Genomic DNA, 115,343 nt, shown 5'->3' on the forward strand with positions numbered 1-115,343 from the left:
TGCCGATGATGAGCCCGGCCACGGCGGCGTCGGCGAGCTTCGGTTCCAGAGCGGCGAAGTCGCCTTTGTTTGGGTTCACGGGGTCGAATACGGGGATGTTCATCCCCGCCAGCTCGATCAGCTCGGTCTCAACATTGGGGCTGACCTTTGCAGCCGCCTCCAGTGCCACCTGCACGGCCGCGGCCGTCGTCTTGCCCTTGCGCGGGCTGCAGGCGACGCCGATGATCCGGATCTTCCGGCCGGTCGCCGGCGATTCCTGGGCCTGTGCGACCGTGCCGGTGATGGCACCCGCCGCGACGGCAATCCCAGCGGTTTTCAGAAAGCCACGTCGTGATACGTCTTCCGTCATGCCGCGCCTCCTTGGTTCTTTCGCACGCCGGCGGCGAGCCGTGTTCGCCCCAAGCACGGCGCGCATCAAACGAAGAAGAGTACCCACACACCAACCGCAATAATCAAAACGCCCGCGATCCGCCGGAGCATGTCCGTCCCGCGCGTCCAACCCTTCGAGTCAGCCAACCTCTGCACGAAGCCGATCGACGTTCCACCCACGATCACCAATCCGCAGTGCCCGAGGCTGTATGCGACCAGGAGCATGATCCCGAACGCCATGCCGTAAAGAGGCGTGACCACGATTAGCGCCCCGAGCACCGGCCCGGCGCACGGCAGCGAAATCAAGCCGAACAGCAGTCCGAGCAGCAGTGCGCCAACGAAGCCCTTCTGTTTGGGCTGCAAACCTGCCGGCGTCGGGACCGTGAAATGCAGAACGCCGAGCAGGTGCAGGCCCATCAGGAAACACACCACCGCCGCGATGTACTTCCACCAGGTGGACGGCAGCAGCGAACTGGCCGACCACACGCCGAACCAGATCAGTCCGAACATGATCGTCAGGCCGATCGCGAACGTCAGCGAAAGCAGAAACGAGCGAGCCAGGCTCTTGTTTTCCTGTCCGGCGACGTACCCGACCATCAGCGGCGCGGCGGCCAGTACGCACGGGTTGGCGGCGGTCAGCAGGCCGCCGACGAGCGCCGCCAGAGGCGCCAGCCACATGTTGGTCTTCACGATTTCCGCGAGATTCTCAGCCAACGACTCGAGCATGCATCGAACTCCCAGCACGCCGCGGCGACGTGTACGACCGCCTGGCGCGGTTTCCTTCACGTCGATCCACTACCGCCATCGGATGCACCCGCCAGCGCAGCTTCCGCAGCGCGCGCGCTGCCACGCCGAATGACGCCGTCTTCCATTTCGTAGATCACGTCGAACACGTCGAGCGCACGCTGGTCGTGGGTCACCACGATGATCCCCGCGCCCTGCTCGTGCGCGACCTTTTGGAAAAGCTCCATTACTTGCCGTCCGCGGTGCCCGTCCAGTGCGGCGGTGGGTTCGTCCGCCAGCACAACGCCGGGGCGGTTGGCCAGGGCGCGGGCGATCGCGACGCGCTGCTGCTCACCGCCGGACAGTTCGGGCGGATATCCGTCGGCCCGTTCGCGCACGCCGAGATAGTCCAGTAGCTCCAGCGCGCGACGGCGCGCCGGCGACGCAGATACTCCATTCAGCCGCATCGCGAGCTCCACGTTTTCGCGCGCGGTAAGAAAGCCGACCAGGTTGGCCTTCTGCGTCACGTAACCGATGTGCTGACGCCGGAACCGCCGCGGGTCGGTCAGCGCCCGAGGGCCATCCATCACGAGCTGGCCGGCGATTCGAATCTGCCCGGCAGTCGGCGGGTTGATCAGTCCGACCGCGGTCAGGAACGTTGATTTACCGGCGCCGCTCGGGCCGATCAGGGCGGCGCACTGGCCGGGCTCAACGCAGAGCGTGGCATCGCGCATCGCGACCACCTCGGTGTGGCCGCTGCCGTACACCTTGGTCAAAACGGTTGTTTCAATGGCCGGATGCGCAAACACGATCAGCTCATCCCATCAGAGCCACATTGGGCTGCACGCGCAGCGCCTTCCAGATTCCAAGCAGGCTGGCCAACACGGAGATGCCACCGACGACAACTGCGAGTTGGACCAGGTCGTCGCTGGTCAACACGACCCGCCGCGGAAAAAGCGGAAACAGCCGCAGCCCCAGGAGATACGCAATTCCGTATCCCAGCGCGCCCATGGCGAGCGCTTGCTGGAGGATCAACCCCAGAATGGTGCGGTTGGAGGCGCCGATGAGCTTGAGCAGGGCGATATCGTGGAGCTTGTCGAGGGTCAGTGTGTACAGGATCAGGGCCATGATGATCCCGGACACGATCGTCAGGAGCACTCGAAACAGCCCTAGTTGACGACGGGCCTTTTCCACGACACCGAGCAGCAGTAGATCGTTCTCAGCTTCACGCCGGTACACCGTGACGTCCGCCCAACCGCTGAGCGTGCTCACGATCGCGGAGTCATCTGCCCCCGGCGCGACCCGCGCGATTACGGCGCTGATCTCGCGCGGCGGCAGTACAGGGATGCCCGCGGCGGGTCCGCCCGCCCGTTCCAGCAGCGCCGGCTGCGTCTTGCCGATATCCACCGTCCCCGTGCGCGCCTCGCGGGCTGCCCGCTCCAGGCGGATCGCTTCGCCCGGCCGGTCGAACTGGACGGCTTGCGCGTCCTGCACGGTGAAAAAGGCGAAGCCGTTGCCACTAGTATCCGTCATGCCCTGTGTGAGCCCGACTACCGTGTATGTCTCCTTGCCCAGCCTCAACCGTTCGCCCAACGGCAGCTTCAGCACGCGGTCCGCGATCATCTCGAAGTGGTTTTGGGCGAGCGCGCGGCCAGCGACGAGTGGTAGCCACGCGCCCTTGTCCACAGGCCAGTCCAGGCCGAGCACCGCCATACGCAGCGGCTTGCCGTCGCGTTCGCGCTGCACCGTGTGATACACGAATTGGCGGGCCAGCTCGACTCCCGGAACAGCGGCGACTCGATCAACCATCGTCTGGGGCACGCGCGAAATTTCGGCGAACGGCCCGCGCGTGGCGCGCTGCACGATCCATAAGTCCGCGCCCACCTCGTCCACGAGCATCGTGGCCTCGAAGATCAGCCCGCGGTAGATGCCGCCCATCCCCATGACGATCATCAAGAGCGTGCCGATTCCGAGCGTGGTCAGGGCGAACCGCCCCAAGTTGTGGCGGATGTCGCGGCTGGCCAGGTTCATGGCAAGATCACCCGCTGGCCATCGCGCAGTGGCCCGGCGTCCGCCTTGGCGGGCGTGATGAGCCGTTCGCCAGGACGCAGACCGTCACGAATTTCCACGAGGTCGCGACCCCGCAAACCGGGTTGCACGGCCCGCCACGCAGCCCGTCCCGCCTGTTCGACAAACACGCCGGGGCGGCTGTCGCGCCAGAGGATGAAACGCGCGGGCACACGCACAGCCTGCTCGGCACGGCCCGTTTCGATGTAAACCTCCGCCCGCTGACCCGCCGCCCAGTTCGCGGGCAGGTCCGCTACGCGGACATCGACCAGGAACTCCCGCGTTTCCCGATCGGTCTCGCGCCCGAGTCGCGCGACCTCACCGCTGTAGCTCTTCTGCGGCTCCGAGCGGAACACAACTCGCGCGGGCTGGCTGGGGCTGAGTCGGCCCATTTCCGTCTCGTCAACCCATGCAGTGACCCACATTTCGCCGGTATCGAGCAACAGCAGCACACTGGTGCCTGGGACGACGACGTCGCCCGGGTCGCGGTCGCGCCGGGCGATCAGTCCCGCACAGGGCGCGCGGACCACCGTGTCCGCCAGCTTGGCTTGCTGGTACTCCAACGTCTTCTGCGCAGCGACCAGTTGCTTCTGCGCCTCGAGCAAGGCCGCGTCGGCCCGTGCCACCTCGGCTTCGGCAACCCGCAGTGTCTTGGTCGCGTCCTCGAATTCGGTCTCCGCCGCCGCGTTCTGCTCGATGAGCTTCTTGATCCGGTCGTAGTCATAGCGCGCCTGATCGAGGACTGCGAGCGCCCGCGCACGATCCGCTTTCTGGCGGTCCACCGCCGCGTGCGCCGCACCGACCGCGCTCTCGGAAACCTCGACTTGACGCTGCAGTTCGCTGTCATCCAGCCGCACCAATTCCTGGCCCGCTTCGACGCGGTCACCCTGATCAACGAGCACCGCGCTAATGCGACCAGAGATCTTCGGGCTGATCGTGGCCTTGATGCGCGCTTCCAGCGTACCCGTTCCCATCGCCTCCGCGATGACCGATCCCTGCTCGACAGCTTGCGTCGCCACGGCCACGGGCGCGAAACGGACCCAGTACACGATGATCGCAGCGACCGCCACGAGGATGACGACTTTCAGCGCCGCAACGATGACGCGGCGCCAAGGCGTGGGTGCCGCCGGCGGCGGCGCTTCAGTTGGGGAAGCTGCAGGCTGCGCGGACACTATTTTACTCCCAGCTCCGCGAACTTTTTCACGAAGTCCGCCTTCGGCAGAAAGCCTTCGTGCCGCCAGACTTCCTTGCCTTCGGCATCAAAGAAGACCTGCGTGGGGATGACGCGGATCTTGTAGGGCTCGCCGGCCTTGGGGTTCTTCCATACGTCGATGAAGTCGACGGTGACGCGGCCCGCGTATTCCTTGCGCAATTGCTCCAGGATCGGCGCGAGTTCCTTGCACGCCTTGCACTTGTCCGCGCCGAGGTCGACCACGCGCGGCAGCGTCTTCGCAACGGACGGATCGGGCGAGGATGAGCCTGGGCCGCTCGTCGCCGCCGGCCCAGCTTGTGCCGTGGGCGGAGGCTCAGGACATAGCTCACCCTTCTGAGCGGGCGCTGTCGTCGCACCAGAGTCACCGGCCGCCACGGGCGACGGCGCCGGCACGGCGGAAGGAGTAGGCGCCGCCTCGCGCGCCGACCGGAACCACGCCACGCCGGCCACCGCCACGACTACCGCAAGCATAATCACGACATTATTCGTCTTCATCTTCGAACCTCGATAAGACATCCAAACCGCCAGCGCGGCGGCGGCAGCCAGCAGGGCGAAGAACATGGTCGGGTCGTTCTTCGAGCACTCACACAACCACGAATCTCCAGTTGACGCACGCTCGCTCGGGCGAGTCGCTAGCCACCGCCGATGAACAGGGCGACCTCGCGCACGACGTACTGCTGGAAACCGTCAGGGTCCTCCACCAGTTCCCACACTTTGGGCAGCAACTTCCAGCGCGTGACGCGCTCACCGGTAGTCTCAACGAGCACGAGCGACTGTGTCTGCAGCTCAAAGTCCTGCTCGAAATGCCCGTTGCCCGGCTCTTCAATGTTGACCGCCCGCCATTCCAGCGTGCCCGCACTGAGGTCGTCGTCGTAGGCCAGCTCGATCGCCGCCTGCGCCTGGTTCTCGATCGACAGACAGGTTGCACAGCGCAGCGTGCGGTGAAAGTAATACGCGGTGAAGTGCGTTGACGGGGCGGCCGGCGGCACGACATCCGCCGCCGCCGAGTCACCCGCCGCCCCTGCTTCGGGTACCTCAGATGGAGCCGCTGCGGTGGGCTGCGGAGCTGCCGCGGGCGCGGGTAGCGCAGCGCGCGGACTCGCTGCCGCCGGCTGGCGCGCGCCGTGCGGGTTTGCCGGCGGCGCGCAGCAAGCGCCGGGCGGTCGTTCGCAACCGGAGACGCTCAGAACGAAGAACAGTGCCACGGCGCCAGCACGCACGCGGCGGACAAGTGCGGAATCGATGGCTATCCGATTCATATCTTACTCGCGGTGTCCGATGACGCGGTCATCGCAATGGCCACGCGTCACTTGGCCAGCGCGCTGGTCAGCAGCGAAGTGAGCTCGGCCTCGCTCGGGACCTTTCCCGAGACCTTCACTTGGCCGTTGATCACCAGCGCCGGCGTCATCATCACGCCGTACGCTGCGATCTTGCCCAGATCCTTGACGTGGAGCAGTTCGTATCGAATGCCGAGTTTGTCCGCCGCGGCCTTGGTCGCCGCCTCCAACATATTGCACTTCTTGCAGCCGGTACCGAGCACTTCGATCTTCATCGCCAGTTCCTCATCATTGCCAGCGCCCCTGCTACCCGCAGCAACCGGTCTTGGAAGCGCCGCCGAGCCCCAGCTTCTGCTTCACCAGATCCACGACCTTCTTCGCGTCTGAAATCATGTTGGGCTGCGCCGGCTTCTTCTCGACGCCCATCTCCGTCAGCACGACGTGCACGTGGGCCGACAGCCCGGCCTTCTCCAGCGTCTTGCGCACACACTGATCTTCGCATCCGTCCAGCGCGACGCGCGTGCCGGCGTGGCGGGCCCGCTCCATCTTCTGATCGATCCCGGCCGCGACGGCCGCGATGCAGAACAGGCTGCCCGCGCCCTGCTCCATGAGTTGTACGCCGGTGCGATTGGCCACCTGTCCGCTGTAGGCCGCTCCGGCGCAGGTGAAGATCAGCGTTTCCCCGTTTCCGCCACAGCAGCTGCCCGATCCAGATGACATCGGCATTCCTCGTCTCAAGTTCATCCAAACGCGCCGTAAATGAGTCCCGCCACCGTGGACAGGACGGCCACCAGCGCCACGTAAACCAGCATCTTCTGCGTGCCCACGACCGAGCGAATCACGAGCATGCTCGGCAGCGACAGCGCCGGCCCGGCCAACAGCAAGGCCAGCGCCGGCCCCTTGCCCATGCCCGAGCCCAGCAGGCCCTGCAGGATGGGCACCTCGGTCAGCGTCGCGAAGTACATGAGGGCCCCGGCGACGCTGGCAAATACATTCGCCCACAGGCTGTTCCCGCCGACCGACTGCTCGATCCAGCGATTCGGAATCAGGGCTTCCTGTCCGGGACGTCCCAACAGCACGCCGGACACAAGCACGCCGAAGAACAGCAGCGGCAGAATCTGCTTGGCGAAGAACCAGGTGCTGCCGACCCACTGCTTGAGCTCATCGCGTGTGAACCACAGCCTGAGCATCGCGGCCAGGCACATCGCCAGCACACCGGTGATCCACCACTTTGCGTGCCAGATCGACGTCGAGACGCCTTTCACTGGTGTCTTCTCAACCACATCTCCCGCCAGGACCCGGGCCAACTCGCCCTTCCGCGGCCCGTCAGTGAGCTCGATTTCCAGAGTCTCGGCGGTCAAGGCGGTTGCCCCGACGGTTCTGATCACCACGCCGGTCAGCGACTCTCCCCCTCGGCAGCAAAAATGGTATTCGCTCGGGGTCCCCCAGTTTGCGAACACGAGAATCCCCACCATCGCCGCGAAATAGCAGACCGTCTTCCAGAGCGGGCGGTCCACCGCGCCTTCCGGCAGCACGAACCCGCCGTTTGCTTTCGCCTCTTCAGCTTTGGCACGCTCCTCCTTGCGATAGATAAGGTGCATTGCCAGCCCGATGATGAAGCTGAATCCGATGGCGGCCCCGGCGCGTGCGACGCCGATCTCCGCGCCCAGCACCCGGGCCGTCAGAATGATCGCGAGCACATTGATCGCCGGTCCGGAATAGAGGAACGCCGATGCGGGCCCGAGTCCAGCCCCGCGCGTCCAGATGCCCGCGAAGAGCGGCAGCACGGTGCAGGAGCACACCGCTAGGATCGTGCCGGACACCGACGCCACGCTGTACGCCACCACCTTGTTCGCCGTCGGGCCGAGGTACTTCATGACCGCGGCCTGCGACACGAAGCACGAGATCGCTCCGGCGATGAACAGCGCCGGCACCAGGCACAGGATGACGTGATGCTGTGCATAATCCTGGAGCATCAGCAGCGCTTCACGCCCGGCCGTCACCGCCCGTGACCCGCCGGACGGCAGGGCCTGAAATGGCAGCCAATACGCCAGCAGGAAAACGGCGACCATGACGCCAAGGATGAGCAGTGCGCGCCCGGTCGCCGGCGAGAGCCAGTGCACCCATGGCTTTATGGCCAATTCGCCATTATCAGGCGAAAGAGAAGCCGCCGCGGGGCTCATTGCCCCATGGCCGCCTGCTGCGCCTTCAGGTTCTCGCGCAACACCGTCTCGATGCATTCCCATAGTCCTTTCAAACAGCAGATCTTGGCGCGGTAGAACGTCTTCGAGCCTTCCCGGCGGTCGTCGATGATCCCCGCCTGCTTCAAGATCGAGAGGTGCTTGGAGACCGTCGACTGGTCGGCGTCGACCAGCGCCGTGAGCTCACACACGCACTTCTCACCGCCCTCGATCGCGTCCAGGATCAGCAGCCGGCTGGGGTGGGCCAGCGCCTTGGCCACCCGCGCCCTGGCCTCGTACTGGAGCTTGGAGTACTTCATCTTTCGTTCTATCGGCATATGGCTATTATTCCATTAATCCATACGTCGTCAAGCTGTCCGCCGATTTTTCCCTCGGGCAGCGTCGATCGCGAAACGTAACCTGCTGACAAATAGGCACATAGCGTGCGTTTGACATTCGTCGACGCGCATGCGGTTCTCTTCGTGTGCCGAGCGGCGTACGGGCTTCCTGGGCGGCTGCTCGTACCAGGGCGTGAGAATCGTGCCCCCGCGCCCAGCGCCGGGCGGCTCACCAACCTTCCCGTCCACACGTCCCCACGCGTCCAGGCGTGCCCGCAATTCCTCGCTCCCTGCTTCCCTCGCTATCTCGATCCCCGCCGAGGCGCCGGGACGTCTCCGTCGTTCCGTGGCTCTCTCTTCTTCCGGCTGATTGCGGAGCACTAAATACTGACAGCGTCTTACCTTTTTTCCGTCCACTCGCGACCAACGTACCGCGCCCGCCGCGCGGCCACGTCCGCAAGCTGGGCCGCCGTCCACTGGGTCACGCACGCCTTCAGCTCCAGCGCCGCCGCCAGTCGCTCCAGAAAGCCGTTAATCCACCGCGCAACCACCTCCGCCGGCGGCTCGCCGAGGTCCGCACCCGGATGCGACGCGAACCGTTGACCCAGCAGCAACGACCCGTGCTGCAGCACCCGCCCCGGCAACCGCCGCTGGGCACTGCCCAACAGCTTCCGCGCGCCGATGATCAAATCCGTCTGCCCCGGCTTTTCGAAGCAGAAGAACGGCCCCGTCCGCGGCGTCGGCAGCGGGAAATGCTCCGGCGCGAGTTCCGCCGCTGGCCCGTCCGGCGACAGTGCCACCCGCCAGCACTCGTGTACCAGCCGATACAGCACGGTCGGTGCGTGTGTCGCCGCCGGCACGCTGCTATCCAGCACCAGGCAGTACGTTACCTCGCGATCATGCAGAATCGCCCCGCCCCCCGTCAGTCGCCGCACGACCGCCAGCGACCGCACATCCGCCGGCAGCCGCGCCACATCGGCGAATCGCTGGAAATACCCCAGGCTGATCGTCGGCGGATCCCACGCGTAGATGCGCACCGCCGCCGGCCGCACAGCCTCGTCGTACAGCAGGTGCTCGTCGCGGGCCATGTTCGTCGGCCCGTCCAGTGCGGCGTCGCGGAAGATGTACAGTGCCCGGCTCACGCGGTCCGCGCCGCGGAGTTCAGCGCGTCGATCGGATCGAGCCGGGCGGCGGCGCGGGCCGGATACAGCCCGAACACCAGCCCGACAAAGGCCGACACGCCGAAGCTCAGCAGCACGCCCCACAGCGGAATGATGGTCTGCCAGTTGACGATCAGCGTAACGAGGTGCGCCAGGCCGATGCCCAGCGCGATGCCGATCAGCCCGCCGAGCACGCTCAGGATCAGCGTCTGCACCAGGAACTGCGCGGTGATGTGGTAGCGTTTCGCACCCAGCGCCCGGCGAATGCCGATCTCACGCGTCCGCTCCGTCACTGACGCGAGCATGATGTTCATGATGCCGATGCCGCCGACCAGCAGCGAGATGCCGGCGATGCTGCCGAGCACGATCTGCGAGTTGCGCTTCACCTGCTCCGCCTGCTGCAGCAGCTCGAGCGGCACGGTGATCGTGAAGTCCTGGTCCTCGCGATTGTGCTGCAGCACGCGCTCGACCAGCCGCGACACGGCCAGCACCTGGTCCTCCGGCTCGACGTGCACGTAGATGTCGCTGAACTGCACGCTCTTCACTTCGCGCGACATCCCGGAGAACGACACCTTCGTGTCGCCGTAGCGGAGATCCGCGGTGGCCAGCGGCACGTACACGTCGCGGTTCAGGTCGCGGGCGGCAAGGCCCTTCGTCGGGTTGCCGGCAGTGAGCACCTCGCCGAGGATGCCGACGACGGTGTAGGGGACGGGGCCGGTGGAGCGGGCCTGCACGGTCAGCGTACGGCCGAGCGGGTCGTCATTGGGGAACAGGTTGCGTGCGACCGCCCAGCCGATGACGCAGACCTTCGCCCGGTTCTCGCTGTCCAGCCCAGTCAGCGGCCGCCCGCGCCGCACCTGCACGTTGACGACCTTGAAGAAGTTCTCCGTAGCCCCAAGCACGTGCCCGTCGTACTGGCGCGCCTCGTAGACGACCGTGTCCGCGACGTCGCGCAGCAGTACGAGATCAGCCACGTTCGGCAGCGTGCGCAACCGCTCCACGTCGTCGCGCGTCAGCCCGTATTTCTTGATCATGTCCTGCTGCTTGCCGACCTGCTGCGACTTCGGGGGCTCCACGCTGCGCAGGATGATGTTCTGGCTGCCCAGCAGGCGGATCTGCGCCAATTGCTCGGCGGACGCGGCCTCGCCGATGCTCAACATGCAGATCACCGCTGCGACCCCGAAGATCACCCCCAGGGCCGTCAGCAGCGAGCGCAGCTTGTGGGCCCGCAGATCCCGCAGACCTAGCGCGAACAGCTCGACCGACAGCAGCGTGCGCAGCAGCATCGCCCACCCACCTGCGGCATCAGACCGGCGGATTCTCCGGCCGGCGCTGCGGCGGCAACTCGATCGGGCCGAAGCGGTCTTCGTGCGCTTTCACCGCCTGCTGCAACGCCAACAACAGCCGCTTCGCGTTCGCCGGCAGCAACATCAGCCGGTGCGACACCCTGATCGTCGGCTGAGGGACGTTGGGCAGCGGCGAGTTCGCGCCCAGGTAGATCACCATCTCGTCGGGCGAACCGGCCAGCGCGAAGAAGTTCGCGTAGACCGTCTCCATCGTGCCCGTGTCCAGCCGAATCTGTTGCTGTTGCGGCTGGGGGCGCGGCGGCGTGGGTTGCTCGTTCTCCTCACCGAAGATCATAGTGGCACTCCAGAGTGTATGGGTTGCAGACCATAGTGTAGCCCCCTGCGGACCGGCGTGCGAGTCGCGGTCAGGTCCGTAGCGCGTACACGCCGACCACGTCCAGCAAGGTCGCTGGCACAAGCAGCCGCGCACGCAGCGCCCGGGGCGCGACGCGCAGCAGCGCCGCGACCAGCCGCCCGAACCTGCCGCGCGACTTGCCTAGCCGCTCCACAATGTACGCCAGCGGCACCCAGTTCGTCTCGCGCACCACCGCCCCCACGCGGCAGCCCGCGCGCGCCAGCAGACCGCGCAAGCACGACGGCGTGAAGAAGAACAAATGCTCGGGCAGGTTGAACAGGTGCCATCCGGCTCCGCTCACCCGCGCACACAGCGACGCCAGATCGCCGGTCGAGAGCGCCAGCACGCCGCCCGGCCGCAGCGCCGCCCCCGCGCGGCCGAGCACGCCCGCCGGATCACGCACGTGCTCGATCACATCCCAGAGGCAAACGCAGTCGAACATCGCCGCCGGCAGGTCCAGGTCCTCGATCGCCTGGCTGGTGACCGGCAGGCCGCGCTGCCGGGCCCGCTCGGTCGCGTAGGCGCTGACCTCGACGCCGGACACATCCCACCCAGCCCGCCGGGCCTCGGCCAGGAACACGCCCGTACCACAGCCGATCTCCAGCAGTCGCCCTGGCGTGGACGCAGCGCGCAATCGACGGATGCGACGCAGCCGGGCGCGGGCCGTGCGGGCCACGCCGGCCTCGAGCGCCGCGTAGTCGTCGTACCCCTTTACGTCCGCGGAAGACTGGAAGTAGCTTTCGTCGTAGAAGGCGTGCGGGTCGAAGGCCGGCCACGCCCACCACCCGAGCCCGCACTCCGGACAACGCAGCAACGCGGCGCCGTTGCGCAGCTCGCAGGCACGCCGCGGCGGCTGCCCGCACAGGACACACGTGGTCGGCGGGCCGGCGGCGTTCACGGCGTCCGCTCGCCGCCACCACCACGCAACCCGTAAACATGTTCCGGCCCGGGGTAGGTACCGCGATCGATGTCCTCGACGAAGCGGCGCATCGCGGCCAGCATCGTCGGCCCGAGCTGCGCGAGCACCGGGACGAACCGCGGCGGCCGGATCGTGCTCAGGCCCACCAGGTCCTGCGTCACCACCACATGTCCGTGACATGCCGGCCCGGCGCCGCAGCCGATCACCGGCACATCCACGGCCGCCACGACCGCCTGCGCCGCGTCGGCCGACACGGCTTCGAGCAGCACCATGATCGCCCCCGCGGCCACCATCCGGCGTGCATCCGCAACGAGCGCCGTGATGGAATCCGCATCGCGCGCCTGGGCCCGATAGCCATCGGGCGAGAGCACGTCCTGGGGACGCAAGCCGAGATGGGCAATCGCCGGGATTCCCGCGGCGCTGATCGCGGTGACCAGCCGCTCGTCGCCGGAACGGGTCTCCAGCTTCACGGCATCACACCCGGCCACTTCACAGTACCGGCGTGCGGCCGTGACCGCGACGTCGACTCCGCCCGAGAGCGATTCGTAGGGCATGTCCCCGACGAGATAGACATTCGGCGCCCCGCGGCGGACGGCTTCACCCAGGACCAGCATCAGCTCCAGGGGCGCCGAGCGCGTATTCGGACGGCCCAGGATGACGGTAGCGAGCGAGTCGCCGATCAGGAGCATGTGGACACCGGCGGCCTGCGCAAGCGCGGCGGTCGGATAATCATAAGCCGTCAGCATGGCGATCTTGCGGCCGGCGGCCTTCATGTTCCGCAGGCGAGCGAGGTCGATGCGTTCCTGAGCCGACGCGGGCGTGGTCATAGCGAGTGTTCCAGGTTCAAGATCAGGTGCATGACTATCAGACACGGGCACCCGCGCCAAGCCGGCGCGACGCTCCCGGAGGCGTGATTATCGTCCCGCCGCCGCCCCGCGGACAGCGGAGCTACGACATTCTGTCCACCGTTGAAACATAATAGCTTTGACCGGGCAAGAACTATTTGAATGCTTCCCCTTAGCCGGCGGTGGCGGCATGGGGCCGTTCCCGGTGCGCCGGCAGTCCATGGAACCCGAGGTCTCCATGAGCGTGGACAGTGTCGCAGCTTCCCAGATCGCGATCACACAGGCCCGGGTCCAGTCCGAGGTCTCTCTGAGCGTGCTCAAAATCGCCCAGGATTCCGCCCGGCAGGTAGCCGGGCTTGTTCAGCAGGCCGTGGAAGCGGCGGCCGAGACGCTCGCGCCCGCGCCGGAAGTCACACCCGGGCGGGTGGACCTTTATGGATAGGCCAGGCCGGGGCTGGCGGTGGCGCGTCCCGGTGAACGCACCGGGTAGCAGCCGCGTACTTAAGTTGGTCCCGACGGATACGACATGCAAGCGAACCCGGTAGACGTCTGTATCATCGACGACGACGCGGACCAGCGCGCGCTGCTGTTCCGCCGTCTATTGGGGGCCAAGTTCAGCGTCATCGAGGCGGTGGACGCGGAGTCGGGGCTCGTGCAGCTCCGTCACCACCGCCCGCGCGTCGTCGTCTGCGACCTGGTGCTGCCTGGCATGAACGGCACGGAATTCTGCCGCCAGGTGCGCAGTGACCCGGCACTGGACGGCACGTACCTCATTCTGGTGACGGCGTGCAACGACCGCGAGACGAAGCACCAGGCCTTGAACGCCGGCGCGGACGACTACCTGGTCAAGCCCTTCGATCAGGAGGAATTGAGCGCGCGGCTCCGCAACGGCCTGCGCGTGAGTAAGCTCCAGGAGCGCCTGCGGCATGCCGCGGTCACCGACGGCCTGACGAACCTCTGGAACCATGCCCAGTTCCGCGAGCTGCTCGACCGCGAGTTCGCCCGCACGCGCCGCTATGGCGGCGTCGTTTCGCTGCTGATGCTTGACCTGGATCACTTCAAGGTCGTCAACGACACCTACGGGCACGAGACCGGCAACCTCGTGCTCACCGCCACCGCGCGCCACATGCTGCATATGGTCCGCGACACGGACGTGGTCTCGCGCTACGGCGGCGAGGAATTCACCGTCATTTGCCCCGCGACCAGCCTCGATGATGCCGCGCATCTGGCCGAGCGCATCCGCCAGACGATCCCGCAGCACGTGCGCGTGCCGAATTGCGCCGATGTCTCGGTCACGGCGTCGATCGGCGTGTCCGCGACGACGGACCCGCGCGTCACGTCCGTGCGTGACCTGATCGACCTGGCCGACCAGGCCCTGTACCTCGGCAAGCGGCGCGGCCGCAACCAGGTCGTCCGCTGCGATGCGCTCGACGACACGCCGTCCACGCCGCACGTCGAGCGCGGCGAGGTGGACCGCCTGCAGAAGCAGGTCATGTCGCTCAGCATGCAGGCGAAGCAGTTGTGCCTGCAGAGCGTGTGGGCGCTGGTGCAGGCGCTCGAGGCGCGCGACCGCTTCACCGCGTGGCATTCGCGCAACACGACGTACTTCGCAACGGCGCTCGCCGAGGCGGCCGGCCTGCCCGAGCCGTTGCGCGTGGCCATCGCGAACGCCGCCATGCTGCACGACCTGGGCAAGATCGGCGTAGCGGACGACATCCTGCAGAGTGCGACGCCGCTGTCGGAGGCGGAGTCGGCGGTGTTGCGGCAGGTGCCGCTGATCACGTGCAAGATCCTCGAGCCGCTGCGCGTGTTCGAGACGGAGACGCTGATCATCCGCCACGTCCGCGAGCGCTTCGACGGCACTGGCTACCCGTTTGGACTCGCGGGCCGGACCATCCCGGTCGGCTCGCGCCTGCTGGCCGTGGCCGAGACGTTCGAGGCGCTCACGAGCGAGCGCCCCTACCGCGCCAGCCTGACCATGGAGCACGCCCTGCACGTGATCGAGGCCGAAGCCAACAAGCAATTCGACCCGGAAATGACGACGCTGCTGGCGCGCGTGCTCGAGGCCCAGCGCGACCGCTGGCGGGCGCGCGTGCAGCGCGCCCAGGCCGAGCTGCGCCGCGCGTCCGCGCAGCCCAAACCCTGAACCCCATCGCGAACACACGCCCCCTGACGAGGCGGGCCCCGCCCACTGCCGGGCGAGGCCCTTGGAGGGGTTACCAGGAGGAGTTGTGCATCAGCGGCGCCGGAGCAGCACGCCAAGCGACACAAGGAGCAGGGAAGCCGGTTCCGGAATGGGCATGATCGCCAGGTCGCCACATTCGACCGGCGGCAGCCCATCGGGCAGCTCCGGACCAAACTCGGGGCCAAGCCAATAGCCCGAGCCGTCGGCCGCGAAGCTGTCCAACTGACTGAAGTAGTGCGGATAACCTCCGCAGGGCGCCGATGGCAACGAAGCCGTCAACTCCTCCGTTCCTTGACCACGCCCGGGCCGTTGTGCGATCGCTCCGCGGCGCGTTCGCCTAGTCCTTGACCTCCGTGGGCGCCGACCCTCAGGACCCGCAATTGCTGAGTCGGTCCCTGGGACTGAACCGGAACCTGGCCTGGAAAATCTCGAAGATCGTCCAAGCGGACGATCCATCCGTCGCGCTGCAGCAGATGCCCGGGGCCGCCGGCATCAAGATCTTCCTCCGCTGCATCGAGCACGCCGGGGCCACCGAGCGCGTTCTCCAGACCGCCCGCGACGCGATCCGCGAGTATGAGCGGCTCATCCGCGTGCACTCCGGCGATCGCGCCACGCTCGACATCATGGGCAGCGAGCTCAGGCCGGCCGGCAGCAGCGTGACGAGTATCACCGCAAGCCGCTCTTCCAGGGCGCAAGCTGCGTGTGGGGCGCGCAAGCACGCGTCATCCTGAAAGTCGGCGTCGTTGGGCCGAACCCGGAGCCCGGCCTCCTCGACTTCGCCTCGCTCAGCGCCCTGATCGACTTCCGCCGGTTCCGGCCCGACGTCACATGGGTCATGGCTGCGCGGCATTCGAGCAATGACGACGGCACCGAAATGTCCCCACCGGCCTCGGAGCCCATCGATCCCCGCTACAGCGAGTCCGACCAGGCGCCGCTGATAGCGGATTTCTGCTCGCAGCCACTGCCGGAGTTGCGGCGCTTCCGCGACCCGACCGGCACAAGCTTCGAGCTGGCGGAAGGCCCGGTCGGCAACACCGGCGCCATCACGTGCGTGGTGGGCACGATCCAGCGCCGCATCCCGTACTATCGCACCCCGGCCAACGAGTGGGGCGAACACTCCGCGATGTGCGACACCCCCGCCGAGTTGCTGATCCTGGACCTCTTCTTCCACGAACGGTTCACGTTCGCCATCCCGCCCGAGCCCGGCCTGTACAGCGAACTGGGCGCGTCAATCCCCTATCCGGGGCGCGGCCGCGAACGCAATCGCCTGCCGCTGAACGAGCCCCTCACCGACCCGGGCAGCGGCCCGCTGCTCCTGGCCACGCCGGGGATCCGCCGCTACAGCCAGATGGTGCAGACGATGTTCGACCGCACGGGCTGGAACCCGACCGAGTTTCACGGCTTTCGGATGAAAATCGCCTACCCGGTGCGCCCAACCGCGCTGGTGCTGCGTTACCGGCTGCCCGAGGCGCCGTAGACGGCGCGTTGTCGAAAAAGCCTGCGCCGCGGTGGCGTGTCAGCTCGCACCCGTGCGCTTGACGCGGTGCACCAGCGTCTGGGCCGAAGTCTTGATCCCCTGCATCATGCCTTTCAGGGCTTCGCGGTTCGGGGCATACTCCATGGCCACGTCGGCAAAGATCAGCCCCTGCTCGATCAGGTCGGCGAGTGACATCGTGAAGTTCCGCATGCCCGACTCCTTGCTGCCCAGGATAATCTCGGGCAGATCGGTGTCTTCGCCGGCGCGGATTTTCTCTTTGACGATCCCCTCGCCGAGCAACACCTCGCAGGCCGGGACACGTGAGATTTTCGGATCGCTGGCCGGCAGCAGGCGCTGTGCGAGGATCGCCTTCAGCCCGTTTGCCAGCGAGCTGCGCACGAAGGTGTGCTGATCGGGCGGGAAGAACTCCAGGATGCGCGTCAGGGCCTGCATCGTGTCGGCCGTGTGCAGCGTGCAGAACACCAGGTGGCCCGTCTCCGCAGCCTGCAGCGCCGCGACCAGCGTCTCCCGGTCGCGCGTCTCGCCGATGAAGATCACATCGGGGTCCTGTCGCACGGCTCCGCGCAGCGCATCGGCGAAGGTGTGCACATCGAGGCCCAGTTCGCGCTGGCTGACGATCGACTTCTTCGACGCGAACGAGTATTCGATCGGATCTTCGATGCTGACGATGTTGAGCGCCTGCGTCTCGTTGATGTGGTCGATCATGGCCGCCTGCGTCGTACTCTTGCCGCAGCCCGTCACGCCGCAGACAATGATGATCCCCTCGCCGGCCTCGTCCGCCAGCTTGCGATAGATCGGCGGCAGGCGCAGCTCCTCGAAGCTCGGGATCGTGCCTTTCACCCGGCGGATGGCGGCGTGCATCTGGTCGCAGGAGCGCAGGATGTTGATCCGGAACCGGTCGCCGTTGGGCAGGTTGTAGGCGAAATCGAGCCCGCCGGTCTCGTCGTAAACGCTCTTGCGCGCCTTCGGGATGATGGGATCCATCAGGCGCTCGATGAGACGTGAGTTGACCTGGATGGGCGGCAGATTGGTCCGGCGAAGATCACCCGCCACGCGGTACGTCGGCGGAATCCCGGTTTTCAGGTGCAGGTCACTGGCCTGCAACTCGCGCATCTTCTCCAGCAACGGAATGATCGAATCAGGCAGCACGTTCTGCATGTGTACACCTCGGCGGGCCGGAAATGCACCGGCTTCCTTGCCGGCCGGCGACGAATCCCGCCTGTCTAAGCATACGCAACACCGCCGGCCCCGAGCAAGGTCCGGGCGGCTGTCGAATCACGTCTTCAACGGCCCGCGCCGGTCGGCAACGCCGTGCGCAACTCCCACAGCGTCGGCAGCCGGCCCTCGCCGACCGTCAGTAACGCGGCACCATCGGCCGAGTAGCACAGCGCCTCGCCTTGCCGCTCGGGCGGCATCGTCAGTTGGACCGGCGACGCGGAAAAAAGCTGGTCAAAGTCGGTTTGCGCTGCGTCGGGCGCCATACGCCACTCCCAGCCCGTGCCGTAGCAGCGGATGGCCAGCCGTTGCCCGTCCGACCGAATGTCCGCGCCTGTCACGACGCGCATCGGCACCAAGGCAGGCGGCAGGTTCAACTCCCCCACCTTCCTTAGCACCGTCTCGCGCGCGGCGTCCCAGGGGGCCGGCAGCTTGTAGACCGCACTGCCCCGACCGTCATAACTCTTGGTGAAAATATAGCCGTCGCCTGTCTGGGGATGCACGGCGAACGCCTCGGCGTTGACCGGTCCCTCCGCGTAGCGCAGCCGGTAGACCAGCGGCTCGACGACCAGCGTTTCCCCCGCGCGCTCGGGCAGGGCGACCTCGGGAAAACGATAGATGCGCACGTTGGCATGGCGGGCATTGTTGTCGCCGATGTCCGCGAGGCAGACGTCGAATGTGCCGTCGTCACGCCCCGGGGCAACCGCAATGTCCTCGCAATCCACGGCCCGCACGCCCTTCAGCCGGATCGTGGCCCGGGTCTCGCCCTGCCGATCGATGAGGAACACCCGCGGCTCATCACCGGAATCATTGTGCAAGTAGTAATGGCCGGGGTGCCGCCGGCTGGCGACGATCCCCGACGCCTCGTCGATGCGCACGTCCTTGAGCGTTGTCACTGCGACGGGCACGTCGGCGTATTCCTGGGGCTGGGTCGTCTGCGCCGGCAGGCCGCACGCCGCCGCTGACAGCATTCCGCCGGTCAGGGCGAGTCGGCTCACGACTGCAAAAGTCCGGGTTGGCGGCACCATGTTTCACCTCCGTAACTCTGCCGGGCGCGAAGACGACCGCCGCTATTCGCCGAGTGCCGGTTTCGAGCGGCGCCCCACGGCGGCGAGCAGCCCCGCGGCCAGGCCGAGAAAGACGACCCCCGACCCGCCGGCCGAGACAAACGGCAGCGAGATGCCCTTGGTCGGAATGCTGTTGGTCACGACGCCGATGTTCATGGCTGCCTGGAAACAAATGGTGAGCGTGAGGCCCAGCGCGAGCAGCCGGCCGAACATGTCGGGCGCGTGCACCGCGATGCGCCAGCCGCGCCACAGCAGCGCGAGGAACAACGCCACGACCACCATCCCGCCCACGACGCCCAGCTCCTCACAGATGATCGCCAGGATGAAGTCGTTGTTGCGCTGCGGGAGGTAGCCGTACTTCTGTACACCCGCGCCCAGCCCGCGGCCATACCAGCCGCCGGAGCCGATCGCGAGCAGCGCCTGGTTGATCTGGTAGCCGGCCCCCGCCGGATCGGGCGCTTCGGAGAAGAATGTGCGAATGCGGTCCAGGCGATACTGCTCGCCGAACAGCAGCACGCCACCCGCGACTAGTCCCAGCACGCCGATCAGCCCGAGGTGCAGCCAGCGCGCCCGCGCCGCGAACAGCAGTATCACCATCACCAGGCCCATCAACGCGGCCGTCCCGAAATCCTCGATTCCCGTAAGCCCGATCAGCAGGCCGCCGCTCAGCACAACCGGCACGAACCCGCTACGGAAATCGCGGACATCACCGCGCAGGATCTCGGGCCCCGGCCCGCGGCGCCACGGCCGCCAGGAGCGCAGGCGGCTCGCCACCGCCGGTCCCGTCGGCCGGGTCAGCAGCGCGGCAAGCCAGATCACCAGCACGACCTTGGCGAATTCCGAGGGCTGAAACTGCACGGCGGGTGGCCCGGTGTACAGGAAGATCGACCGGCGCGCACCGCCCGCCATGCGGCCGATACCCGGGACGAATACCAGCACGAGGGCCGTCACGGCCAGCGCCGCCAGCAACCCGGCCCGCCAGCCGCGGCCCGGCCGGTCCCACGCCAGGACGCGGTAGTCTACGTGGGCGGCGATGATCATGACGAGGAACCCGGCGAGTGCGAAGATGCCCTGCTTGAGCGGCGAATTCCACCATTCGCGCCAGTTGAACCCGGCGCCCTCGACGGTCACCGACGCGGAGTAGACCATCGCCACACCCAGCGTCATCAGCGCGCCGGCCAGGAAGACGATGGTCGGATCATAGAGCCGGTCCAAGACTTCGGCGGGTGGGTGCGGCGCCAGGGACGTTGGACGGGTTGCCGCGTGAGACATGCGCCTATCTCAGCTTGATCGTCAGCAGGGCGAAGGCCGTGAACAGTGCCGCCAGCAGCCAGAAACGCATCACCACCTGCGTCTCGTTGAGTCCACCCAGATGATAGTGGTGGTGCAGCGGCGAGCAGCGGAAGACGCGCTTGCCGTGCGTCGCCTTGTAGTAACCCACCTGGATGATCACCGACGCGGCTTCGATCACGAACACGCCGCCGACGATGAACAGCATCAGCTCGAGCCGCGTCACGATCGCGACGTAGCCCATCAGCCCGCCCAGCGGCAGCGAGCCGGTGTCGCCCATGAACACCTGCGCCGGGTACGCGTTGTACCACAGGAAACCCAGGCACGCACCGACCATCGCCCCGCACAGCACGGCCAGCTCCGCCGCGCCCCGAACATGCGGGAACAGCAGCGCGCACGCCTGTTCGTAACTGCCCACGACCACGGTGAACACGGTGAAGGCAAACGCCGTCAGCGCCATGCAGCCGCTCGCCAGCCCGTCCATGCCATCGGTCAGGTTGACGGCGTTGGACGTGCCGGCGATCACGATGATCGTGATGGGCACGAAAGCCCAGGCGGACAGGGTGAGCGTCTGCTTGGTGAACGGCAGGATGAGCACGTTGTAGTACGCGCTGGCGTGCGCGGCCAGGTCCTCCCCCCAGCGGGCCTCGCGCAGGTTCGTCTCGCCGTACCGGTAGATGAACAACGCCAGCAGCACGCCGAGCGCGACCTGGAAAACCAGCTTCTCCCACAGCCGCAGCCCGTCGCGCGTGCCCGACCGTCGCGTGACCGTCAGCTTCAGCCAGTCGTCCACGCCGCCCAGCACGGACAGCCAGACCAGGCAGAACAGCCCCATCATGATGTAGAAGTTGGTCAGGTCGGCGAGCAGCAGGACGGTGATGGCGATCGCGACCGAAATCAGCACGCCCCCCATCGTCGGCGTGTTGGCCTTGTTGCGCATGGCCTCGTTGAGCGCCTGGTGGTCGAACTCCGGCCGATCGCCGATCTTCAGGCGCACGAGCGTGCGAATCACCCGCGGCCCCAGTGCCCACACGATCAGGAACGCCACGACCACCGCGAGCGTGGCGCGGAACCAGGCCGGCTTGTAGGCGTACGAAGCGCCGCTCGTGAGCCAGTAGAAGAAGTGATAAAGCATGGGTTATGCGCCCGCCTTGCCGCGCAGCCGCTCGCGCAGGGGCTCCACGAGCCGGTCCAGCTCGACCGCCCGCGACGCCTTCAGCAGCACCACGTCGCCGGCGCTGACGCTGCCGGCCAGCCGCTCCACACAGTCCTGCACATCGCTGCAGCGCTCCACGCGCGGGCCGAACAGGCCACCGCTCGACAGCGCGTCGTACATTACGCCCGTCGCGGCGCCCACCAGCAACACACGGTTGACACTGCTCTCGCGCAGCCGCTCGGCCACCCGGCGGTGCAGGTCCGCCGAGCGCGAGCCCAGCTCGCGCATCTCGCCGAACACCGCGACCCGCTGCCCGCGACAGGGCATCTGCTGGAGAACCTCGATCGCCGCCGCCGCACTCTGCGGATTCGCATTGTACGCATCGTTGATCAGCGTGACCCCCGCCACCTCCAGGATCTCGGTCCGCATCGGCGGCGCGACGAACGACTCCAGCCGCACCGCCGCCTCCGCATAGTCGAAGCCCAGCCGCCGCGCGATCGTCACCGCCCCGGCGGCGTTGGTGGCGTTGTGCACCCCGGCCAGGCGCAGGCGGAACGGGAACCGCTCATTGAGCTTGAACCGCAGCCACGGCGCCTCGTAGCTCAGCTCCGTAAGCCGCACGTCGGCCTCCGAGTGCCGGCCGAACGTGGTCAGGTGCAGGTTCTCCACGAACAGGTGCCGCCGGATTTCCGGCGTCTCGATGTTGACCGCCGCGAAGCCCTTGGCGCGCATGCGGTTCAGAATCGAGCATTCCTCCGCCGCCACGCCGTCGAGATCACCCAGCCCCTCCAGGTGCTCCTCGCCGATGCAGGTGATGACCACCATGTCGGGCACGGCGATCGCCCCGAGCGCGGCCACCTCGCCCGGCGCATTCGTCCCGATCTCCACGACCAGGTACTCGTCGCCCTGCTCCGCCGACAGCAGCGTCAGCGGCACGCCGATCGAGTTGTTGAAGCTCTTCGGCGAGCAGCGGCCGCGCAGGCGCCCCGACAGGATGTGGTGGATCATCGCCTTGGTCGTCGTCTTCCCGTTGCTGCCGACGACCGCGATCACCTCCGCCGCCATCTGCTGGCGGTGGTACGCCGCCAGGCGCCCGAGGGCCGCCACGGTGTCGTCCACCTCGATCAGCACCGCGCCACGCGGCAGCGGAAGATCCGCCGCCCGCAGCTCCGCGGCCACCGCCTCGGCCCGCGCCGCCTCGATCACGGCCGCTACCGCCCCGCGCTTCAGCGCCGGCACGGCGTAATCATGACCGTCGAAACGCTGGCCGCGGATGGCAAAGAACAGATCACTCGCCGCCACCGTCCGTGAGTCCGTCGATACGCCGCCGACGCTGACCGTCGGGAGTTCGCCCCACGGCCGCCCACCCATCGCCTGCACAATCTCTCCGAGCGTGAGCTTGATCACGAGGTGCGCATCTCCCGGCCGGCGTCATCCGGCCCTACGTCGACTCCCGCCGCAATTCCGCCGCCGCCTGGATCGCGACTTCCACGTCGTCGAAATGAATCCGGCGGTCGCCGATGATCTGGTAGTCCTCGTGGCCCTTGCCGGCGATGAGCAGCACATCGCCCGCCGCCGCGGCCGCCACGGCCGCCCGAATCGCCAGCGCCCGGTCCGGCTCGACCACGACCCGCCGCCGCGCTTCCGCCGTGAAGCCCGGCAAGACTTCGTCGATGATCGCCCGCGGATCCTCGCTACGCGGATTGTCGCTCGTGACCAGAATCGCATCGGCGAAGGCCCCCACCGCCGCCGCCATGCGCGGCCGCTTCGTCCGGTCGCGGTCGCCGCCGCAGCCAAAGACTACGATCAGCCGGTTCTGCGTCAGCGGCCTCAGCACGCTCAGGACGTTGCGCAGCGCATCGTCGCTGTGCGCGTAGTCCACGAAGACATCCGCCGGGCCTTCACATGGCACGCGCTGCAGCCGGCCCGGGACGTTGCGGACCGCCCGGAGGCCCGCCGCGATCTGGTCCGGCGTGACGCCCAGCGCGTGCGCCAGCCCCGCGGCCGTCAGGGCGTTGTACACGTTGTGCCGCCCGACAAGTGCGTTTTCCAGCGCCAGTTCGCGTCCGGCGATCCGCAGGCGGTAATACGTCCCCTGGCTGGTGCTGCGCAAGATCTGGGCCGTCAGGTCCGCGTCATGCTCCAGGGCATAGGTGATCACGCGCGCCCGGCAGTCGCGCAGCATGACCTCGTGGTGTGGATCGTCGCGATTCACGACGGCGCTGGCCCCGGCGTCCAGCCCGGCGAACAGCCGCGCTTTCGCCGCCGCATAATTGTCGAGCGTGCCGTGGTAGTCCAGGTGGTCACCGGTCAGGTTCGTGAACGCCGCCGCCGCAAACCGCAGCCCCTCGGTCCGCTTCTGGTCGAGCGCGTGGCTCGAGACCTCCATGACGATCGCGTGCGCGCCGTTGTCGGCGCACTCGCGCAGGTGGGCCGCCAGCTCGAGCGGCCCGGGCGTGGTCATCGGCGCCGCCACGCTCCGGCCGCACAGGTCGTAGTGCACCGTGCCGAACATGCCGCACTTCAGGCCAGCCGCTTGCAGAATCGCGCGCGCCATGAAAGCCGTCGTACTTTTGCCGTTCGTCCCCGTCACGCCGGCGAGTTTCAACCCGCGGCAACCGTCCCCGCCCAGGCCATGCCAGCGCAGGGCCAGCGTGGTCAGCGCCGCGCGGGCATCGGCCACATTGACGATCAGCGCGCGATCTGAGGGCTCCAGCTCCTCACCAAGGACCACGATCGCGCCGCGCTGCACCGCATCGCTCACGAAGCGCCGGCCATCGGCGTGTGTGCCGCGCAGCGCGACGAACAACGCCCCCGGCTGCACGCGCCGGGAATCATCGAGAATGCCGGTCACGGTCCGTTGCGCCCACCCGGCCGGCAGCCCACTGGGCGCCAGTCCCTCCAGCAGCTCCCCAACCGTCCGCCCGCCGATCTCCTTCTCGGCCTGGATCATGCCCATCGTTCCTTCCGGGCCCTCCTGGCCCACTCAGCGCTGCCGGCCCGGAGTTGTCGTGCGCCCTTTCCCAACGTCGGCCGCTAGTTCCGCCGGCACCTGCAGATACGCCAGCGCCTCGGCGAGGATATCGCGAACCGCCGGCGCGGACACCACACCGCCGTAATAACCCTCTTTGGACGGCTTGTAAATCGACACCAATACGACCAGACGCGGACGATCCGACGGCGCGCCGCCGACGAACGACCCCACGTACTTGCCGGGCAGATAGCCGTGGCCCCCCGGTCGGGCGATCTGCGCGGTGCCGGTCTTGCCGAAGACCTGGTACTCGTCGAGCTTGGCAACTTTCGCGGTCCCATCCGTGACCGTTTCCACCAGGGCCTGCTTCCGGAACAGCTCCGCTGTCCGCTCATCGAGCACGCGCCGCAGCGGCACCGGCCGCGAATCATCCTCCAGCGTCTCGCCGTCCGCACCGATCACGCCACGCACGATGCGCGGCCGATACAGGATGCCACCGTTACAGAAAACGCTGAACGCCGTCACAATCTGGATCGGCGTGACGGCAATTTCCTGCCCGATGGGGATCGACTGGGGCGAGAATGAGGGGTTCCAGCGCGCGAAATCCTGTACCAGGCCGGTGTGCTCGCCGGGCAAACCCACCCCCGTGATGTCGCCGAAACCGAACGAACGCACGTACCGGTGCAGGCGCTCCATGCCGCACCGCGCCCCGATCATGCCCATGCCAATGTTGCTCGACTTGCTGATGATCTCGTGGACCGCCAGCGAGCCGTAGGGGTGCGTGTCGCGGATGGTCCGCCGGCCGAAGCTGTGCACCGGACCGTTGATCGCGAAGATCTCATTGATGTGGACGACGCCCTCGTCGAGCGCGCAGGAAGCGATGAACGGCTTGAACACGCTGCCCGGCTCGTACGAGTCCGTCACCGCCCGGTTGCGCCACGTCGCGCGAATCTCGTCCTGGGCCGCGGGGCGCAGGCGCGCGAAATCCGCCGGCAGCGGCGCCGCCGGGTCGTAGTCCGGGACCGTCGCCATGGCCATGACTTCGCCGGCCTGCGGGTCGAAAACGACCGCGGTGCCCCACTCCGCCCCGTAGCGCGCGACGGTGTCACCGAGCACTTTTTGCGCCACCTGCTGGATGTACGCGTCGATGGTGAGCACCACTGTCGCACCGTCCACGGCCGGCCGGAACGTTTCCGCCGGCGCCCGCACCGCTCGCCGGCTGACGTCGACCGTCAGCGTCCGCCGACCCGGAACCCCGCTCAACGCGTGGTCATACGCCGCCTCGATCCCCTCGCGCCCGCAGAGATCCTCGAACGCCGGCGCGCCACCCTCCGGCGTGCGCAAGTCCAGTCCCACGAAACCGAGAACATGCGGCGCCACGCGCCCCTGCGGATACACGCGCTGCGGCTCATACTGCACGTCAAACGCGTGCAGGCGTCGCGCGTCGACCAGCGTCAGGAAGCCGGCGAGTTCGTCCTCCGTCAACCCGCGCTTGAGCCACGCGAACCGCGTCCCGTTCGCCGCCCACTCGCGCAGCCGTCCCTCCAGTTCCGCGCTGTTCATGCCGAGCACTGGCGCGACGCTGTACGCCGCGAACCGCGCGTCCCGCACCAGGCCCGGATCCACGAAGACCGACGGACGCCGCACCGTCCCCGCCAGCACCCGCCCGCGCGTGTCCAGGATTTCGCCGCGCCGCGCGGGGATCGAGCGCGTCGCCTGCTGCTGCCGCTCCGCCCGCGTCCGCAGCTCCGACCCCTGCGTCACCTCGATGTACGCCAGCCGCGCCCCGCCACCCGCCAGCAGCAGCGCGACGACTGCAAACAAGAACCCACTGCCGCGCATCGACCACGTCCCGCTTGTCAACGGCGCTCTCGTCGCCTCGGCCTCTCTGGCGGCTTCGGCCTCTCCGCCGGTTTCGCCTTTTCCGCCGGCTTCGGCTTGGCGACCGCTTGTGCCGCGGCCGGCTCCTCCGCCGCGGCCTGGCCGACGGCCTGCTCCATCTGCTGCCGAATGCGCGTCGGGTTTCTCAGGCGCGCCAACTCCAGCTCTGCCTCCAGCAACTCCTGACGCACCTCGTCGGCCCGCCGCTCACACTGCGCGATCGCGTAGTGCAGGCGCGTCGTCTCGGCGCGCAGAATGACCACGAACAGCAGCAGGACCAAGGCCCCCGCCAGCACCGCAATGATCCGGAACAGCGTCATCTCGCGCCCATGCCCGTCGCGCCGCGCCGTCCGGCGTCCCCCGCGGCGCTTATCTCTGCGCCAGGCGAATCACTGGCGGCAGCTTGATCCGCGTGCCGGGCACAATCTTGTGCGGATCCAGCGCACGATTCATTGCCGCGATCTCACGCCACCGCCGACCGTCCTTCAGGTACCGCTGCGCAATGCGCTCCAGCGTGTCGTTGCGCTGAATCGTATACCATCGCTCGCCGCCTGTCTTGGCCGGCGCTTCGGCCGTGACCCCCGGCCCCGCCGCCTCAGCCGTCGCGACCCCGGTCGAGTCCACGCCCGCCAGCACGCGCTGCACCGCCGCCGGGTCTGGCAACACCAAGTCCTCGCCGGCCATGATCCTGCCGCCGCGCGCCCGCAGCTTCGGGTTCGCGTCGACCAGCAACGCCAGTAGCCGGCGGTCATCCGACTTGCACTCCCGCCGCACAATCCGAGTCAGGGTATCGCCCTTCGCGACGCGGTACACCCGCCCCGCCGGAGGCGCCGCCGCCACGGCCTCTTCCGTCGCCGGGTCAGCCGCTGCCGTTACGATCGGCTCCGTCGGCGTCGCCCCGGCAATCAGCACCACCTCGCCGGCCGGGGGAACCGCGTCGAGCTCCGCGGCGTCGGCCACCGCCACTCCCGAATCGTACACGAGCGGAGGCAGTTCCGGCTGCGGCGGGACCCGGACCGGGATCTCCGCGTGCGGTGCCAGCGCGACCGCCTCTCCGGGCACCCGGTTCGCCGCAAGCTCGGCGTCCACCATGTTGCGGCGTGCCAACCGGCCGACGCGCGCCGCTCGCCAGTCGGCGTCCGCCGTCTCGGGCGCAACGCCCGACGCGGCCTCCGCCAGGGCTGTGGGCGCCAGCGGCGAGGGCACGTCGATCATCGGGGCCCCCACGCGCTGCACGACCCACGACATGCCGCCAATGAACCCCATGCAGATCAGCAGGGCTGCCTTGACGTTCAGGGCCATCGCCGCCTCCTTGCTAGCTCTCATCCTGCAATCGCGCACCCACACGCAACTTCGCGCTGCGGCTGCGCGGGTTCCGCTCCCGTTCGGCCGGGTCGGCGATGACCGGCCGCCGGGTCAACTCTTCGAACGTACCGGCCACCTTAGCGGACCGCATGAACTGCTTCACCAGCCCGTCCTCGAGGCTGTGAAAGCTGATCACCGCCAGGCGACCGCCAGGCCGCACATGGGGCGTCACGCAACCCAGGAAACGGCGCAGGTTGTCCAACTCGCCGTTCACCGCGATGCGCAAGGCCTGAAACACCCGCGTCGCCGGATGAATCCTGCCGGCGCCGCCGGCCCCGGGCTGCGCCGCGGCCACGGCGCGCGCCAACGCCAGCGTCGTCGTGATGCGACCCTCGTGGCGGACCTGACAGATCCGCTTCGCGATCCGCCGGCTGTTGCCTTCCTGCGCGTTCTCGTAGAACAGGTCGGCCAGCTCGCGTTCCGGCAGGCGATTCACCAGGTCCAGGGCCCGCAGCTCCTGTTGCCGGTCAAAGCGCATGTCGAGCGGGCCGTCGCGGTCGAAGGAGAACCCGCGGGTCGCGTCTGCGAGCTGCGCCGAGTTGACTCCCAGGTCCACGAACACGTGATCCACCGCGTTGAGTCCCGCCTGCGCCAGCACAGCCGGAAAGTCCGCGAAATTGGCTTGCACGAGCGTGACGGCGCCTGGCGGTGCCTCCGCCAGGCGCGCCCGCGCCACGCTCAAGACCTCTTCATCCAGATCCAGGCCCAGGTAGCGCCCGCCAGGCATGATGTGTGGCAACAAGGCCACCGCGTGCCCCCCCTGCCCGACGGTGCCATCCAGGATGATCTGCCCAGCACGTGGTTCCAGCAGTCGCAACACGTGCTCGACGAGAACGGGTTGATGCTCGTACTGCGCACCTGCCACGACGCACTTCCCGGTCGACGCGCCACGGCCGGACTGCGAGGCACAGGCACACTGAACATGGCATCTCACCGCCGCCGTCACGGCTTCCACTCGCTGCGGCCCCGCAGTGAGAATGCCGGTGCCCGCTCACCGTCCCTGGCTCGCGGGCAACCTGAATCGGACAGTCCTGCACGACTGCCCCGCGGATCGCGAGCGCTTCCCTGCGTGAACCCCGCTACCCACTGCGGGGCCTCTCGCGCATCCCACGTTCGTGAGGATTGCGGCGGGGACGGCGTGAGCATCCGCCGCCGCAATCCGCCCTCGCGAAACCCAACCGCGTCTATCGTAGGCCGGCGACTCAGCCTGCCGCCGGCGTCGCTACCGGGTTCAGACCCGGTGCGAGCGTCTTCATCTCTTCGATCGCCTGCGCCCGCTTCTGCGGGTACTCGGGCCACATCTCGCCTTCGAACGCGTCGAATTCATCGCGCCGCCACAACTCGAGATGGTCACGTACCGCGATGAGCACAACGTCCTTCTCCAGACCCGCGCGCCTCAGCAGCCGCTCCGGGATGAGCACACGGCCCTGAGCATCCGGGTCGAGCAGCGCGCTCTGCGAATACTCGAACTGCCGGTAGGAAAACGCCGCCTCGGAGAGGCTATCATCGGCCGGCAGGTTCGCCCGCATACGCTCGTAATACTTCTCTGGGTAAAGCGCCAAGGTGCCACGTCGCCGACCAGGAACGACATAGAGCGAATGCCCGTCGCGCTCCCCGTCGAGCTTCTTCCGAATGACAAACGGAATGGACAGGCGATTTTTGTTGTCGATCGTGAGTTCATGCGTCCCGGTGAGAAACATGCCACCGCCGACCTGCCATGCCACCTATCACCACTTGGGCCATCAGAACAGGGATAATATACCATCTGTCCCCACACGATGCAACCGTGAATCACGCATTTCCCCCAGTTTCTTCGCGATTTTCCTGGATGTTGCAGACGGAAAACCGCCTGCCGCCAGCGTCGCTAACCGCGCTCACACTACGGATGGTACGCGAACCCTATCGCGCCCCCACCATCTGGCCCGAAACGTCTGAATCCCCCGCGCGACTCAGTTCGCGCCCGTCTCCCGGCTAAGTTGCTCCCAGCTCGCGCGCACCAGGTGCAACCCATGCACGCAGTACTCAAACTGATCGCTGAGTTGGTGGAGCACCTCCGCCGGCGGCTGCTCTTCCGCCGCCGTCAGCTCGCTGGCGATGCCGTAGGAGCGCTTTCCCAGACGCAGGTAGGCTGCGAGCCGGTCCACGCCGCCCTGCCGCCGTGGCCGAAGGTTCTCCGGGTAGACGCCCGCCCAGAACAGGGTGAAGTCCCCGATGTACTTGTTGATGAGCCGGCGCCGGCGCAGCTCGTTCACCTCGGGGCCGAGGGCCGCGAGGGCTTCCATCTGCGAGACGTCGCGAATGACTTCATCATCGACGGTGCGCAGGCGGTAGATGTGATCCACATGCACGAACTCGGCCAGGATCGCACCAAGGTAGTCCGTCACGGAAGGATCACAGATTCCCAGCTCGACCAGAAAGACCTGCTCGACCAGGCCGTCGAAGAGTCGCCGCAACGCCGTGTGAGGTTCTAGCTTCGGCACCATCACCCAATCCTGCCCGCCGGGCCCCGCTCGCCGCGCGGTCACCGGCGCTCCATTCAATCTTAGGGGGCCCTGACAACGTGCGCCGGCACGCCGCCCGGGCACACCTGCGCGCGGAGCCGTCATCAGAGAGAATCGGCCGCTCCGGGCGGCAGCGTTCACAGAAAGACTCGAGACGCGTCACTGGCGTGGCCGAGGCCGTCGCGGCGGTGGCGGCATGCCCTCGGGACGTCCGAATATCATGCGCCCGGCGGAGGTCTGCAGCACGCTGGTCACGGTCAGCGTGACCTCCTCGTTGATCTTGTCGCGCGCGTTTTCCGCCACGACCATCGTGCCGTCTTCGAGGTAGCCGACGCCCTGCCCCATTTCCTCGCCCGGCTTGATGATCCGCACGGTCATCGTCTCGCCCGGCATGACGACGGGCTTGAGCGCGTTGGCGAGATCGTTGATGTTGATCACGTCCACGCCGCGGATCTGGGCGATCTTGTTGAGGTTGTAGTCGTTCGTCACCACGCGGCCATCAACCTTCTTGGCCAGCGCAACCAGCTTCTGGTCGACGTCGCCGGCCTCCTCGATGCTGGGCAGCCGCGTGTCGGAGATCCGAATCTCGATCTTGTCGTTGGTCTGCAGCTTGTTGAGCATGTCCAGCCCGCGGCGGCCGCGATTGCGTTTCAGCTTGTCCGCGCTGTCGGCGATGGCCTGGAGTTCCTGCAGCACGAACCGAGGGATGAACAGCGGCGAGTCGATGATCCGCGTGTCGCAGATGTCCGCGATGCGGCCGTCGATGATCACCGACGTGTCGAGGATCAGCGGCCGCGTGCCGCGCGTCTGCCGCGCGAACTCCACGTACGGAATCACAAATCGCACGTCATCCTTCGTCTGCAGGATGAAGCTGATCGTCAGGTAGCAGCAGATGATCCCGAGCATGAGCTTCACGCTGCCCACCAGCGGATCGTTCTCCAGCTCGCGGAAATAGACCTCGATCGCCAGGTCCAGGATCAGTCCCAGCCCGTACGCGAACACCATGCCCACGACCAGCCCCAGGAACGCCCCCGACAGCGCCGCCAACGACTTCCGCGGCAGAAACGCGTCGACGGCGATCAGCACGATCGCGATGGCGAGGGTCCCGATCATCCACCACGGCGTCTGCGTGCCGAGGCTGGACGTGCCCTTGCCGGCCGCCAGCAGCGCGACGGCCCAGATCAGGACGACAAATACCGCGCGCAGAACCCAAATCACCATTGGTCATTCCCTGTTCAAAAGGGCAGCGCCCGTATAATCCGAGACCACGAAGGCCGACTGCCCACGGGCACGCGCCGGCCGGGATGAACACATGATCACGCTGCCAGACCATGCTGCCCGCTATTCTACGGCCCGCCGCCGCCGGCTCAAGCACGGGCTCCTCGTGGCGCTGGCGCTCATCACCGCCGCGCCGCCGGCCGCCATCGCCCAGGTCACACGCCCAGCCACGCGCCCAACCCTGAGGGACGAGCTGGCCGAGTTGCTGCGCACCGCGCGCCCCGACGCCGCGGTCCAGCGGGCCCAGGCGGCGCTCCGCGCCCGACCGACCGATCCCGCCATCCGCGCCGAGTACGTGGCGCTGCACCTCGGCCTGGCGCGGGAATGGATCGCCGGGCGACATTTCGCCGACGCCCTGGCCGCCCTCGAGGCCGTCCTCGCGCTGGACCCCCATCATGCTGAAGCCCAGCGTCTGCAGGTCGAACTGCGTACCGCGCGCCAACGCGCGTCCGACGAGATCGCCGTCGTTGACAACCTTCTCAGGCTGGAGCTGTTCGACGCGGCCCTCGACCGAATCAGCGAGACACAGGCCCTGCGACCGGATCTGGCGGACGAGCTGCGCGACGCCGAACGCACGGCGCGGCGCGGCGTCGCCGAGGACCACTACCTGGCACGGAATTTCCAGGAGGCATTCGCGCTGTACGAGGATGTGCTGGCCACCGAGCCGGACTCCGGCGGGCGCATCCCGGCCCGCTGGGCGCTGTCCCTCGCGCTTACGCTGGGCGCCGCCGATTTCTCGCGGCCCGGCCACCCGGACGCCGCCGCCCGACTTTCAGCCCGCGCCGCCGACGTGTTGCGCGCCACCCGCGAGCCGGTTCTCGGGCACATTGTGAACGGCCTGCTGGCTCAGCGCGCCGGCCAGCTCGTGGACGCGGGGCGCTCTTACGCCGCAGGCCTCGGTCAGCCGTGGGACTTACCGCCGGTGGAGCAGCGCGCGGCCCGCGTGCAGGAATTGCGGCGCGCCGTGCTGGCCGAGGTTGAAAAACTGTACCGCGACACGCCCGTGGAACGCCGCGCGGGTTTCTGGACGGTCGCGCTGCCGGACACGTGGAAGCGGCGACAGACGCCGCACTTCAGCGTCGAAGCCCGGAACGATCTGGTCGCCGAGCGCGTCGCCGAAGCGGCTGAATATCACTTCGCGGGTCTGTGCGCGTGGCTGGGCCTCGAAACACCGGCGGTCTGGGAGCCGCGCTGCTTGCTGCGCGTGCACGCGACCCGGGCGGACCTGCTGGCTGCGACCGGCATGAGCGGCCCGACCTGCGCGGTCAGTCACACGCGCTTGCAGGGTGAGCAGGTGCAGCGACGCAGCCTGGACGTGTTCCAGGCCGATCCATGGCTGCTCAGCAGCACACTGCCGCATGAGTTGACGCATCTGCTCATTGCCGAAGCCTGCCGGCAAGCCGGTCCGCCACTGGTCATCGACGAGGGTCTCGCGCTGCAGGCCGAGCCGCCGGCCCGCCGCCTGATGTACCGGCTGCTGTTACCGACCACGCCGACCGACCCGACCGTGTTGCTGTCCAACACGACTGTCCCCGTGGATACGGAGCGCTTTTACGCCGAGGCCGGCGTGCTGGCTGCGTGGCTGCTCGATGCGCTAGACGCCCGGCGGAATGCGGACGACCCACCCCTGGTGTCACTGCTGTTGCGAAGCGCTGCGCAAGCGCAGAACCCCGACTGGTGGCGGTCGTTCGGCTTCGACAGTGCGGCAGCAGCGGGTGCCGCCTGGCAGGCGTGGTCAGCCGCACAGCGCGACCCGCCCCGCATGCCGCTGATGATTCGCGCGGAACCCCCGGCAGACCGCCGCCGCCAACCTGAATAGACTGAAGCTTGAGCATGGCGACCGGACAGCAGATGGAAACAGAAGTGAAGCCCGACGGCCTGGATCGCGCAGCGCGACGCCGCCGGGTCGCCCTCGCCGCCATCCGCCACCTGCGCCGCGCGGACCCACGACTGGGACGGCTCATCGCGCGGATCGGACCGTACACGCCGATCATCACGCCCAACCCGTTCACGGCGTTGATCGGGTCGGTCGTGCAGCAACAAGTCTCCATGAGCGCGGCGGCGGCGATCTACACGCGTCTGCGCGGTCTGTGTCCCGGCGGACGACTGACGCCGGCGGCGGTGCTGCGCCGCGACGTGCCCGCGCTGCGGTCGGTCGGCCTGTCGCGCCAGAAGGCGGAGTATGTGCGCAACGTCGCCGAGGCCTTTGCGACCCGTACGTTGACTGCTGCGGCCTTGCGCCGCATGCCGGACGAGGAAGTCATCGCGGCCACGACACGCTTGAAAGGCATCGGGCGCTGGACCGCGGAGATGCTGCTGATCTTCTGCCTCGAACGCCCCGACGTCTGGCCGGTGGACGATCTCGGGCTGCGCAAGGCGGTGCGCAATTTCACCGGGATGCAGGACGTGCCGAAGCCGGCCGCGCTGCAGTCGCTGGCTGACCCCTGGCGTCCGTATCGCAGCTATGCGACATGGTACTTGTGGCGCAGCCTCGAGGGCCCGCTGATGCCGGGCATCGCGCTGTAGCTTGTCCGGAGATGCGCCGCGGTCCGGAGCCGGATCACCAGGAGAGGCCACCCCGCAACGGCTTCTTGCGTTCCTTCTTCTTCGGCGGCGGTGCGGTTTCGGGCGCGGCCGCTTCGCTTTCAGCCGGCGCCTCCCCGCCCGTGCCCTTCAGCGACAGCGAGATGCGGCGCTGTGCCGGATCCACGCTGAGCACGCGCACCTTGATGACCTGCCCGACGTCCACGACATCCTTGACGCTGCGCACGCGCTGGTCGGAGAGCTGCGAGATGTGCAGCAGCCCCTCGATGCCCTCTTCGAGCTGGACGAACGCGCCGAACTCCGTCAGGCGTGTAACCGCGCCGCTGACCACGGCTTCCGGCGCGTACCGCTCCGTTACGCCGTTCCACGGATCCGAGCTCAAGGCCTTCAGGCTCAGGCTGATCTTGCGTTTCTCCGCGCTGACGGCCAGCACGGCCACGCGCACCAGGTCCCCGACGTTCAAGACGTCCTTGGCGTGGTGGACGCGCTGCGTCCAGCTCAGTTCGCTGATCGGAATCAGGCCCTCGACGCCGGGAGCCAGCTCGACGAACGCGCCGAAATCCATCAGCTTCGTCACGCGGCCTTCCACCGTGTCGCCGGCGCGATACTGGCCCTCGACCAGCGACCAGGGATCGGTCGCGAGCTGCTTCATCCCCAGCGAGATGCGGTCCTTGACCAGATCGACCTTCAGGATCTTGACCTCGATCTCGTCGCCTTCCTTCAGCACGTCCGACGGGTGATTGACCCGGCTGTAACTCATGTCGCTGACGTGCAGCAGCCCGTCGATGCCGCCCAGGTCGACAAACGCGCCGAAATCAGCCAGGCGCCGAACCACGCCCTTGCGAACCTGCCCCTCGGCCAGTTGGAAGCGTAACTGTCGGCGTTCCTCCTCGCGCTCGCGCTCCAGGACGCGGCGCCGGCTCAGCACGACCTTCTTGCCGCGCCGGTCGATTTCGGTGACCTCGCACTCCAGCCAGTGGCCCATGAACGACGCGAAGTCCTCGTGGCGGACCAGGTCCACCTGGCTCATCGGCATGAAGCCGCGCAGCCCGTGCACGCGCAACTCGAGCCCGCCGATGTTGCTGCCGGTGACCCGCCCCTTCACCACGTCGCCCACGCGCAACGACGCCAGGTCGGCCTGCGTCTTGGCCTCACGCAGCGAGAGCCGCATCAGCCCCGACTCGCGATCAAAGCCCTGCGGGACCAGGCTCAACACCTGCCCGACCTGCGGCGGCTCGTCCGGCTCGAACTCGTCCAGCGGCAGGACGCCCTCCGCCTTGCTGCCAATGTCCACGAATACGTCCGGGCCGTTGATGCTGAGCACCCGGCCTGGGATGCGGCCCTTTTCGTCCGCACTGGGCGTATGCGGCTGCGCGGCCGCCATCTGCCGCTCCAGGTCGTGGGCCGAGAGCCCGGCCACCTGGTCGGCGATCTCGCGATTCAACTGAGCTTCGTCCAAGCTGAAGGGGTCCGTAGACACTGCGTCACCGTTGTCACATCCCGCTGTTGCTAGAAACGTGCATCGTACCAGCGCGCGCGCGAAACACAAACGCAATTCCGGACGCATCGCGAAGCGGGCCGGAGCGGGCAGCACCGATGCGACCAGCCCCCCGCTCCCAGGGCCGTAACTGGCACTCCACAGACGACTTATCCACGCGGCGGGCAACCCGCGCGACCACGTGCCAGGCGCCCGGCAGGGCGCAAAAGGACGGGGCGAAGCGGCTCGGATCGATCCGCTTCGCCCCGCCAAGACTTCATGCCACGCGCGCTGCGCTTACGGCACGATCAGCGAGTCGGTGTTGGTGTACGGTCCGAAGTTGTCGGACGGCGTGGTTCCATTCAGCGACCCGAGGAGCGTGTAGTTGCTCTGGATCGTGTAAATGTTGTCATAGTTCACACCGACGATCGGACGCTTGTTGAAGTCAACGTGCCCGTCGACGAAGAGCACGTTCTCGCCTTCCATCGCGTGGTTACGGCTGTTGTAATTCTTGAACTTCTCCATGTCGGCCTTGAGGATCAGGTCGGCAGTGGCCGCGATCGTGATCTGGTTGCCCAGACCGAGCGGGCCGGCACCATCCTTGACGTCGCCCGGCCAGGGGAGGGACGCCCCGGCCTGGAAGTACGGGCCCTTGTCAGCGCACAGCGCCATGCGGGGGTCCAGGTTCTCATTCGGCTTGGCCTTCGGGCCGAACGGCAACTGATAGCCGTAGCTCAACGTGTTGTAGCCACGGAAATCGTACCGGTCCTGGCCGAGCTGGGCCGCGCGCCACTGGCTGCCGACGTAGTTGCGCAGGTCATCTTCCGAGTCGCCGGAGCTCGGGCAGATGAACTGCTTCGCGGTGCACGTGCCGTCGATGACGACCATGAACAGCGACCGGCTGGGATGCGCGTTGTCGTAGTTCGCGGTCGTGAGCTGGCTCATCAGGTTGAAGCCCATGTACTCAAAGAAGGACACGCCGTTCGTGTTCGTCCCGGAGGTTGTGTCGTTGAACGGCGACGTCGGGAACCAGTCGTAGTTGTCGTTCGAGTAGACCTTCATGCCCTGGCCAATGCCGCGCAGGTTGGAGGCGCACACGGCCCGTTTCGTGATCTCGCGTGCGCGCGCCAAGCTGGGCAGCAGGATGGAGATCAGCAGTGCGATGATCGCCACCACAACCAGCAGTTCGATCAGTGTAAACCCTTTCTTGCGACTCATCTGAAAGCTCCTGCAACGTCCCATGAACCACTCAGCTTGGTCAGCCCACCTCGCGGGCGCGTCGGCTCGTTCGACGAATTAGTTAATAGAGCACGATCTCCGCCTGCTACCTGTTCGCCCGCCGTGCCTGGCACACCGCGTACCAAACGCTGCACGTGGGCTGATCTCCGCGTTGAGACGTCCGGCTTCACGCAAGCCGGAACTCTCGTGGCCGCATGGGAAACGGTCACGCGCGGTCAATTCACGTGATTTAATGTGGTTGATGCAAGCGCGGGGACAACCCGCAGAACCTCTCCGCGCGACCGAGAAGCCTTCGCGGCACGCTGAGGCGCTCACATTGCGGGAACGAATTGGGAGACGTCTAGGAACGAGGGCAACTATCGATGATCAACTACGCTATGAATGAGTGTATAAGACCGAATAATGTACCCTCATTCGATCCCGTCTTTTCACAATGTAGCATAACGTCCACCTGACGTGTGTCAACCCCGCGATTGGAATTTACCAAGACCGTGCGCGCACGACACGGCACTGGCACTTGTTCGGGAACGGTAACGATCCTGACGGCGGACCACGCCGCCCGTTTTCGCGTCCTGGCCCGCCCAACCCCGAATTGACCGGCGCGCGCCGACACCTTACCCTCCCGCTCGGTGCCCCGACGGGCGATCGCCGGTTTCCCGCTAACGGATATGTTGCCATGCCGTCACTCGAAGAACGTCACGCCGCCTACGTCCGAAAACTCGCCGCCTGCGCCCAGTCCCACTTGCTCGACTTCTGGCCGCGGCTGTCACCCGCCGAACGCACCCAACTGCTCGACGATCTGGACCGCATCGACTTCGATCGTTGCGTGCCGCTCATCGACTCCTACGTTCGCGACCGCCCTGCCGTTCATCTTCCCGCGCAGATCGAGCCGCCGGCGAGCTATCCCGCGACGCCGGGCCCCCGGCAGGTTGAGCTATATGCCGCAGCCCGCGACGCCGGGGCCGAGGCCATCCGGGCGGGCCGGGTGGCGGTGTTCACCGTCGCCGGCGGCCAGGGCACACGGCTGGGGTTCGATGGCCCGAAGGGTGCGTACCCGATTACTCCCGTGCGCAACGCCCCCCTGTTTCAGATCTTTGCTGAGGCCCTGCTCGGCACCGAGCGGCGCTACGGACATCGCCCGCGCTGGTACATCATGACCAGCCTGACCAACCACGCGGAAACCACCACGTTCTTCGCCCAGCACGACTTCTTCGGCCTGGCGCCCGATGACGTCATGTTCTTCCAGCAGGGACAGATGCCCGCGTTTCTCCCGGACGGGCGCATCGCGCTGGCGCAGCCCCATCGCGTGGCACTTGCGCCGGACGGCCACGGCGGCAGTTTGCGCGCCCTCGCGGACAGTGGCGCGCTGGCCGACATGCGCCGGCGGGGCATCGACATCATCAGCTATCACCAGGTCGATAACCCGCTGGTGCGCACGATCGATCCGCTGTTCATCGGTCTGCACCTGACCACCGCTTCCGAGATGTCGAGCAAGGCCGTGTCGAAGGCCTACGACGAGGAGCGGGTCGGCGTGTTCTGCCGCGTCGACGGCCGCACCACCGTGATTGAATACAGCGATCTGCCCGCCGCGCTGATGTCCGCCCGACTGCCCGATGGCACGCGCCGCTTCGACGCCGGCAGCATCGCCATCCACATCCTCGACCGTGAATTCGTCGCGCGGCTGACGACGCCGGGCGCGAGCGCCCAGCTCCCCTGGCATCGCGCTGACAAGAAGGTCACGACGGTGGATGCGGAGGGACGTTTGGTCAGCCCCGCCATTCCGAACGCGGTCAAGCTCGAGTTGTTCGTGTTCGACGCGATCCCTCTGGCGCGCAATCCACTCGTGCTGTTCACGCAGCGCGAAGAGGAGTTCAGCCCGGTGAAGAACGCCGCTGGCGTCGACTCGCCCGCCACCACGCGCCGCGACCTGATCCGCCGGGCGGCGCGCTGGCTCGAGTCCTGCGGCGTCCAGGTGCCGCGCGGTCCGGACGGCGAACCCGCCCTTCCGCTCGAGATCAGTCCCGCGTTCGCGCTCGACGCCGAGGACTTGCGTCAACAGCTCAAAAAGGCGCCGCGGCTCGTACCCGGTGAGCCGCTGCTGCTGACGTAGTCTGCACCGGCGTATTCGGAGTGTCGAGTATGACGGTCGTTGCGGCCCGCGCGTGCCGTGCGGCACGCGTCAGCGGATGCGCTCCCACGGCTGGAGTCCGTCCACGGTTCACCGCGGCGGCGGCCGGATCATCTGACTTGCGCGCGAGATGGTCCTGCGCTCGTGCGATAGTGGTTCCCCCATAGTGGCAAAATCCGCAGTGCAGCGATAGCGCTCGGAAGCGGGCGCCGCGACGCATCGTTTGTGGCGGGGTGGTGCACACGCGGCGGGGTTGTGGCCCCGCGCGCCGCGCTGTAGAATAGCGCGCGTAGGGTCGCGAAGCGCCGGTCGATGGGTGCAACATGGCGGGGACATACAGTCATCGCGTTCACGTGCCGTCCGCCACGCTGATCCCGCTTGCGCGCCTGCCGGCGGCGTTGCGCGCGAGCGCGATCACGGTCACGGACCTGGACACGCGCCTGATGCTGGAGGTCTCCGCCGGCAGTCGCGACGCAGCGGCGCTGCTGATTCAGCGCAATCACGAACGGATCGCGCGGTACATCGCGCGTCTGATTCGTGATCGGCGCCCGGTGGAGGATCTCACGCAGGAAGTGTTCCTGCAGGCGCTGCGGCATGCGGACCACTACCGCCCCACCGCCAAGGCGTCCACCTGGCTGTATCGCATCGCGACGAACGCCGCCCTGAACTACCTGAAGCAGCCGGCCGTGCGACGGCGTGCCGCGGAGGCCGTGGCTGGGACGCTCGACGTCTCGGACCCCCACGCGCCGCCCCCCGATCATCGGCTCACGCTGGACGAGCTGAAGGAGCGCGTATCACAGGCGTTGGTGCATCTGCCGCCGAATCAGCGGGCCGCGCTGGCGCTCTACGAGTACGAGGGATGCCCGTACGTCGAGATTGCCGCGGTGCTCGGCATCTCGGTCGAAGCGGTGCGCTGCCTGCTGTCGCGCGCGCGCGCCACGCTGCGGCAAACGCTGCAAGGCCTGGTCTGAACGACCGCGGCGGGCCCCCTCGCGAACCACCGTCCATGTCGCTTCGTCGCTTGCCCCCCGCGCCTTCTCTACGTCGTTCCGTCGCTGCCCCCCGCCACCTGCTCGGCCAGCGAGGCCGTCACCGACTGCCAGGTCTGCGTCAGCGGCTGCATTTCGTAGCGCAGCAGGTCGGCCAGGAGGACGGTGTCGTGGGCTTCCAGCGCGCCGCGCAGCTCATCCAGCTTCAGGATCAGATCCGCCAGCCACTCCTTGACCGTGCGGCCCTCGTACAGGTAGGTCGTCAGGTCGTCACCGAGCAGCCCGCTGCACTGCGCCAGCGCGCGGTAGCATGTCTGCCAGAGCGACACGAACGCGCCCACGTCGCGGACCGCCGCAGCACCCTGGCCGGCACTCAGCCGATTGGCGATGTCGGCGAGCTGGCCGCCGGCCTGATCGAACTCCAGCGCCAGGCCGCGGAGCGCATCGGTGACGAGCGTCCGGGCGCAGCCCGTCTCGAGATCGACCTGCGCGCCGGCGCCAAGCGGCTGCGCCAGCCGCGCGGCGAGGTCCGCGTCGTTGAGACGGTGGCCATTGATCGACACCGAAACGATCAGCCGCTCACTGGGGTAGTTCGCCCGGACGCGGTCGATCGAGGTCTGGAGCGTGTCCTCGGGAGTGAAGGACTCGTTCACGCGCTGACCATCAACAGTGAAGATCATGATCGGCTCCCATGGACCTCGCGGGTCGGCCGCGGCGGCGCCGCGGGCGCGCGGCCATCCTGCCTGCTACCGTTTATCGGCACGTGCCGGCCGCCTACTGAACGGCGGGGCCGTTCTTGCCGGCCCGGCGGCGGCGGCTATGATCGGGTTCGTGAGCGAGCGCACCCCCGCCTGGCTGCGGAACTGGCTGCAACGCCATCAGCATCCCGTTTCGCGCGCGCTGCACTATGTCGGGATTCCGCTGGCCGTGGCGGGCGGCGTGCTGGCGCTGGTGCAGTTGGGCCAGTGGCGGTGGGACCTGTGGTGGCGGCCGGTCGTGCTGCTGGTCGCGGGTTACGTGCCGCAGTTCATCGGCCATCGCCTGGAGGGGAATGACGTCGGCGAGGTGATCCTGATCAAGAAGTGGCTGGGCCGGCCGTATTGTGCCGTATCACCGCGCTATGCGCAGCCGCCCGCCGACGTACGGCCCCCGGCGTCCACCTGACTGCGCCGCGCCGAAGTGCTACGAATTCGTGCTCTCCAGCACACGACGCAGCTCCGCAGCGATGCGTGCGAAGACCCGCTGGTTCTCGGGACTCAGGTCGGCCAGCCGTTGATGGGCCTCCAGCATGAACTCGACGGTAGCGCGGTCCGCACCTTCCTCCGGACAAGGCACCTGCTCCATCCCAGGCGGCAGACCGACGTCGCGAAACTCGAACAACTGGGACAGCCCCATCGTCTGCAGCGCGCCGCGGCAGGTCGGCGTGCAGCGCGACAGGACCACCCGGCCGCCGGCACGACTCAACTGCTGGCGCGTCTTGATCATCCAGCCGGCAAACGTGCTGTCCACCCAGGTGCAGGCGTCCAGGTCAAAGATCGCGATCGGCTGCGCGGGCGCGCTCGCCAGAAATGCGCCGAACAGCGCTTCGGCGGTCAGTGACGCGCGGTGCGTCGCATGGCCATCGAACGCGATGTAGAGCTGCGCTTCGCTGGCGGCGTAACGGATGTGCGGCGGGTTCGGCGTCGTCAATGCAGGACCTCACTTGCGGCGCGCGACAAACGTATCATAACGATCGGCGAGGGCGTGGTGTCGATCGAGCGGCGGCACTTATTATGTCGAATGCTCGCCGCGCAATTGTTGCGCGGCACACCCAGGTGCAAGACATGCGCAGAACCGTCGCGATCGTCGGTGCGTCTGCCGATCGGCGCAAGTTTGGTAACAAGTCGGTGCGCGCCTACCTGCGATGCGGCTGGGACGTGTACGCCGTCAACCCGCGCGGCGGTGAAATCGAGGGCTTAAAGGTGCACGCGTCGCTCGCGGATATCCCCGTGCCGCTGCACCGCGTGTCCCTGTACTTGCCGCCCGAATTGGGCCTCGCGGTGCTGCCCGACGTGGCTGCGGTGTGCCCGCAGGAGTTCTTCGTCAATCCCGGCGCGGAAAGCCCGGAGTTGCTTGACGCTGCCCGGCGGTTGGGGCTGGCGCCGATCCTCGCGTGCAGCATGCTCGCGATCGGCGAGTTGCCCGAACGGTACGGTTGAGCGTAGCGCGTTGAGCGCCAGGGACGCTCGCTCGCGCCAACGCGGAAGCCGCGCGGCGCCGACTTAGGCAGCCGACGCCGGGCGGCGCGCAGGTGAAGGGAGGGGTCAGATTAGAACTCGCCGGCCACGTCGACGCTTGACGGCACCCGATGGGGCTGCGGAGCGTGCTGGGACTGGCACGAGCTGCTCGCCGATGCATGGAGCGCCCGCGCTTGACGACGCTCGACCTTTCCGCCGACCAAAGCCATCAGTTCGCCGACCATGCTCTTGACCGTTTGCGCCTGGGCGCTGAGCTGCTCGGCGGCTGAGGCGGATTCCTCGGCGCCAGCCGCGTTTTGCTGCGTGACCTTGTCCATTTGCGAGACGGCCGTGTTGATCTGCTCGACGCCCTGGGCCTGCTCGTCCGAGGCACACGTGATGCCGTTGAGCAGGTCCGCGACCTGGGTCACGTCGCCGACGATGGCCTGCAAGACCTTGCCGGCGGTGTCGGCCACCGTGGTGCCCTCCTTGGCACGGGTGACGGAGCCCTCGATCAGGTTCGTGGTATTGCGCGCTGCTTCCGCGCAGCGTTGGGCCAGGTTGCGGACTTCTTCGGCGACAACCGCGAAGCCCTTGCCGTGCTCACCGGCGCGGGCGGCCTCGACGGCGGCGTTGAGCGCCAGGAGGTTCGTCTGGAAGGCGATCTCCTCGATCACCTTGATGATCTTGCTGATCTGGGAGGAGGACTCGTTGATGGCGCCCATCGCGGTGTTGAGCTGGGCCATGGTCTGCTCGCCCTGGCCGGCGTTGGTGCGGGCCTGGTTGGCCAGGTCGTTGGCCTTGCGCGAGTTCTCGGCATTGGTCCGCGTCATCGCGGCCATCTGTTCCAGAGCGCTGGACGTCTCTTCGAGCGAAGAGGCCTGCTCGCTGGCGCCCTCGGCGAGCTGCTGCGCCGCGGACGAAACCTGTGCGGCGGCGTCGTTGACCTGGTCGGCGCCGTCGTTGAGCTGCGAGGAAATCCGGAGCAAGGTGCGGTTGATCCCGCGCGTCATGAGCAGGCCGAGGCCCAACGCGGCAACCACGCCGACGACCATGGCCGCCAGCGAGGCGGTCTTGATGGTCGCTGCCTGGCGCTTGGACTGGGCCGCCGCATCGTTGGCTACGGTGCGGTTGATGTCCACGATCTTGTCGAGCAGCACGTCGGCCTCGCGCTGCGTGCTGAGGCACGGCCCCAGCAACTGTGCATGGGCCTGCGCCGCCAGGGTGGCCGCCGCGTGAGCTTCCTGGTTGATCTGCTGGAAATGCTCCAGGAACTCCCCGGCGGCCGGGGCCATCTCGGCATAATAGTGCTCCGTGGCAGCGGCCGTGTTGCCTTCCTTCATGAGTTGCTTGATGTGGCGGCAGGCTTCATGTACGCGCTGGTGCGGCGCGTACGCCGCCTTGAGCGCGCTCTGTACCGCCGGATTGTCGGTCTTGTAGGCCGCGAGCCACTTGCCGAAACCGCACTCGGTGTGTTCCTCGCCGCCCTCGAACAACTCCTGCGAGTGGAGCATGCTCTGGACCCTCTCGCGCAACTTGTAGTGGTCGCTGCTGAAGCGCTGCAGGTCTTCGCAGAGCGTCGCTGGGTCGTGGATGCCGTTTTCATCCAGCGCCTTGCAGAGTTCAAAGAACTTGTCGTTCTCGGCGCGCCAGGCCTGCCAGGCGGGCACGAATTTCTGCCAGGTGGCCGCTTCCTCCGCGGTTTGGGGCAAAGGTTCGTAGATCTTCCACGCCGCTTCATAGCGTTCGCGGGCCTCGGCGACGTTGTCGTATTGCTGCTGGCGCATCGCGCGGTCCAGCCTGGTCGAGAGCAGCATGCGCTGGCTGGCCTGGATCGCGGTGGACGCCTCCTTGATGATGAGCATGCTGTCCACACTGGGCAGCCGTACGGTCCCAATCTCGTAGATCGATTCGGCACTGACCAGGGCCCCGTAGTAGCCGACGGCCCCAAGCGTGAGCGTGATCACGGCCACGATCGAGAATGCAGCCATCAACTTCTTGCCAACAGTCCACTGCGATTTCATGGGAGTCTCCTGCCGCGAGCGCACACGAGGTGCGCGACGCACTACTGACACCGAGACGTTGGGCTCTGGGACTTGTCCGACGACCTGCCGGGTCCTGCCGGACAGACCATCGTCCGATTGGGGAAAGGCCTTAAACAGTTCGCTCTAGTCGCGACGCGCCGAAACCGACGCACCCACCCGCTACGGTGGAATTATCGGGTGGTTTGGGTCACGCAGTTGCTGCCGCCCCGCAACTCAAGAAAGTCGGGCACGCGACGTCGTGCGCCGCGTGCCCGAAAGGACACATCAACAGAGCAAGCAGGAGGTTTGTGACGGGCGGTCGCCCGCAGGTTCGTCACGATGCCGCAAGCAGGCGCTCCTCCAGCACCGCGCGCAGTTTCAGCATGGCCTGGTTCTGGATCTGCCGGACGCGTTCCTTGCTGACGCCGAGCAGGTCGCCAACCTGGTCGAGCGTCTTACGCCGCTGGCCCGCTCTGACCGCTGGCTGGTCGAGCGAGAATCGGGCGCTCAGCACGCGCCGCTCGACGGTGCTCAGATCGGCGGAGTTCTCGAAGAGAATGCGCTTCAACTCGTCCACGCAGTCAAGTTCGATGCCTTCACGCCGGGTTTCGAGATAGTCGCTCCGTTCCATGGCCGGATCGTAGGGCGCCGGGAACTGTGCGCGATGACGCGCGGCCTTGGCGCCGGCGCGCGAGAAGCTTGCCAGGATCGCCCGACAGGCGTACGTGCTGAACTTGAAGCCGCGGCTCGCGTCAAACTTGTCCACGCACCGCAGCAGCGCGAGGTTGCCCTCGCTCACCAGCTCGCCGAGCTCGACGCCGTTGTTCCGCGAGCGCCGCGCCATCGCGAGCACCAGGGACGTGTTGGCCCGCACGATATCCGTGCGCAGCTCCTGAGCCAGACTGTCCCAGTGCAACAGCTCGCGCGCGGCCCGGCCACTCAGACGCTGCCCGCGATACCGCGTGAGCACCCGCATGACGCGCGCGCGGCAGTAATTGAACCGCAGGAACAGCCGCTGCTCCGCGGCGGCGGTCAGGACTTCGGTCCCAGGCGACGCGTCGGAACTCGTCACGCGCTCGCTGGCCTGGGAGGCTGACCGCGCATCGTCGACCGGCAAATCGCCCTCCGGCATCGTCGCACGACGGAAGCTCGGGTGGTACACGCATTCCACCGGTTCGGCCAGCCGCCGCTGCAGGTGTTCGATCTCGTCAAGTGAGAATCGCCGCAGGGCGCCGGTCGGCGGCAGCTTCGCGGTGGGATTGAGCTTGCGAACGACCGTGGTCGCGCGAGTCGCGAGTTTGGCCTTACTGATCGTTGGCTTCATAACTCACATCCGTTTCTGAATGTTCGTCCGCGACGCGCCCCGCACAGTCCGTTCGCTGGCACGCCGCCGCGCCCGAAGGTTTACCGGCAACCTCAGTACGATCCGAACGGCCACCGGATCGGTGCTGAATCCCGGCGACCGCCGATTACCCGGGCCTTCGGCCCATCGACCGCGGTCCCGTCCGCAGCCGATGTGGTATCAATTAGATACCATATAAAATGTAACGCCGATTTGTTCGCGATGCAAATCAAATAGAATGGTTTTTGTACCTTTTTTTAACTTGTTTTTTTACAATGATTTACAATCGGCTTCGTATCCGAAGACCGGTCAGGATCCCCCGGATTCTGAGTCGTGAACGATCCCGGAGAGTCCGTTTCGTAAAGAGGCCACTCCGGCTGCGGCTCGTGTTGAGCGCGAGCTCGTGGGACCGCGAACGATCTCGGCGCGCCGAGCGTTGACCCGGCCGGTGCCCGCTTATAATCCCGCCATGCGCCGACGGGAATGCACATTACTTGTGACGGTGGCCATCGGGATCGTGGGTGCGGCGCTGGGGACGCTGGGGTGTCGCGGAGACGCACGGCGCGCACAGTTGCGATCCACCAATCCGCTGGACCGGGCCGCGGCGATCGTGCGGGTGGCCGAAAGTGGCGATCTGCGCGCCGTGCACAAGCTCGTGGATCTGCTCGAGGACGAGGACAGCGCGGTGCGCATGTATGCGATCCTGGCACTGCGGCGGCTGTGCGGCCAGGACTTCGGCTATCGGTATTTCGACAATGTGGGCACGCGGTCGAGCGCGGTGCGGCGCTGGCGTGACGGGCTGCGCGCCGGGAGCATCCAGGTGCACCCGGCCACGCAGCCAAGTGTGATCGCCGCCGACGCGGACCCGGCGCAGGGGCCGGCCGCTGGCGCCGCGACCGCGGAGGAGCCGCGCTGAGGGCCGGTCCGCTGCAGCGTGCGCCGGCGAGGGTGGCGAAACCGTCGCGGGTATGAGAGAATCGAGCGGGCGCGAGGCGAGCCGCCGCGTGGGACCTGAGCAGGCCGCGACGTGAGCGACGAAACACGAAGACTGGATGTGGAGGTTACCGCGGTTGACGGGGCGCAGGTGGTCCGCGTGCGCGGGGAGGTGGACCTGCAGACGGCGCCGCGGTTGCGTGAGCTGCTGCTGGCGAGCGCGAAGGGGCTGCGCGACGTGGTGCGCATCGACCTGTCGCAGGTGCCGTACATGGACTCATCCGGGGTGGGGACGATGGTGTTCGTCAAGCGTGCCATGGAGCGGGCCGGAGCGCGGGTGGTGCTCATCGGCCTGCAGCCCCGGGTGCGCAGCCTGTTCGAGATCACGCACCTCGACAAGTTCTTCACGATCGTGAGCACGATCGATGAGGCGGCGGCGCCATGAACAGCATCGCGGGGCGTCCACGAGTGCGGGGGCGGCGGACGTGGATCGAGGTTGTGGGAGCCACGGTGCGCGGCGGCGTTCTCGCGCTGGGCGACGCCGCGATTTACGTCGGGGGGATCGTGCGCCTGCTGCTGGCGATCGGGCAGCGCGCGGTCCGGGCGCTGCGTGGCGGCGCCGACCGCATCCGGCTGGAAGCGCTGGTGCAGCAGGCCGTGCGCGTGGGGGTCCGCAGCATCCCGATCATCGTGCTGGTGCAGGTGTTCATCGGCATCATTCTGGCGCTGAACATGGCGCCGACGCTGGCGCTGTACGGATCACTGGAGCGGGTGGCCGACATCGTGGCCATTGCCGTCTTTCGCGAGCTGGGCGCGCTGATCAGCGCGGTGATCCTGAGCGGCTTCGCGGGCGCGTCGATCGCGGCGGAACTGGGGGCGATGGTCGAGGGCGAGGAGATCAAGGCGCTGCGGGCACACGCGCTCGATCCGATTCGCTTCCTGGTCGTGCCGCGGGTGGTGGCAACGACAGTGATGCTGGTTGGCCTGACCGCGCTGGCCGACGTGGTCGGCGTCTTCGGCGGCTTTTTGACCGCGGTCTTCGTGCTGGACATCGCGCCGCAGACGTACATTGACGGCACGCGGGCCGCGCTGACGATGGGCGACTATTTCACCGGCCTGTTCAAATCGGGCGTCTTCGGGGCGATCATCGCCATGCTGGCGTGCTACGAAGGGCTGCACGTCACCGGCGGCGCCGAAGGCGTGGGCCGCGCGACGACCACGACCGTCGTGAAGAGCATCGTCTGCCTGATTGGAGCCGACTGCATCTTCACGGCCGTCTTCTACGTGCTGGGGTGGTGACGTGCCGCTCGTGGTCGGTATCGATGAAGCCGGCTATGGACCGTTGCTCGGACCGCTGGTGATGGCGGCCACACTGTGGCGCGTCGCGCCGCGGCGCGTGGACGGCGACTACTGGGACTGGCTGGCCACGGCCGTCACCCGGCGGGCGACGCGCGGCGAAGCCCGGCTTCCGGTCGGCGATTCGAAGGAGGTCTTCGCGCGCAAGCGGGGGATTGCCACGCTGGAACGGACGGTGCTGGCGTTTGCCCGCGCGGCGGGACTGCGCTGGGAGACTGTGGGCGAGTTTCTGGCGGAGCTGGGGTACGCCAGCCCGCCGCAGGCCGCGTTTCCGTGGTACGAAGACCTCGGGGCGCGCCTGCCGCGCGACCCGACGCGCTCGGCCTTCGAGGGCGCGGCGCGTCGTCTGACCCAGGCCATGACGGCGGCCGGCGTCGCCTGCTGCGGTCTGCACGCGGAGATCGTGACGGAGGACGCCTTCAACCGCCGGATCGCACAGACCCGCAACAAGGCGGCGGTGGTGGTCGAGGGCGTTTTGCGGCTGATCGCGTGGGCGGGGCGGTACTGCGGTGACCAGGATCTGTACGTGCGCGTCGATCGGCTCGGTGGCCGGGCCGACTATCGCGCGGTGCTGATGCACGCGTTTCCGGAGCGGCACGCGCACGTGCTGGCGGTCAGCGACGAATGCAGCCGATACCGGCTGGCGTCTGCCGTCAACGACTGGCACATCGAGTTCGCGGTGAGCGGCGAGCAGCGGCACCTGCCGATCGCGCTCGCGAGCATGCTGGCGAAGTACGTCCGCGAGGTGCTGATGGAGCGGTTCAACGCGTACTGGCAGCGCGTGGCGCCGCAGGTGGCCGCGACGGCGGGGTACTACACGGACGCGCAGCGCTTCCTGGCCGAGATTGGCCCGCTCGCCGGGCCGCAGAACGTGCCGCTCGAGCGCTTCGTGCGGGCACGCTGAGCGCGGGAGCAACGGAGACGTCATGGACCTTGCGTACACGGGTTGGCGCCACTTGGTTGTGGTGATCATGGTGGGGCTGATCGGGCTGGCGGCGCGACCGACGCGCGGCCAGTCACCCGACGCAGCCGCGGGGCGCGCGTGGGCGCCCGAAGTGCAGGCGGCGCTGGCGGCCTACCGCGCGGACGATCTCGCGACGGCCGCGCAGATCAGCCGGCAGGTGCTCACGCAGGCGCGGGACCCGGCGGCGCAGCGCGATGCGGCCGTCGTGCGCGCCATGACTCTCCTACGCATGCCGGCGCGGGCAGACCGCAACGAAGGACGGGCCCGCCTGGAGCAACTGGGCGCCGAGGATCCGACCCTGCGCGACGAGCCGGAGTGCAACCTGGCCTTCGGCATCGCGCTGGGCGCGCTGACCGAGACCGCTGACGCACTGGACGCGCTCGACCGGGCAGTGACGGGGTTCGCGGCGCGCGGGGAGTTGGCGCGCCAGGCCGCGGCGCTGGTAGCGCTGGCCGAAACCTGGGCGCAGCACAACGAATGGGAGCACACGCTGCCGCGCTTCGGCGTACCCCGGCTGCCCGATCGCGACGCTGCGGACCAGGCGCGGCGCGCGCGGATCGCGGCGGCGCGCGCGGCGGCGGCGATCCTGCCGGGGCAGGCCGAGGCCGTGGACCGGATCGACGCGATCCTGGCGCAGTACCTGCTGGACTGCGGCGACCCGGACGGGACCGGGCGGGCGCTGCTGGAGCAGTTGAGCGGCCGGGATGCGTGGAACGCGGCGGCGGCGGACGCCGCTTGGCGCCTCGCGCAACACTGCGAGACGCTGGATCAATGGGCGGAGGCATTGGCCCTGTACGAAAGGCTGCGGCGGGACTGGCACGGCGAGCCCGCTCGCCGGGCCGAAGAGCGCATCGCGGACATCACGCGGCCGCAAATCCTGCTGCACGCTCCGGCGGCCGTGCGCAACGGGGAGCCGCTGCGCCCGCGCCTGCAGGTACGCGGCGTGCCCCGCGTGCAACTCGAATTGCGGCAGGTGGACGCGGAGGCATGGTTGAACAGCGCCCGGACACGCCGGAGCGAAGCGCTGCTGCCGGAGTCCGGCTCGGTGCGGGTGGCGCGTGACGTGGAGACGAACGCGGAGGCCACGTATGCGTGGTGGGATTCGGCGTTGACGGGGACGGAGCTGGCATGCAGCGCGGAGTCGGGTGCCTACGTGCTGCTGGCACGCGGGCGCGATGCTGCCGGGCGCGAAATCGTGGTGAAGCGCCTGGTGACCGTCAGCGATCTGCGGGTGGCCGCCTGCGTCGGTCCGCACACGGCGGTGCTGTGGGCGCCCGCGTCTGACGAAGCCGGCGCCGACGAGCCCGTGACGGCGCAATTCTGGATGGACCAGTCGTTCACGCCGACGGATGTACGCTTCGAGGGCGACGTGGCCCGGTTTGCGCTGCCGGCGGAGGCGCACGTGATGCGCGACAAGGGCTGGGTATGCCTGGTCCGGCGCGGCACACAGCTAGCGGTTTGCCGGGGCCGCGTGCCGGTGCCGGGCGCGGAGGGCACTCCGCGCATCGCGCTCCTGGCAGCGCCGCCCACGCCGGCGGTGGGAGCGTCACTGTACGTGGCCGGTCTGCTCTTTCCCGGCAATGAAGTGGGGGTACCGCTGCCGGCGGGCACGGCAATTGATCTGGAGGTGCGCGATGCGCTCGAGGCCGTGCAGCGACAGCAGCGTATCGATGCACTGGCGGGCGCGGCGCTCGCCGCGGAATTTCCGGTGACCGCGGACCTGGCCGCGAAACACCTGCGTGTGCTGCCGCGGCTGGTCGGGCAGAGCGTGGGCAACCTCTTCGGGCGCGCGACGGTCAGCATTCCGCCGCTGGAGCTGGCGCGTTTTCGCGTCCGCGTGGACATGCCCACCTGGCTGGCGGCGGACGCGGCCGTGCTCACCGGCGCCGTCGTCGGCGAATACCCGTGGGGCACAGCGACGTCGCAGGCGCCGGTCACGTGCGAGTTCCGCGCGCGACGCCTGCCGGACGCGGGCGAGAACAGCGCGCCGATGACCGGCGCATTCGCGGTGCGCGACGGGCGGCTGGACCTGGCCGGTCGCATGCCGTTCGAGGTGTCGCGCGCGGAATTCGGACTGCCGGAGGGACCGCTGGCGATCACCGTGACCGCCACGGTCCGGAGCTGGGATGGGCGCGAGGGCGTCGGCAAGGCGGAGGTGCTCGTGGCGGCGCAACGACGCCACGCGTGGCTGACGGTGGCGCCGGGGGACTGGACCGTCGGCAGCGAGATCCGGTTCAACGTCGGCTGGTTCGAGCCCGGCGGTGTGGCGGTCGCGCGCTTCCCGGAAGTGGTCGTGCAGCACGGCGGCGCGCCGGTCGCGCGACTACCGCTGCAGGCCACCGCCGGCGGACTGGTCAGCGCGCCGTGGCGGCCGTCCGCCCCCGGGGACTACGCGGCCATCGCAACGCTGGCGGTGGTCGGCGACGAGCCGATCCCGCTGCAGACCACGTTCCGCGTCGGTGACGCCGCGACAGCCCAACCGAACAGCGGGACCGGTGTGCGGCTCGCGGCGCATTTTAGCCGGGTGGATGAAGACGCGGTGGTGCGCTTCACGCTTACTGGTGAGGCGGACTGCCCGCTGCTGGTGCTGCTGGCCGACAGCGAGCCCCATGCCGCCTGGAGTGTCGGCAAGCCGGGCCAGGCGGAGCACGCCGGGCACTTCCTGTTGCAGCGCGAACCGGCGTTGGGCTTGCGCACCGTACTGCTCGCCGCCCGCCCGAAGGGTTTTGAGATTCTCGCGGCACCTTACGTGGCGGCTGATCCGGAGCGCATGCTCCGCCTGGACCTCGCGGTTGCGTCGCCGGATGCCTGGCCCGGCACGTCCGCGGAGGTCACGGCCCGCTGCGCGGCGACGCCCGCGCCGCCGCCCGGGACGACGCTCATGGCGCGGCTGATCGCCGCAGAAGATGTCGGCTACGAGAACCGGCGTGTTGCCACCCGCGACGTGGACGACACCTGGGCGGACCTGGGCCTGTCCATCGTCGGCTCGGCGGGCGACACGGCGACGGTGGCAAAGCCCGATGACTTGCGGCCGGCGTTGGAGGCCGGCCTTGGCGCGCTCTGGCCCGCACTCACCGAAGGCGTGACGCTCTGGACCACCAGCGTCGAACTCGGCGAGGACGCTGCGACCACCCTGTCCGTGCCGCTGCCGGCGACGCCCGGGCTGTACAAGTTGATCGCCATGGCGCGGACACCGGCGGGGACGGTCGCAACCGCGCAGACTCTACTGGATGCGCGCCGCGGCGTGCGGCTGGCGCTGGATGTGCCGGCGCGCTTGACGCTCGGCGACCGCTCGCAGGTGGCGGTGCTGGTCGAGAACGGCTACGCCGAGCCCGTCCACGTGCAGGTGCGCTGCACGAGCGACGGCGGGCTACATGCGGAGACGGCGCGCGTGGCGCTCGAAGGTCACGCCGCGCAGCCGGCGCCGGTAAACACGGCGGCGAGCGTCGAGCTGCCCGCCCTGGGCCGCGCGTGGCTCCATGTGGATGTGGAAGCCGCGCGGGCCGGCGTGGGCGAGGTCCAAGCGGAAGTCACGGCGCGCGAGCAGCGGCAGACCGCGCGCACGCCGTACGAGGTGCTTCCGGCAGACGAGCCCCCCACGGAGGCGCGGCTGCGCATCCAGCGCACCATCATGCTCTGGGTACCCCCACCGGGGGCGGAACACGTGCACACCGCCGCGCATCCGCACTGGCGCTGGGTGCCGCTGGAGTCCACGGCGCGCCTGGTGCCCGGGCAGTCCCTCAAGGTCGTGGAGGAACTGGATGTCACGGCCCCGGAGGCGGAGCTGCTGTGGACGCAGCGCGTACCGCCGACATGCCACCCGGTGACCGGCGCAATGACCAAGCCGACGCAGATTGGCAGCCCACGACCGGACGTCACCGACGCGCTGGTGTTCGATGTGCCGGGCCTGAAGCCGGGGCGCAATCGGCACGAGTACTACCTCGTCGTGGTGCGGCCCGGAGCCTGCGTGCTGCCCGCACCGCAGTTACAGCGCGGCACCGAGGTACTGAGCAGCACCGTGACGCCACCGGAGCTGTGGCTGGTCGCACCGGCGGAGCGTTGAGCGCGGCATCAGAGCGCGCGTCGCAGGCGCAGCGAATTGGCGACGACGGTCAGCGAACTGCACATCATCGCGGCCGTGGCCAGCGCTGGGGGCAGCGGCGTGAGCATGGCCACCGGCAGCATGACCAGGTTGTACGCCACGGCCCAGAAAAGATTCTGCTTCATGATCCGCGCGCTGCGGCGCGACACGCGGATCGCGTCCGCGATGCCGTGCGGCGCGTGACCGACCAGGCAAATGTCCGCCGCCGCGCGGGCCACGTCAGCGCCTGTGCCAATGGCGATGCCCACGCTCGCGGCGGCCAGCGCGGGCGCATCGTTGATGCCGTCACCGACCATTGCCACGTGTCCATGTTGCGCGGCCTGCGCGCGCACACGCGACAATTTCTGCTGCGGCGTCAGTTCGGCCTCGTACGCGTCCACGCCGAGTTGCTCCGCGACCCGGCGCACCACCGCCGCACGGTCGCCGGAGAGGATGCGCGTCCGGATGCCGAGACGGCGGAGCGCGTCGAGGGCGGCCGTGGCCTCGGGGTGGAGCGGATCGGAAAAGGCGAAGAGGGCGGCGGGGCGACCGTTGAGCGCGGCCCAGACCACGCTGCAGCCCGTGTCCGCCAGCGCGTCGGCCTGCGGGGCGTGGGCCGCGGTCTGGATCCTGTGTTCGTCGAGCCACGCGGCGCTGCCCACCAGCACCTGGTCACCGCCAACCTGGCCGCGCAGGCCGGCACCAGGTCGCGCGTGCAGGTCCTGCGCGGGCGGCAGGTTCAGGCCGCGCTCCCGCACCGCGCGCACCAGGGCCTGGGCCAGCGGGTGCGCGCTGAGCTGTTCCAGCCCGGCCGCCGCCTGCAACACCGTGGCTTCATCGGCGCGGTCCAGCAATTGCACGCGGGCGAGGGCCGGCTGTCCAAGCGTCAGCGTGCCAGTTTTGTCGAGCAGCACCTCGCGAACCTGGCCGGCCGCCTCCAGGGCCGAGGCGTTGCGCACCAGGATTCCGTGCTCGGCGGCCCGCGTCGTGCCCACCAGGACGGCCGTCGGGATGGCCAGCCCCAAGGCACACGGACACGCGACGACCAGGACGGCGATCATCCGTTGCACGGCCGGCAGCAGCGCGGCGTCAGCGAGCCACAGCCAGCCGGCCAGCGTCGCCAGCGCCAGACCGAGCACGACGGGCACGAACACGGCTGCCGCGCGATCGGCGAAACGCTGCCAGGGCGGTTTGGTCGCTTGTGCGTCCGCGACCAGCTGCGCGATGCGCGCCGCGGCGCTGGTGCGACCGGTGGCGGTCGCGCGCAGCTCGAACAGGCCGTCGACCACTTCGGTGCCCCCGTAGACCGTTTCCCCGGCAGCGCGCTCGACAGGCAAGGCCTCACCCGTCAGCATGGCCTCGTTGAGTGTGCCGCGACCGGACACGATTTCGCCATCGACCGGCACGAGCGTCTGGGCGCCAACGCGCAGACGATCGCCCGGCTGCACGGCGTCGATCGGCACGGTTTCGGTGCGGCCATCCACGACGCGCTGCGCGGCGCGCGGGATGCGCGCCATGAGACGCTCCAGCGCCGACGCCGCACGCCCACGCGCCCGGGCTTCCAGGTGTTTCCCGAGCGCGACGAACCATACGATCATCACGGCGGCATCGAACAGGATCAGCTCATGGTTGTGCGTGGCAACGCCGATCACGCCACTTAGCAGGGCCGTCAGGGCGCCGAGACTCACGAGCAGGTCCATGTTCGCCTGACGCGCGGCCAGGGCCCGCAGGGCGCCGACCAGGATCGGGCCGGCCGCCGTCACAAAGACCCCCACAGTGAACACCGCAAGCACCAGCCAACCCGCGCGGGACGGGTGCAGCGTGGGCACGACGTGGACGGCGACGACCGGCAGGCCCAGGACGGTGGCCGCCAGCAACCGCCACTGCTGCCCGCGCAGGCGGCGCTGCCGCTCGTCGGCGGACGCAGCCGCGGGTCCGCCGGGCGTCGCGATCCAGGCCTGATAACCCGCGCGCGACACGGCCGCGAGCAGGGCCTCCGCCGGCGGGGGCGCGGCGGCGGCGAGGATCACAGTTGCGTGCGCAGTGGCGAGGTTGACGCTGGCGGAGGCCACGCCGGGCACCGTGGTAAGGGCTTTCTCGACCGCGGCGATGCAACCGGCGCAGTGCAGCCCGCCGAGTTCCAGTTCGACGCGTCCAGGGGTGTTGTCCGACGATGACATGCATGAATCATAGTATGGCACCGTCCAGGGATTGGCATGGCGGGAATCCGTCCCGGGAGGCGGTCGAGCCGCCAAGCCCGCGGGGGCGACGGCCGGGCGTCAAGGCGACTCGAAAACGCGGTTGCGTCGGTGGGGGTCGGGGGCTAAACTGCCGCGCGTATGTTGTATGGGGCGCCCATACTCGGCTTCATAAGTTCATCCCTCTCGACCGGTGTGAGTGATGCGGTGAGTGTGGATGGCCGGACGGCGTGTGCGCGCGTACGCCGCCGCGGCAGGCCGACGAGTTCGGACTAGCGGGCTCGACGTGCCGGGTTCGAAGGAGATCCGGATGGCAGTGGTGGCGAGAGTCTGGAGCGGGGTAGCGTTGCTAGTCGTCTTGGCGCTCGTGCCCCTGGCGACCGCGCAGAGCGAGCAGTTGCAGGCGGCGATCGACCTGTATGAACAGCAGGAGTACCGGGCGGCGCAGGACGCGTTGCTGAAAATCGAGCGCTCGGGGTTGACCGACGCCGAGCGCGGCACGCTGGAAGAGCTGCTAACGCTGCTGCCGCAGGCCATTGCGGGCAGCGACCAGGCGGCCCGGGACATGGCTGAGGCGGACGCCGCCTTCGAGGCGGGCGACTGGGACAAAGCTGAGCGACTGTACACGGCGGTCGGGCAGAACAGTCACGCGCGGGCCGCGGCGCGCACCACCGCGGCGGCCCAGTTGCAGCGCATTGTCGAGAAAAAGAAACTCCCCGAAGCACCGCGGTCCAACGGGCCGGTGGTGACCAGCGGCGACCCGCAAGTCGTCATCGCGACCGACCCGACGCCGCAGTCGCCGAGCACGCCAGCACCAGCGACCCCGGCCCAGGCTGCGCCGCAGACCGCGCCGCCGCCGACACCGGCCGAGGAGCCGGTCGGGCCGCGCCCGTTGACGCCGACGGACGAGCTGCGGATGCGGGACGAGCTGCTCTGGCAGCGGGCGGTGGCGATGGCTGAGTCGCTGTCGGCCGAGGCGCGGGCCGCGATGGCGGACAGCGATTTCATCACGGCCCGGCAGCGGGTGGCGGCGGCGCTCCAGGCGATCGAGTCGGCGGCGCACTACGCGGAGCCCGTGTCCAAGTATGAGACGTCGCGCGCCGGCGTGCTCGCGCTGCAACGCGAGATGGAGCTGGCGGCGGACGACCACGCGCGCCTGACGGCCGATCGCCAGCGGCAGGAGATCCGCGACCAGATCGAGCGCCGCAAGCTGCAGATCGAGCAGCAGAAGGCCGAGAAGATCATTCAGCTCTTCAACTCGGTCGAGCAGTTGCGCCGTGAGCGGCGTTACGGCGAGGCGGCCGAGGTGCTCCGTGAGATTCTGCGGATCGACCCGGGCAACGCGGAGGCGCGTTACCAGCTCAACTGGGCCGAGGATCTCGAGTCGTTCGATCGCCAGAGTCGCTGGCAGGCCGACGTGGATTCGCAGACCCGCCGCGCGCTGGAGAACGCCGAGGACGCCCTGATCCCGTGGGACGTGGACGTCATGTATCCGCAGAACTGGCTGGAGCTGACCGCGCAGCGCGCGAAGCAGGGCATCAGCACGGGGCGCGACATCGGCGATGTCGAGCTGAATCGCCAGCTCAGCGCGGCCCTGCCGGACGTGCGGTTCGAGGAGACGCCGCTCGAGCAGGTGATGGACTTCCTCACCGACGTTACAAAGATCAACATCTCGGTGGACTGGACGGACCTGGCGGACAACGGCATCGAACGGGACAAGGCCGTGACGGTGCAGTTGAGCAACGTCACGTTCCGGGCGGTGCTGAACGAGGTCTTGGCGCAGGCCGGCGGCGACACGCGGCTGGCGTTTGCCATTGGGGACGGTCTGCTCCGCATCGCGACGAAGGACAAGCTGGACCGCGACAAGCTGGTCCTGATTTACGACATCCGCGATCTGCTCATCAGCCTGCCGCGCGCGCAGCGCCAGGGGCGTTTCGACGTAACGCAGGGCCTGGGACAGAATACCGGCGTGGGCGGCGGTGGCGGCGGCGGCGGGGCGGCCAGCGGCATGTTCGGCCAGGGCCAGGGTGGCCAGTACAACCAGCAGCAAGACCAGCAAAACCAGGACAACACGGCGCTGACGCAGCAGATCATCGACATCATCCGCCAGACCGTCGAGCCAGATTCCTGGCGCGAGACGGGGGGCGGCGACGGCTCGATCCGCGATCTGAACGGGCAACTTATCATTTACAACACGTCCGATGCCCACCGGCAGGTGGCCGACCTGCTCAGCCAGTTGCGCGAGACGCGTGCCCTCCAGATCAGCGTCGAATCGCGCCTGCTCAGCGTGACCTCGAACTTCCTCGAGGAATTCGGCGTCGACCTGGACTTCGTCTTCAACGCCGGCAACGCCGGGTTCGACCAGGCCCAGGGAGCCACCGGCGTGCTGACCGATCCCGCCACGGGGGCCATCGTGCTCATCCCGCGCGACTACTCCCGGATGGGTGTGCTGCCGGCGACACCGGCGTTCGGCGTGCCCCTGACGGCCGGCACCGTTCCACAGCAGCCGTACTCGTCGGCGGGGCTCGTGCCCGCGGAGGGCGGTATGATCCCGTCGTCACACTACTTCACGCCGATTTCCGCGCAGCAGAACTCGGTCTCGCTCGCCAAGCCGAACGTGGCCACCGGCGTGCCGGGCACCTTTGCGTCGCAAGCCGGGCTGACGCCGGCCCTGAGCATCGCCGGCTCGTTCCTCGACAACCTGCAGGTGGATTTCCTGATCCGGGCCACGCAGGCCAATTCGCGTTCGAGCATCGTGCAGGCGCCGCGGATCGTGATCTTCAACGGGCAGGCCTCGCGTATCGACGTCGGTAAGGCCCGCACGTACGTGGCCAGCCTCGAGCCGCGGCTGGCCGAGGCCGCCGTCGGTTTTGCGCCGGAAACGAACGTGGCTTCGAGCGGCGTGGGCATGTACGTGGAGGGCACGATCAGTGCGGACCGGCGCTACGTCACGCTGACGCTGAGCCTGGAGTCGCGTGAAGACCCGACGTTCGAGCGGTTCGAGACGCAGCGCGCGAGCGGCAACTCGCCCGGCGCGTTCATCGAGCTCCCGACCGAGACGTTCACCACGATTCAGACCACCGTCTCGATCCCGGACGGCGGAACCGTGCTCATGGGCGGGCTGAAGCAGGTCGGCGAGGTCGAGGTCGAGGCCGGCGTGCCGGTATTGAGCAAGATCCCCGTGCTGAAGCGCGCGTTCACGAACCAGACGACCGTGAAGGACACGCGGACGCTGCTCATCCTGGTCAAGGCCAAGATCATCATCCAGAAGGAGGCCGAGGACGAGGCGTTCCCGACCTTCTCGCAGGGCGCCGGCATTTGACCGCGCTCGACCGGCGCTGAACACCACGGATTGAACGACGCCCGTTGCCCACCGGCGGCGGGCGTCTTGCTTGAGGCTGCCAAGTGCTCTGGCTCGGCGAGATTACCTGCCTGGTTCTGCTCGCGACGGGCGACCCGCCGGCGGCAACGCAATCGACGACCGCACCGGCGGCGTTTCAGCCGGGGGTCTGGATCGACTGGCGGGCGCCGGCGGTGCACGTGCAGACCCGCGTGGTGCTGCGGGCGGGCGCGCTCGAGTTTCTCGCCTGCAGGCCCGGCAAGGAGCACGAGAGCATCGTGCGCTGCGACGCGGCGGCCACGCATGTCTACCTGGCGCTTGGACTGATCGGCGTACAGCCTGGTCACCCGCCGCGGTGGAACCCGGAAACCGGCACATTCGCGCCCCCGGCGGGCGGGCTCGTGGACATCGCGTTCATGTGGGAGGAGGACGGCCGCAAACGCACCGCCGACGCGTACGAGTGGCTGCGCGAGGTCGAATACGGCCGCTCCCCCCTGCCGCGGCCGTGGATCTTCGCCGGCTCACTGCGCACCGCGGCGGGCGGGCTCGCCACCGACCAGTCCGGGGTCGGCGTCGCGCTCGTGGATTTTGCGGACAGTCTGTTGTGCTTCTCGCGGCGTTATCCGAGCCGGTATGGCGCGCTGTGGGCCACCGCGCACACCGCTGCGCTGCCGCCGCTCGACACGCCGGTGCGCATGGTGCTGCGCCCGGCGCGCCCGCGTCCGCGCGTGGTCGTGCTGGACGCGCGGGGCGTGGTCTGGCTGGACGGGCGCTACGGCACGCTCGCGGACCTGGCGGACGTGATCGGTCTCGAACGTCGGTTGGACCCTGGGTACGTGCAGGTGATCGACGTGACGGCGGCCTTGCGGAGCGACGTGCGCCGCCTGCGGGAGGGGCTGCGGGCCGCGGGCGTCCCGGCGGATGCCGTGCGGTTGGAGGGCGGTGCGGCTATTCCGCAGGCGGAGGCTCGGCCCCCCGGCGTCCCGCCGCACGTTTCAACTGACGGAGCTTGAGCAGGTTCTGGACGCGTGCGAGCAGCTCGATCTTGTTGACCGGCTTGCTAAGGAAATCGTCGCTGCCGCACTCGCGGGCGCGTTCGAGGTCGCCCATTTCATTCAGTGCCGTGACCATGATGATCGCGATGTCGCGGTAGCGGGGGTCGTCCTTCAGCAAACGACAGACTTCGAAGCCGCTGCGTTTGGGCATCATGATGTCGAGCAGGATCAGGTCAGGCTCGTCGCGCTCGACGGCCGCGAGCGTCGCTTCGCCGTCAGCGGCCAGACGCACGTCCACCCCCAGCGGCTCCAGGTAGGCTTCGAGCAGCTCCAGGATCTGGGGATTGTCGTCGGCGATCAGGACCTTGAAACGCGGGGTGTCACTGTCAGACTGACTCATGGGCGCTGCGACTCCGGTTTTCGCGCAGTTTGCCGCAAGCCGCGCCGGAACGCAACGCCGATTCTTCCGGACCGCGGCGCGGGCCGCGGGTCGCCAGCTTGTCGGAAACCCGGGACGGGGATATATTGCCTCAGGGCGGGCAGGGTCGGCGCCCGGCCCGCGCGAACGGGCAGATCCGGACGGGCGTGTGTGCCGTCCTGATGTGACTGATGGGAGTGCATCGCATGCGCAGCATGGTTGGAACGCGACAGCGCTGGGCGGCGTGGTTCATGGTCGTCGGCCTGGCGGGTGGCCTGTGGGCCGCGGGCTGCGGCGGCTCCGGCAACGCCTTCGAGTACTTTCTGCCGCCCTTCCTCGCGACGGGGGCCATCACAGGGGGCAGCAACGCGCCGGCCACATCCGGACGCCAGACGGGCGGCGGCCTGGGCACCGACACGGGCGGCTTCATCGATCCGTGCACCGAATCGCAGTCGCGCAAGTTCGTCCGCATCGCCATGCGAAACCAATGCGACGATTACGTGCACTACTTCCTGATCCTGATCGCGCAGGTCAACAGCGACACCTATCCGACCGGCGCCGTGTGCCCGACCGACATCGGGCTGTACACCTCGTTCGGCTACATCTCGGTCCCCGAGGGCCAGTCCGTGCCCCTGGGCAACTACTGCGTGGTCGGACCGGCGTTGTATTACTTCCACCGCGGCGGGCAGTTCCGCTCGGCCGGCGGCACCAGCGCCAGCAACCTGAGCTCGGCGATCGGGCCGGCGCAGGGCACGACCCCCACATACGACGGCTTCTTCACCAGCGCCGGCGCGACGGTGCCCGTGCCCAACCTGATCCTCTTCCACAATCCCGGCACGACAGCGGGCGGCCAGGCGCTCAAGGTCAGCCGCAACAACCCCTCGCCCTGCGCCACCGGCGACGTCACGACGGCCGGCGACCCCGACTGCGCTCAGGACGCGTTCTACTACGTGGACGAGACGGACCGGATCACCGGTTCCACCGCACTGGGCGTGGGATCGGGCCGGCGCGTGCCCGGAGACATTCAGGGCACTGGTTGCGAATGCACCGGCGCCAGCGTGGCGTTCCAGGAGCTTGCACCGGGTACCGGCGGAACCAACGCACCGTGCAACGCGTTCTACCGCGGCGGGCGAATCGACTACGCGTTCGTCCGCGAGGACACCGAGCCGGCGTACCCGCAGCTCCTGTGGCGCGTGACTGACAGCAACGGTGCACGCATCCACGACTTCGATGACCGGGCAAACATCCCCTAACCGGCTCTATGGAGCGGAGTTCCGTAACGGAACCCCCGGTACGAACGGTACGCGCAGCAGCCCCGACGGGCGCTTGGCTTTCCAGCGGCACCGGTCGCCGCAATCCATCCGCGTCACGGTTGTTCGGTCAAGTCGCCCGCCGGCTGCGTGGTTAACGGCGCGCCCACGCTCTGCAGGTATTGCCGGGCACGCTCGTTATTGGGGTCAAGCTGCAGGATCTTCTGATAGACGCTGATCGTCTCTTGTGACAGGGTCGGGTCCGCGGTGACGGCCGGGCCGACCAGGCGTATGAGCAGGTCCTGCAACTGCGCGTAGGACGCGGCCAACTGCTCGAGATACTTCACGTTCCTCGCATCATACTTGTCGCTGACCGCGGTCTCGGTCATCAGGATTGCATCCAGCTCGGACCCGATCAGGTTCACGAGCGCCTGCTGGCGGTAAACGTCCGCAATGCGCATCAGCACGGCGGCGGCGTCGGGGCCTTTGCCTGGCAGCAGCTCGCCGGTCGGTTCTCCCCGCAGGTTGCGCCCGTAGAACGAATTATGCAGCGCCTGCAAGACGCCGACGTTCGGCGGCGTGGAAAGCAGGATCTGGTAGGAACCCGCCAGCCGCTGCAGCACCTTGCGGTCAAATGGGCTCCGCGCCAGCGCTGCCGCCGACATCTGCACGTATTTTTCCGCGTCGGCCAGCGCGGCTTCCATCTGCTGCGGGTCGCGCTGGAGCGCCGTCTGGCGAATCTGCACGAGCGTGAGTTGCGCGTCGAGGTCCGCGGTGTCTGCCTGCACGGCCTCGAGCGCCTTATTGATGCCCTGCTGCGTCTGGCCCATCTGTGCGTACGCCGTGGCCAGCAGGCGCTTCACTTCGGCGCGCCCCTCGGGTGGGGCGACGCTTTCCGCGCGTTCGAGGAAGATCGTGGCTTGCCGGGGCGTGCGGTTCGCGACCCAGATCTTGCCCGTGCCCAGGTTGGCGCGGTAGTTGCTCGGCTCGCGATCCAGCACGTTCTTGAAGTACGTGCGGGCCAGGTCGTAGTCGTTGCTCTCCATCAGGATCTCGGCCGCCAGCAGGTTCCCCTCGATGTGACCCGGCGCGTCCACCAGCGTGCGCTTGAGCAAATCCAGAGCCGCGGCGAACTGGTTGGCGTTCTTGAGCTGTCTGGCGCGAGCCACCGCCTCATCGGGGTCCATCCTCGTTGGCTGGGCCGCGGCGGGCTGTGACGCGGGTGGCGGAGGCGACTCCTGGGCGTAAGCGAGCGGGGTGGCAAGACCCACGATGGAACAAAGCAGCGCGATTCTCAGGACCATCCGGCAACTCCTCTGCGAGCCAGAAACATCGCGACGCCGGCCGTCCGACCGGGCACGGGAACGTTCCCTGGCGATGATAGCGTACACGCCCAGATCATTATCGGCCACTCACCACCCCGCCATGAACCGCCGCCGGGGGTACGAGTTTCAACCGGAGCAGGTTCAGCGCCGTGCGCGCGGCGCGCAAACGGATCGCCTCGCGCGATGCATCGTGGCCGAAGCGGAACTCGTGCATCTCGGTCCCCGCCGGGCTGGCTAGCCCGATGTATACCAGACCGACCGGCTTGGCAGCCGTGCCGCCGTCCGGGCCGGCGATTCCCGTGGTCGACAGCGCGAAGTCGGTGCGGAAGGTGCGCCGCGCCCCTTCCGCCAGGGCCCGGGCGACCGGCTCGCTGACCGCCCCGTGCCGGTCCAGGTCGGTCCGGTCCACGCCCAGCAGGTCCGCCTTAACATCGTTCGCATAGGCAATCACCCCGCCCGCGTAGTACCGGCTGCTGCCAGGCACGTCGGTGATGAGCGTGCCGATCAGGCCGCCGGTGCACGACTCCGCGGTGCACAGCGTCTGGCCGGCGTGGACCAGTAACTCGCCCACGACGCGCGCGAGCGTGTCATCCTCGCACCCGAAAACGACCACGCCCAGTCGCCGGCGGATCTCGGTTTCGGTCTCGTCGAGCAGCGTCGTGGCGGCGGGCAGCGACGGTGCGGTGGCGTTGATGCGGATGCCGATCTGGCCGAACTCGGCGGTCGTGCCCACCTCCGGGTTGCGGCCGCGCTGCATCAGGTCGCGGATCTGCTCGCCAACGTCGGACTCGCCCATGCCGAACGTATGCAGGCGGCGACTCAGGACGACTGTCTCGCCGGTTGCGCCGCGGAGCCGGGGCACGACTTCCGCGTCGAACATAACGCGCATTTCAAACGGCACGCCGGGCAGCACGTAGCACGGGATGCCGCGCACGGTCGCGAGTATGCCCGGGGCGGTGCCGCAGGCGTTCGGCAGAATCGTGCTGTGGCGCGGGGCCAGTGCCTGCACGGCGTTATGCTCCGGCATCGTGCGGCCGCGCGCGGTGAAGAAGGCGCGGATGCGCTCGAGGCTGGGCGCGTGCAATTCCAACGGCGCGCCGGTCGCGCCCGCCAGCGCCGCTCGCGTCAGGTCGTCGTCGGTGGGTCCCAACCCGCCAGTGACGACGATGACATCACACGCAGCGGCGGCCTCGAGGATGGCCGCGCGCGTGGCGGCCTCGTCATCGGGGACGGTGATGTGCCGCTGGGTGCGGATGCCGACGGCCGCGAGGCGCGCCGCGAGCCAGGCGCCGTTGGTGGCCACGGTCTGCCCCAGCGTAAGTTCGGTCCCGGTGGAAATGATCCACGCGCTGCGCATCGCCGTCATCCATAATTGCACGACTCGCGGGCTTGACGTAGGCTGATTGTAGACGATCCGCCGCCGTGTGCGAATGGACGCCGCGCCGCCGCGGAGGGTCGCGGAGCGACTCGATGGTCGCGTTGTCGCCATTCTCCGACGCTCGCTGCTATACGGCCCGGGAACTGCAGGATATCCGCGGCGTGCGGATGGCGGCGCGGTTCGCCTCGGCCGGTGAAGAGTATGACAGCGCGCGCACCGCCGCGGTCGTGTTCGACCGAAGCGATCGCGGCCTGGTGATCCTCACGGGGGCCGACCGGCGGGCGTGGCTGCACAACCTCGTGACCAACACGGTCAGCGCACTCAGCGAGCACGCCGGCGTCTACGCATTCGCGCTCAACGTCAAGGGTCGCATCCTGTTCGACCTGAACATCCTGTGCCTACCGAAGATGTTGTGGCTCGACGTGGATGCGCAGGCCGTGCCGGTGGCCGCCGCGCACTTCGACCGGCACCTGTTCAAGGAAGACGTGAAGATCGTGGACGGCGGCGGCCAATATGCCCGCCTGGGTTGCGGCGGCGCGCGGGCGGCCGAGCTGGCCGAGCGGTTGGACGTGTCGAATTTCAAGGCGCTGCCGGCGCTGGCAACGGTGCCGCTCGCGGACGGGTCGGTCCACCTGCTGCGGCACGACGCGCTCGGCGCGCCGGGATTCGAGTTGGTGGTCCCGCGCGGGGACGCGGGCGCGTGGCTGGACCGGCTGGTGGAGATGGGGGCGCGACCGATCGGCTACCACACGCTCGATCTGCTGCGGATCGAGGCCGGCATCCCCTGGCTGGGCAGCGACTTCGCGGACGACGTGCTGCCGCCGGAAACCGGGCAGCTCGAGCGCGGCGTCAGCTTTCACAAGGGCTGCTACCTGGGGCAGGAGGTGATCGAGCGGATGCGGGCCCATGGGGCGCTGGCCCGCCGGCTGGTGCAGTTGCGGGTGGCGGACGGCGCTGGGCTGGCGCTGCCGGCGGTGTTGCGTCGTGATGGCCTGGAGGTCGGGCGCGTGACGTCGCTGGTGCCGCACCCGCGCAAGCCGCACTGGCCGGGGCTCGGCTACCTGAAGACGAGCGTGACCGGATACGCGGACATCACGGTGGGCGATCCGCCGCGGCCAGTTACGATCTGCTCGAAGTGAAGGCACCGCCGTCTCGCCGGCGATAAGGGTCAGTAGCCCAATTGGCAGAGGCAAGGGACTTAAAATCCCTACAGTACGGGTTCGAGTCCCGTCTGACCCAGTCCTTGAGGAGCCCCTCCTCCAGTCAACGAGGAGGTCAGGGAGCGGGTGCGATGCGCGGTGTGTCGCCCCTTCCCCAGTCCCTCCCCGGCAGGGAGGGAGGTCGTGGGCCCCTGCGGCGTTGGCCGGCGGCCCGGGCATACATGCAGGAGATGAATCGTCATGGCAGATGCCACCCCCAATGCCCAGTCGCTCGCCGAGCGGACGCGTGCCGTGATCGAGAGCTTCCGCCCATACATCCAGGCGGACGGCGGCGATATCGAGTTCGTCGGAATCGAGGACGGCGTGGTGCAGGTGCGCCTGAAGGGGGCCTGCTCGGGCTGCCCGCACGCGGCGATGACCCTGCAGATGGGCGTCGAGCGGCACCTGCGCGAGCGCGTGCCCGAGATCAAGGGCGTCGTCAACGTCCGGTAGAGCCGATGTACGCACGCGCGCCGGGGCGCGGGTTCACGCTCATCGAGCTGCTGGTGGTGGCGGCGATCATCGCGATCCTGCTCGCCGTGCTCCTGCCGTCACTGGGGGCGGCGCGCGCCGCCGCGAAGCTGGCCACGTGCGGCAGCAACCTGCACCAGCTCGGCATGGCGATCCACCTGTACGCGCAGGACAACCGCGGCTTCATTCCGCGCGGCCCGGCGCCCCTGCATCCGTACGATTTCGCCAGCAGCCAGCTCGCGACGAACCAGCTTTGGATCGGCGCCGGCGCGTCGGCGCACCCGCGCGAGTACCTCGGCCTGGGCGTGGTGCTGCGCACGACCTGCCCGCAGCCGCACCTCTACTTCTGCCCGGCGGACGGCAATTTCAACCAGGGCAGGGAGCTGGGAAAGGTCGGCACGGACGCGGATGCGTACGGGTCGTATCTCTACCGGCAACTGGATCACCTGCCGGCGGACGCGGCCGACGGGTTGCTCGACCGTCTGGGTGCGAACGTCGTGGACGACGTCCGCGTCGCGGTCGAGGCGCTGGCGCTGGACACGAACAGCCTGGGAGAGGGAGCGAGTCATCACACGAATCACAACGGGCGGCGGGCGAACGTGCTGTTCCGCGACGCCTCGGTACGCGAGTTCGGCAACGCGCGCGAATGCCTCGCGATCCCCGCGGCGGCGTTCGACAATCCGGCGTTGATTCCGACGGCGATTGACCAGCTTCTGACCAACGCGGACTACGCCTACCGCGCGGGCCAGCCGGGTGACGCTCCGCGCCTGCCACCTGCGGACGGGGACTGAGCACCACAGAGACTTGGGGGGCACAGAGGGTCGCAGAGCAAACGCCCTACAGGACGCTGCGGAGTCGCCTACGTCGTGAGCGGTGGTATCCGTGAAGCGCGGTTTTTGGTGCCTTGGTGTCCTGGTGGTTACTGCTTTGTGGATGCCAGCTGCGCGGACCCGGCGCTGCCGCTTGGGGTTCTGGGGGTTGGCTTCGCTGACCGGGTGGCTTACGCCGATTCCTTCCGCCGGCGGCCGGGGGCGAGCAGGTCGGCCTCGCCGCGGACGACTTCGGGGGTGACGGTGTAGGTCGTACCAGGCTGGAGTTCCGGCAGCTCGAACATGTAATCGAGCATGAACTCCTCGGTGACCGCGCGGAGGGCGCGGGCGCCAGTGTCGCGCGCGATCGCCCGTGTCGCGATCTCGTGCAGCGCCTCGGCGGTGAATTCGAGCTTGGCGTTCTCGTACTCGAACAGCTTCTGATACTGCCGGACGATCGCGTTCTTCGGCTCGGTCATGATCTCGACCAGGGCCGAAACGTCGAGCGGCATCAGCGGGCAGATGATCGGCAGGCGACCCACGAACTCGGGAATGATGCCGAACTCGATGAGGTCGTCGGGCACGACCTGCTCGAGGACGCTGCCCAGGTTCTTGACATCATCCGTGTCGCGCCCTTCGGACACGAACCCGATCTTCTTGCGGCCCAGGCGCTTGGCGATGATCTTGTCGAGGCCGACGAACGTGCCACCGCAGATGAACAGGATGTTGCTCGTGTCCATCTGGATGTACTGCTGCTCGGGGTGCTTGCGGCCGCCCTGCGGCGGAATGTTGCTGATTGTGCCTTCGAGCATCTTCAGCAGGGCCTGCTGGACGCCTTCGCCGGACACGTCGCGCGTGATCGAGACGTTGTTCCAGGTCTTGCCGATCTTGTCGATCTCGTCGATGTAGACGATGCCGCGCTGCGCGGCCTCGAGGTCGTAGTCCGCGTTCTGCAGCAGACGGAGGAGGATGTTCTCCACGTCCTCGCCGACGTAGCCGGCCTCGGTGAGCGTGGTGGCATCGCCGATCGCGAACGGGACGTTCAGCACGCGGGCGAGCGTCCGGGCGAGCAGGGTCTTGCCGCAGCCGGTCGGGCCGATCAGCAGGATGTTGCTCTTGTCGATTTCGACGTCGCCGTCTTCCATCGCATCGCAATGGGCGAGGCGCTTGTAATGGTTATGCACGGCGACGGCGATCGCACGCTTGGCGAGGTCCTGGCCGATGACGTACTGGTTCAGGAAGTCGTAGAGCTCGCGCGGCTTGGGGATGGCCTTCAGGCTCGAGCGGCCCTTGCCGGCCCGGCGCTGCTCCTCGCGCACCAGGTTGTGGCAGAGCTCGATGCAGGACGAGCAGATAAAAACGTCGCCGGCGCCTTCAACCATCGGGCCGGCGTCGCGATGACTCTTGCCGCAGAAACTGCAGACGCTCGATCGGCGCCCGCGATTGCCCGTTGTCCCACGACTGCCGCTCATGCAACCTCCTCAACCGGTGCCGCGCCTGCCGGTGCGTTACCGGCCGATGATCCTCTCGACGGGATTGGCGTCTCGACATTAGGCATTCTAGCCCGCCAGCACAGCATGTCCAAGTGCCGCCCCGTGCGCCGCCGGGCACGTTCACGGACCGGCGCACCCACACGCGGCGGCCAGCGTGGCGCGCCGGATCGCTAAGGCGCCTGTCCAGCGAGAGTTGCGCATCAGGAAACCGGGTTGTCCGGTGCTCCCGGCGGGGCCGGCTCGTCCGGGCCGGGCGGTGTCACGCCGTCGTCGGACTCCTGGTCATCGTCCGTGAGGTCGTACTGGGCAAGCAGAGCAGCGCGCATGGCGGCGAACTCGCGGTCGTTGATCTGGCCGCGAGCGCGCATATCGCGAAGATCCTGGAACGTAAACGAGACCACCGCGTCATCCCGCTGAGCCCAGCGCCGGACGGCCAGCGCGATCCACCAGCCGATGAGCGCCAACAGCGCCGCGAGCCCGAACCACAGGAACACGGTGAGAATGTCCGCGGGCCCACTGACGGCGGCCAGCCGGAGCCCGATGGGACCACAGAGCGTCTGAGCGAAACACGACATCCTGTGCGGATGTTAAGCGGGCAAACGCGCCGCGTCACGCCGGCGGCGGTGGCATCACGCGGGGCCAGAGCGCCATGTGGGCCGCGCACGGCGTTCTCTTGCTGTCAGGCGCGGCACGCACGGAGCGGCACTCAGCGCCCGCCCACCTCGTCCTCGGAGAGGTAGCCGCCCAGGCGCTGGTGCACCATGATCGTGTTGCGGACGATGATCGACCGCTGGAACGGAAAGATCGTGCCCAGGCCGTTGTTGATGCGCCAGCTATCCGGCTCGATGGTCTGCTGAATCAGGTCGATCAGGTTCTGCAGCGTCGCTTCGTTGTCCTGGTTCTGCTGGTCTTGCTGCTGGTTGTATTGGCCGCCCTGGCCCTGGCCGAACATGCCGCTGGCCGCCCCACCACCACCGCCGCCACCGCCCACGCCGGTGTTCTGACCCAGGCCTTGTGTCACATCGAAACGCCCCTGGCGCTGCGCGCGCGGCAGGCTGACGAGCAGGTCCGCGACGTCATAGATCTTGGTGATCATCTCGCGGTTCAGGTCCTCCTCCGTCGACAGGATCAGCAGATTGCCACTGGCGCGGTAGGCCAGCTTGAGGTCCGAGCCGGCCGCCTCGTTCATGATGAGCCAGAGCACCTGCGAGACCGTCAGGTTGCGGGCCTGAATGCTAATGGGACGATCGCGCTCGATGCCGGCGTCCGCGAGCATTTGCCAGCGGACGGAGATGTTCAGCTTCGTGAACTCACTGAGCCATTCCATGACCTGGTCCAGCGGCAGATCCTGAAAGGTCAGCTCGGGGATGCGTTCGCTCAGGAGCCGCAGCGTGCTCGGGGCTTGTGCACGTGCGGCCGGTCGCTGTGGCGGGTTCTGGGCCCAGGCCGTCGTCGCCAGCAGCCCCACGGCCATTCCCAGACATGCGATCTTTCTCATGGCTGTCTCCTTCGCCCGACAGGCCGGCGCGGGAGGTCCGGATACTGCCGTCCCGTAAGCAATTCTATCTGGTATCCGCCGTCGGATTCCAGCCGAATTCGCGGTGCAACAAGCCACCCAGCGTTCGCAAGTCGAGCGGCTCGGGCAGGTTGAGGCTCGTGCTCATCGCGAACGTCTCCGTCGCGCGACGGTGCAGGCCGCCGTGCGTGCCCTGCATCCTTACGAATCGGCTCAGCAGGCCGCTCCCGGCGAACCAGCACTCATTCAGACTCGCCACGAGGTCCGGTTGTTCCCGACAAAGGCAGAAAAGACCTTCCCACAACCTCTGGGGAGCCGCGGGGAAAGCCGCTTCGGCCGTGGCGGCCAGCCACGCGGACCCGTCTGCGAAACCCTCGTCGTCCATGCGGCCAGCGGCACGCAGGTTGGCGCAGGCGGCGGTGAGCTGGAGCGGGTCGCCGGTAATTGGTTCGTAACTGTAGCGGGCGGGCCCGGAACCGGTTGCGGAGCACCGGATGCGGGCGCTGGCCGGCCCGGCGTAGACCGCAAGACTGTCGCCGTCACGGGCCGCAACGAGTTCGATTTCTGGGCGGGCCCGCAGCGCCGCGATCGCCCGCGCGCGGGTGGCGGCGTCGGCGGTGTGCAGGCGGGCCGCATCGAGCAGCCCGAAGAGTGGCACGACGACGTCTCCCGGCCCCCTCAGACGGCGCGTGACGCGCAACCCGGTAGCGCGGAGCACGCCGACCAGGTCGAATCGCCGGATCGCGGCCGACGGGCTGGGCAGTCGGCTGAGTCCATGGTCGGAAAGCATGACGATGTCGAGCGGCACGCCGGCGTCCGCCAGCACGTCTTCGATCCAGCGCTCCAGGCGCACGAGTTCGAGGTCGATGGCGGCGGGCGTAAGCATGTGGCCGAGGCCGTCGGTGCTGAGGATGTAGATGGCGACCTGGTGTCGGCCAGCGGCGAGACAGCGTCGCACGATCTGCCGCGCGCGACGCAGCTCGGCGTGGTAAACCCAGCGCGGCAACAGGTACATGACGGCGTCTTTGAAGAAGCTGAGCCGGTAGTCGACGTGCCGCGCCCAGGCTTCGTTGGCGCCACGGAGGTACTGTAGAAAGCCGTTGGCGCGGCGATTGCGGCGGCGATCGAAGCCGCCGGCCTCGTAGCCAGGCGACGGGCCGGTGCCGAAGAGGTGGTCGTACGCCGGGTCGGTCAACGTGGGAAACACGGAGATGAGCCGGGCGGGGGGGCGGAAGCGGCGGAAGTGGCCGGCGTCGTAAAGGCCGCGCATGCGCTCGTACGCCACGCCGTCGAGCAACAGGAGCAGCCAGGGGCGTTGTGACCGGGCGGCGGACGCGGTCTGAGGACGGACGTGTGGCATCACGCCGTATGTTAGCGGCGCGGGGTGCGCCGCGGAATCAATTCAATGCCAGCAGGGCCGCATGCAATTGGCGCAAGTTGCGGCGAACGAGCTTTGAGTCGTGCGCGTTGGGCGAGCGGTGCAGATACAGCTCAAGATGAGCGGCGGCGCCGCGCACGTCGCCGCGCCGGCAACAGACGGCGGCGAGGTCCTGCAGGTGCCGGCCGTTGCCGGGCTCGACCGCGCTCATGCGCAGGAGGATGTCGGCAACACGCGGCAGGTCATTGTGCGTGAGATAGATGTTGCGCAGGTTGCGCAGCAGCCGGAGCAGGATGCCGCGCGTGTTCACGGGCTTCAGGTAGTCCAGCGAGAAGCGCACCTTGCCCTCGAAGCTGCGTTCGACGAGGTTTTGGCAGTCATCGAGGGTCAGCGTGCGGCCGGCGTTGAACGGGTCGGCCAGCACGAAGCGCTCGCGATCATCGAACCGGACGATGAAGTGCCCCGGCAGTGCCACGCCGCCCATCGGCCACTTCAAACGCCGGCCGACTTCGAGCCACACGATCGAAAGGCTGATCGGGATGCCGCGGCGGGTGTCGAGCACGTGGTTCAGGTAGCTGTTCGCGGGATCGTAGTAGTGTTCTTCGTTGCCGATCAGGCCGTGTTGGTCGGCGATGACCTGGCGCAGCGCCTCGTAGCGCAGGTTCGCGCTCAGTCCCGGGCGGAGGTCGGCCACCGCGGCGGCCAGCGCGTCGAGCTGCTCCAGGTAACGTCGGATGTTGAGCGTCGGATAGACGTCGCGCGCGAGGTGCAGCGCGGCGCAGTCGAGCCGGATCTGGTCGGTGTCGAGCTCCATGAGCAGGTCGAATGGGTGGTAGCTCATTCCCTTCCCCATGCCGAGCGACAGTGATTTCAACACACCAGCGATGCCCCGATCATAGCACTTTTCCAAGGCAAAATGCGAGTGCAAATCCGCGCGCTGGTTATCAGACGGCAGCCCGCGCGCGGCACGTTTCGGAACACGCGTGACGCGCGGTATTTGCGCTGCAGATCGGGTACAGTGCGCCGCGTGTCCACACCGCCGTCCACGCCCGCGCGCTCCCAGCGCCGGTCGCGCCTGCCGCTGATCGTGATCGCAATCACGGCGGCGGCGTGCCTGGCAGCGCTCAGCCTGCGCACGCCGCTGCGGGCACGCTACTGGGCCTGGCGCGTGGCGCACGCGGCCAACCCGGCCGAGCGCGGGCTGCATCTCGGCGCGCTGTGCAACGCCGGCGACGGAGGCCGCTGGGGCATCGCGGCGCTATTGGCACATGCGGACCCTGAAGTTCGTCAGTATGGCGTGCTGAGTCTGCACTACCTGCGGACGGCGTGGGGCCGCGCGCGTTTGCTCGAACGGTTGCGCGATGCGGACGGCAACGTGCGGCGGCTGGCCGCGGTGGGCCTGGCCGTTCATGGCGACGACGGCGTGGTACCCACGTTGCGCGCACTCTATGAGTCCGGGGATTTGGACAGCGCCGTCGCCGCGTGCCTGGCACTGGAGCGGCTGGCTACACCGGCGGCCGTGGCGGCGCTGGATGCGCTGTCGCGCGTGCCGGCTGATCCTGACTGTCGCGCGGCGCTGGTCGACGCGCTCGAAGCGGTGGGCACGGCGGAGTGCGCCCCGGCGCTGCTGCGGCTGCTCGCGGACGGACGCGCGTGCACACTCGCACCGCGCTTCGAGGGAATCGAGCAGCGCGTGCTGGCCGGGCTGGCGACGATGAACCTGTCCGACTCCGACCTGCGCAGCCTCGGTCCTGCTGGTCCCCCGAGCACGCAAGCGACGCAGACTGTGGCCGAACGGGCGGCGGCGGCCCTGGCACGCATCACCGGCGTGCAAGCCGCCTTCTCGTCATCCGCGTCGGAGGCCGAGCGTGCCCAGGCAACTGAACGCTGGCAGGCATGGCTGGCAGAGCGGGCTGCGGAACGGTGAGCCGCACCGCGGCAGCGCAGAAAAATGGCGGCCGCCCACAGAACACCCTCGCGGGGTGAAAGGCGAACCGCCCCGCCGGCTCTCACGCCAGCTAGTGAGAAGAAGCTACTGCAACATACCGTGCGACGGCCGCCTGTCCAAGCCGCAGCGATAAGGGTTTTCCCTAATAGGGGTCGTTTTTTGCGTGTCGGCTGACGCCAGCCGAAGAGCCCGCCGCGTGCGGCAAAGCGCGGCGCCCGCCGGACTCACTCGGGAATGTTCTGCAGCGCTTCCTTGGCCGTGTTGCGGACGGTTTCGCTTGGGTCACCCTCGGCGATTTCCTTCAGCAGTCCCCGGCTCGGCCCCGCGTGCGCTGCCAGCTCGCCCAGTGCGTGGGCCGCAGCGTTTCGCAGGCGGGCGTCGCTTTCGCGCAGATTCGTGTTGACGGTGCCAAGCACGGCGTCGATGACATCCGGCTCGAGCGGACCGACCTCCGCCAGGCGCGCGGTCGCGCGCGCTACCGCCGCCAGGGCGGTCTGGCGGCAGGTGCGCGGCTTGCCGCTCTGCGTCCACTCGACGAGCACGCTCAGCGTGGGGGCGTCCGCGTGTTCGCCGAGCGTCTCGAGCACGCGCTCCTGCACGGGGGCGCGCTGCCGGTCGTGCCCCAACACCCGGCATAGCAGCGCGAGCTCGTCGCGCGCGTGCAGCTCCGCGTAGGTGGTGACGGCGGTGCTGAGCACGCGTTCGCTCGAGTCGCCCTGCGTCAGCACGCGGCCCACCGCCTGGATCACCGCCTCGTCGTCCGGGAAGGCACGCAGCGCTTCCAGGCAGGTCTCCCGCACGCGTGGATGCGGGCTGGCTAGGACTTCCAGGAGCGCATCGCGGGCCGTGGCGCCACCGAGTTCACCCAGCGCCCGGGCGATCTCGCACTGCACGGCCCAGAACTTCTCACTGCGGAGCGCGTCGGCCAACAGCCGGACAATCAGGCTGGCGGGTGCGGGACCGGCCTCCGGAGCCGGGCTTGCCGGGTACACGAGTGATCCGGTCTGCGCCGTGCTGCGCTCCTCCGCGACCAGATGCTGTAGGGCCTGCAGCCGCCCGACCACGTGCGGGTCCGCGGTAAGCTGCGTGATCCAGAGGTCGCGCCCCTTGTGCTCCGTGAGTTCCATGAGCAGCGTGTGGCCCGGGTCGACGCGCACCATCGTCGGGCGCCGTGGGAGCGGCACGGCCACCCGGTGTTCGCGTTCGGTGATTCGCTGCGTGACGGTCACCGGGGCCTGCCCGGCGCCGGTCGTGAACTCGAGCGTCAGCGGAAAGTGGAACGGCGCAACCGGCGTGTTCTGCGGATCGTCGGGCGCGACCTGCGTCTGACGGACCGTGACTTCGGCCAGCTTCGCTTCCTCCTGCCAGTCACACGCCACATCAACCACCGGGTGGCCGGCGCGTTCCGTCCAGTCGTGGAAAAAACGCCCCAGGGTCCGCCCGGTCGTATCCTCCAGCGTGCGGCGCAGGTCCGCAGTCTCGACACTGTTGTTGGCGTACGCCGTGCAGAAACGCTGCAGCCCGCCGAAGAAGGCCTCGTCGCCGAGCTGCGCCCGCAGCATGTGCAGGACGCAGGCGCCCTTGCTGTAGCTGCGATCGTTGAAGAGGTCCCAGGGATTGTCGTAGTAGCGCTCGACGATCGGCCCATTCTTGCCGTCAGCAAGCGCCCCCTGCGCCTTCTGGTACATGCAGTGGGCGAACTCGTCCGGACCCAGATCGTGCTCGATCCACAGCGCTTCGAAATAGGTCGCGAAGCCCTCGTTGAGCCAGAGCTGCGGCCACTCGCGGCAGGTCAGCAGGTCGCCCCACCACTGGTGAGCCAGCTCATGGGCGATCAGTGAATCGGAATCGTTGTCCAGCCGGGTCGTGGCATCGCACAGGGCGTCGACCCCGAGCGTCGTGGCACTGGTGTTTTCCATGCCCCCACCGAACTGGTAGCAGCACACCTGGGCGTACTGGTCCCACGGATACTTGACGCCGATGCGCTCGCTGAAGAACTCCAGCATCCGCACGGTGTTGTCGAACGTGGCGGTCACGTCGGCCGCGCGGTCCGGCGGCACCCAGTAGGTCACCGGCACGTTGCGCCACTGTTCTTCATGCACGTGGAATTGCCCAACCACCAGCGTGATCAGGTACGCCGGGTGCGGCGACTCCTGCACCCAGTGATAAACCACGCGCTCATCCTGCCCGGCCGCGTGTCGCGCGGCCAGCCGCCCGTTCGACAGAACCTGGCACGACGCATCGACGGTGGCCACGATTTCGGTGCTCTGCCGTTCGTTGGGCTCATCGAAGCAGGGGATCCAGTAGCGGTTGTCGCTGGTCTCGCCCTGCGACCATACCTGCCAGGGCGCGTCAGGATCGTCGACCGTCGGCCCGAAGAAGTGCAGGCCGGACTTGGGACTCTGCAACGCGTAGTCGATGGTGATGACCAGCTCCTGGCCGGGCGCAACGGCCGGTTCCAGGAGGATCTCGATGCACCGGCCGTCGTTGGCATACTCCGGTGCCACCGCCGCCTGACCGTCCACGGACAATGACACCGTGTGCGTCTCGAAGTCGACCGCGTCCAGCTTGACCGTGGTCACCCGCCGTAGCGGCGTCATGCGCAGCATCGCGCGACCGTCCACGTGGCGGCGTGGGATGTCAATGGCCAACTCGAGTCGGATATGCTGCATGTCCAGCGGGCGGTCGGCAACAAAGTGTGGCCCGTCGGCGGCCAGGGCCAGCGCGCCCACACACAGCGAGACCAATGCCACCGCGCGGCACCACTGCGCCGCGCGCCCGCTTAGACCCATGTCCGCGTGCATGCACGTACCTCCAGGCGCCTTCGCGCCAACCGGGAATTCTAGGCGAAATCGCCATCCGACCGAAAGCCGCCGCGGGCGCCGTCGCACGGCCCGCAGGGTGGCTGCGCCCCCGTCCGGGGACATGTGACGGCGGCGTTTTCCGCGCTGCCCCTTTTGCTCATTCCCGCCGCCCATTAACATCTCGGCACGTTCACACAACCGCCGGACGGCGGCACGGAGACAAGTATGCGACGAATGGGAACCTGCGTGCAGTGGGCGGCCCTGACCGCGATTGGAACCTGGTGTGCAACCGGCTGTGTGCCCGCGACGGACGGGCCCGAACCGATCAACGTGGCGGCCGGCTGGCAGGCGGAGTACGTGGTCGCCGACGCCGCCCAGCCCACGGCGCTGGCCTTCGCGGCCGACGGCCGCGTGTTCTACACGGAAAAGAGCACCGGCAACATTCGCGTGGTGAGGGATGGCGTGCTGGCCGCGCAGCCCCTCGCCAGCGTGCCGGTCAATTCCGCCGGCGACCGCGGCCTGCTCGGCATCGCCCTGCACCCGCGGTTCCAGGACAACCGGCGGGTGTACGTGTTCTACACGCGCTCGGACACCGGTGCCTCCACCGACGACCCGCGGGCCTTCATCGACCATCGCGTTGTGTATTTCGTAGTCGATGAGGCCGAGGGCGTCATCAGCACCAGCGGCGAGACATTCGTCGCGTCTATCCCCGTGGGCGAAGCGACCACGCGCATCGGCGGGCGCATCGCGTTCGCCGCCGACCGCACGCTGCTCGTCGCCGTCGGCGATGGCACCGATGTCAATGCCGCCCAAGATGACGAGCTCTACTGGGGCAAAGTGCTGCGGTACAACGACGACGGTACGATCCCGGACGATAATCCCGACCCGGCGTCACCGATCTACGCGCGCGGCTTTCGCGAGCCGCGTGGCCTTACGCTCGACCCGGACAGCGGCTATGTCTTGCTGATCGAGCGCAGCCAGGACGGCCTGCACGAGGTCAACCGCCTGCAATCCGGCACCAACTATGGCTGGCCGCTCGTCGTGGGCTTTGCCACGACGCCCGACGAGCTCGCGTTCGTCGCCGAGCACGACGACTATGCGGACCCCATGATGGAATCGACGCACCAGTTGGTGGGTGGCGGCGTGAACCCGAGCACGCGCTACGGAACGAGCCTGCTGCTGCGGCTATTCTTCGGCTGGAACGAGGCTGCCCGCGTGGCCAGCGTCGCGCTATCCCCGGAAGGCACGGCGACGGTCGGCGTCGCCGAGAAATTCGCGACGGGCCTGCCGACGCCGATCAACGACGTGGCGTTCACGCCGGCGGGCACGCTCTACATCGCGACGGATGACGCGGTGCTGCGCGTTGTCGAAGCGCCGTAGTGCCGGCCGGGCACGGTGCGCGCAGCACACTACCGGCGCGACAGAGCGCATCGCTACAGCGACTTCGCAGTCAGCGCTGAGATCCGGCCCGATGGACACCGCCCCTGCGCGACGGTCGCGGCACATCGCCGCGTGCGTCACTGACGCCGGGAGCACGCCGCTAGCGGGACAGCTCCTCCTGCAACTCACGCTCCGCCTGCAGCCAATCGGAGTGCGCGTCGCCAGGGCCGCCGTTACGCCGTTTGAAGATCTCAAAGGCCCGCGCGCGAATCTGCTCTTCGCTCGGCATCGGCTTCGTGCGGCTCTTGGTCACGCCGGTGGTGCTGGTGGTTGCCTTGGAGGCGGTGCTCCTGGCTGCCGTGGGGGACTTCCTGGTGGTTTGCTTGGCCATCCGTGTATCTCCATCAACTGTAAGGTCGGTTTCCTACCCGCAGCGCCCTGCGGATACTCCCGATCGCCGACGCCGCCTAAGCGGCGCCGGGCGGCACAAACGAACACCGGGATTGTACACCAGGGATACGGCAACTTTGAAGTACTGTTTCGTCGTGGAGGGCGAGTTTTTCGTGCTCAGGGCGGCGCAACCGCGCACGCTCCCCGGCGAGCCGCGACTGTCTGTCAAGCGGGTTTCCGTGAGCCTTCCCGAAAGACGAAGTCAACTCCGGGGAATGCGCGGGGTCGCGTGGTCGCCTGCACGCGGATGCGCCACGTCCCGTTTGACGTCGGTCGCTCGATTCTGCGCACCGTGGAGAAGCACGCGTCGCTGCTTCTTGGCACAGACAAACAGGTCATCATCACGCTGCCGAAGTTCGCGGATGACGAACGCCCGGTGCTTGTTCAGATCCAGGCGCGCGCGAACAAAACCCCCTGACCTCGCCCGTAGTCCCAGCCGTCCGCCCGGCCGCGCGCAAGCGCGCTAGAACCACCACGCCGCCCCGGCTTTTTCCTTGATCAGCACGGAGCGGAGGTAGGTGACGGCCTTCTCGAAGCCTTCCTGCAAGCTCATCAGCGAGTCTTCGTGCTCGATGCTGATGACGCCGTCGTAGCCCTTCAGCTTCAGCATGCTGACGAAGCGCTTCCAGAATTCGTCGCCATGGCCGTAGCCGCAGGTGCGGAAGACCCAGCTCCGGTTGCCGATGTCAGCATAGCTCTTCGTGTCGAGCGCGCCGTTGACGAGCGTGTTTCGTCGATCGATTCCGGTGTCCTTGCCGTGCACGTGGAAGATGCACTTCGCGTCGCCGAGTACGCGCGCCGCCTCGACCGGGTCGATGCCCTGCCAGAAGAAATGCGATGGATCCAGGTTGGCGCCGAGCTGCTTGCCGCACGCTGCCCGCAGCCGCAGGATCGTCTCGGGGTTGTAGACGCAGAAACCCGGATGCGCCTCGAACGCGATCTTCACGCCCGCGTCGGCTGCCTGCTGGTTCTTACGCGACCAAAACGGGATCAGCACGTCCTCCCACTGGTAGCGCAGGATGGCCTCGAAGTCCGGCGGCCATGGGCACGTGACCCAGTTCGGGGTTGCGTCCCGGCGGCTGCCGCCGGGGCAGCCGGAGAAGTTGATCACCACGTCGGTGCCGAGCTTCGGTGCCAGGCGTACGGCGACGTCATGGGCGCGGGCGTGGGCCTTGGCGATGGCGCGGTCCGGGTGCACCGGGTTGCCGTGCACGGCCAGGCCGACGATCTCGAGCCCGCGGCGCTCGCAATCGGCGATGATCTGCCGTTGCGCCGCCTTGCTGTTAACGACTTCCTCGGGGTCGAAGAACGGCGTGCCCGGAAAGCAGCCGACCGGCAGCTCGATCGCGTCGAGCCCCACCTTCTGGCAGTAGTCCAGCGCCTTGTCCCAACCCATCGCTCCGAGGCCGGCACCCATCACGCCCAGTTTCATGTTTGCAGCTCCTGCCTGGCTGTGGCGCGGCGTTTCGGCCGCGTCGCGTTCACCACTGGAATCCGCACGTCAATGTAATAACGGTGCAGCGAGACTGCAACGCGGGCGGATGGGGCCGCGCGACAGATACGGGTCGCGCTGCGGTGGCCAACCGGGCGGCGCGGGCGCCGGAGTTGCTCGTATGCGCCGCCGCGCTGTCCGACGCGGTCAGGGGCCGGTCGTGTCATTCAGCGGCGGCAGGCCCAGCGCGTCGCGGGCCGCGTCGATGATGATCGGGTTCACCACGTTAAAGAAGCCAGTGATGATGGACCGGTTGGCGATCGCGATGCATTCGCCGGTCGCCAGCAGCGGCAGCGTGCAGACGGCGATCAGAAGGAAGCGCGGAATTCGTCGAGTACGCATAGCCAGCCTCGCCCCGCGGCCGGATCGCCCGACCGGCGGGGCGATTGTACGCCTGCGGCGGAAGCGAAGAAAGCTTCGCGCCACGGGCTGGCGGGGTCATAATAGGGTGCGCATGGCGGCGGGCGCGCCGGAACCCCGGCAACCGGCCAGTGCGGGCCCATAGCTCAGTTGGTTAGAGCAGCGGACTCATAATCCGTTCGTCGCAGGTTCGAGTCCTGCTGGGCCCAGTGAGTCTTCGCGCGCGTTGGCATCGTGTGGCGCGCTGGTGGGGCCATGGCGGGCGCTTCAGGCTCTGAAACCCCTTCCGCGGCTCCGCGCCTTCGCCTCCGTGGCTACGTGCCTCAGTGCCTTACCCTGCGTGGCTGCGCAGCTTCGTGACTCACTTCCGGGAACTATCCGCAACCTTGAGCGTCAGATATCCTACAACTATCGGGCTGACGTGCCGGCGGTGGCCGGGCGCGTTCCCTGCAACCAGGAGGCTCGCGATGAACCGGATTGCGCCAGTGTTTCTCAGCGTGCTGCTGCCCCCCGCCCTGCCCCTCGCCGCCGCCGACAAGGTCGATCTGCCCGTCACGCGGGTCGCCCTGTTCTCCAGCGGCGTCGGCTACTTCGAATGCGACACGATGGTCAAGGGCAGCGCCCAGGCCGAGCTGAAGTTCCGCACCGACCAGATCAATGACATCATCAAGTCGATGGTCGTGCAGGATTTCAGCGGCGGAAAGATCGGCGCCATCAGCTACGCCTCGCAGGACCCGATCGAGAAGACGTTACGCAGCTTCGGCGTCGACCTGACCGGCAAGCCGACGCTCGGCCAGCTTCTCGATCAGCTTCGCGGCGAGCCGGTCGAACTCGCCGGTCCGCGAGCCATCAAGGGGATCATCGTCGGCGTCGAAAAGGCACCCGTGCTCGGCCCGGACGGCAGGACGCTCCAGGAGATCGAACGCCTCACCGTGCTCACCGAGACCGGCCTCCAGCAGATCGAACTGGCGCAGATTCAGGGCTTGAAGCTGACGAGTGAGAAGGTGGACGGCGAGCTGCGCAAAGCTCTCGCGACGCTCGCCACCGGCCACGACGCCGACAAGAAGAGCGTCGTCATCAGCTTTGACGGCCAGGGCGACCGCCAAGTCCGCGCCGCGTACCTACTCGAAGCACCAATCTGGAAAACGAGCTACCGGCTCGTGCTGTCCGACGAGAAGGACAAGAAGCCGTTCGTGCAAGGCTGGGCCACGGTCGAGAACGCGACCGAGGAAGACTGGAGCAACGTCCGGCTGTCGCTGGTTTCGGGCCGGCCGATCTCGTTCCGGATGGATTTGTACACGCCGCTGTATGTGCCGCGGCCCCTGGAGACGTTGCAGCTCTACGCGTCGCTGCGTCCGCCGGAGTACGCCGGGGGGTTCGCCGGGAAGCCCGCCGAGGACGCCGCCGAGCAGGAATTCGTAGCGGGCGGGCGGATGAAGATGGCCCGCCCGAGCCGCGGGCGCGCGCCGGCTGCGGCGGCTTCGCCGGCGGAGCCGACCCCAGCGCTGGAAAGTCTCGGCTACGTTGCCGGCGCGGAGCGTCACGCCGGCATCGCACTGGACAACGCCGGCGTAGCGTCCGTCGCGACGGCGCTGGAGGCGGGCGAGCTGTTCGCGTACCACATCGATGCGCCGGTCTCCATTCCGCGCCAGCACTCCGCCATGTTGCCGATCGTCAACCAGGCGATCGACGCGACGAAGGTCAGCATCTTCAATCCGGCGACGCACCCGAAGTACCCGCTGAACGGCCTGGAACTGAAGAACACGACCGGGCTGAACCTCATGCAGGGGCCGGTGACGGTCTTCGACGCGAACCTCTACGCTGGCGATGCGAAACTGCCGGACTTGAAGCCGGACGAGAAGCGCCTGGTGGCGTACGCGCTGGACCTTTCGACCGAGATTCTGACGAAGCAGAAGCCGCAGCCGGACGAGCTGGTCAGCCTGAAGATCGCGAAGGGCGTGCTCTGGCAACGGCGGAAGTTCGTCGACAGCCGCGAGTACGAGATCAAGAACAAGGCGGACAAGGACCGCACGCTCGTGCTGGAGCAGGCGTACACCGAGGACTGGAAGCTGATCGAGCCAAAGGAACCGTATGAGCGGGCACAGAACCTGCTGCGGTTCAAGGTGGCGGTACCGGCGCAGAAGACCGTGTCGCAGAACGTCGTGCTGGAGCGTGTCGCCGATCAGCAGATCGCGCTGACGAACGTGGGGCTGGATGATATCCGCATCTACCTGCGGGCGCAGGTGATCTCACCCAAGGTGAAGGAGGCGCTGGAGAAGGTCATCGCCCTGCGAACCGAGCTGGACGAGGTTGCCCGGCAGCGGGGGCGGCTCGAGAAGCAACAGGAAGAGGCGGTCGCGGAGCAGGCCCGCATTCGCGAGAATTTGAAGACGCTCGACAAGAGCACGGACGCGTACCAGCGGCAGCTCAAGTCCTTCGACGAGGTGGACGCGCGGATCGTCGCCTCGCGCCAGGAGATCTCGAACAAGCGCGACCAGGAAGAGCAGAAGCGCAAGGCGCTGGAGAGCTACCTGCTGTCGCTGGACGTGGAGTAGCGAACCCCCTCCCCCCTCCCTGGGAGGGAGGAGAGTTCTGATGGCGGCCTCACGCGCCGACGTGTATCAGCACGTGGCGTGTGCCGCCGCGATGGCGATGCTCCCACACATAGATGCCTTGCCATGTGCCCAGCCCCAGCCGGCCGTTGACAATGGGGATGGACAGGCTTGTTGCCGTCAGCGCCGCCTTGATATGCGCCGGCATGTCATCCACGCCTTCGGTCGCGTGCGTGTAGAGCGACTCATCCTCCGGCACCAGCCGGCTTAGCCACTGCTCCAGATCGTGCCGCGCTGATGGATCGGCGTTTTCCTGGATCGTCAGGCTCGCCGAAGTGTGCTGAATGAGCAGCGTGCACAGCCCCTCGCGCACGCCGGCCGCCCCGACGACCGCGGCCACATCGGCCGTGATCTCGAAGAGCCCCTGGCCGTGCGTCCGGATGCTGAGCTGCTGAATCATTCGCCGGGCTCGTCGAGGACGCGCGTGGTCACACGGAAATCGACCACCAGTGGGAGATGGTCATACTCCTTCCCCACGTCGTCCGCCGTGACGTCGAACTTCTGGAGGCCGGTCGCCCGCAGGTCCTCCTCGGTCATGGTCGAGGTGTCGAGGGCGAACTTCTTCACAACGTCCATCACGCTGTCCGAGTAGATGACGTAGTCCAGCCGGCCGGGCGCCCACTGGTCGTTGTCGTTCCGCCAGGTCCAGTCGTCCGTGCCAGTCACATTGTGCAGCGGGCGGGCGTCAGTGAGCGGCGTGTCATCCCAGTCGGGCGCGAAATCGGGGCCGTACTTCGTTTCATCCTGGATATCGCCGCTCAGCAGCGTCTCGATCGGCTGCACGCTGCCGACGATATTGAGGTCGCCAACGATCACGAGCGCCGTCGCCTTCGGCAGGTCAAGCTTGCCGCCCGGCGTGCGGGCGTCGCGGAGCCAGGCCGCGAGCGCGTCGGCCTGCTGCTGCCGCAGCGGGTCGTTCTTCTCCGCGTCGCAGCACTTGAAGTGGTTGTTGAGGATGTACAGATCCACGTTGAAGTCCTCGTCCGGCAGATCGACGAGCGCGAGGGCCAGCTTGCGCTCGCCGGGCGGATCGAGGGCGTCGGCGGTCATTTTCAGCGGGTATTTGCTGACGGTAACGCAGTCGCTGCCCTGCCAGCCATGCCAGGTCGCGCCCTTCGGCAGCGGCGCGATCTGATTCATGAGCTTGACCACGTGGTCCGCCGTCCACTTGCGCGCGTCGGACTTGTCGCGGTCCTGCGGATGCAGGCCGACCTCCTGCAGGGCGAGGATGTCGGGGTTCAGGGCCGGCATCAGCCGGGCGAACTTGGCAGCCGCATTCGCGGACACGTCGGGAAAGATGCTGTTCCAGCCGACGTTGTAGCAGACCAGCCGGAGGTCGAGCAGGTCTTCGCGATCGATGAACGTGCCGGTCGGGCGGCCGAGGATTACGGTCGGCGCGGCGGTGGCCGGTGCGGTGCCGGCCGGCGGCGGCGTTGTGGCAGGCACCGCGCGGGGCGTCGGCGGCTGGCTGCGTTCGCAGCCGGCCGCCAGCGCCAGGCAGAGGCTGAAGCCGGTGACACAGCCTCGGAACGTTCCACGGCAGGCGGGGGTGCGTACAGGCAGCATCGATGTCGTCCTTGTTCTGGTGACCGATTGCGGATGCCTGCGTATACGCGATCCGCCGGCGCATCGTCAAGTCAGCGGCGGTCGGACCGGGGTGTGGCCCCGTCGCCGGCGGGCCGGCGGTGGCATAAAATGACCCGATGCCCGAGCTGCCCGAGGTCGAAACCATCGTACGCATGTATCGTCCGCGCCTCGAGGGGCGGCGAATCCGCGCGTTCGCGACCCGCTGGGCGAAGAACTGCAAGCCTAGCGCAAAGGACGTGCGCTGTGCGCTCGTCGGTCAGACCATCGTGCGGTTGACGCGGCGGGCGAAGTGGATCGTCTTCGGTCTCGGCGACGGCAGCCACCTCCTGGTCCACCTGCGCATGAGCGGCCGATTCGCGTGGGCCGCCGAGCAGCGCTGGCCGCCGCAACACATCCGCGCCACCTGGGACCTGGATGACGGTCACCGGCTGCTGTTCTGCGACGCGCGCAAGTTCGGGCGGATCGTCCACACGCGGGACCTCGCCGCTGCCACGGCCGACCTGGGCCCGGAGCCACTGGGGCGCGGGTTCACGCCGGGGCGGCTGGGCGAGCTGTTGCAGGGCCGGCGGCGACAGCTCAAGCCGCTGCTGCTCGATCAGGCGGTCATCGCCGGCCTGGGCAATATCTACACGGATGAAGCCCTGTTTCGCGCCGGCCTGCATCCCCTGACGCGCGCGGATCAGCTCACGCCGGGCGACGTGCGGCGATTGCACAGTGCCATTCGCGCTGTCCTGCGCCTGGCCGTCCGCAATCATGGCACGTCGATTGACTGGATCTACCCGGATGGGTGGATGCAACGGCGCCTGGCGGTGTACGGCCGCACGGGCGAACCCTGCCGGCAGTGCGGTACACCGATCGTCGCCCTGCGTGTTGCCCAGCGCGGCACGCACATCTGCCCTGAATGTCAGCCGCCGCACGGATCGCCCCGGCGGGTCAGCGCGGCGAACCTGAAGTCGACTGACGGGACCCGGCTGCGATCCAGTGCCACAACTCGGCGCCCGCGAGAATGAGCAGGATCCAGTCGATTGGCACGCGATACCGCGACATGTAGGTAACGAGGTAGTAAATGAGGGGGAAGGTCGCGAGGGGGATCAACAGCGCAGCACGCTGCGGAACGGTCATCCGTGGCAGTGCCCGCCGTGCCCCCAGCGCCGCGAGGAGAGTCAACACCGATACGGCCGCCACATTCCACGGTTTGTGCAGCGATCCGCACCAGAAGTGAACGAAACGCGCGGCGGTCAGCGTGAGAAACTCGCGTGGATTGCGCCACATCCAATCCAGCGCCGCGCCGCGCGCCTGCCGCATGTACTCCATCTCCCCGATTTCCGCCAACCGTCGCGCTTCGTCCCGGTTGCAGCCCGGGTGGCGCATGCGCGCACCCTCTCGCGCATCCAGGACTTCGATGTCGGCCGCCGCGCCCGGGTGGTTGCCCATCCGTAGTTCGAGCCCGAAGTTGCTGCGGATAAAGAAGAAGTCGTGGAATGCGACGTAGTTCCGCCAGGCCCAGGGGACACAGCTCAGGACGACTCCCACCACCATGACCGCCGCGCCGCGCCACTTCTGCGGGTCGCGGCGCCACCACAGCTCGAACACGAGGCAACCCGCCAGCACGATCACGAACGGCGGCGACACATGGAACGACGCGCCCCAGGCAATTCCCAGGAGCAGCGAACTCATCGCCGAGCTATGCGGCCGCTTCCACCGCCGAATCACCGCAACCAGCAACAACGCAAGCCAGATCGCCGCGTATTGCTCGTCCCAAGCGCAGTGGACCTCCCCCATCCAGCGCCGGGGAATCACCGCGCCGACCAAGCCGCTGACGACACCGGCGGGAGCCCCGACACCCATGCGGGCCGCCACCCAGGGCAGCATGGCGTAACTGACCGAGTACCCCAGGATGATGATGACGCAGCGCACGTACTCGGCCGTCAGGGTGAGGCCGCAGAGGCGATAGAGCAGCGCGATCAGGCCAGTGTAGATCGGCAGCGGATGCGCAGTTGGCCCGGTCGGCAGCACGTAGGGATCGGCGTACTGCCCGCGCTCGACGAGCGAGCGGGCCACAGCTCCCAACTCAGAGAACCGCTCGGGGTAGCGCTCCAACGGGACCAACGTCAGCAGGTACGCGCGCACTGCAAACGCCAGCAGGAAAATGAGAACAAACCCCCAGACCGGCGAACGGGCAAGCCAATTCACGATAGCCCGCACCGCGGTCATCTGGTCCCCGCTCGGCGCAGCGCGCCCCGCTCCCACGCGCCCCAAGCGAATCCAGGGCACGTTCCACAAAGCGTATGGTAAACGTGTCAATCGCGTGTCGGCAAGCGAGTGGACACCCGACGGACTCGACGGGGCCGATACGCCGGGATTGAGAGCAAGCAAGTCAGGCACGCGTCCACCCAGCAGCCGCAGGATCACCGATGCCGCGTCTCACCCGACGGGAAGTCCTGCGCCTGAGCGGGGAGGCGGGCCTGCTGGCAGGGCTCGTCAATGAATGTCCGAGACCGACTCGGGTCATGGACGGTGCTGGCGAGTCCCGATCGCGTGGCACTGGACGCCACCGCCACCCGCATCATTGGCCGGGGCGCCGAGCAGGCGGAGCACCTGGTCCGCGCTTGACAACAAGGCGTCGGGCAGATCCAGGCGGACCCAATCGAGCTGGTCGGGGCTACGCTGGACGGGCTGCGCATGCCTTGGCAACCGGCGGATCGCACCGCAAGATTCCTCGAAGTGACCATTCCGGGCATCCATCTGCTGACAAGCGCCTGATTCACGGCCCTTGGTTCGCGGGCCTGCGCGGTAGATAATCCCGGCGTGTGCGGCATAGCCGGCATCCTGAGCCTGACTCCCGACAAGCGCGTCGCGCCCGCAGCGCTGGCGACGATGGCCGCGCAGCTTGTGCACCGCGGACCCGACGACGACGGGCAGTACCTCGACCCGCAGGGCCGCTGCGGATTCGCGTTTCGCCGGCTTTCAATCATCGATCTCGCCGGCGGACATCAGCCAATCACGAATGAAGCTGGCACCGTCCAGGTCATGCTCAATGGCGAGATCTACAACTTCCGCGCGCTGCGGGCGGAACTCGAAGCCCAGGGACACCGCTTCGCCACGCGGGCCGACAGCGAGGTCATCGCCCACCTCTACGAGCAAGTCGGCGAAGCGTGCTTCAACCGACTCGCCGGCATGTTCGCGATTGCCATTTGGGATGAGGCCCGGGGGCGGCTGCTGTTGGCCCGCGACCGCTTCGGCAAGAAACCACTGACCTATGCCATCCATGACGACTGCCTGTACTTCGCGAGCGAGGCGAAGGCGATCCTGGCGCTGCCGGGCCTGCCGCGCGAACTCGATCCGCAGTCGCTGCACCGCTACCTGGTCTTTCAGTATGTGCCCGCGCCGCACTCGATCTATCGCGGCTTCCGCAAGCTGCCGCCGGCACATTTCCTTGATCTCCCGGCGGCACAACCCGCCGTCTCCCGGCCGCAGTGCTACTGGCAGGTCCCCGCGGAACCCTTCACCGGCACATACGCCGACGCCCGCGTGCGGCTCGGCGAACTGCTGACCGCCGCCGTCGAGCGGCGACTCATCGCGGATGTGCCGCTCGGCGCGTTTCTCTCCGGCGGTATTGACTCGTCCATCGTCGTCGCGCTGATGCGAAAGCTCGGCGTTTCGCCCTTGCGGACATTCACGATCGGTTTCGCTGACGCGCGCTATGACGAGACGGCGTACGCGCGGCTGGTCGCCGAGCGCTTTCAGACCGAGCATCACGAGCATGTCGTGACGCCGCAGGCACGCGAAATTCTCGACACGCTCGCCTGGCACTACGACGAGCCGTTCGCCGATTCGTCCGCGATTCCGACTTACTACGTGTCACGCTGGACGCGTCAATCCGTGACGGTCGCCCTGACCGGCGATGCCGGCGACGAGTGCTTTGCGGGCTATGATCGCTATCGCGCCGCGCAGCTCGCCGCCCGGCTGGACTGGATCCCGGTCGGCATGCGCCGCGCGCTGGCCGGCGCCGGAACTGCCCTGCCCCACAGCCAGCCGCGCACGCTCAGCAATCGCCTGTACCGCTTCGCGGCCGCGCTGGCCGAGTCGCCCGCGCAGCGCTACCTGGCCTGGGTCAACGTGTTTCCGCCGGCGCTGCTGGCGGCCGGCTATCGCCCGGAGTTCCGCGCGGCGCTGGACTTCGATGAGCCGAGCCGGTGGTTCCGTGAGTTGTACGGCTCCGGAACGGGTCCGGCGCCGGAGCGGGCGATCCACGCCGACTTTGCCAGCTACCTCCCGTATGACCTGCTCACGAAAGTCGACAGCGCGTCGATGGCGTGCAGCCTGGAGTGCCGCGTGCCGTTCCTTGACCATGAGCTCGTCGCGTTCGCGCGCAGCCTGCCGCTGAGATGGCGGCTCGGCGCTGCGGGTGGGAAACGCATCCTCAAGGACTGGGCGCGCGACCTGCTGCCCGCCGAACTCCTCAACCGGCCTAAAATGGGTTTTGGCGTGCCGGTCGGAGCGTGGTTTCGCACCGAGTTACAGGACCTTGTGCGTGAGCGACTGCTCGCGGCCGACAGCTTGCTCGCCCGCGTCTTTCGCCCGCCATGGCTCGCTGAACTCGTGAATGCACACATTTCCGGACGTGCCAACCACGAGCATCGGCTCTGGGCGCTGCTGATGCTGGAGCTTTGGCACCAGCGCTGGAACCCCGTGTGCAGCCTCGACGGTCCCTGAATCTTAGCTCGCGCGGGAATCAGTCCGATGGTGACGGTATGAGTCGGACGCGCCGCGGGCACCTGAGTCGCCCGGCGCGCGGCGGCCCGACCCGGCGTGCGACATGATCATTGACCAGTCGGAAATCGACTCGTTGCTGGAGGAAGCCAGCGGACTGGCGGCGGAGGCCGCGGATACGACGACGATGGCGCCGGCTCCACCGGCGCCCCCACCCGCGCCGACCCCGTGCACCTTCAAGATGCCGACCGATCCCAACGTGCGCCGGCTGCTGCGGCTGCGCGTGCCGGTGATCGTTCAGCTCGCCTCCCGCCCCATGCCGATCTCGAACGTGCGCGACTTGTCGGTGGGTGCGATCATCGAGTTCGAGAAGTCGGTGGAAGACCCGCTCGACCTGCTGATCAACAACCGGCTGATCGGGCAGGGCCAGTGCGTGAAGGTCGGCGAGAATTTCGGCCTGCGGGTGACGCGGATCTGCGACACGGCCCAGCGCATCCGCTCGATGGGCGGCGATTGACCTAACTCACGCCGGGGGTGCCGCGCTTCGCCGCCACCGTCGTGGCCAGAGCAAGGCGATTTCGTGCAGCCGCATCAGCCACGCGGCCCCAACGTACACCCCCGTGCCGATCATGAGCAAGCCCAGTGTCTCGGCGGCCCGGGCCGCCAGCCGACTGGGCACGTGCGCCGTCAGCGCGCCCCAACCCGGCTGCACGGCCGCGACCAGCACGCCGGTCACCACGCCTGCCAGCACGATCCAGAGCAGCGCCAGAATCGTGGCGCGATCCAGCAGCGCCACACCGATCCGCCGCTGGAGCAGAACCAGCCCGATCACGATCGAAAGCGACGAGGTCGTCACGGAGCTGACGGCAAACGCGGCCTCGCGGATGGCGTCGAACCAGATCAGGCTGACATTCAGCGCCACGTTGACTGGGAGCAGAACTGCGCTGATGGTCAGCGGCGTGCGTACATCGCCTACGCTGTAGAACGCGCGCAGGACGATGTGCTGGGCGCAGAAGGCCCACAGCCCGAAGCCATAGCACGCGACCACGTAGCTTGTCCGCACCGTGTCTTCCGGCGTGAAGTGGCCGCGCTCGAAGAGCAGCCGGGTCAGCGCCTGCGGGATCACGATCATCATGACACCCGCGAGCACGCCTTCGAAGACAGCCAGCCTTAGCGACTGTCGTACCTCGGCGACCCACGCGGGCCATTCCTGGCGCGCTGCGAGCCGACTGAACGCGGGCAGTGCCGCCGTGGCGAGCGAAATCACGAGCACGCCGAGCGGGAACTGGTACAGGCGCTGGGCGTAGGTGATGGCAGAGAGGGCGCCTTCGGTCAGGGGGTAGGTGAACGTCCAGCCCAGCACCGTGGCGGTGTGCGGGGTCCCTGCGACGTGCGTGAGCATCGTGCAGACCTGGGCATCCAGGAAGACGCCGAAGGCCAGCACGCCCTGCCCCAGCGCGACCGGCACGAGCAGGCGGAGCATGTGCTGCACCGTCGAATCGCGCCATGTCAGATCCCACCTGAGCCGCACGCCGTTTGCGCGCAACGCCGGCACCAGGAAAATAATCTGCAGGACGCCGGAGACCACCACGGCCAGCGCCACGACGTAGACCTGGCGCGTGGGCTGCGCGGGATAGAGCATGGGGCCCAGCCACGCGATGGCGGTGATCATGCCGACATTGAGCACGATGGAGGTCAACGCCGCCGGTACGAAGCTGCCGATGCAGTTCAGCAGGCTCGACAGCAGGGCCACGACGCAGATGGTCAGCATGAACGGCAGCATCAGGACAGTCAGTGACAGCAGCAACTGGCGGGCAGCGGCGTGCTCGGCATCGAGCGGTGCCAGCCACCAGATGGCAGCGATGATCAGCGCGATCGCCATGATGACGAGCACGAGCGTGACGGTCATCAGGGCCAGCGTGCGGGCCAACAGTTTCCAAGCGGCTTCCCGGCCTTCGTTTTCGAGCGTCCGCGTGAACGTCGGGACAAAGACCGGCGCCATGGCTCCTTCGCCCAGCAGCCGGCGGAAGAGGTTCGGAAACTGGAACGCGTAGGCGAAGGCGTCCTGCACCCAGCCCAGGCCGAACGCCTGCGCGAGCAGGATGTCGCGCACCAGCCCGGTGATGCGTGAGATCAGCGTGCAGATCGCGATGAGTTTGGCGTGCGAGACGACGCTGCGCTGTGCGGACATGGGGCGGATGATAGCCGGGAGCGACGCCGTGACCAATGGCCGGCCGTGCTACGGCGGCGTCGCGGGGGCGGGCGTCGGAGCGGACGCCGGCCCGCTGGTGGCCGGCGGCAGCGGGGCGCGTGCGTACCAGCCGCGATCGATCCGGGCCTTGTCAACATAGACTCCGGCTACCATGACGGCCACCGCAAGTGCGCCTTTTATGTAGCGGCTGTTGCGCCCGCCGCCGAGCTCGCGTGTTCCGAACATGATGTCCGCCAGCAGCGCCCCGAGACAGATCAGCAGCAGCGGGTCCGAGACGACCCGATACCGCTCGACGAACGCCGTCAGGCACAGGCCCGCGCAATACGAGCACACCGGCAGCGTGACGAGGCCGAACCGGCGGTAGCGCACGAGAGCCCCGATGAACGCCAAGAGGACCACTGGTGCCACGGCCCGGCGCAACCGCTCTTCCGTGCGCCAGTTCCAGTCGATGACGGACTGTGCATGCTGGCGCTGCGCCGGCCTGCCCTGGTGGTGCCGGTCCCATTGCAGCATGGCGGCGTCGATGTCGGGCGTCGGCCACCAGTAGCGGTTGGCGAAATCGTCCACGGACTTGCCGAAGAAACGCAGCAGGCGGATCCCGCATAGCTCCGCGTAGCGCTGGGGCTTGGCGCGTACCCAGTCCAGTGCGCGCTCAAAGTAGAGCTGACTCACGGCAACCTCGCCCAGGCCCTTGCCCTCGGAGACGTCGACCGCACTGCTGCCGCCGTCGTGCGTCGACGGGTTGTTGCCCCACCACAAAGCCACGCCGGCCTGCGTCGAGAACGTCAGCGGCCCCAAGCCCAGGCGGTAGTTGCGGATCAGCCACGGCGACAGGGCCACCGCCATGCCGACGACGAGCCCCATGGGTGCCGGCCAGCGCCAGGCCCGCCGTTCGAAATCTCGCAGCGCCACCAGTAGCAACCCCGGCGCAAAGAACAGGTTGGACGGCCGCACCAGCATCAACAACCCAAAGACGAGACCCGCCGCCAGGAACCCGAGGACGGCTGGTCGGCCCACACGGCTGTGCGCCCGCGCGCAGAGGAACACGCACAACAGCAAGAGCGGCGTCGCGAGATTCTCGGAGACCAGTACCGGCACGTAAATGACCGAGGTCGGCCAGACCGCGTGGAGCAGGCCCGCGATCAGGGCGGTCCGCGGCGAAGCCACCCGCCCTGCGATCAGTGTGACGAGCGCGGTGCAGGAGCCGCCGAACGCCGCGTGAAACAGCCACGCGGCCCGGAGGTTCTCGCCGAAGACCGCGTACACCCCGGCGAGGAACGCCGGGTACGCCGGCGTGCGGTACGCGCGGCCGTGACTGTGCCGGAATTCGCCCGTCTTGAGCCAGTTGAGCGCCATCGTGTGGTAGCCACGACAATCGCTGACCGGCGTAACCGTCGCCAGGGTCGCCCAACCGAGGCGCAGGATGAGCGCGAAGAGGAACAGCCGCCAGGCCAGGCGCCGGACCTGGCGCCCGGTGTCCGGCGGCGGCTGCGGCGTGGAAGTGGGAACGCTCCCCGCCGCCGCGTCCGCGGCGGTGCTACTCACAACCCCCTCCCGTCCCGGGCGCGCTGGGGGGCGCGCCGCGCCGGCCCTTCGTCTGGGCGTAGTACTCGCGCTCGGCGAGGTCCAGGTCCGCGTCGACCATCATCTGGACGAGTTCCTTGAAGCGCACCTTGGGCTCCCAGCCGAGGACCTGGCGCGCCTTGCGCGGGTCAGCCAGCAGCACGTCGACTTCCGTCGGCCGGAAGTAGCGCGGGTCCGTCTTGACGAAATCGTGGTAGTCAAGCTGCAAGCGGCCGAACGCCTGCTCGCACAGCTCGCGCACGGAGTGCGACTCGCCCGTGCCCACCACGAAGTCGTCGGGCTGGGTGTGCCGCATCATGCGGTGCATCGCGTCGACGAAATCGCCGGCGAAGCCCCAGTCGCGCTTGGCTTCCAGGTTGCCGAGGTAAACCTCTTTCTGAAGGCCGACCTTGATGCGCGCCGCCGCCCGCGTCACCTTGCGCGTCACGAACGTTTCGCCGCGGCGTGGCGACTCATGGTTGAACAGGATCCCGTTCACCGCGAACAGGCCGTACGCCTCGCGGTAGTTACGCGTCACGTAGTAGGCGAAGATCTTCGCCGCCGCGTAGGGGCTGCGCGGCTCGAACGGCGTCTGCTCGTGGATCGGCCCGCTGGTCGCGTTGCCGAACATCTCGCTGCTGGAGGCCTGGTAGAAACGCACCTGGGGGTTCACGTCGCGGATGCACTCCAGGAGGCGCAGGGCCCCCAGACCACCGACATCCGCCGTGAATTCCGGTTGGTCGAAGCTGACGCGCACGTGCGACTGGGCGCCCAGGTTGTACACCTCGTCGGGCATGACCTGCGTCATGATGCGGCGCAGGCTGGTCCCGTCCCCCAGGTCGCCATAATGCAGGCGAACCCGCACCGGCGCCTCGTGCACGTCTTGGTACAGGTGCTCGATCCGGCCGGTGTTGAACGAGCTGCTGCGGCGAATGATGCCGTGCACCTCGTAGCCCCTGCTCAGCAGCAGCTCGCACAAATATGAGCCATCCTGCCCGGTGATGCCCGTAATCAGTGCGGTTGGCATACGTCCTCCGCAGCAGTGCGCGTCAGCGCGATCAGCGCGAACATGGCCAGGTGGTCCATCCACGCACCCAGGGCCCGCTCGACCCGGCGCCACGCCCCGAACGTCCAGCGCGGTGTCAGGCCGCGCAGCGACATGCCGCCGGACAGAAGATACCGCATCGGCATCATTGGTTCCACGGAGCGGATCCGCCATTGCGGGAACTCGCGCTCGAATTGGGCGCGGTCGCGGCAAAAGACGATCCACGGCAGTGCGCCGTTGGCGCCTGAGAGCGGACCGGCCGGCGGGAACTCCCACTCGGCGGCGTCGGGCGCAAATGGCTCGTGGTGCAGGCGCGTGTAGACGAACCGCGACCAAGCCGTGATCCACGGCTCGATCATCACCACGGCTCCACCCGGGGCGACGCAGCGCGCGGCCGCCGCGAAGAACGTGCGGACGCGCGGGAGGTGGTGCAGGACATCAATCATGACGATGGCCCGTAGGCTGCGTGGCGGAAAGTCGAGCGTCTGCGCATCGACGACGCGGTCCACGCCGGGGCAGGGAAAGACCTCGGAGGTGATCACGCCGGGAATGCGGTCGGGCATGAAGCCCGCCCCGCTGCCGAGTTCGAGCACCGGCAGGTCACCGCCCGGCAGCTTGGCGGCGATGGCCTCGTACCATTCCTCGTAGATTCGCCGCAGGAACGGTTTGTGGCGCAGGACGTGCCGGCGCAACTCCGTGGTGCGCGGATCATCGAGGTCGCGGCCGCGTGTGAGGGGCTCGGCGAGCCAGGCCTTCAGATGCGCCACGGCGCTGCGCATGCCTGCGTCTCCACCGCTAGCGCTCCGCTCGCCGCCGGGCCAGCAGAAGGATTCTCCAGTCTTTGTCGGTGGCGGCCCGGGACGTGTCGCCGAGCGGATGCACGCCGAGCATGTCGAGGCCGGCCAGCTCGGCCGCCTCCGCGATCACCTTCGCCGGCCAGAGCGTTTGCACGAGTTCATGGGTGCCGCGCTCGCGCCGGGCGGTCGCCTTGTCCTGCGCCTCCAGTGTGTAGTGCAACACCGTGCGCAGCGCCATCGGATCGGTCCTGCCATGGACCATGGTGCGCAGCGTGTGCGTGGCGGTTTCCACCAACGTCTCCTTGTCGCGCGGCGGATCGAGCAACGCGGCCACGCCGTTCCAGGCGTCGCAGACCAACGACGCCCCCGGCCGCAGCCGTTGGGCGATCGCCGCCAGGAACGTCTGCAGCGCTGCGAGCGTGCCGAGATAGTTCACGACGTTGAACAACGCCAGGGCGATGTCAAAGCCCTCGTCGGCCAGGTCCTCCACGCGGCCATGGAAGTACCTGATTCGTGCGTGGAGTTCCTCTGGCAGCGCTGCCCGCTTCTGCTCGGCCAGCTCCACCATACGGGCATCGACTTCGACGCCCACGACGTGGTGGCCGCACCGAGCGCAGGCCAGCGTGTGCCCGCCGGTACCGGACCCGATCTCGAGTACACGCCTTGCCGGCTGGGCTATGCCGCCCAACGCGAGCGCACGCTGAATCTCACCGGCGTAATCCTTGTCCGCGAACAGCGTGTCATAAAAGCGATAGAACATCGCTCAACCCCGGTAGAAGTCACGCACCGCATCGCAGACGTAGTGCACGTCGTCGACCGGCAGCGCCGGAAACGACGGCAGGCATACGCCGTTCTCGAACGCGTAGATGCTGCCCGGGAAGCGCGCCTCCTCGAATTGCGCCCGGCGGGCCGGGTCGTCGCGCAAGTACGCAAACGCCGGCTGCCGGTGCAGCGGATAGAAGAACGTCCGCGTCTGAATCCCGCGCGTTTCCAGGAACGTCATCAGCGCCGGCGCGCGCTCCGCGTAGATGGCAATGCGAAACGGAATGTACGTCGAGTCCGGCGTGACCGACACCAGCCGCACCTGCGGAATTGCCGCGAGCCGCGCGCGATACAGCTCCAGCAGCGTTTGCTTCCGCGCGACGATCTGCTCCAGCCTGGCGAGCTGCACGAGCCCGATCGCCGCCTGCAAGTCCGTCATGCGGAAGTTGTAGCCGATCGCCGGATGGATGAACGAGCCCCGGTCCATGCGCCCCTGGTTCCGCAGGAGGCGCAGCGCTGCGTAGGGCCGCTCGTCGTCCGTGACGATCAGCCCCCCCTCGCCGGTCGTGATCGTCTTGTCCGCGAAGAAGGAGAAGCAACCCACGTCGCCAAAAGTGCCCGCGTGGCGCCCGCGGTAGCGTACGCCGATCGCCTGGGCGGCGTCCTCGATCACCAGCAGCCCGCGCTGCCGGGCAAAATCGACGAGCGGCCCGATCGGGCAGGTCATCCCGTAAATGTGCACCGGCATGATGGCGCGCGTCGCCGGCGTGACTGCGGCGGCGAAGTGCTCGGGCCCGGCCTGCAGTGTCTGCGGGTCGATGTCGCAGAACAGGGGCGTCGCGCCGGTCATTTCCACGGCCGTGGCCGAGCCCATGAACGTGAAGTCCGGCACGATGACCTCGTCGCCGGGGCCGATCTCCAGCGCCCGCAGGCCCAGGTACAGCGCGAGCGTGCCGTTGGGCGCCAGCACGGCGTGACGCGCGCCGGTCAGCGCCTTTAACCGCTCCAGAAAGCGCGCGCTCTGCGGGCCTTCGGTGATCCAGTTCTGCGCGAAGCAGTCGCGCAGCGCCGCGTACTCGTCGTCCCCGATGAACGGCGCGAACTGCAGCACCTGCCTTGCCATGCCTCAGCCTCGAAAACGCCAGAAGGCGTTCAGCGCCATCTTCGCCAGAATGTATCCGTGGTACCAGACGCGGGTTTTCGTCTGACCATACGGCCGCGGACGATAGTGAATCGCCTGCTCCGCGCATAGCAGGCCGAGCCGGACCGCCCCGAACAGCAGCTCGAAATCGCCAAACGGGTCGTCAATGCCCCACTCGTTCCACCGGGCGCGGATCTTCTCAAAATCCGCCTTCCGCACGGCCTTGATGCCGCTCAGCACGTCCGTCAGATGGCCACCGAACAGCCAAGAGAAGAAATACGCGAAGCTGCCGTTCCCCAGTTGGTTTGCCAGCGGCATCGCGTTGAGCGCGAGCGGGTAGATGAAGCGCGAGCCTTCCAGGAATTCCGCGTGCCGCCGGCGCAGCGCCTCGTACACGTAGCGGACATTCTCCGGCGGCGAAGTCATGTCCGATTCGAGCAGAATAATGATATTGCCACGGGCCTGCGAGAAGCCTGCGCGAATCGCATCCCCCTGCCCCTTGCCGGGCTGGCCGATCACGCGGATGTTCTTTTCCGGATATACCTGCCTCACGCGCTCGATCTCCGCCCGCGTGCCGTCCGTCGAATGCCCCTCGACAAACAGGATTTCCTGCGCCGGCGTCAGTTGCGGAATCGCCTGCACGAGCGGCTCGATATTGTCGCGCTCATCACGGCAGGTCAGGCAGACGGTCACCGACTCGTCAGGCAGCGGCGCCGGCGGCAGCGGCCGGAAGACCTGGAACTGGTTGAGCTTGAGCCAGTCCAAAAAGAACAGGAACTTGCCGACGGCGTTCGTCAGCGGCCCCAGCCCGAGCAGCCGGAACGGACAAATCTGCCAGCGGGCCACGGCGGTGCGCTGGAACCCGGCTGTCGTCAGCACATTGTTCAGATCGCGAATCGACAGCCAGTTCTGCAAGCCGCCGCGCCGCTTGAGGGCCAGTTTTTCCGCGAGTCGCAGCCCCGGCCTCCACAGGTAGTTGTACGAATAGACGATCACGCGTGTTTCGGGCCGGCACAGGCGCAAGAGCTCGCACAGGAACGCACCGATGTCCGGGCAGCTCCCCAGCGCGTTCTTCAAGATGATGTAGTCGAACGTCCCCGTGATCGGCCGCAGATCGTAGCCGCCGTAGCGCTCGAACCGCGTCGGCCCCGCCACGCGGGGGTCCGTGCACAGGAACACCCCCCGGCGGGGCTGCAGGGCGGCGAGATCCCAGTCCCCGTCGTAGCCCGCCAGCAGCACGTCCTGCCCCGGGGGCACGACCAGCTCGAAGAAGTCGCGCACCGCGCGGTGGTAGTACGGGTACCACGTGGGCTTCATCAGATAATCCGGTACGGCGTTGTCGGTCGATACACGCGGAAGAGCGCGATCAGCTCGCGAAGGCCCTCGTCCAGCGACCGCTGCGGCTGGTAGTCCAGCGTGGTGATCTTGTCGAAGCAGATGAGGAAGTTGCGCACGTCGGGGTCGGTGAGATCGGAGTCGATGATCGCGAAGTCCGCGTGCGCCTTGATGCGCTCGGCGAGCTGCCGCTTCGACAGGTTGAGCTGGTCGGTGCCGACGTTGAAGACCTGCCCGCGCATCACGTCAAACCGGTCCAGCGCCAGCAGGTACCCGCGAATCGCGTCGTCGATGTGCAGGAACGTGCGGATGCTGCGCGAATCGAACAGCACCAGCGCCCGCTCATGCACCACGCGCATCACGAAGTCGTTCGGCATCAGGTCCCAGCGCATTCGCGGTGCCACGCCGAAAACCGTCGCGAAGCGCAAGGCCACGCAGTTTGCGTGCTCCAGGCAGCGCTTCTCACCCTCGTACTTCGTGACAGCGTACAGGCTCGCCGGGTGGACCGGGCTGTCCTCCGTGCACAGCTCGTCGGACTTTCCGTAGATCGATGTTGTCGAAGCGTAGATCAGTCGCTGGTCGCGCCCGAGGCACGACACCAGTCGGTCCGTCCCGCCCACGTTGATCATCTGCGCGGAATGCGGGTTTGCCTCGCACGCCGGGTAGCCGCTGATGCCTGCGAGATGGAAAACGCAGTCAAACGGTGTGACATCGCCTGGCTCGATATTGCGAATGTCCTTCGCCACCAAAGTGATGCGCGGGAAGTGCCGGAACAGGAACAGCGCCGGCTCCATCCCGTACATGAAATTGTCGAAGACGGTGACTTCGTGCCCGCGTTCGAGCAGGGCCTCGCTCAGCTTCAGCCCCTTATAGCCTGCACCGCCGGTAATCAGGATTTTCATGCGTGCGCCCCGTTTGGCTCCGCATCCGACCGTACTACCACACCCGGGCGCGAAATCTTACCCGTCCCCAGGTGGCGGGCCAATCAGCGACCTTCGTTTCTCCGTCCGCGGCTTACTTCGCCTCCGCGTGCAGCGCGACACCGCCGATCGCCGGCACCTGAACCGTGATCTCGCGGCCGGTCACCGCGGTGGCCGCCGGCTTACCGAAGGCGGGCGCCCAGGCCGTGGGCAGGTCCTCGGGCAACGCCACGCGCACCGCGCGCGGCGTATCCGAAGCATTCAACACGATCAGCACGTGCTCGCCCTCGCCGCTGCGCACGAACGCCCAGACGTCCGCCAGATCATCCGTCAGCAGCGTGCGGAACGTGCCGCTGCGCAGGGCCGGGTGCTGATGGCGCAGGGCAATCGCCTGCCGGTAGAACGCCAATTGCTCGTCCATGACGGCGTTTTCCTGCGGCTGGTCATAAGGCTCCAGGTCTTTCCACAGCATGGGTTTGCGGTTCGTCGGATCGTCCGCGCCCCACATGCCGACCTCGTCACCGTAGTAGATCATCGGCGCGCCGACATACGTCATCTGCAGCAGGACGACAAGCCGGGCCCGCGCGTAGGCTTCCGGCGGAGGCTTGGAGTTGTCGTACTTGGGGTTGTTGTCCTGCACGCGATTCTGGCGGTCATACTCGCGGTCGGGGTTCAACGCCATGGAGGCCAGCCGGTCCGTGTCGTGCCCGTCGATCAGGTTCTGCAGGGCGTAGGTCGCGACCGCCGGGTAGGCCAGACGCAACTCCGCCAGGCGGGCGGCGGCGTCACTGGCCGTGATCTTCTGCGCCCGGTTGAAAACCCAGGCTACGGCCACGCGCGCGAACTCGTAATTCATGACCGCGTCGAAGTGCTGCCCGTCAAGCCACTGATCGGCCCGGTTCCAAATCTCGCCGGTGATCAGGGCCTGCGGGTTGATCTGCTTGACGAACTGCCGCCATTCCTCCCAGTGCGGCCGGGGGATGTCGTTGGGCACATCGAGCCGCCAGCCGTCGATACCGTCGTCGGGCCGGCCATCGCCGTTCGGATCCAGCCAGCGGCGCGTCACGTTGAAGATGTGTTGCTTGACCGCGTCGCTGGCGAAACCGTTCTGGCTCTTGCGGAAGACCGGCATGTGGGTGAAGCCCGCCCAGCCCGTGTAGTCGAACGGGTCCCAGGAAGTCACGTCGAACCAGTCCGCGAAGCGCGAACTCTTGCCGTTTTTCCGCACGTCGATGAACGCCGGGTGCTGATCGCCGACGTGGTTGAATACGCCGTCCAGAATCACCTTGAAGCCGAGCTCGTGGGCCTGCTTCAGGAACGCCAAAAATCGCTTGTCGCTCTCCGTCCACTGCCACGTCGCCGGATCAAGCAGATCCTCTTTGGCCGCGACGGCGTCGTAATCGCCGACGGTGCCGAAGTGGTCGTCAATGTGGACGTAGTTTTGCACGTCGTACTTGTGATAGGACGGCGCCTTGAACACCGGCATCAGGTAAAGCGCATTGACGCCGAGCTCCTTGAGGTACGGCAACTGCGCCGCGAGCCCATCGAGGTCGCCGCCGTAGCTCCGGTCGAACACGAAATTCTTGTAGAACGTCTGCCCGTCCTGGCCTTCCCACTCCGATGGTGTGAACCATTCGCTCGTCCACCGGCGGACCGGTTGCGGGTCGTTGGCCGGGTTGCCGTTGCGGAAACGGTCGATCAGCACCTGGTACCAGATGGCGTGCGGGGCCCAGGCCGGCGTCGCGAACATCCCCGCCTCGGTGAAGCTGTACCGGTATGTGTGCGGGTCGCCGACTTTCCCGGCGCCGTCATCGAGCACGAACGTGTACTCCACGCTCCGCACGTTCGGCGCGCGCGGGCTGGTTCCGGCCGGCATCGGCACGCGCGTTTCCCAGTACGAGAACAGCGGCCCCTCGCAGGCCACCTTCATCGCGGTCAGCTCTCCGCCCTTCACCGCGAGCCAGACGTGCTGCACGTCATGCGCCAGCGTGCGATAGCGCAGCGAGACGTGCTCCAGATCGACCGGCTGCACGTACAGCGGCGCCGGCGGACGATGCGCCAGGCCAATAACGTCGATCTTCCCGTCGGCCACCTTGCCGGCCGAGACCCTCGTGCGTGCCAGCCGGCCCAGGCGCAGGATCGAGTTGAACCCGCCGTGGCCATCCGCGACGCGGTCCACGTTGGCCGGGTCGGCGAACCACTGGTCCTCATCGACCAGGAACTTGTATTCGTACACGCCCGTGCCGAGGAGCACGTCCGCGGTCCAATCACCGTTCGCGTCGGGCCCCTGCATGGGATGGACCGCGCGGTCCCAGGCGTTGAAGGAGCCGACCACCGACGCCCGCTGCGCCGCCGCAACCGGGCGGAAACGGAACGTGCAGCGCCATTCGTCCGGCTTGGTCGTCGGCGCCGCGGTGATCGAGGCCGGCAGCGCCGACGCGTCCTCGGCCGCGATGACGGGCTCCAGCGGCGGTGCCGGCGGCCACTCGTTCTGGGCCGCGACCGGCACGGCTCCGGCCCTCGCGGCCACAAGCACGGCGACAATACCCAGACCCCGCGCGAGCCCGCGCGCCGACCATGGTGCGGTTTTTAGCGTTGTCATGGCGGGTAGTGTAATCCCGGCCATCCGGCCTGCAACACCGCTCCGGGCGAAGCGCACCCGCCGCATTCCGTTGCTGAGTCAACCGCCCGTAGCCGACCCGCGACTGCGCAGCCGCTCGAGCGCCTGCGGCAGCATGTCGAGCAGATAGTCACAGCCTTCGCGAAAGGCCGTCACGTACTCGCGATCGCGGCGCAAGCGCCGGCGGGCCGTCGTCGGCGTTTCCGGCACGCCGTCACGGATCGCGCGGTCCGCATGCAGGCGCCGCAGCTCCGCCTTCTGGGCCACCTGGCTGACCATGTTGTAGGTTCGCCCGTGCCGCTGCATTTTCGTCCGCAATTCATCCATCCGCAGCACGCGCCGGTTGAACGCGTCGCGCCGGTCCAGCAAACCGGTCAACTCGTCCAGCAGCGCGATCGTCTCGGTCGCCGTCTGCCGAATCTCGCGCAGCTCCGCCAGCCGCTGCTCCAGCGCCGCACACGCGGCCTGCAGCGCGGCCGTCGCCGACGGGGTCGGCGGGCTGGCCAGCAGGTCCGCCGGCAGCGGGCGCGTGCAGAACTGCCTGGCCGCGGCCCGCAGCGTCATAACCTCCGTCCCCTCCAGCCGCATCCCGCCCTCGCAGGCATGGATGATGCGCGTCTTTGTCGCCAGAAACTCCGCCTGGAACTGCTCGGCGTAGGTGCGCATCTGCTCGTCGGTGTAGGCGTCGCGCCCGTGCACATCCTTCACGACCGTCAGCACGCCGCGCGACCGCACGATCCGCTCCCATTGCTTCATCTCGATGGTCTGAAAGCGGCTGAGCTCCGGGCGCCAGATCCGCTCGATCGGCATCCCGGGCGGGTAGTAGAGCCCCTCGCTGAACGAGAGATCCTGGCCGACGAGAATCACCGGATCGCAGCCGAGGTGCTCGGCGAGATAGAAGGCGAGGTGTGCCACCGTGCTGCCCGCGCGCAGCCCCGCCCGCCGCGGTGCCGCCTCGCGCAGAATGTCGTCCAGGAATTGCGAATGCAGCACGTGCATCCGTCCGCGAAAGGCGTCCAGCACGTGCCAGGACACTTTCGGCTCGGCGACGAGGACCGTGTCGCCGAAGTCCGGCACGCCGCGGAAGAACTCCGCCGAGAGCTCGTGGTAATCGAGGCTGGTGACGAAGTGCGGCTGCACGCCGCGCGCCAGCAGCGTCTTCAGCACGGTCTGAACGGCAATGATGACCGCGTGGTCGCGCAGGCCCGCGAGCTGATCGATGTTGCGCGCCAGGGACGGGCCGGCTGCAACCAGGATGGCGGGGTAGCCCGCCGCGCGGCCCGCGAGCACTTCCACGCTCGGATGCACCAGGTACGCCGGCAGGTTGAACGCCGCGTTCCGGCACGTCGTCCGCGCGTTGCGCACGACGGAGACCATCTGCAGGCGCGCGAAGCCGGCGAAGTCGCGCATCAGCCGGCTGATCTCGGTGTGAAACCGCGTGTGATAGCGGTGCATGTGGGCCGGATTGATGAAATGCAGACCGAGCATGAGCGGCGTCATGATCGGCCGCAGTCGCTCGTGCACGGCGGATTTGTCGGCGGACGTGAGGAACGTCAGGCGGCGCTCCCGCAGCGGGACGGTTAGGTCGGTCACACACAAGGCGGCCTTGATGAGGGCTACGTCGTCCTCGGCGATGATCAGCAGCGCCTGCGTAAAGCGGCGCTCGATCTCGGCGACGTGATATCCCAGGCCGAGGCCACCCACCAGAAAGCAAAGGTGCTCGAGATCCTCCTCCGGCCTGTCGTCGCCCCCCGCCGCGTCCGCGCCGCGCTGCGTCTGGGCCTGCACCAGCGCCCGAGCCTCGTCCACGGGGTGGTAGCGGCTGTGGGCGTAGATGGGCCGGCCGTCATCCGCGGCCAACCGCACGGTGACGTGGCCGTCCCGCGTCGGCTCCAGCGGCGGTAGCGCGGCGAACGGCAGAGCGTCGACGCGTCCCGCCAGCTCGGGATCGGTCGCGTACAGTTCCGCCAGGTTGGCGAGGTAACGGCGTAGAGAGGGTGCTGAGACGTCGCAGGACGGGGCGGCAGGCTCCATGAGGGCAGTTTCGGCCCAGGAGCGCCGGCTTGTCAACGAGCGGCGGCCGTGTGTCCGGAAGACATGGTTTTCAGCGCTGGCGAACCGCCGGCGCGCACCCGATCACGGTCGCGCTCCCCGTGGCCGGGCCGACGTCAGGCTGGGTACGAGGGACGGCGCGTTTTTTTCGTCGGAAGCGCTCAAGAATTCGCACGCGCGCGGCCGATCGTGGAGGGCGTGGAGCTGCGCTGGCCATGGATGGCCCGCCGGGCAGCGGTTCGCTGCACCGGCACTCGTGAGAGAACCCAGTTCGCCCCACGCACAACGAGAGGCATCCCAGAGGAGCGCCCGCATGTTCAAAGAGGCTGTCGCGAGCACGGTTACGGTTCCGAGTCCCGCCGTAGTCCTAAAGTCCTCGGCCTTGCCGCTGGACACTGTCTGCTCGCCGGGCGCCTATGTCTGCAACTGGAGCGGGCACCTGTTACGCGTGCCATCGGGCAGCTTGGCGACCACCGGCACACTGGCACTCAACATCGTGGGCGGCGAGCCGCTCACCGTGACGAAGATCAGCGACGACCCTGATCTCCCCCTGCCCCAGGCGCGCGGCCTGGCGTGGCGCCTCGGCTTGAGCGTCGGCTTCTGAGTCCACGTCTTCCGACAGGCATCCGACAACCGTGAGCGCCAGCCGGGCCGTACCGGCACCGCAGCGTGCGCGCTCCGCGTTGCGGTTACGTGCGCCGCGCGGCAAAAAACTGACGGGCGAACGCGCACCAACGGAATCCGACAAGTGTTGTGATTTGACTTTCGCGCGCGCGTGTGGAAGACTCCTTATGCGCGTGGCGGGCCATAGCTTTGTGGGTCAACGTGGTCCGCGCAACCACGCCCAAGCGGGCCAAGAGTCGCCAGGAGGGGAAGAAAGCGCGTCCTTGGGCGCCAAGTGCCGGCGACTCGTTCGTCAACCCGGAGAATCACCGTCCGCGGCTGCAGCATGGACGCCATTCTCCGGATCGCGCGCACCACTGGCTCCGAGCGTCGTATGCCTTCTGGAAGAGCTTCGGACCAGCTGGGGCCCGCCACTCGCGCTTGATCCGGCCCGCGGAGCGCGGCTGGCCTCGCCCAGCGACGGGGAAACGGAGGTCACGGATGATGCTTGGCGTAACCGAACACACGCAGGCTGGCTGGATCGGACTCGTGCCGCCGGGGGTCAGCATTCCATTCGACTCGATTCGGGCCCCGGGCACGTACGTCTGCAACTGGAACGGCCATCTGCTGCGCGTGCCGGAGTCCGCGCTGGTGCCCGACGGAGTCATCAACCTCGTCGGCCCCGAGCCGTTGTTCGTCACAAAGATCAGCGATGACCCGGCGGTGCCACTCGGGCGCGCCAGGCAGGTGGCAACGGATATGCAGCTCGCCGTCAGCTTTTAGGAAGTCACGGACGGCGTGCGGCGGGGGCGCGGCACCGGATTCCGCATCTTCTCGCGCGGCGATCGGGCATCTGGCCCGGCTGCCGCGTTTGACTGGCGGGGCTACGGGCGTGTGCGCGGTGTGCAAATAACGGCGGCCCGGCGTCTCGCTGGAGACGCCGGGCCGTATAAGCCGGCGATCACCTACTCTTGCCCGATCAGGACTACCATCGGCCGGGCGGGCTTAACTACTGAGTTCGGAATGGGATCAGGTGTGGCCCCGCACGTAAACTCACCGGCAGTTCGTGTGCCCGCCGCGCGGGGGCGCGGCGGACGTGGCACTCAAAGTATGGCGATAGGTGGGATGAACGGGTAGACCGCGCCGGCGGTTCTCGGGTTGGTGCGTCTTGCATTGGGGCTGCCCAGCGGATCATAAATGTGGTCAAGCCCTCGACCGTTAGTACCGGTAAGCTGAGGACATCTCTGTCCTTACACACCCGGCCTATCAACCTGGTAGTCTTCCAGGGGTCTTCTGCTCACCCGAAGGGAGCACCGAGTCCTCATCTTAGGGACGGCTTCACGCTTAGATGCTTTCAGCGTTTATCCAATCCGTGCTTAGCTACCCTGCCGTGCCGCTAGCGCGACAACAGGTACACCAGAGGCACGTACCACCCAATCCTCTCGTACTAGGGTGATGGCCCTTCAAGACTCGTACGCCCACAGCAGATAGGGACCGACCTGGCTCACGCCGGTCTGAACCCAGCTCGCGTACCACTTTAATCGGCGAACAGCCGAACCCTTGGGACCGCCTACAGCCCCAGGATGTGATGGGCCGACATCGAGGTGCCAAACGACTACGCCGCTATGGACGCTCGGTAGTCATCAGCCTGTTATCCCCGGAGTACCTTTTGTCAGTTGAGCGATAACCCTTCCACACGGGATTACCGGATCACTAGGGCCTGCTTTCGCATCTGCTTGACCTTTATGTCTCACAGTTAAGCCGGCTTATGCCCTTGCGCTCTACGCACGATTGCCAACCGTGCTGAGCCGACCTTTGCACTCCTCCGTTACCTTTTGGGAGGAGACCGCCCCAGTCAAACTGCCCACCTAGCACGGTCCCCCGCCCGGATTCACGGGACGGGGTGAGGTAACTAATAGCACAAGGGTGGTATTTCAACGTTGGCTCCCCGGCGGCCGGAACCGCCGGATCAAAGCCTCCCACCTATCCTACGCATGCGATACCAATTACCAATACCAGGCTGCAGTAAAGGTTCACGGGGTCTTTCCGTCTTGCTGCGGGTACACGGTATCTTCACCGCGACTTCAATTTCACCGAGTCGGTCCTTGAGACACTGCTCCAGTGATTACGCCGTTCATGCACGTCGGAACTTACCCGACAAGGAACTTCGCTACCTTAGGACCGTCATAGTTACGGCCGCCGTTAACCGGGGCTTCGGTTGCCAGCTTCGCCTTGCGGCTGACCGACTTCCTTAACCTTCCGGCACCGAGCAGGCGTCAGTCTGTATACATCCTCTGTACGAGTTAGCACAGACCTGTGTTTTTGATAAACAGTTCCCAGAGCCGTTTCTCTGCGCCCTTCTCTTGCGAGGGAGGGCCCCCTTTTCCCGAAGTTACGGGGTCAAATTGCCTAGTTCCTTAAGGACCGTTCTCTCGAGCGCCGTTAGGATACTCTCCTCGCCCACCTGTGTCGGTTTTGGTACGGATCCGCATTTTGTCCCCGAACGGCTTTTCTCGGTCAACACGCCATGTGCTTCGGCAACAAAGCGGCCTCGTCCTTGCGGACACCCTCTATGCTCGTAGTGGGCCACACTTTGTGTTGACGTCCCCGTCGGTTCAACCGCATACGGAGTACAGGAATATTAACCTGTTGTCCATCGTCTACGCCTTTCGGCCTCGACTAAGGTTCCGACTAACCCTGGGCGGATTTCCCTTCCCCAGGAAGCCTTGGGCTTACGGCGAGCGGGATTCTCACCCGCTTTATCGTTACTCATACCGGCATTCTCACTACCACAGGCCGACACCACTCCTTACGGTATGGCTTGTATCTCCTGTGGTACGCTCCCCTACCGCGCTTGCGCGCCCGTAGCTTCGGCGCCACGCTTAGTCCCGATCATCATCGGTGCCCATTTTCTCGACCAGTAAGCTATTACGCACTTTTTAAATGGTGGCTGCTTCTAAGCCAACATCCTGGCTGTCACGGAAAACAGACTTCCTTATGCACTCAGCGTGGCTTGGGGGCCTTAGCTGACGGTGTGGGTTTTTTCCCTTTTGAGCATGAACATTAGCGCCCACACTCTCACTCCCGGGATAGTCGTCACGGTATTCGGAGTTTGATTGAAGGAAGTACTCTGGAAGAGCCTTCGTTTCATTCAGTAGCTCTACCCCCGTGACGTAGTGGCCCGAGGCTGTCCCAAAAGACATTTCGGGGAGAACCAGATATCTCTGAGTTTGATTAGACTTTTACTCCTCCCCACAGCTCATGCCAGAACTTTTCAACGTTCACGGCTTCGGTCCTCCAGGACGTTTTACCGTCCCTTCAACCTGGCCATGGGTAGATCACTCAGGTTCGGGTCTACCGCATACGACTAAACGCCCTATTCAGACTCGCTTTCGCTTCGGCTGCGTGCCGGAGGCACTTAACCTCGCCGTATACGATAAGTCGCCGGTCCATTATGCAAAAGGTACGCGGTCAGCCGGGCGAGCAAGCCCGCCATCGGCCTTCCACAGCTTGTAGGTACATGGTTTCAGGTACTTTTAACTCCCCTAGAAGGGGTGCTTTTCACCATTCAGTCGCCTTACTTGTTCACTATCGGTCGTGCAGGAGTACTTAGCCTTGCAGGGTGGGCCCCGCATGTTCAGTCAGAGTTCCACGGCATCCGACCTACTCGACCGCCGTCGCTCACCTGTCGTCTACAGGACTGTCACCTTCTGTGGTCGCCCGTTCCAGAGCGTTCGACTGAGCTCACAACGACGTATGGCTCGCGGCCATGGGCTAATCCGCTTTCGCTCGCCGCTACTCACGGAGTCTCGGTTGATTTCCTTTCCTCCAGGTACTGAGATGTTTCAGTTCCCTGGGTTCGCTCCAGACGGCCTATGCATTCAGCCGCCGGTGACACCAGCTGGTTGCCCAGTGGCGCCGGGTTGCCCCATTCGGAAATCTCCGGATCAAAGCCTGTTTGGCGGCTCCCCGGAGCTTTTCGCAGCCTACAACGTCCTTCATCGCCTCTGCACGCCTAGGCATCCACCATATACCCTTAGTAGCTTGACCACATTTATGAAACGCTGCGGCCAAGACGCACCTTCTCTCCACTGTCGGAGATCAGGATTCTTAACGAGAGAACCAAGTCCGCCCCGTCCAGCATCCTCGCGGACGCCAAACGGGCGCCGACTCGAAATCCGGTTTGGATACCCATTCATACCCACCTATTCACTTGTCACAGACCGCGCGACCCTCAGGCCGCGGCCCGCGGTTGCAGGCTTTCAGGCACCCGTCGGTGCCCAGAAGCGCACAACCCACAGACCAGGCTGCCGATCCACTGGAGCCGACCGGGATCGAACCGGCAACCTCCGCGTTGCAAACGCGGCGCTCTCCCAACTGAGCTACGGCCCCGGGGCCATTGACCAGGTCACGCCTAGTCGCACTTGCCGGTGCCTCAGGTCCCGCCGCCGCGGAAGAGCCGCCAGGCGAAGAACCCAACTATAGCCACTAGAGCTATAAACTGCAACGTCGCGAGGTCCACCGTGACCTCCGCCGGCTCACTTTCGTTGCCGGCCACCACTGGGCCCGACAAGATTCGAACTTGTGACCTCGTCCTTATCAGGGACGCGCTCTAACCAACTGAGCTACGAGCCCTTCTGCGTCGAGGCCCGACGGCGGCCTCCAGGCGGTCCGTCGGAGGAACCCAGTTCGCCGGGCGGCACAGCCATTCCGCCCTGCACCGCCGGGCAATGCTCCTCCCCGGTCCACTGCGACGCGGGGAGCAGTGTAATGTACCGCCGGCGAGCGACATGTCAAGCCGCACCGACCAGAAAAATCGTTCCCGCCCGGCCGCCCCCGCGCCAAAGCCCACACCCGAGCCGCTAAACCACTTAGGAGCAAGTAATTACGCCACGCTGCCCAGCGACAGCGCTATCGAAACCGGGCACGCCTCCCGCGGCACTCAGAACGACGCGCCGAACGCGAAACTGAACACCCGCGTATCGTCGTCGTCGCTCTTGACCAGCGGGAACCCCAAATCGAAGACGATCGGCACCGGCCCGAAGAAATCGACCTGGATCCGCAGGCCGAAGCCCGCCGCCGCGCGCCAGCTCGAAATCTCGAAGCCTTCCTCGACCGTGCCCATGTCGATGAAGGTCACGCCGCGGAAGTTCTTGCCGTACAGCGGGAAGGAATACTCCCCACCGGTCAGCACGACGAAGTCGCCACCTATGGGCTGGTTCTTGATGCCCGAGCGCGGCGAGATGCCGCGATAGCTGAAGCCGCGCAGCGACCCGAACCCGCCGGCGTAGAAGCGCTCGAAGACGGGCGCATCGCCAGTGATGTACCCCACGTCGGCGCGCAGGGCGACGACGCTCTTGCGGTCGAGGATGTCGGTGCGCACCGTCTTGTACCAGGCCGCGCTGATCGCCGGCTTGCCGAAGTTGTACTCTCCGCCCAGCGCCCCGACCTGCTCCCAGCCGAAGCTGACGCGATAGCCCTCGGTCGGCAGGAGCCGGCTGTCGGTCGTGTCGCGGACGATGGCGAATTTCAGCCCGGTCAGCGTGTGGTTGCCCTTGGCTTCGCGGATATCGCGGGCCGCCAGCGGATCTACATCGGTGATATCGACCACTTCGAGGCGCACCGCGCCTTCGATCGCCCAGCCGTCGAGAAAGCCGCCGCTGAAACGCTTGCTCAGCGAGGCGGTCAGGCCGACACGTTCCTCGTCGTACCCTTCGCGGCCGCGCTGGAACAGGTACGCCGACGTGTCGAGCCGCAGCGGGCGATCGAGCAGGTAGGGCTCCGTGAAGCTGATGCGGAAACGCGTCACCTCGGTGCCGGGCTCAGCCTGGAACAGCAGGCGTTGCCCATCGCCCTTGAAGGCCCGCCCGCGGAAGAACTCGCCCCAGGTGCGCGGCCAGTCAAACAGGTCAAAGTTGCGGTTGTCGATGCTCAGCGAGCCAATCACGCCGCTGTCGCTGCTGACGCCGAACCCGATCAGGAACTGCGTCGTCTCGGTCTCCTCGACGGTGACCAGCGCCTCGCGCTGGCCGTCGATGTCGGGCATCGGCTCGATCTGGATCCCATCGGGCTTGAACAGGCCCGTTTCGCGCAGCCGCTGCTCGGCCTTGCGGGCCTCGACCGTGTTGTAGTACTCGCCGGGATAGAAACGCAGCTCGCGGCGGACGACCTCGTCCTTGGTCTGGCGGTTGCCGCGAATCGTGATGCGTCCGATGCGGGATTGCTCGTTCTCGCTGATCACGTAGCGGAGCAGGACCAGCGCGGGCTCCTCGACGAAGTCGTAGCGCGTGTCGACCCGCGTGGCGACGTAGCCGATCTCGCCGTACATGTCCTGGATGCGTTTCACGTCGAGCTGCAACGCTTCGTCGCGCACGAACTTGTCGGGCAGCAGCTTCAGCTCCGCGCGGATGCGCGACTCGGAGAAGACACTGATGCCCTCGAAGGTGATGTCCTGGATCTTGTAGCGCGGCCCTTCTTCGATCACGAACACGAGGTCGAGGTCGGCGCGCTTGAGCGGGTCGAAATCCAGGCGATAGCCGACGCGCGCGTCGAGGTAGCCCTCGTCGCGGTAGAGCTTCTGCACGGCCAGCGCGTCGCGCTCGGCCTGCTCCTCGTCCAGCGCCCCGGCCCGGAAAATCCAGACGTACGGCTTGGTCTCCACGCGACTGCCCAGCCGCCGCGGGCTGTAGGCGCGGTTGCCCTCGTAGCGGATGTGCCGGATGCGGACGCGCGGCCCCTCGGTTATCTGGTACACGACGCGGTTGTCGGCCTGGAGCGCGACGTCGTCCAGCGTGACCGTCGCGTAGTAGTAGCCTTTCTGCTTGTACTTCTGCAGGATGTCGTCGCGGGCCCGGTTGACCTCATACATGTCCAGCACGGCTCCCGCCGCCGGGGTCAGCTCGTACAGCTCCGCGTCCGTGAAGGTCTTGTTCCCCTGCACCTCGACGGCGGCGATCGTCGGCTTCTCCTGGACGTGGAACACCACGACCGCCTGGTTGTCCTCCACCCCCATGTCCGCGTACACGCCCAGAAACTTGCGCGACCGCAACAGCTCGCGGACGTCTTCCTCCACCTGCTTGCGGACCAGGGGCTGCTCCTCGCGTGTCTTGATCACCCGGCGGATGTACGCTTCGCTGATCGCCTGGAGCCCGATGATCTCGACGCGCTTCACGACCATGCCGTCGGTCGGCTGCGGGGCCTGCCCGTAAGCCACCCCGGCAAGCATCCCCACGACCACAACCGCACACCCAACCGCCAGGGCCGTGCGCCGGCGTACACCACCCGCCGCGCGGGCGAAGTTCGTGCGGTTGGCGTCGCAGGACCGTTCCAAGGCTTGACCCGTGTCTTGCACGCTGCACCCATTCAGGAATGTGAGCTTGCGTCCCACAGGCCGCCGGCCGAGGGACCGCGCCAGAATTGCGCGTTACTATAACCGGCGCCGGGGGCCTTTCAACGGCCCCCGCGGCCGGCGTCGAGATTTGCCCCTCGCCGGCGGCGTCACGCCCGGCGGGCGGTCCGCCGTGGCCGATGGGTCTGTTGTGCAGTAGCGAGTCACCATGCGCCCTGTCATTGGTATCACGAGCAGCTTCAACACCGACACGAATTCGGATCCGCCGCGCGACCAGTTCTATCTCGTCGCCGCCTATGCCGATGCGGTCCTCACGGCCGGCGGTCTGCCCATGCCGTTGCCCGTGCCGCCGGTCGACCACGAAGGGGTGCACGACGACCTGCTCGCGCGCGTCGATGGCCTGCTCTTTACCGGCGGCCCGGACCTGAATCCCGCGCGGTACAACGACACGCCCCACCCGCAGACCGAAATCATGGACGCCCGTCGCGACGCGTTTGACGTGCCGTTCTTCCGCCGGGCCGATGCGGCCCGCGTACCGATCCTGGCGATCTGCCTGGGCTTCCAGGAAGCGCACGTGGCCCGCGGTGGCCGGCTCATCCAGCATGTGGACGATGTCCCCGGCGATCCGCTGATCCAGCACCACCTGCCGAAAGGGCGCAGCGCGTTTCACACGGTCCGGATCGCGCCCGACTCGCGTCTGGCGCGGATCGTGGGCGCGACGGAGATCGAGGTCAACAGCCGCCACCACCAAGCCGCGCAAACCGAGCACCAGGGCCGCGGGTTGCGCCCGGTGGCGTTCGCCCCCGACGGCCTGCTCGAAGCCAGCGAGGATTGCGACGGGCGGTTCCTCCTGGCGGTGCAGTGGCACCCCGAGAACCTGATTGACCGGCCCGAGCACCTCAGCCTTTTTCAAGCGCTGGTCGACGCCGCCCGACGCGGATGACAATCCGCCGAATATCCCGGCCGCCGCACATCACCGCGCCATCAGCGCGAACACGCCCCATCCAAGGTATTCCCGCGTGTACGCGACGTAGCGTTTGGGTTCCAAGGTCAGTTGGGCTCGTACCTCTTTTGCGAAGTCGTCGTCGGGATTTGCCTCGAGCCAGCGACGCATGGTGAGCCACTTGGCCGCCTCGTACCGATCCCAGCCTTCTTGGTCAGCCAGAACCATTTGCACGACGTCGTAGTCGAGGTCGCCGAAAGACGCGATAAGTTCTGGGAGCACGAGAAAGTCGGAGATGGAACCGGCCAGGCACCCCTTGGCAACATCTTCCGTCGTTGGTAAATGCAGCCAGTAGGGCTCACCGATGAGGATGATTCCTCCAGGGCAAAGACTCTTCGCCAGCAGCTCGATGGTGCCGGCGACGCCCCCACCGATCCACGTGGCACCGATACAGGCGGCCACACCGACCTTTGCGTCGGCGACGTAGCCGGCAGCGTCGCCGTGGATGAATTCGACTCGATCGGCGACTCCGAGTTCTTCAGCACGGAGTTTCGCTTGCTCGGAGAACAATTGGCTCATGTCAATGCCGACGCCGCTGATTCCGTAATCGCGTGCCCAGGTGCACAGCATCTCGCCCGAACCGCTGCCGAGGTCGAGTACACGCGTCCCCGCTTCCAGGCGCAACGCCGCACCGAGCGTGGCAAGCTTTTCTGGTGTGAACGGGTTATGGATGCGGTGAGCACTTTCGGTAATGTTGAAGATACGTGGGATGTCCAACGCAGCCACTCCTTTTGTTGGCGCCGGAAGCCGCGGAGCGGCTGCGATAATGAGGGACAGCCATCAGCACGGCCTTTCTTGACGCCAAGAGCACGCTCGATCTAGCGCTGACCCACGTCCGCGTGCGGAACAGCGTTCGCGGATTGTCGCGACGCTGCGTCGATTCGGTCAAGAGCCTGCGCTCAACGCTTGGCCGCGCAGGCGCCCCGCCGTCTCGGAGGCGAGAAGCTCTCAGTGAACTTGCCACGTTACGACGATTCCAGGTTCACCGTCCAATCACGGATCGCTCTTCGTTGCGCGCGCAAATCCGACACCACGGGCGCCGCATCAGCCCGGACAACGAACGAGCGTCGCTTGTAGCTGAGAATCTCCTCCGACCAGCCGCAGCCTTCCAGCTCCGCGCGGTTCGCCGGAACGCCGTTATGAATGACCTCAACAACCTCATCGCTGGCGATCCATGTCGTCGTGAGCTGCCCCCCGTCGTCCAGCTCGGTGGCGGTGCCGCCATTCAGCAAGCCCAGAATCTCCACCGCCGAGGCGTCGCCGAGCGGCGTGCCAAGGCGGAGGCGTTGCTTGACGTTGGGCACGTCGGATGCCTACTGCCTGCCTGCGCTGCGCTCCGGCAGATCGTGCCATCCGGTCGGCGGGTGGCGGCTTTTATCAGCACGGCGGGCGCCCACCGGGTGGTGTCCCGACGGCGCGATGCGCTGGCCGCCGATCCCCGCCCGCACCGGGGAGATTCTGAGACGTGCCGCGGTTTCTCCCGGTCGTGGTTGACTGCGGCCTGCGGTGGGCGAACAATCTGACGAGAAACACAACCACACGCGAGTTTCTCCTTCGCAGTCAAGAGACCTTTCGCGAACCCAGCATGGGCCGGTCACCAGGAGTGGCCGGCCCATCGCGTTTGGGGGCCTGCGGCGCGGAGCGGTCCCCGGCGCCAGCGCGTTATGGCACCGGCGCCGAAATTTCCGTGATTTTTCGCCTCAATTTCGTCTAGTTGCGGGCATGGGCCAGCCGCGCCGGGGCTCTTATAAGACCGCCATGCGCCGCCCGGCCGGCCTGGAAAACAGAAGTTACTATTGATGGAGGAGTGCACGGCGCCGCAACCCGGTGCCGCGAGGAGGAACGCTTCATGAAACCACGTCAGTTGCGGTGGACGCTCGTCGTATGCCTGGCAGCGGCCGCCATCGGCGCCCGCGCGGACATCATCGTGGACTATGTCATCGACGCGGGCGGCAACAACACCGATCCGCTGAACGGGCTCGCCGCCCGGGCTTCCTTCATGCTCGATGGGATGCAGCTAGCCATCCTGCTCGAGAACACCAGCACCGGCGTGCCACTCAGCTTCGAGACGTCCGACTCCCTGCTGGTCTCGCTGGGCATGAATCTGCCCGGCGGCGCCGCGATCGTCGTCGGCAACGCCGCCTACATCGGCCCCGGCTCACAGGGGCTGGGCTCGTGGGCCGGCCGTACTGCCGGCGACAGCGTCGGCGAGCAGTGGATTTGGACCAACGACTTTGGTGGCGACTTGCTGGAAGGCTGGGCGCAGGTGCTCAGCACGAGTGACGGCCAGGGTGGCGGCTCGGTGACCCGCTTCGACGGAGGCAGCGGGTCGGTGAACGGGCCGTACGGCGGAATCGCCGCCAACCCGCCCCTGCTGACCGTGCCCGGCAGCAAGCCAGCCGTGAGCAACTCCATTCTTTTCTCGCTGACGCTCTCCCGGGCGCTCACCGAGGCGGAGCTGGCCGATACGGCCTTGACGAGCATTGTCGAATTCGGGTCGGATGCCCGCTACCTGGTGCATGCGCCCGAACCAGCCGGCGTGCTGCTGGTCCTGCTGGGCGCGGCACTGTGCCGGCGCCGCACCGCCTGATCCGAGAGCCTCCGCGACCACGAGACGGCGCGGACGCCTGTCCGCAATCCACCGCAAGCGAGCCGGTCACCCAGCGTGGCCGGCCCGCTGCATTCTGGGCCCTCCCGGCTCCAACCGGGCGTCTCGCCAACACGCTGTCAATCGCCGGCCGACCGCGTAAAATGCCGGGCCTGAATTCATTGCGCCCCGTTTCAACGAAAGGTCTGCAGTGACACGCACCGCCGCCCAGGTCCGCCAGGAGTTCATCGACTTCTTCTGCCGCAAGCACGGCCACGCCTTCGTGCCCAGCTCGCCGGTCGTCCCCCACGACGACCCGACGCTGCTGTTCACCAACGCCGGCATGAACCAGTTCAAGCCGTACTTCCTCGGCACACAGACGCCGAAGCACCGCCGCGTGGCGAACACGCAAAAATGCATCCGCGCCGGCGGCAAGCACAACGACCTTGACGACGTCGGCCACGACACGTACCACCACACGTTCTTCGAGATGCTCGGGAACTGGTCGTTCGGCGACTACTTCAAGAAAGAGGCCATCACCTGGGCCTGGGAACTGCTGGTCGATCAGTGGGGGCTTGACCCGACGCGCCTCCACGCGACGTACTTCGGCGGCGACCCGGCGGAGCAGCTTGCGCCGGACACCGAGGCCCGCGACCTGTGGCTGGAAATCCTGTCGCCGGAGCGCGTGCACGCCGGCAGCAAGAAGGATAATTTCTGGGAGATGGGCGAGACGGGGCCGTGCGGGCCGTGCAGCGAGATCCACATCGACCTGACGCCGGACAAGAGCGGGGCCCGGCTGGTCAACGCGGGCGATGCCCGGGCCATCGAGATCTGGAACCTCGTTTTCATCCAGTTCAACCGCGGCGCCGACGGCAAGCTGACCCCTCTGCCGGCCAGGCACGTTGATACGGGGATGGGTTTCGAGCGCGTGACGGCGGTGCTGCAGGGGCACAACAACAACTATGCGACCGACGTGTTCGTGCCGATCATCCAGGCGATCGAGAAGATCAGCGGGCACACGTACGGAAGCGACGCAGCGACGCAGCGACGCGGCGACGCAACGGCGGGTCGCACTCCACCCGGTGGTACGGGCGTCTCGCCCGTCAATCGGTATGCCGCTTTCCGCGCCGGCGACATGCGCGACGAGGCGTGCCGCGTCATCGCCGACCACCTCCGCACGCTGACGTTCGCGATCACCGACGGGGCCGTGCCGGACAAGGAAGGCCGCGGCTACGTGCTCCGGCGCATCCTCCGCCGAGCGGTGCGTTACGGCTGGCAGTACCTGGACCTGCACGAGCCGTTCCTGTATCGCCTCATGCCCACGATCAACGCCGTGATGGGCGACGCGTTCCCCGAGCTGCGCGCGGACCCCGCGCGCATCGGCCGCGTAATCTTCGATGAAGAGGCGTCGTTCGGCCGTACGCTGGAGCGGGGCCTCGCGCTGTTCGCGGAGGCGGCCCAGCGCGCGGCGCGGCATCATGGCGAGATCCGTGGCGAGGACGCCTTTCGCCTGCACGACACCTACGGGTTCCCGATCGACCTCACGCAGATCATGGCTGACGAGCAAGGGCTGCATGTCGATCTCGGTGAATACGAGCGGCTCATGGAGGAAGCGCGCGAACGAGCCCGCGCCGCTGGCAAGACGACGGGTATGGAGGTCGACCAGTTCGCGCAACAGCTCGGCGCGGACCTCGCGCCGACGGATGACACCCCGAAGTACACGGCCGAGACGCTCGCCGCCCGCGTG

The 115,343-nt window shown here is 67.5% G+C and carries 98 protein-coding genes, 4 tRNA genes and 2 rRNA genes (1 of these 104 running past the window's edge); 35 read left to right on the plus strand and 69 right to left on the minus strand.

All coding sequences use genetic code 11. From position 1 onward, the window contains the following. From KA383_10500 to KA383_10575, 16 genes are all read right to left on the minus strand, one after another. Nucleotides 1–349, minus strand: a 349-nt coding sequence (locus KA383_10500; protein MBP7746553.1) for an NAD(P)H-dependent oxidoreductase, incomplete at its 3' end; no start/stop codon positions are given. A gap of 65 nt (nucleotides 350–414) precedes the next feature. Beyond that, nucleotides 415–1,095 (minus strand): cytochrome c biogenesis protein CcdA, encoded by a 681-nt coding sequence (locus KA383_10505; protein ID MBP7746554.1) that lies wholly within the window; start codon nucleotides 1,093–1,095, stop codon nucleotides 415–417. Between the two features lie 56 nt (nucleotides 1,096–1,151). After that, nucleotides 1,152–1,826, minus strand: coding sequence for an ABC transporter ATP-binding protein (locus tag KA383_10510; GenBank protein ID MBP7746555.1), 675 nt, complete (start codon nucleotides 1,824–1,826; stop codon nucleotides 1,152–1,154). Nucleotides 1,827–1,908: 82 nt separating this feature from the next. After that, complete coding sequence (locus KA383_10515) at nucleotides 1,909–3,123, minus strand: ABC transporter permease (GenBank protein ID MBP7746556.1); 1,215 nt, start codon at nucleotides 3,121–3,123, stop codon at nucleotides 1,909–1,911. Continuing rightward, on the minus strand, nucleotides 3,120–4,259 hold the full coding sequence (locus KA383_10520; protein ID MBP7746557.1) for an efflux RND transporter periplasmic adaptor subunit: 1,140 nt from the start codon (nucleotides 4,257–4,259) through the stop codon (nucleotides 3,120–3,122). The genes KA383_10515 and KA383_10520 overlap by 4 nt, the downstream gene beginning before the upstream one ends. Before the next feature lie 71 nt (nucleotides 4,260–4,330). Continuing rightward, on the minus strand, nucleotides 4,331–4,843 hold the full coding sequence (locus KA383_10525; protein ID MBP7746558.1) for a thioredoxin fold domain-containing protein: 513 nt from the start codon (nucleotides 4,841–4,843) through the stop codon (nucleotides 4,331–4,333). A 161-nt stretch (nucleotides 4,844–5,004) separates the two neighbouring features. Then, nucleotides 5,005–5,361: a hypothetical protein gene (locus KA383_10530; protein MBP7746559.1), complete on the minus strand. Its 357-nt coding sequence runs from the start codon at nucleotides 5,359–5,361 to the stop codon at nucleotides 5,005–5,007. Nucleotides 5,362–5,678: 317 nt separating this feature from the next. Beyond that, the gene (locus KA383_10535) at nucleotides 5,679–5,924 is read right to left on the minus strand and encodes a TM0996/MTH895 family glutaredoxin-like protein (GenBank protein ID MBP7746560.1); all 246 of its coding nucleotides are present in this window, start codon (nucleotides 5,922–5,924) and stop codon (nucleotides 5,679–5,681) included. A gap of 31 nt (nucleotides 5,925–5,955) precedes the next feature. Next, a complete protein-coding gene (locus KA383_10540) occupies nucleotides 5,956–6,369 on the minus strand; it encodes a putative zinc-binding protein (protein ID MBP7746561.1) in 414 nt (137 codons plus the stop codon). Between the two features lie 20 nt (nucleotides 6,370–6,389). Continuing rightward, nucleotides 6,390–7,721: a permease gene (locus KA383_10545; GenBank protein MBP7746562.1), complete on the minus strand. Its 1,332-nt coding sequence runs from the start codon at nucleotides 7,719–7,721 to the stop codon at nucleotides 6,390–6,392. A gap of 107 nt (nucleotides 7,722–7,828) precedes the next feature. After that, a complete protein-coding gene (locus KA383_10550) occupies nucleotides 7,829–8,149 on the minus strand; it encodes a winged helix-turn-helix transcriptional regulator (protein ID MBP7746563.1) in 321 nt (106 codons plus the stop codon). Nucleotides 8,150–8,565: 416 nt separating this feature from the next. After that, nucleotides 8,566–9,309, minus strand: coding sequence for a lipoate--protein ligase (locus KA383_10555; GenBank protein ID MBP7746564.1), 744 nt, complete (start codon nucleotides 9,307–9,309; stop codon nucleotides 8,566–8,568). After that, the gene (locus tag KA383_10560) at nucleotides 9,306–10,613 is read right to left on the minus strand and encodes an ABC transporter permease (protein MBP7746565.1); all 1,308 of its coding nucleotides are present in this window, start codon (nucleotides 10,611–10,613) and stop codon (nucleotides 9,306–9,308) included. The genes KA383_10555 and KA383_10560 overlap by 4 nt, the downstream gene beginning before the upstream one ends. A gap of 19 nt (nucleotides 10,614–10,632) precedes the next feature. After that, nucleotides 10,633–10,968: a DUF3467 domain-containing protein gene (locus tag KA383_10565; protein MBP7746566.1), complete on the minus strand. Its 336-nt coding sequence runs from the start codon at nucleotides 10,966–10,968 to the stop codon at nucleotides 10,633–10,635. Nucleotides 10,969–11,038: 70 nt separating this feature from the next. Beyond that, a complete protein-coding gene (locus KA383_10570; GenBank protein ID MBP7746567.1) occupies nucleotides 11,039–11,926 on the minus strand; it encodes a class I SAM-dependent methyltransferase in 888 nt (295 codons plus the stop codon). Next, entirely contained in the window at nucleotides 11,923–12,774 is an 852-nt protein-coding gene (locus KA383_10575) for a 3-methyl-2-oxobutanoate hydroxymethyltransferase (GenBank protein ID MBP7746568.1), read from the minus strand. Before KA383_10575 ends, KA383_10570 begins: the two co-directional genes overlap by 4 nt. Nucleotides 12,775–13,030: 256 nt before the next feature. On the opposite strand from KA383_10575, the gene KA383_10580 reads away from it, so the two are divergent. Together KA383_10580 and KA383_10585 are read left to right on the plus strand one after the other, a co-directional pair. Beyond that, complete coding sequence (locus KA383_10580) at nucleotides 13,031–13,234, plus strand: putative motility protein (GenBank protein MBP7746569.1); 204 nt, start codon at nucleotides 13,031–13,033, stop codon at nucleotides 13,232–13,234. 84 nt (nucleotides 13,235–13,318) lie between these two features. Further along, on the plus strand, nucleotides 13,319–14,938 hold the full coding sequence (locus KA383_10585; GenBank protein ID MBP7746570.1) for a diguanylate cyclase: 1,620 nt from the start codon (nucleotides 13,319–13,321) through the stop codon (nucleotides 14,936–14,938). A gap of 90 nt (nucleotides 14,939–15,028) precedes the next feature. Here the strand turns inward: KA383_10585 and KA383_10590 are convergent, their stop codons facing one another. After that, nucleotides 15,029–15,256: a hypothetical protein gene (locus KA383_10590; GenBank protein ID MBP7746571.1), complete on the minus strand. Its 228-nt coding sequence runs from the start codon at nucleotides 15,254–15,256 to the stop codon at nucleotides 15,029–15,031. A gap of 101 nt (nucleotides 15,257–15,357) precedes the next feature. Here KA383_10590 and KA383_10595 point away from each other — a divergent pair, with 101 nt between their 5' ends. Continuing rightward, nucleotides 15,358–15,708, plus strand: coding sequence for a hypothetical protein (locus KA383_10595; protein ID MBP7746572.1), 351 nt, complete (start codon nucleotides 15,358–15,360; stop codon nucleotides 15,706–15,708). Further along, entirely contained in the window at nucleotides 15,678–16,454 is a 777-nt protein-coding gene (locus KA383_10600) for a hypothetical protein (GenBank protein MBP7746573.1), read from the plus strand. The genes KA383_10595 and KA383_10600 overlap by 31 nt, the downstream gene beginning before the upstream one ends. Before the next feature lie 39 nt (nucleotides 16,455–16,493). Here KA383_10600 and KA383_10605 read toward each other — a convergent pair whose 3' ends face one another. The 13 genes from KA383_10605 to KA383_10665 form a co-directional block, all read right to left on the minus strand. After that, nucleotides 16,494–17,633: a PilT/PilU family type 4a pilus ATPase gene (locus KA383_10605; GenBank protein MBP7746574.1), complete on the minus strand. Its 1,140-nt coding sequence runs from the start codon at nucleotides 17,631–17,633 to the stop codon at nucleotides 16,494–16,496. 125 nt (nucleotides 17,634–17,758) lie between these two features. After that, the gene (locus KA383_10610; GenBank protein ID MBP7746575.1) at nucleotides 17,759–18,718 is read right to left on the minus strand and encodes a WD40 repeat domain-containing protein; all 960 of its coding nucleotides are present in this window, start codon (nucleotides 18,716–18,718) and stop codon (nucleotides 17,759–17,761) included. A 42-nt stretch (nucleotides 18,719–18,760) separates the two neighbouring features. Further along, a complete protein-coding gene (locus KA383_10615; protein MBP7746576.1) occupies nucleotides 18,761–20,029 on the minus strand; it encodes a cell division protein FtsW in 1,269 nt (422 codons plus the stop codon). 4 nt (nucleotides 20,030–20,033) lie between these two features. Continuing rightward, nucleotides 20,034–21,182 carry a phospho-N-acetylmuramoyl-pentapeptide-transferase gene (locus KA383_10620; protein MBP7746577.1) on the minus strand — a complete coding sequence of 383 codons (1,149 nt, stop codon included), beginning with the start codon at nucleotides 21,180–21,182 and terminating at the stop codon, nucleotides 20,034–20,036. Between the two features lie 3 nt (nucleotides 21,183–21,185). Continuing rightward, complete coding sequence (locus tag KA383_10625; protein MBP7746578.1) at nucleotides 21,186–22,610, minus strand: UDP-N-acetylmuramoyl-tripeptide--D-alanyl-D-alanine ligase; 1,425 nt, start codon at nucleotides 22,608–22,610, stop codon at nucleotides 21,186–21,188. A gap of 34 nt (nucleotides 22,611–22,644) precedes the next feature. After that, nucleotides 22,645–24,156 (minus strand): UDP-N-acetylmuramoyl-L-alanyl-D-glutamate--2,6-diaminopimelate ligase, encoded by a 1,512-nt coding sequence (locus tag KA383_10630; protein MBP7746579.1) that lies wholly within the window; start codon nucleotides 24,154–24,156, stop codon nucleotides 22,645–22,647. A 33-nt stretch (nucleotides 24,157–24,189) separates the two neighbouring features. Continuing rightward, nucleotides 24,190–25,998, minus strand: coding sequence for a penicillin-binding protein 2 (locus tag KA383_10635; protein MBP7746580.1), 1,809 nt, complete (start codon nucleotides 25,996–25,998; stop codon nucleotides 24,190–24,192). 35 nt (nucleotides 25,999–26,033) lie between these two features. After that, nucleotides 26,034–26,375: a hypothetical protein gene (locus tag KA383_10640; GenBank protein MBP7746581.1), complete on the minus strand. Its 342-nt coding sequence runs from the start codon at nucleotides 26,373–26,375 to the stop codon at nucleotides 26,034–26,036. A 49-nt stretch (nucleotides 26,376–26,424) separates the two neighbouring features. Further along, the gene (locus KA383_10645; protein MBP7746582.1) at nucleotides 26,425–27,357 is read right to left on the minus strand and encodes a LysM peptidoglycan-binding domain-containing protein; all 933 of its coding nucleotides are present in this window, start codon (nucleotides 27,355–27,357) and stop codon (nucleotides 26,425–26,427) included. A 13-nt stretch (nucleotides 27,358–27,370) separates the two neighbouring features. Next, nucleotides 27,371–28,285: a 16S rRNA (cytosine(1402)-N(4))-methyltransferase RsmH gene (rsmH, locus tag KA383_10650; GenBank protein ID MBP7746583.1), complete on the minus strand. Its 915-nt coding sequence runs from the start codon at nucleotides 28,283–28,285 to the stop codon at nucleotides 27,371–27,373. Nucleotides 28,286–28,622: 337 nt separating this feature from the next. Next, complete coding sequence (locus KA383_10655) at nucleotides 28,623–29,144, minus strand: hypothetical protein (protein ID MBP7746584.1); 522 nt, start codon at nucleotides 29,142–29,144, stop codon at nucleotides 28,623–28,625. Between the two features lie 225 nt (nucleotides 29,145–29,369). Then, nucleotides 29,370–29,903, minus strand: coding sequence for a hypothetical protein (locus KA383_10660; GenBank protein MBP7746585.1), 534 nt, complete (start codon nucleotides 29,901–29,903; stop codon nucleotides 29,370–29,372). Nucleotides 29,904–30,080: 177 nt separating this feature from the next. Next, entirely contained in the window at nucleotides 30,081–31,142 is a 1,062-nt protein-coding gene (locus KA383_10665) for a PIN/TRAM domain-containing protein (GenBank protein ID MBP7746586.1), read from the minus strand. A 91-nt stretch (nucleotides 31,143–31,233) separates the two neighbouring features. Between KA383_10665 and KA383_10670 the strand changes: the two genes are divergently transcribed. Beyond that, the gene (locus KA383_10670) at nucleotides 31,234–33,018 is read left to right on the plus strand and encodes a hypothetical protein (GenBank protein ID MBP7746587.1); all 1,785 of its coding nucleotides are present in this window, start codon (nucleotides 31,234–31,236) and stop codon (nucleotides 33,016–33,018) included. 14 nt (nucleotides 33,019–33,032) lie between these two features. Continuing rightward, nucleotides 33,033–33,725: a DNA-3-methyladenine glycosylase 2 family protein gene (locus KA383_10675; protein ID MBP7746588.1), complete on the plus strand. Its 693-nt coding sequence runs from the start codon at nucleotides 33,033–33,035 to the stop codon at nucleotides 33,723–33,725. 34 nt (nucleotides 33,726–33,759) lie between these two features. Here the strand turns inward: KA383_10675 and KA383_10680 are convergent, their stop codons facing one another. Further along, complete coding sequence (locus KA383_10680) at nucleotides 33,760–35,223, minus strand: S1 RNA-binding domain-containing protein (GenBank protein ID MBP7746589.1); 1,464 nt, start codon at nucleotides 35,221–35,223, stop codon at nucleotides 33,760–33,762. Nucleotides 35,224–35,517: 294 nt separating this feature from the next. Then, nucleotides 35,518–36,462, minus strand: a complete 945-nt coding sequence (locus KA383_10685; protein ID MBP7746590.1) for a prepilin-type N-terminal cleavage/methylation domain-containing protein — start codon at nucleotides 36,460–36,462, stop codon at nucleotides 35,518–35,520. Nucleotides 36,463–37,135: 673 nt separating this feature from the next. On the opposite strand from KA383_10685, the gene KA383_10690 reads away from it, so the two are divergent. Next, a complete protein-coding gene (locus KA383_10690) occupies nucleotides 37,136–38,569 on the plus strand; it encodes a UDPGP type 1 family protein (protein ID MBP7746591.1) in 1,434 nt (477 codons plus the stop codon). Between the two features lie 341 nt (nucleotides 38,570–38,910). Then, nucleotides 38,911–39,558: an RNA polymerase sigma factor gene (locus tag KA383_10695; protein ID MBP7746592.1), complete on the plus strand. Its 648-nt coding sequence runs from the start codon at nucleotides 38,911–38,913 to the stop codon at nucleotides 39,556–39,558. 68 nt (nucleotides 39,559–39,626) lie between these two features. Here KA383_10695 and KA383_10700 read toward each other — a convergent pair whose 3' ends face one another. After that, nucleotides 39,627–40,256 carry a hypothetical protein gene (locus KA383_10700; GenBank protein ID MBP7746593.1) on the minus strand — a complete coding sequence of 210 codons (630 nt, stop codon included), beginning with the start codon at nucleotides 40,254–40,256 and terminating at the stop codon, nucleotides 39,627–39,629. A 151-nt stretch (nucleotides 40,257–40,407) separates the two neighbouring features. Between KA383_10700 and KA383_10705 the strand changes: the two genes are divergently transcribed. Beyond that, nucleotides 40,408–40,740, plus strand: coding sequence for a DUF962 domain-containing protein (locus KA383_10705; GenBank protein ID MBP7746594.1), 333 nt, complete (start codon nucleotides 40,408–40,410; stop codon nucleotides 40,738–40,740). A gap of 18 nt (nucleotides 40,741–40,758) precedes the next feature. Here the strand turns inward: KA383_10705 and KA383_10710 are convergent, their stop codons facing one another. Further along, on the minus strand, nucleotides 40,759–41,265 hold the full coding sequence (locus KA383_10710; GenBank protein MBP7746595.1) for an STAS domain-containing protein: 507 nt from the start codon (nucleotides 41,263–41,265) through the stop codon (nucleotides 40,759–40,761). 134 nt (nucleotides 41,266–41,399) lie between these two features. Between KA383_10710 and KA383_10715 the strand changes: the two genes are divergently transcribed. Then, nucleotides 41,400–41,774 carry a CoA-binding protein gene (locus KA383_10715; protein MBP7746596.1) on the plus strand — a complete coding sequence of 125 codons (375 nt, stop codon included), beginning with the start codon at nucleotides 41,400–41,402 and terminating at the stop codon, nucleotides 41,772–41,774. 110 nt (nucleotides 41,775–41,884) lie between these two features. Here the strand turns inward: KA383_10715 and KA383_10720 are convergent, their stop codons facing one another. Further along, nucleotides 41,885–43,816, minus strand: coding sequence for an MCP four helix bundle domain-containing protein (locus KA383_10720; GenBank protein MBP7746597.1), 1,932 nt, complete (start codon nucleotides 43,814–43,816; stop codon nucleotides 41,885–41,887). Nucleotides 43,817–44,150: 334 nt separating this feature from the next. Next, entirely contained in the window at nucleotides 44,151–44,948 is a 798-nt protein-coding gene (locus KA383_10725) for a sigma-70 family RNA polymerase sigma factor (protein ID MBP7746598.1), read from the minus strand. Nucleotides 44,949–45,627: 679 nt separating this feature from the next. Between KA383_10725 and KA383_10730 the strand changes: the two genes are divergently transcribed. The 5 genes from KA383_10730 to KA383_10750 all read left to right on the plus strand — a co-directional run bounded on the left by KA383_10730 (nucleotide 45,628) and on the right by KA383_10750 (nucleotide 52,474). Beyond that, a complete protein-coding gene (locus tag KA383_10730) occupies nucleotides 45,628–46,074 on the plus strand; it encodes a HEAT repeat domain-containing protein (GenBank protein ID MBP7746599.1) in 447 nt (148 codons plus the stop codon). Nucleotides 46,075–46,185: 111 nt separating this feature from the next. Beyond that, entirely contained in the window at nucleotides 46,186–46,536 is a 351-nt protein-coding gene (locus KA383_10735) for an STAS domain-containing protein (GenBank protein MBP7746600.1), read from the plus strand. Then, a complete protein-coding gene (locus KA383_10740) occupies nucleotides 46,533–47,390 on the plus strand; it encodes an ABC transporter permease (GenBank protein MBP7746601.1) in 858 nt (285 codons plus the stop codon). The genes KA383_10735 and KA383_10740 overlap by 4 nt, the downstream gene beginning before the upstream one ends. Nucleotide 47,391: 1 nt before the next feature. After that, on the plus strand, nucleotides 47,392–48,351 hold the full coding sequence (locus KA383_10745) for a hypothetical protein (protein ID MBP7746602.1): 960 nt from the start codon (nucleotides 47,392–47,394) through the stop codon (nucleotides 48,349–48,351). 22 nt (nucleotides 48,352–48,373) lie between these two features. Further along, a complete protein-coding gene (locus KA383_10750) occupies nucleotides 48,374–52,474 on the plus strand; it encodes a hypothetical protein (GenBank protein ID MBP7746603.1) in 4,101 nt (1,366 codons plus the stop codon). Nucleotides 52,475–52,482: 8 nt separating this feature from the next. Here the strand turns inward: KA383_10750 and cadA are convergent, their stop codons facing one another. After that, nucleotides 52,483–54,672, minus strand: a complete 2,190-nt coding sequence (gene cadA, locus KA383_10755; protein MBP7746604.1) for a cadmium-translocating P-type ATPase — start codon at nucleotides 54,670–54,672, stop codon at nucleotides 52,483–52,485. A 328-nt stretch (nucleotides 54,673–55,000) separates the two neighbouring features. On the opposite strand from cadA, the gene KA383_10760 reads away from it, so the two are divergent. Further along, nucleotides 55,001–58,012 (plus strand): hypothetical protein, encoded by a 3,012-nt coding sequence (locus KA383_10760; protein ID MBP7746605.1) that lies wholly within the window; start codon nucleotides 55,001–55,003, stop codon nucleotides 58,010–58,012. Nucleotides 58,013–58,095: 83 nt separating this feature from the next. Beyond that, nucleotides 58,096–59,043, plus strand: coding sequence for a hypothetical protein (locus KA383_10765; protein MBP7746606.1), 948 nt, complete (start codon nucleotides 58,096–58,098; stop codon nucleotides 59,041–59,043). Here KA383_10765 and KA383_10770 read toward each other — a convergent pair. Continuing rightward, complete coding sequence (locus KA383_10770) at nucleotides 58,979–59,425, minus strand: response regulator (GenBank protein MBP7746607.1); 447 nt, start codon at nucleotides 59,423–59,425, stop codon at nucleotides 58,979–58,981. The genes KA383_10765 and KA383_10770 overlap by 65 nt on opposite strands. Nucleotides 59,426–59,649: 224 nt before the next feature. Between KA383_10770 and KA383_10775 the strand changes: the two genes are divergently transcribed. Beyond that, nucleotides 59,650–60,696 (plus strand): hypothetical protein, encoded by a 1,047-nt coding sequence (locus tag KA383_10775; protein MBP7746608.1) that lies wholly within the window; start codon nucleotides 59,650–59,652, stop codon nucleotides 60,694–60,696. A 113-nt stretch (nucleotides 60,697–60,809) separates the two neighbouring features. On the opposite strand, the gene KA383_10780 is transcribed toward KA383_10775, so the two are convergent. After that, nucleotides 60,810–61,997 (minus strand): tetratricopeptide repeat protein, encoded by a 1,188-nt coding sequence (locus KA383_10780; GenBank protein MBP7746609.1) that lies wholly within the window; start codon nucleotides 61,995–61,997, stop codon nucleotides 60,810–60,812. A gap of 97 nt (nucleotides 61,998–62,094) precedes the next feature. Then, entirely contained in the window at nucleotides 62,095–63,375 is a 1,281-nt protein-coding gene (locus tag KA383_10785) for a competence/damage-inducible protein A (protein MBP7746610.1), read from the minus strand. A 113-nt stretch (nucleotides 63,376–63,488) separates the two neighbouring features. Between KA383_10785 and KA383_10790 the strand changes: the two genes are divergently transcribed. The 4 genes from KA383_10790 (at nucleotide 63,489) to KA383_10805 (ending at nucleotide 65,857) form a co-directional block, all read left to right on the plus strand. After that, nucleotides 63,489–64,535 carry a folate-binding protein YgfZ gene (locus KA383_10790; protein MBP7746611.1) on the plus strand — a complete coding sequence of 349 codons (1,047 nt, stop codon included), beginning with the start codon at nucleotides 63,489–63,491 and terminating at the stop codon, nucleotides 64,533–64,535. Nucleotides 64,536–64,561: 26 nt separating this feature from the next. Further along, nucleotides 64,562–64,635 (plus strand) — tRNA-Leu (locus tag KA383_10795). A 161-nt stretch (nucleotides 64,636–64,796) separates the two neighbouring features. Continuing rightward, on the plus strand, nucleotides 64,797–65,048 hold the full coding sequence (locus tag KA383_10800; GenBank protein MBP7746612.1) for a NifU family protein: 252 nt from the start codon (nucleotides 64,797–64,799) through the stop codon (nucleotides 65,046–65,048). A 5-nt stretch (nucleotides 65,049–65,053) separates the two neighbouring features. Beyond that, nucleotides 65,054–65,857 (plus strand): type II secretion system protein, encoded by an 804-nt coding sequence (locus tag KA383_10805; protein MBP7746613.1) that lies wholly within the window; start codon nucleotides 65,054–65,056, stop codon nucleotides 65,855–65,857. Between the two features lie 209 nt (nucleotides 65,858–66,066). Here KA383_10805 and clpX read toward each other — a convergent pair whose 3' ends face one another. The 5 genes from clpX to KA383_10830 all read right to left on the minus strand — a co-directional run bounded on the left by clpX (nucleotide 66,067) and on the right by KA383_10830 (nucleotide 71,103). Beyond that, the gene (clpX, locus tag KA383_10810; protein MBP7746614.1) at nucleotides 66,067–67,347 is read right to left on the minus strand and encodes an ATP-dependent Clp protease ATP-binding subunit ClpX; all 1,281 of its coding nucleotides are present in this window, start codon (nucleotides 67,345–67,347) and stop codon (nucleotides 66,067–66,069) included. A 221-nt stretch (nucleotides 67,348–67,568) separates the two neighbouring features. Further along, nucleotides 67,569–67,943, minus strand: coding sequence for an SHOCT domain-containing protein (locus tag KA383_10815; protein ID MBP7746615.1), 375 nt, complete (start codon nucleotides 67,941–67,943; stop codon nucleotides 67,569–67,571). Between the two features lie 131 nt (nucleotides 67,944–68,074). Next, nucleotides 68,075–68,866 carry a hypothetical protein gene (locus KA383_10820; GenBank protein MBP7746616.1) on the minus strand — a complete coding sequence of 264 codons (792 nt, stop codon included), beginning with the start codon at nucleotides 68,864–68,866 and terminating at the stop codon, nucleotides 68,075–68,077. A gap of 64 nt (nucleotides 68,867–68,930) precedes the next feature. After that, entirely contained in the window at nucleotides 68,931–70,244 is a 1,314-nt protein-coding gene (locus tag KA383_10825) for a hypothetical protein (protein ID MBP7746617.1), read from the minus strand. A gap of 37 nt (nucleotides 70,245–70,281) precedes the next feature. After that, nucleotides 70,282–71,103, minus strand: a complete 822-nt coding sequence (locus KA383_10830) for a transglutaminase family protein (protein ID MBP7746618.1) — start codon at nucleotides 71,101–71,103, stop codon at nucleotides 70,282–70,284. Nucleotides 71,104–71,289: 186 nt separating this feature from the next. Here KA383_10830 and KA383_10835 point away from each other — a divergent pair, with 186 nt between their 5' ends. Beyond that, nucleotides 71,290–72,189 carry a HEAT repeat domain-containing protein gene (locus tag KA383_10835; GenBank protein MBP7746619.1) on the plus strand — a complete coding sequence of 300 codons (900 nt, stop codon included), beginning with the start codon at nucleotides 71,290–71,292 and terminating at the stop codon, nucleotides 72,187–72,189. 245 nt (nucleotides 72,190–72,434) lie between these two features. Here the strand turns inward: KA383_10835 and KA383_10840 are convergent, their stop codons facing one another. Beyond that, the gene (locus tag KA383_10840; GenBank protein ID MBP7746620.1) at nucleotides 72,435–75,014 is read right to left on the minus strand and encodes a HEAT repeat domain-containing protein; all 2,580 of its coding nucleotides are present in this window, start codon (nucleotides 75,012–75,014) and stop codon (nucleotides 72,435–72,437) included. 225 nt (nucleotides 75,015–75,239) lie between these two features. Between KA383_10840 and KA383_10845 the strand changes: the two genes are divergently transcribed. Further along, nucleotides 75,240–76,394 (plus strand): PQQ-dependent sugar dehydrogenase, encoded by a 1,155-nt coding sequence (locus KA383_10845; GenBank protein MBP7746621.1) that lies wholly within the window; start codon nucleotides 75,240–75,242, stop codon nucleotides 76,392–76,394. A gap of 160 nt (nucleotides 76,395–76,554) precedes the next feature. On the opposite strand, the gene KA383_10850 is transcribed toward KA383_10845, so the two are convergent. Continuing rightward, on the minus strand, nucleotides 76,555–76,785 hold the full coding sequence (locus KA383_10850; GenBank protein MBP7746622.1) for a DUF2934 domain-containing protein: 231 nt from the start codon (nucleotides 76,783–76,785) through the stop codon (nucleotides 76,555–76,557). 288 nt (nucleotides 76,786–77,073) lie between these two features. Here KA383_10850 and KA383_10855 point away from each other — a divergent pair, with 288 nt between their 5' ends. Next, the gene (locus KA383_10855) at nucleotides 77,074–77,262 is read left to right on the plus strand and encodes a hypothetical protein (GenBank protein MBP7746623.1); all 189 of its coding nucleotides are present in this window, start codon (nucleotides 77,074–77,076) and stop codon (nucleotides 77,260–77,262) included. A 45-nt stretch (nucleotides 77,263–77,307) separates the two neighbouring features. Here KA383_10855 and KA383_10860 read toward each other — a convergent pair whose 3' ends face one another. Together KA383_10860 and KA383_10865 are read right to left on the minus strand one after the other, a co-directional pair. Next, on the minus strand, nucleotides 77,308–78,276 hold the full coding sequence (locus tag KA383_10860) for a sugar phosphate isomerase/epimerase (protein MBP7746624.1): 969 nt from the start codon (nucleotides 78,274–78,276) through the stop codon (nucleotides 77,308–77,310). Nucleotides 78,277–78,483: 207 nt separating this feature from the next. Then, nucleotides 78,484–78,678 (minus strand): hypothetical protein, encoded by a 195-nt coding sequence (locus KA383_10865; GenBank protein MBP7746625.1) that lies wholly within the window; start codon nucleotides 78,676–78,678, stop codon nucleotides 78,484–78,486. A 153-nt stretch (nucleotides 78,679–78,831) separates the two neighbouring features. Here KA383_10865 and KA383_10870 point away from each other — a divergent pair. After that, nucleotides 78,832–78,905: transfer RNA gene (locus KA383_10870), tRNA-Ile, on the plus strand. 258 nt (nucleotides 78,906–79,163) lie between these two features. After that, nucleotides 79,164–81,251 (plus strand): DUF4139 domain-containing protein, encoded by a 2,088-nt coding sequence (locus KA383_10875; GenBank protein MBP7746626.1) that lies wholly within the window; start codon nucleotides 79,164–79,166, stop codon nucleotides 81,249–81,251. A gap of 49 nt (nucleotides 81,252–81,300) precedes the next feature. Here KA383_10875 and KA383_10880 read toward each other — a convergent pair whose 3' ends face one another. Continuing rightward, entirely contained in the window at nucleotides 81,301–81,708 is a 408-nt protein-coding gene (locus tag KA383_10880) for a secondary thiamine-phosphate synthase enzyme YjbQ (GenBank protein MBP7746627.1), read from the minus strand. Continuing rightward, on the minus strand, nucleotides 81,705–82,874 hold the full coding sequence (locus tag KA383_10885; GenBank protein ID MBP7746628.1) for an endonuclease/exonuclease/phosphatase family protein: 1,170 nt from the start codon (nucleotides 82,872–82,874) through the stop codon (nucleotides 81,705–81,707). The genes KA383_10880 and KA383_10885 overlap by 4 nt, the downstream gene beginning before the upstream one ends. 137 nt (nucleotides 82,875–83,011) lie before the next feature. Between KA383_10885 and mutM the strand changes: the two genes are divergently transcribed. Further along, the gene (gene mutM / locus KA383_10890) at nucleotides 83,012–83,905 is read left to right on the plus strand and encodes a DNA-formamidopyrimidine glycosylase (GenBank protein ID MBP7746629.1); all 894 of its coding nucleotides are present in this window, start codon (nucleotides 83,012–83,014) and stop codon (nucleotides 83,903–83,905) included. Here mutM and KA383_10895 read toward each other — a convergent pair. Next, nucleotides 83,829–85,088, minus strand: a complete 1,260-nt coding sequence (locus KA383_10895) for a hypothetical protein (GenBank protein MBP7746630.1) — start codon at nucleotides 85,086–85,088, stop codon at nucleotides 83,829–83,831. The two genes, mutM and KA383_10895, sit on opposite strands and share 77 nt — an antisense overlap. Nucleotides 85,089–85,703: 615 nt before the next feature. On the opposite strand from KA383_10895, the gene asnB reads away from it, so the two are divergent. Continuing rightward, complete coding sequence (gene asnB / locus KA383_10900; protein ID MBP7746631.1) at nucleotides 85,704–87,611, plus strand: asparagine synthase (glutamine-hydrolyzing); 1,908 nt, start codon at nucleotides 85,704–85,706, stop codon at nucleotides 87,609–87,611. Between the two features lie 103 nt (nucleotides 87,612–87,714). Next, on the plus strand, nucleotides 87,715–88,125 hold the full coding sequence (locus KA383_10905) for a FliM/FliN family flagellar motor switch protein (protein MBP7746632.1): 411 nt from the start codon (nucleotides 87,715–87,717) through the stop codon (nucleotides 88,123–88,125). A gap of 6 nt (nucleotides 88,126–88,131) precedes the next feature. On the opposite strand, the gene murJ is transcribed toward KA383_10905, so the two are convergent. From murJ to KA383_10955, 10 genes are all read right to left on the minus strand, one after another. After that, a complete protein-coding gene (gene murJ, locus KA383_10910; GenBank protein MBP7746633.1) occupies nucleotides 88,132–89,799 on the minus strand; it encodes a murein biosynthesis integral membrane protein MurJ in 1,668 nt (555 codons plus the stop codon). A gap of 48 nt (nucleotides 89,800–89,847) precedes the next feature. Beyond that, on the minus strand, nucleotides 89,848–91,365 hold the full coding sequence (locus KA383_10915; GenBank protein MBP7746634.1) for a glycosyltransferase family 39 protein: 1,518 nt from the start codon (nucleotides 91,363–91,365) through the stop codon (nucleotides 89,848–89,850). Further along, on the minus strand, nucleotides 91,358–92,410 hold the full coding sequence (gmd, locus tag KA383_10920; protein MBP7746635.1) for a GDP-mannose 4,6-dehydratase: 1,053 nt from the start codon (nucleotides 92,408–92,410) through the stop codon (nucleotides 91,358–91,360). The genes KA383_10915 and gmd overlap by 8 nt, the downstream gene beginning before the upstream one ends. Next, a complete protein-coding gene (locus tag KA383_10925) occupies nucleotides 92,395–93,207 on the minus strand; it encodes a methyltransferase domain-containing protein (protein MBP7746636.1) in 813 nt (270 codons plus the stop codon). Before KA383_10925 ends, gmd begins: the two co-directional genes overlap by 16 nt. 16 nt (nucleotides 93,208–93,223) lie before the next feature. After that, nucleotides 93,224–93,985 carry a class I SAM-dependent methyltransferase gene (locus tag KA383_10930; protein ID MBP7746637.1) on the minus strand — a complete coding sequence of 254 codons (762 nt, stop codon included), beginning with the start codon at nucleotides 93,983–93,985 and terminating at the stop codon, nucleotides 93,224–93,226. A 3-nt stretch (nucleotides 93,986–93,988) separates the two neighbouring features. Beyond that, nucleotides 93,989–95,110 carry a DegT/DnrJ/EryC1/StrS family aminotransferase gene (locus tag KA383_10935; GenBank protein ID MBP7746638.1) on the minus strand — a complete coding sequence of 374 codons (1,122 nt, stop codon included), beginning with the start codon at nucleotides 95,108–95,110 and terminating at the stop codon, nucleotides 93,989–93,991. Nucleotides 95,111–95,113: 3 nt separating this feature from the next. Continuing rightward, nucleotides 95,114–96,445 (minus strand): glycosyltransferase, encoded by a 1,332-nt coding sequence (locus KA383_10940; protein MBP7746639.1) that lies wholly within the window; start codon nucleotides 96,443–96,445, stop codon nucleotides 95,114–95,116. Further along, entirely contained in the window at nucleotides 96,445–97,365 is a 921-nt protein-coding gene (locus tag KA383_10945; GenBank protein MBP7746640.1) for an SDR family oxidoreductase, read from the minus strand. Before KA383_10945 ends, KA383_10940 begins: the two co-directional genes overlap by 1 nt. A 112-nt stretch (nucleotides 97,366–97,477) precedes the next feature. Then, nucleotides 97,478–99,985, minus strand: a complete 2,508-nt coding sequence (locus tag KA383_10950) for a DUF3459 domain-containing protein (GenBank protein MBP7746641.1) — start codon at nucleotides 99,983–99,985, stop codon at nucleotides 97,478–97,480. A gap of 78 nt (nucleotides 99,986–100,063) precedes the next feature. Further along, nucleotides 100,064–102,037: a motility associated factor glycosyltransferase family protein gene (locus tag KA383_10955; protein MBP7746642.1), complete on the minus strand. Its 1,974-nt coding sequence runs from the start codon at nucleotides 102,035–102,037 to the stop codon at nucleotides 100,064–100,066. A gap of 331 nt (nucleotides 102,038–102,368) precedes the next feature. On the opposite strand from KA383_10955, the gene KA383_10960 reads away from it, so the two are divergent. Next, nucleotides 102,369–102,659, plus strand: coding sequence for a hypothetical protein (locus KA383_10960; GenBank protein MBP7746643.1), 291 nt, complete (start codon nucleotides 102,369–102,371; stop codon nucleotides 102,657–102,659). A gap of 500 nt (nucleotides 102,660–103,159) precedes the next feature. Further along, complete coding sequence (locus KA383_10965) at nucleotides 103,160–103,441, plus strand: hypothetical protein (GenBank protein MBP7746644.1); 282 nt, start codon at nucleotides 103,160–103,162, stop codon at nucleotides 103,439–103,441. 169 nt (nucleotides 103,442–103,610) lie between these two features. Here the strand turns inward: KA383_10965 and rrf are convergent. From rrf to bamA, 5 genes are all read right to left on the minus strand, one after another. Next, nucleotides 103,611–103,719 (minus strand): 5S ribosomal RNA (rrf, locus tag KA383_10970). Between the two features lie 138 nt (nucleotides 103,720–103,857). Next, nucleotides 103,858–106,708 (minus strand): 23S ribosomal RNA (locus KA383_10975). Nucleotides 106,709–106,977: 269 nt separating this feature from the next. After that, a tRNA-Ala gene (locus KA383_10980) sits at nucleotides 106,978–107,050 on the minus strand. A 169-nt stretch (nucleotides 107,051–107,219) separates the two neighbouring features. Continuing rightward, nucleotides 107,220–107,293, minus strand: a tRNA-Ile gene (locus KA383_10985). A 307-nt stretch (nucleotides 107,294–107,600) separates the two neighbouring features. After that, nucleotides 107,601–109,988: an outer membrane protein assembly factor BamA gene (gene bamA / locus KA383_10990; protein MBP7746645.1), complete on the minus strand. Its 2,388-nt coding sequence runs from the start codon at nucleotides 109,986–109,988 to the stop codon at nucleotides 107,601–107,603. A gap of 226 nt (nucleotides 109,989–110,214) precedes the next feature. Here bamA and KA383_10995 point away from each other — a divergent pair, with 226 nt between their 5' ends. Continuing rightward, complete coding sequence (locus KA383_10995) at nucleotides 110,215–110,949, plus strand: gamma-glutamyl-gamma-aminobutyrate hydrolase family protein (protein MBP7746646.1); 735 nt, start codon at nucleotides 110,215–110,217, stop codon at nucleotides 110,947–110,949. A 30-nt stretch (nucleotides 110,950–110,979) separates the two neighbouring features. On the opposite strand, the gene KA383_11000 is transcribed toward KA383_10995, so the two are convergent. Together KA383_11000 and KA383_11005 are read right to left on the minus strand one after the other, a co-directional pair. Continuing rightward, nucleotides 110,980–111,726 carry a methyltransferase domain-containing protein gene (locus KA383_11000; GenBank protein MBP7746647.1) on the minus strand — a complete coding sequence of 249 codons (747 nt, stop codon included), beginning with the start codon at nucleotides 111,724–111,726 and terminating at the stop codon, nucleotides 110,980–110,982. A 248-nt stretch (nucleotides 111,727–111,974) separates the two neighbouring features. Then, nucleotides 111,975–112,313 carry a hypothetical protein gene (locus KA383_11005; GenBank protein ID MBP7746648.1) on the minus strand — a complete coding sequence of 113 codons (339 nt, stop codon included), beginning with the start codon at nucleotides 112,311–112,313 and terminating at the stop codon, nucleotides 111,975–111,977. Between the two features lie 545 nt (nucleotides 112,314–112,858). Here KA383_11005 and KA383_11010 point away from each other — a divergent pair. Both KA383_11010 and alaS read left to right on the plus strand, forming a co-directional pair. Next, nucleotides 112,859–113,599 (plus strand): hypothetical protein, encoded by a 741-nt coding sequence (locus tag KA383_11010; GenBank protein ID MBP7746649.1) that lies wholly within the window; start codon nucleotides 112,859–112,861, stop codon nucleotides 113,597–113,599. Nucleotides 113,600–113,807: 208 nt separating this feature from the next. Beyond that, on the plus strand, nucleotides 113,808–115,343 hold the 5' portion of the coding sequence (alaS, locus tag KA383_11015) for an alanine--tRNA ligase (protein ID MBP7746650.1). Its footprint extends 1,407 nt past the window's final position; 1,536 of the gene's 2,943 nt are visible here — the first part of the coding sequence; its start codon is at nucleotides 113,808–113,810; the stop codon falls past the right edge of the window.

This window comes from Phycisphaerae bacterium, assembly GCA_017999985.1.
Lineage (GTDB): Bacteria > Planctomycetota > Phycisphaerae > UBA1845 > Fen-1342 > JAGNKU01.

Bases quoted from the DNA above. Each gene is read 5' to 3' on its own strand.
- KA383_10805 (MBP7746613.1), top strand. From the start codon at position 65,054: ATGTACGCACGCGCGCCGGGGCGCGGGTTCACGCTCATCGAGCTGCTG.
- KA383_10845 (MBP7746621.1), top strand. From the start codon at position 75,240: ATGCGACGAATGGGAACCTGCGTGCAGTGGGCGGCCCTGACCGCGATT.
- KA383_10850 (MBP7746622.1), bottom strand. From the start codon at position 76,785: ATGGCCAAGCAAACCACCAGGAAGTCCCCCACGGCAGCCAGGAGCACC.
- KA383_10535 (MBP7746560.1), bottom strand. From the start codon at position 5,924: ATGAAGATCGAAGTGCTCGGTACCGGCTGCAAGAAGTGCAATATGTTG.
- KA383_10955 (MBP7746642.1), bottom strand. From the start codon at position 102,037: ATGGAGCCTGCCGCCCCGTCCTGCGACGTCTCAGCACCCTCTCTACGC.
- KA383_10695 (MBP7746592.1), top strand. From the start codon at position 38,911: ATGGCGGGGACATACAGTCATCGCGTTCACGTGCCGTCCGCCACGCTG.
- KA383_10610 (MBP7746575.1), bottom strand. From the start codon at position 18,718: ATGGTGCCGCCAACCCGGACTTTTGCAGTCGTGAGCCGACTCGCCCTG.
- KA383_10585 (MBP7746570.1), top strand. From the start codon at position 13,319: ATGCAAGCGAACCCGGTAGACGTCTGTATCATCGACGACGACGCGGAC.
- KA383_10565 (MBP7746566.1), bottom strand. From the start codon at position 10,968: ATGATCTTCGGTGAGGAGAACGAGCAACCCACGCCGCCGCGCCCCCAG.
- gmd (MBP7746635.1), bottom strand. From the start codon at position 92,410: ATGCCAACCGCACTGATTACGGGCATCACCGGGCAGGATGGCTCATAT.
- KA383_10615 (MBP7746576.1), bottom strand. From the start codon at position 20,029: ATGTCTCACGCGGCAACCCGTCCAACGTCCCTGGCGCCGCACCCACCC.
- KA383_10825 (MBP7746617.1), bottom strand. From the start codon at position 70,244: ATGCCACACGTCCGTCCTCAGACCGCGTCCGCCGCCCGGTCACAACGC.
- KA383_10720 (MBP7746597.1), bottom strand. From the start codon at position 43,816: ATGAAATCGCAGTGGACTGTTGGCAAGAAGTTGATGGCTGCATTCTCG.
- KA383_10715 (MBP7746596.1), top strand. From the start codon at position 41,400: ATGCGCAGAACCGTCGCGATCGTCGGTGCGTCTGCCGATCGGCGCAAG.
- KA383_10515 (MBP7746556.1), bottom strand. From the start codon at position 3,123: ATGAACCTGGCCAGCCGCGACATCCGCCACAACTTGGGGCGGTTCGCC.
- mutM (MBP7746629.1), top strand. From the start codon at position 83,012: ATGCCCGAGCTGCCCGAGGTCGAAACCATCGTACGCATGTATCGTCCG.
- KA383_10940 (MBP7746639.1), bottom strand. From the start codon at position 96,445: ATGAAGCCCACGTGGTACCCGTACTACCACCGCGCGGTGCGCGACTTC.
- KA383_10965 (MBP7746644.1), top strand. From the start codon at position 103,160: ATGATGCTTGGCGTAACCGAACACACGCAGGCTGGCTGGATCGGACTC.
- KA383_10800 (MBP7746612.1), top strand. From the start codon at position 64,797: ATGGCAGATGCCACCCCCAATGCCCAGTCGCTCGCCGAGCGGACGCGT.
- KA383_10640 (MBP7746581.1), bottom strand. From the start codon at position 26,375: ATGACGCTGTTCCGGATCATTGCGGTGCTGGCGGGGGCCTTGGTCCTG.
- KA383_10575 (MBP7746568.1), bottom strand. From the start codon at position 12,774: ATGACCACGCCCGCGTCGGCTCAGGAACGCATCGACCTCGCTCGCCTG.
- KA383_10960 (MBP7746643.1), top strand. From the start codon at position 102,369: ATGTTCAAAGAGGCTGTCGCGAGCACGGTTACGGTTCCGAGTCCCGCC.
- KA383_11010 (MBP7746649.1), top strand. From the start codon at position 112,859: ATGAAACCACGTCAGTTGCGGTGGACGCTCGTCGTATGCCTGGCAGCG.
- KA383_10860 (MBP7746624.1), bottom strand. From the start codon at position 78,276: ATGAAACTGGGCGTGATGGGTGCCGGCCTCGGAGCGATGGGTTGGGAC.
- KA383_10770 (MBP7746607.1), bottom strand. From the start codon at position 59,425: ATGAGTCAGTCTGACAGTGACACCCCGCGTTTCAAGGTCCTGATCGCC.
- KA383_10790 (MBP7746611.1), top strand. From the start codon at position 63,489: ATGGTCGCGTTGTCGCCATTCTCCGACGCTCGCTGCTATACGGCCCGG.
- KA383_10560 (MBP7746565.1), bottom strand. From the start codon at position 10,613: ATGCTGCTGCGCACGCTGCTGTCGGTCGAGCTGTTCGCGCTAGGTCTG.
- KA383_10580 (MBP7746569.1), top strand. From the start codon at position 13,031: ATGAGCGTGGACAGTGTCGCAGCTTCCCAGATCGCGATCACACAGGCC.
- KA383_10875 (MBP7746626.1), top strand. From the start codon at position 79,164: ATGAACCGGATTGCGCCAGTGTTTCTCAGCGTGCTGCTGCCCCCCGCC.
- KA383_10930 (MBP7746637.1), bottom strand. From the start codon at position 93,985: ATGTTCTATCGCTTTTATGACACGCTGTTCGCGGACAAGGATTACGCC.
- KA383_10815 (MBP7746615.1), bottom strand. From the start codon at position 67,943: ATGTCGTGTTTCGCTCAGACGCTCTGTGGTCCCATCGGGCTCCGGCTG.
- KA383_10905 (MBP7746632.1), top strand. From the start codon at position 87,715: ATGATCATTGACCAGTCGGAAATCGACTCGTTGCTGGAGGAAGCCAGC.
- KA383_10730 (MBP7746599.1), top strand. From the start codon at position 45,628: ATGCGCCGACGGGAATGCACATTACTTGTGACGGTGGCCATCGGGATC.
- KA383_10880 (MBP7746627.1), bottom strand. From the start codon at position 81,708: ATGATTCAGCAGCTCAGCATCCGGACGCACGGCCAGGGGCTCTTCGAG.
- KA383_10780 (MBP7746609.1), bottom strand. From the start codon at position 61,997: ATGGTCCTGAGAATCGCGCTGCTTTGTTCCATCGTGGGTCTTGCCACC.
- KA383_10750 (MBP7746603.1), top strand. From the start codon at position 48,374: ATGGACCTTGCGTACACGGGTTGGCGCCACTTGGTTGTGGTGATCATG.
- KA383_10645 (MBP7746582.1), bottom strand. From the start codon at position 27,357: ATGGCCCTGAACGTCAAGGCAGCCCTGCTGATCTGCATGGGGTTCATT.
- KA383_10785 (MBP7746610.1), bottom strand. From the start codon at position 63,375: ATGCGCAGCGCGTGGATCATTTCCACCGGGACCGAACTTACGCTGGGG.
- KA383_10685 (MBP7746590.1), bottom strand. From the start codon at position 36,462: ATGGGACGTTGCAGGAGCTTTCAGATGAGTCGCAAGAAAGGGTTTACA.
- KA383_10840 (MBP7746620.1), bottom strand. From the start codon at position 75,014: ATGCACGCGGACATGGGTCTAAGCGGGCGCGCGGCGCAGTGGTGCCGC.
- murJ (MBP7746633.1), bottom strand. From the start codon at position 89,799: ATGTCCGCACAGCGCAGCGTCGTCTCGCACGCCAAACTCATCGCGATC.
- KA383_10545 (MBP7746562.1), bottom strand. From the start codon at position 7,721: ATGGTCGCCGTTTTCCTGCTGGCGTATTGGCTGCCATTTCAGGCCCTG.
- KA383_10630 (MBP7746579.1), bottom strand. From the start codon at position 24,156: ATGATCCAGGCCGAGAAGGAGATCGGCGGGCGGACGGTTGGGGAGCTG.
- KA383_10540 (MBP7746561.1), bottom strand. From the start codon at position 6,369: ATGTCATCTGGATCGGGCAGCTGCTGTGGCGGAAACGGGGAAACGCTG.
- clpX (MBP7746614.1), bottom strand. From the start codon at position 67,347: ATGAGCGGCAGTCGTGGGACAACGGGCAATCGCGGGCGCCGATCGAGC.
- KA383_10525 (MBP7746558.1), bottom strand. From the start codon at position 4,843: ATGCTTGCGGTAGTCGTGGCGGTGGCCGGCGTGGCGTGGTTCCGGTCG.
- KA383_10935 (MBP7746638.1), bottom strand. From the start codon at position 95,110: ATGGCAAGGCAGGTGCTGCAGTTCGCGCCGTTCATCGGGGACGACGAG.
- KA383_10690 (MBP7746591.1), top strand. From the start codon at position 37,136: ATGCCGTCACTCGAAGAACGTCACGCCGCCTACGTCCGAAAACTCGCC.
- KA383_10505 (MBP7746554.1), bottom strand. From the start codon at position 1,095: ATGCTCGAGTCGTTGGCTGAGAATCTCGCGGAAATCGTGAAGACCAAC.
- KA383_10925 (MBP7746636.1), bottom strand. From the start codon at position 93,207: ATGCGCAGCGCCGTGGCGCATCTGAAGGCCTGGCTCGCCGAGCCCCTC.
- KA383_10945 (MBP7746640.1), bottom strand. From the start codon at position 97,365: ATGAAAATCCTGATTACCGGCGGTGCAGGCTATAAGGGGCTGAAGCTG.
- KA383_10830 (MBP7746618.1), bottom strand. From the start codon at position 71,103: ATGAGCTACCACCCATTCGACCTGCTCATGGAGCTCGACACCGACCAG.
- KA383_10700 (MBP7746593.1), bottom strand. From the start codon at position 40,256: ATGATCTTCACTGTTGATGGTCAGCGCGTGAACGAGTCCTTCACTCCC.
- KA383_10675 (MBP7746588.1), top strand. From the start codon at position 33,033: ATGGCGACCGGACAGCAGATGGAAACAGAAGTGAAGCCCGACGGCCTG.
- KA383_10665 (MBP7746586.1), bottom strand. From the start codon at position 31,142: ATGGTGATTTGGGTTCTGCGCGCGGTATTTGTCGTCCTGATCTGGGCC.
- KA383_10760 (MBP7746605.1), top strand. From the start codon at position 55,001: ATGGCAGTGGTGGCGAGAGTCTGGAGCGGGGTAGCGTTGCTAGTCGTC.
- KA383_10620 (MBP7746577.1), bottom strand. From the start codon at position 21,182: ATGCTTTATCACTTCTTCTACTGGCTCACGAGCGGCGCTTCGTACGCC.
- KA383_10605 (MBP7746574.1), bottom strand. From the start codon at position 17,633: ATGCAGAACGTGCTGCCTGATTCGATCATTCCGTTGCTGGAGAAGATG.
- KA383_10995 (MBP7746646.1), top strand. From the start codon at position 110,215: ATGCGCCCTGTCATTGGTATCACGAGCAGCTTCAACACCGACACGAAT.
- KA383_10775 (MBP7746608.1), top strand. From the start codon at position 59,650: ATGCGCAGCATGGTTGGAACGCGACAGCGCTGGGCGGCGTGGTTCATG.
- KA383_10670 (MBP7746587.1), top strand. From the start codon at position 31,234: ATGATCACGCTGCCAGACCATGCTGCCCGCTATTCTACGGCCCGCCGC.
- cadA (MBP7746604.1), bottom strand. From the start codon at position 54,672: ATGTCATCGTCGGACAACACCCCTGGACGCGTCGAACTGGAACTCGGC.
- KA383_10550 (MBP7746563.1), bottom strand. From the start codon at position 8,149: ATGAAGTACTCCAAGCTCCAGTACGAGGCCAGGGCGCGGGTGGCCAAG.
- KA383_10820 (MBP7746616.1), bottom strand. From the start codon at position 68,866: ATGAGAAAGATCGCATGTCTGGGAATGGCCGTGGGGCTGCTGGCGACG.
- KA383_10660 (MBP7746585.1), bottom strand. From the start codon at position 29,903: ATGGTGCCGAAGCTAGAACCTCACACGGCGTTGCGGCGACTCTTCGAC.
- KA383_10865 (MBP7746625.1), bottom strand. From the start codon at position 78,678: ATGCGTACTCGACGAATTCCGCGCTTCCTTCTGATCGCCGTCTGCACG.
- KA383_10950 (MBP7746641.1), bottom strand. From the start codon at position 99,985: ATGACAACGCTAAAAACCGCACCATGGTCGGCGCGCGGGCTCGCGCGG.
- KA383_10510 (MBP7746555.1), bottom strand. From the start codon at position 1,826: ATGCGCGATGCCACGCTCTGCGTTGAGCCCGGCCAGTGCGCCGCCCTG.
- KA383_10740 (MBP7746601.1), top strand. From the start codon at position 46,533: ATGAACAGCATCGCGGGGCGTCCACGAGTGCGGGGGCGGCGGACGTGG.
- KA383_10725 (MBP7746598.1), bottom strand. From the start codon at position 44,948: ATGCCGGAGGGCGATTTGCCGGTCGACGATGCGCGGTCAGCCTCCCAG.
- KA383_10885 (MBP7746628.1), bottom strand. From the start codon at position 82,874: ATGCTGCCTGTACGCACCCCCGCCTGCCGTGGAACGTTCCGAGGCTGT.